Consider the following 113,866-nt stretch of genomic DNA (forward strand, 5'->3'; position numbering starts at 1 on the left):
GCACCTGCCAGGACGCAGAGGGGACCGGTGAGGGTGGTGGCTACTGCCCGCTGCTCGTCGTCGAGCCCTGCAAGGATTCGTGCTTCTGGTGATTCACTGCTCATGCGCGGGCGTTGGCCTCCGGTTCGGTAATGGTGCCGCCGTACCAGCGCTCGATCAGGTTCCGGGCGATGGAAATGGGGCCTGCAATGGTGATTTCGCCGCTGGCCACGGCATCGGTGAGTTCCGTCCGGCTGAACCAGCGGACATCGGACATTTCGACGCCGTCGGCCTTCGCCTCCGCGTTCTCGGCGCGGGCGGTGAAGCCCAGCATCAGTGAACACGGGAACGGCCACGGCTGCGAACCGAGGTACTGCGGGCTGTGGACAACCACATTGGACTCTTCAGCCACCTCGCGGATGACAGCGGCCTCCAGCGATTCTCCGGGTTCAACGAAACCGGCGAGGGTGGAATACCGGTTCCCCGGCCAGGCCGCCGCCGAACCCAGCAGGATGCGGTCCTGCTCGTCAACCACGGCAACGATGATGGCGGGGTCGGTGCGCGGGAAGTGGGAGCTGCCGTCCTCGGGACAGCGGCGGACCCAGCCGCCCTGCTCCGGAACAGTCCGTGCGCCGCAGCGGGGGCAGTGGGTGTGCACGGAGTGCCAGTTGGCGATGGACGCCGCCTCGACGAACAGTCCTGCATCCAGGGCACCCAGATGCGTTGCGGCTTCACGCAGGCTCACCCAGGCTGCGCCTTCCACGGCGAGCGCATCATCCGGTTCGGGCAGGGTCACCAGCACGACGTCGGTTCCCAGCGGCACCTGCGCATCTTCGAGGGTCCGGCCAAGATAGACGGGAACCTCGCCAAAGCCCGCCGCCGGCGGTTCAAAGAGCACCAGGACGCCGTCGCGGACGAGGGTCCGGCCGCCGGCCAGGTACATGACCCGCGTGCCGCCGTCGGCACGGATGGTTTCGAAGAGATCCGGTGCCACGCGACGCTCGGAGCCCCGGTCCACGGCCGTGCGCGCCAGCGGTAATAAACCCAATGGAGATGCTTCTGCTGACGGTGCCGGGATACTCATACCACCTACCGTACTGACTCCCTCCCCCCAAACTGTAGTTGGCCCGTGGAGCCGTGCCCGGTCTGAGGTTTTCCTCACGGTTTAGACGACTCGCCGCCCGGCAATGGTTATTCGGACCACATCTGCCCATACGGTTGAAGATGTGAAACGGACCCCCATGGAATTGGCTGCAATGGCCAGCGCTGCCGTCCCAGGGCTGACCCCTACCGGCGTTGCCGGTTCCCCGGACGACGCTGCGGATTTTGACGCGGCGCTGCTGCTTGACGACGCCGGGCGCAGGTGGCGCGTCCGGTCCCCCAAACATCTCGAGGCCAGTATGCGCCTGGAGACCGAACTGCTGGTCCTGCGCACCTTTGTCCCGGCGGTGAGGGCCGAATTGCCGTTCGCCCTGCCCTATGTTGCCGGCACCGTCCGCCAAGGCGAGCTCTGCACTTTTGTCTATTCCCACCTTCCCGGTGCCCTCCGGAGCATTGATGCCCTGGTGACGGCCGGAAGTTCCGTAGCCGCGGAGATAGGCCGGGCCATGGCCGCGATCCACGCCATCCCCCGGGAACTGGTTACCTCCGCGGACCTGCCCAGCTACAGCGCGAACGAGTTCCGGCAGCGTCGCCTGAACGAGCTGGACCAGGCGGCCACCACCGGCAAGATCCCCGCCGTACTGCTGCGGCGCTGGGAGCACGCACTGGAAGACGTCTCGCTGTGGCGTTTCAAGCCCACCGTGGTCCACGGCGACCTGCATGAAGACAACATCCTGCTTACGGGCGAACGGGTCAGCGCGGTCACCGGCTGGACCGATCTCAGGGTGGGCGACCCGGCGGATGACTTCGCGTGGTTGATCGCGGCCAACGATCCCCGGTTCACCGAGACCGTGCACGCTGCCTACTTGGAAGCCAGCAATGATCCCGAGGATCCACACCTGATCCGCCGGGCAGCATTGTCTGCGGAATTTGCCCTCGCGCAGTGGCTGGTGCGCGGCGTCGCCGCAGAGAACGCCACCATGGTCGACGAAGCCGTGGAGATGCTCGGCACCCTCGAAGAAGACGTACTGGCGCAGGAAGCGTCTGACCGGCGCGACAGCCAGGCCCGCGCTGCCGATGCCCGGGCGGCGGAAGCCGAAGCCGCGGCGGCAGTCCGGCCGGCGGCCGCCAAGGTTACCGTTGTTCCGATTGCCCCCGAGGCGGCCCCCACGGCGTCAGGCGCCGACGACGCCGCCCCGGACGCCGGCAGCGTCAGCCGCGTGGTTGGTACCGAAACAGGGTCAGACACGGAAAACGGCGCCGAGAACGCAACGGACGGCGACGAACCCGGCGAATCGGAGCCGGCAACGGCGCGCGCAGCGGGACCGCAGCAGGAAGGGGAAGCGGATGAAGCCGCGGACTCCGCCGTGGACACTGATTCCGGGAACGATCCGGAATCCGGCAACGAACCTGTTGCGGACAGTGCTTCCGGTGACGGCGCCCCGCGCGACGGACACAGCAGTCAGCCGGGCACTGAAACCACTGCCCTGCCGCTGACCCCGGTTCCGGACAAGTAACCGGTTTCCGCACCCCGGCACTCCGGTGCCCCGCCGATTTTTCGGCGGGGCACCTTTTTCTTTCATCGGCCCCTTGCCATGTCCCGGTTCCGCCTATAGGTTAGTTACATCGCTAATGAACCAAGCAAGTAGTGAACCGGGCACTTGGGTCCCGGGGATGAAACCACGGGAGCCGCTTTGATAGATGACAGCAGGCCGATCTTCCAGCAGATCGCCGAACGCGTCGAAGGCGACATCCTGGACGAAACCCTCAAGGAGGAGAGCCAGGTGCCTTCCACCAATGAGTTCGCAGCCTTTTACCGGATCAACCCGGCGACGGCGGCCAAGGGCATCAACCTCCTCGTGGATGAGGGAATCCTCTATAAGCGCAGGGGCATCGGCATGTTTGTGGCGCCCGGAGCCAGGGAAGCCGTCCTCAAGAAGCGGCGGGAACAGTTCTACGAGCAGTACGTCCGTCCGCTGACAATCGAAGCGCGGAAGCTGGGTATTGACGGCACCCAGCTCGCCGGATTGATTCAGCGCAGCGCCGTCGACACCGAAGGGAGCATGGCGCCATGAATGCCGGCACCACGAACGTGATAGAAACCCGGAACCTCACACGCCGTTACCGGGACCAGCTAGCGCTCGACAACGTTGACCTGGATATCTCCGGCGGCCGCATTTACGGGCTGCTCGGGCGCAACGGAGCGGGCAAGACAACCCTGATGTCCATCCTCACGGCCCAGGGCTTCGAGTCTTCCGGCGAGGTACGGGTTTTCGGAGAACACCCCTTCGAAAATGACCGTGTGCTGCGCCGGCTGTGCTTCGTCCGCGAATCGCAGAAGTACCCGGATGACTTCACCGCGGCCAACGCTTTTGCATCCGCCGGGCTGCTTTATCCCAACTGGGATGCCGGGTTCGCCGCCTCGCTCGCGGAGGAATTCCGCCTCCCGGTCAAGCGCCGGTTGAAGAAGCTCTCCCGCGGCCAGCTTTCCGCCGTCGGAGTGATTCTCGGACTGGCATCACGGGCGGAAATCACCTTCTTTGACGAGCCGTACCTGGGGCTCGACGCCGTGGCCCGGCAGATTTTCTACGACCGGCTGGTCGAAGACTTCGCAGAGCATCCGCGCACCATCGTGCTTTCCTCGCATCTGATCGACGAGGTCGCCCTTCTCCTGGAGCACGTGATCGTCATTGACAGCGGCAGGATTGTCTTGGATGACGACGCAGAGAACATCAGGGGCAGCGCCGTAACCATCACCGGCACTGCGGACATCGTGGAGGCTTTCATCGCCGGGTATCCGGTGCTGCACCGTGAATCCCTGGGGTCCCTGGTCTCGGTCACTGTTGAGCACCGGCTCGACGACGCCGGGCGCCGGGAAGCCGCAGAGCTTGGGTTGCAGCTGACCCCGGTATCCCTGCAGCAACTCATTGTCCGCAAGACCCTGCAGGCCGATGGCGAAGAGAAGCCGTCCGGCACTGCGGCAACAGACAGCCTGGAGGCCTTCCAATGAACCGTGCAGTAGCCGTGGCGCGAATGCAGCTGACCAATAAATGGATCTACCTGTGGATTCCGCTGATCATCCTGGCCGCCTCCACGCTGATATCGCTGGCAATCTTCGCGATGATCCCGGGTGATGCCTCGAACATCATTTCCGGCTCCGGGCAGGCCGTGATGTGGTACTTCTTCGCCCTGGGGATCCAGGCCATGACCCTGCTCTTCCCCTTCTCGCAGGCCCTCAGCGTCAGCCGGCGCGCCTTCTACCTCGGCACCATCGGATTGTTCTCCCTGGTCGCCCTGGCTCTCGCGGTCCTGTACTGGGTGCTGGGCCTGGTGGAGCAGGCGACCGACGGCTGGGGCATGAAGGGCGCCATCTTCGCCATCCCGTGGATCGCCGAGGGCGCCTGGTACGCCCAGATCCTCTTCTATTTCGCGGTCACCGTCCTGCTGTTCCTGCTTGGCTTCTGGAGTTCGACCATTTACAAGCGGTGGCGGACCGTCGGACTTACGGCAGCACTGGTGGGCGCCGCCGCAGTCCTGCTGGGAGTCATTGCGCTGATCACCTGGCGGGAGGCCTGGCCCTCCGTCGGTGCCTGGATAGTGGAGCTGACGCCGCTGTCGCTGGCCGGCTGGGTGCTTGCCGCCGGTGCGCTGCTTGCCCTGACGTCCTACGCCACGCTCCGGCGAGCCGTTCCCTGATCCGCCCCCAACCGGTCCAGCTCCCGAACCCCGTCCGCCGAATCAGTATCCGGCGGACGGGGTTTTTGCTGCCTCCCGGATGATCTGCTCGAGTTCGTCTTCGCCGGCCAGGTTGTACGGCCGGATCAGCTTGTCGGCCGCCACATAGTAGAAGGCTGCCCGTACCTGCTCCAGAGGAACCCCCTTGAGCCGCGCCCAGGCCAGCCGGTACACGGCGAGCTGCACGGAGCGCACATCGAGCTTCTGCGACGACGGCGGCGCACCCGTCTTCCAGTCGATGAGGTCCCACGTGCCGTCTGCATCCTGGAACACGGCGTCGATCCGGCCGCGGACGACGACGGTGTCCACCTTGGTTTCCACCGGCACCTCGATGAAGGCCGGTGTCCGCTGTGCCCAGTCCGAGGCTTCGAACGTGGCAATCATGTCCTCCAACTGATAGGCCTCATCCACATAGGCGTCAGCGGCGCCGGGGTATTCGTCGATATCCAGCATGCCGCTGGAACCGAAGAATTCCTCAACCCAGGCGTGGAAAGCGGTGCCCTTGCGGGCGGCCATGCCCGGTTGCCGCGGCACCGGACGGCGGAGCTGCCGGGTGACCTCCGCCGGGTTGTCCTTCAGGTCCACCAGCATGGATGCCGAAATGTGGGCGGGAAGTTCCACCTGCACCACCTCGTTCGGCGGACGGTGCCGGGCCAGCACCAGTTCCGTTTCGCGGCTCCAGCGTCCGGCCGGGGAGGCAGCGGCAGTGTCGGCAGGCTCGGAATCCCGGCCGGGCAGACCTTCTTCCCCCTGGCCCGGAGCGTCTTCTTCGTCCCGGCCTTCCTCCTGCCGCGCAGCCCTCGCAGCCCGGCGTCCGGCCGATTCCAGCACGGCTTCCGCCGCCGTCTCCATCGCCTGCCGGCGCGGTCCAAGGGGATCAACCGGCCATACTGCCCGCTCCGCCTCGGCGTTGGCCGGGTTTTCCGTCCCTTCGTCTTCCGGCAGGACCCAGTGCAGGAGCCGGTATCCCGAAGCACCGGACTGCTCCAGATCGTAGAGGTCCTGCAGGTACCGCGAGGGTGCCAGCGGCTTGGACCGTCCCCCGCCCCAGGCGGAGGAGGTGCAGATCAGTACGGATTTGGCACGGGTGAACGCCACGTAGGCAAGCCGGCGTTCCTCACGTTCCGCGTGGCCCTTGGCGTCTTCACTGAAGAGCTTTTCGCTTTCCAGCCAGGACTTCTGGTCCACCTGTTCCCAGTCCCACTGCGGCAGGTCCAGGCTGTCGCCGCGCAGGGTCCACGGGATGGCGGCATCTCCGCTGCTCCAGCGTGAATCCTTGTCACTGGGGAACGAGGCTTCGTTCAGGCCCGGAACCACCACGATGTCCCATTCCAGGCCCTTGGACGCGTGGACCGTGAGGAGCTGGACCGCTTCCCGGCTCGGCTCAAGCGGCGTCACGGGCAGACCGTTTTCCTCGGAGTTGGCCGCTTCCAACCAGGCGAGGAACGCGGCCAGATCCACCCGTTCGGCGGACGAACTGAAGGTGGCCGCGGCGTCGATGAAGGCGTCCAGGTTCCGCCGGGACTCGTGCAGGGTCACGCCGGGCTTGGCCGCAACCTCGATGTCGAGCAGGATCCGGCGTTCCACTTCCCCGATCAGCGTGGTCAGGTCCTCGCCGACGAAACCGCGCAGGTCCCGCAGTTCGTTCCGCAGCTGCGTCAGGCGCTTCAGTCCCTCCTCGGAGAGGGACCTGCCCGCGTTGGACACCCAGCCGGGGCGCGGCAGTGAGTCCACGGCTTCCACGAGGCTGCCGGCCTCCACCAGATCCGCCTCCACCACGAGGTCCGGCCCTTCGTCCGGGCCGTGGATATCGGCGGCGTCGGCAACCCGGACGGCCCGTTCACGGACGCGGACCAGGTGCCGGGACCAGTCCGCCAGTGCCATGAGGTCCGCCGGTCCGATCCGCCACCGTGCTCCGGCCAGGATCCGCAGCATCGAATCGGAACGTCCCGGGTCGCCCAGGACCCGCAGGACAGCGAGCAGGTCCACCACTTCCGGTGTGGACAGCAGTCCGCCCAGTCCGACAATCTGCACCGGAATCCCCCGTTGCTCCAGTTCCTTGCGGATCGGGTCGAACTGCTTGCGTCCGCGGCACAGCACAGCCACGGTGGGCCGCACGGGCTGGTTGCGCTCGTCCCGTTCGAAGGTCCTGCTGCGGTGGAACGCCACCTGCTCGGCTACGGCCTCGGCTTCCCCCAGGATCCGTTCCGGGGTGCCCTTGCCGGGTTCCACCGAGACGTCGCAGAGGTAGCGGCCCAGGTACACCTCGCCGACGGGGGCGTTGGGCTTGGCCTGCAGCTCGGGTACGTGCGGCAGGCGCTGGTGTTTAAGCCACGGGGCAACCCCGTTGAGCGGGGTGGAGACGGTGTTGGCGGCCGCCAGCACCGAGGTGGAGTTCCGCCAGGCCACGGACAGGTTTGCCAGCGGCGCGAGCTCGCGCCCGTTGTCGGTGAACAGCGGGAACTTCTCCCGGAAGGTGCCCAGCTGCCCGGCGGAGGCCCCGCGGAACCCGTAGATGGACTGATGCGGATCCCCCACGGCGGTAACGGAGCGGCCGTCGCCGAACAGGTTGGAGAACAGCACCATCTGGGCGTGGGAGGTGTCCTGGAACTCGTCCAGCAGCACCACCTTGAACTTGGCGCGCTCCATTTCCACGGCTTCGGGGATGGTGGCGGCAATCCGAGCGGCCAGTTCCACCAGGTCGCCGAAGTCCAGCTGCCGGCGCTCCGCCTTGGCCTGCCGGTACGCTTCCACCAGTTCGGTCACGGAGATGCGCGTGCGGAGGCGGTTGATCAGCTTCCTGGCTGCCTGGGTGGGTTCCTTCGGCTTGCCGAACTGATACGGCAGGGCCGAGACGGCGGCCACGTGTGCTTCGAGTTCGGCACGGACCTCGGCCGGGGTCCGCAGATGTTCGGAGCATTCGCCGGCCATCTGCAGCACCGCTCCGACCAGGGTGGACTTGGCTGCGGTGAAGTGTTCGTAGTCCCCGGAATAGGCTTCCACCACTTCATTGGCCAGCTGCCACGACTGCGCGCCGCCAAGCATCACGGAATCGCGTTCGACGCCGATCCGCAGGCCGTAGTCGTTCACGATCCCGTTCGCGTAGGAATGGTAGGTGGAGACACTCGGCTCCATCCGTTCCTCGCCGCCGGCGGCGGTGTCCGGATCCGCTGCTCCGCCGGGTCCGGCGTCGAGCTGGTGATACAGCAGGTTCAGGCGCGCGCGGATGCGGGAGGCCAGTTCGCCGGCAGCCTTGCGGGTGAAGGTGACCCCGAGGATCTGTTCGGGCCGGACCAGTTCGTTGGCCACCAGCCAGACCACCCGGTCCGCCATCGTCTTGGTTTTGCCCGAGCCCGCCCCGGCGATGACCAGCAGGGGCTCGAGGGGGCCTTCGATGATGCCGGCTTGGTCATCCGTGGGGTACTGCACCGACGAGTTCGGGTCGGTGTGCAGCAGTTCCGCCAGCTCCCGGGCGGAGTACTTCGGGACGGGCGCCGCTTCCGGCAGCTCCCCCGGTACCGTTACGGGCGCACTCACTCGGTGACCTGCTTTCCTTCAGCACAGATGGGACAGATTTCGGGCAGCCGGCAGCCGTTGCCGCCAAAGCCGCTGCGGCCGGGGTCGTGGACCGTCTCGAAGAACGCCGCGGACATCAGGGCCGCCGCGTCGCGGACCATGTCGCGGGCCGTGGTGTCCTCGGGGTCCAGCGGCGGCTGTTCCTGGACGGAAACACCCTTGTTCGTGGTGCCGAGCTGCACCAGGGCGGCTCCGCCGGGTACCGGAGGGGCGTCCGGCAGCGCTCCTTCGCGCACCGCCTCCTGGTAGGCGGCCAGCTGCGGGTGACCCTGCAGATCGTCCTTCTTCGGCGCGGACTTGCCGGTTTTCAGGTCCACGATGAACAGCCGGCCGTCCTCGTCGACTTCCAGCCGGTCGATCTGCCCGCGCAGCAGGGCGGTGCGGACGGCGCCGTCGATCTCCACCGGCAGCTCCACCTCGAAGTCCTTTTCGACCGCCACGAGGGACCGGCCGCTGCGGCGCATGGTGATGACGTATTCGGCGAGCTTGCGGACCATGGTTTCGGCCCGCTGGTAGTCCATCTGCCCCTCCCAGTTGTCCTTCATTCCCAGGGAGGGCCAGCGTTTCTGCAGCTCCTGCACGTACTCGCTGCCGGCGGCGTCGGGCATGTCCTGCGCGATGGAATGCACCAGTGTGCCCAGGGAGCGGGCGAAGTCGGTGGCCTGCTCGCCGCCCGCAGCGGAGACGAACCAGCTCAGGGGCGACTTCAGCACGGCGTCGACCTTGGAGGGCGAGACCGGGATCCGCGCATCCGGGGGCAGGATGGGAGCGGTGCTGGACAGCGGGGCGAGCCCCCACCACTGCTCCGGATGGGCTCCCGGGACCCGCACGGGGTGGTTCAGCATGGTCCCCAGGTGATGGACGGCTTCGGCGGCTGTTTCCGGATCTTCCGCGGGCTGCTGGGCGTAACGGCGCAGTTCCGCCACCAGCGAGCGCAGCGTGTGCGGGCGCAGGACCTCGGTGCGCTGCCGTTTTTCCGCCCCCGGTTCCAGCGGTGCCACGAGGTCAAGGAAAGATGAGGGCTGCTCGTCTTCGGAGGAGACGGCCGTGCAGATGAGCACTTCGCGGGCACGTGAAATGGCGGTGGAGAAGCTGCGCAGCTCGTCGAAGCGGATGGACTGCATCAGTGTCAACGGGCTGCGGTGTGCCCGGAAATTGTCGCCGTGCTCGACCGCCGCCACCAGCTCGCCGCTGCCCAGCAGTTCACCGCGCAGGCGCAGGTTGGGCCACACGTCCTGCTGGATGCCGGCGACTATCACCATCGGCCATTCCCGGCCGGCAGCGCTGGCCGGGGTGAGCAGCTCCACTGCCTCCCTGCGCTGGGCACGCGCGGCCAGCGTATCCATGGGCAGCTCGGAACTGGTCAGGTAATCCAGGAACTGGGCCGGGGTGGAGCCGGGCAGCTGGTCGACATAGCGTTCTGCAGTCTGGAACAGGGCCATGATCGCGTCCAGGTCCCGGTCCGCACGGGAGGCACCCGGGCCTCCGGACAGTGCCGTTTCCGCCCAGCGCTTGGACCAGCCGGAAACGGACCACAGAGCCCACAGGACGGTCTCCGCCGTCGCTCCCGGTTCCTTGGCTGCTGCCCGGCCTGCGGACAGCATGGCGGATATGCGCTGGGCGGCCGGGCGGGCGTCCCAGCTCAGTCCCGCAAGGGCCCGGCCGGATTCCGATTCCGGGTCCAGCAGTGACTCCACCAGCAGTACGTCGCTGGTCCGTCCGCCGCCGGCGCTGCGCTCTTCCCGGCGCAGTGCCTGCCGCAGCCGGCGCAGTTCCAGCGTGCTGGCGCCGCCGATGCGCGAGGTCAGCAGGGACACTGCCAGCTCGGGGGTAAGCAGGTCCGGTTCCAGTACGACGGCGAACGCGTCCAGCAGCGGGCGGACGGCGGCTTCATCGCGGACCGCCCGTTCGGCGACGGGGACCTTGACTTCGATCCCCTGTCCGGTGAGGTAGCGCTGGAGGGCCGCCAGCTGGGCGCCGGTCCGGACGATGACGGCGATGTCCTCGAGCGAACGGCCCTGCAGGAGCTGGGCTTCCAGGATCCGCTGCGCCACGTAACGCTGCTCATGCATGGGGGTGTCCACTACATGGGCCTCGGCCGTGCCCGCAACCGGAGCAGCGCCGGATTCCGGTACTTCGGATTCCGGTACTTCGGCGCCCGGCGTGTCGGCGGGGCCGCCGTCGGCTTGAGCATTCGCCGGGAGCCTCCCGATGAACCGGGCATCGGCCACGGCGGTGCGGTAGGACGGCAGGGAGCCGACCACGGAAATCCGTGAGGCCGTCCGGGTCCAGGCTCCGGCCAGCGAACCGGTCAGCCGGTGCGAGGTGGTCAGGACGCGGGTCTGGAGGTGTCCGTCAAAACGCCTGTCCAGCAGGCCCACCAGGTCCGGGCGGGCGCCGCGGAAGCCCTGCACCACGGTGTCGGGGCAGGCGGCGGCGATGGAATCTCCGGTGCCGGCCAGCAGCGCGTAAAGGCTGTGGATGGCCGGGTTGGCTTCCTGCAGGTCATCCACCAGCACCAGCTGCTGGCGTTCCCGCTCCGCCGCCAGGAATTCCGGATCCGAGTGCAGGATGTTCAGGGCTGAAGTGATAATGCCTGCCGGATCGAAGGACTCCGGCATGCGCAGATCCAGGACGTCCCGGTACTCGGCGTAGAGTTCCGCGGCGGCCACCCAGTCCGGCCGGCCGTGCCGCTGTCCCAGTTCGCGCAGTTCCTCGGCGGAGATGCCGTATTCAATGACGCGGTCGAAGAGCTGGCGGATTTCCTGCCGGAAGCCGCGGGTGCCCAGGGCAAGGTCCAGGCTGTCCGGCCAGGGCAGTTCCGGCACCCCGTGCTGTCCGTGCCCGGCCAGCAGTTCCTTGATGATGACGTCCTGTTCGGCGCCGGAGAGCAGCTTCGGAGCCCGCGTGATGTAGGGCAGGCGGCCTTCGGTCTTGGCGCGCCGGATGAGGTCGAAGGCGTAGGAGGCCCAGGTGCGGGCGGGGGCGGTGCTCAGGGTTCCCTGCAGCCGTGCCGAGAGCGCGTCCCGCAGGCCGGCAGCGGCAAGCCGTGAAGGCGCCAGCATCAACAGATGCGAAGGGTCAAGCCCGTCGCGTTCAATCCGTGCGACGGCGGCTTCCACCAGGACGGTGGACTTGCCGGTTCCCGGCGCTCCGAGGACGAGGACGGGGCCGCTGCCCGTCGGCAGGTCCACCACGGCCTGCTGGTCCGCGCTGAGCCGGGGCGCGGACAATGCGCTTGCAGCCGGCCCGACGAGTTGGAGTTCAACGCTCATGGTTCCACTTCATCATGTCCCTCCGACATTCCTGATATCGGCGCCCCCGGTGTTTGCTGCCCGGTGGGGTCCAGAACATCCGGGGCGGTCCGCAGGGTGTTCTGCAGGCCGGTCCGGAGGCTGTCCAAGCGGTCCCATTCCGCCTCGTCGGGCTGCCAGCGGGCGGCTTCGATCCGCACCCGGTAACCCGCGCCGTCGTCGTCCGCCGTCCCGCGCACCGGGGTGCCCTCGAGCCGGTAGTGTTCCCAGGCGCGCCCTTCATGGCAGCGCGGCGGTTGTCCCGACGATCGCAGGACCCGCCACCAGCACACCTCGGAGCCGCGCGCGGACATGACCGCGCCCACCTGCCGCGGTCCGCCGGCGTCGAGCAGTTCGGCAATGTCGCCATAGGAGAGCACGCGTCCGGGCGGTATGAGATCGGCCACAGCCAGCACCGCGTCGGCGTAGTCCCTGCGCATATCCAGTAGGGTACCGACGCCGGGCGGGCCGCGGCCAATCCCGGGAATGTCAGCGCTCCCCGATAGGTTTGAGGCATGAACAGCTGGCATGAACTTCCCCGGGCGGCCTTCGATCTGGAGACCACGGGCCGGGACCCGCAGACCGCGCGGATCGTCACCGCATCCATCATCCTGGTCAACGGCCGGGGCGAAACCCTGCAGCACCACGAGTGGCTGGCCTGCCCCGGGATTCCGATCCCTGCCGAGGCGGCAGCCATCCACGGCATCACCAATGAACGCGCCCGGGCGGAGGGCGGGGACCCGGCCGCCGTCACGGCCGAGGTGGCCGAGGTGCTGGCCGGCATGTTCGCCGCAGGCATTCCCGTCCTGGCTTTCAACGCCTGCTACGACTTCACGGTCCTGGCCCGCGAATGCGAGCGCTTCGGCCTCACGGCTCCCCATCCGGTTCCCGTGATAGACCCGTACATCCTGGACAAGCAGGTGGACCGGTTCCGCCGCGGCAAGCGCACCCTCACCGCCATGGCCGAGCACTACGGCGTGGGGTTCGAGAATGCGCACACCTCAGCGGCCGACGTCGCGGCCACCCTGTCCGTGGCATCAGTGATGGCCGCGAAGTATCCGGAACTGCAGTGCGATGCGCGCACCCTGCACGAGTCACAGGTCAGCTGGGCCGCAGGCCAGGCTGCCAGCTTCCAGGAATACCTGCGGCGCCGGGAACCGGAAGCCGTGATCGACGGCAGCTGGCCGTTGCGTGCCGCGCCGGACCACGCGCCCGGGGCCGTCCTGGACCCGGCCTGATCCGTTAGCTCCCGCGCGTCCGGACAGCTCTTCACAGGCCGTCACTTTGGCCGGAGCGCCGCAGCCAACATGCGATACTGGTACCTGTGTTTGGCGCTGATGGCGCCCCAGGCGTACGGCGCGTTCCTGCGCGCGCGTAATGTCTCGCGCCACGAGATTGGCAGGCACCCTCCGCACAGCCGGCATTTGGGCACGGCACAGAACCGTGCTCCTTTCCCCATGCTCCGGTCCGGCCATTGAACGCATATGACGAGGACGAATGATCACAGTTACCGACCTTCGCAAGGTCTACCGGCAGGGCGACCGCACGGTCACTGCACTGGACGGCGTGAGCCTGAGCGTGCCCAAGGGTTCGATCCACGGGATCATCGGCCACTCCGGTGCCGGAAAGTCCACCCTGGTCCGCTGCCTGACCCTGCTGGACCGGCCGACGTCGGGCTCGGTCACCATCGACGGCCGTGAGCTGACCGCGGTGAAGGACTCCGAGATCCGCGCGGCCCGCCGCCGGATCGGCATGGTGTTCCAGCACGCGAACCTCATGGACTCCCGCACCGCCGCTGCCAACATTGCCCACCCGCTGGAGCTGGTGGGCACGAAGAAGAGCGTCATCGATGCCCGCGTGAAGGAACTGCTGGCCCTCGTTGGCCTCGAAGGCAGCGCCGGGGCGTACCCCGCGCAGCTTTCCGGCGGACAGAAGCAGCGCGTGGGCATCGCCCGGGCACTGGCTTCGGATCCCGATGTGCTCCTGTGCGATGAGCCGACCTCGGCCCTGGACCCCAGCACCACGGACGACATCCTGGACCTGATTTCCGATCTCACCCGCCGCCTGGACCTGACGGTCCTGATCATCACGCACGAGATGAACGTGGTGAAGCGGATCTGCGATTCGGTATCCCTGCTCGAGGCAGGACGGGTGGTGGAACACGGCCCGCTCCGCGAGGTCGCCTCCGACCTGCGCGGCCGGCTGGCGAAACAGCTGATCCCGCTGCCCGTGACGCCGCCGTCTCCCGGCGGTCCGGTCCTGGAACTGCTGTTCACGGGCCAGACCACGTCGGACCCGGTGCTTTCCGCCCTCACCCGCCGGTTCGACACCGATGTCAACGTCCTTGCCGGCAGCGTCGAGCTGCTGGCCGGCACCCGCTTCGGACGGCTGCGCATCCAGTTGGACACGCACACCGACATGGCCGCCGTCCATGAATACCTCGCCCTGCAGGGCGTCACCGTGGAGGTGGCAGCATGAACTTCCTGACCGGACTCTTCGACAACCCCGGAATCACCAAGGCACTGCCCGAAGCCGTGCTGGAAACCCTCCAGATGGTCGGCATTTCCGGTTTCTTCACCCTGCTGATCGGCCTGCCGCTGGGCGTGTTCCTGCACGTCAGTGCGCCCGGGGGCCTGCTCCCCATGAAGGTCGTCAACCGGATTGTCAGCGATATCATCGTCAACATCACCCGGTCGGTACCCTTCGCCATCCTGATGGTCACCCTGATTCCGCTGGCCCGCCTCATCACCGGGACCTCGATCGGGCCCGTGGCCGCCTCGGTATCGCTGAGCATCGCCACTATCCCGTTCTTTGCACGGCTGGTGGAAAACGCGCTCCGCGACGTCGCCGGCGGCAAGATCGATGCAGCCCTGGTCATGGGATCAACGAAGATGCAGGTGGTCACCAAGGTGCTGCTGCGCGAGGCCCTGCCCGGCCTCGTCGCCGCACTGACCACCACGCTGGTGACCCTCGTGGGCTACTCCGCCATGGCCGGCATCGTCGGCGGCGGCGGTCTCGGCAGGCTGGCCTACAACTACGGCGTCCAGCGCTTTGACACGCAGGTCATGGTGGTCACGATCATCATCATCGTGGCCCTCGTACAGATCATCCAGCTGGCCGGCGATTTCGTTTCCCGCCGGGTGGACCACCGGTCCGCCGCGGGCACGGGCCGGCGCAGCCGCCCGTCTGCCGCAGCAGAAGGCATCAGCCCCGACGCCGCGCCCGCCGGCACCGCCCGGGAACCCGACAAGACCACCGTCTAGTCTCCGTCTTCGCAAGGTCCGGGCGTGCCCCGGGCCCTGCGGACCTGCAGCCAGTAGCCGCTAGCTGCACCTTCCCCGGGGCGGCGGACATCCGCTTCCCGGGTTACGTGAAAGGAACGCATTCGATGCGTAAAACACTTACCCTCGTTGCCACCGGTGTGGCCACGGCCCTGGCGCTGACGGCTTGCGGCGGATCCGACTCCGCCTCCAGCGCCGTGGAGAGCCTTGACCCCGCAAACCCGGTAACCCTGACCGTGGGCGCCAGCCCCACTCCGCACGCCCGGATCCTCGAATTTGTCCGGGACAACCTCGCCGAGGACACCGGCCTGGAAATCGAGATCCAGGAGTTTGACGACTACGTCACGCCGAACATCTCCCTGAATGACGGCGACAGCGACGTCAACTTCTACCAGCACCTGCCCTACCTGGAATCCCAGATGGAGAGCCAGGGCTACGAGTTCGAGCACGGCGCCGGAATCCATGTAGAGCCCTACGCCGCGTTCTCGGAGAAGCATGAGGACGTCTCCACCATCAAGGAGGGCGCCCGCGTGATGGTTACCAACGACCCCTCGAACCAGGCCCGCGCCCTGAAGATGCTTGAGGAAGCCGGACTTGTGAAGGACATCGCGGACGATTCCTCCGTGCTGACCCTGACCGAGGAACAGAATCCCAAGGACCTGGACTTCCAGGAAAACCAGCCGGAACTGCTGGTCAACGACCTCAGTGATCCCACCGTGGACCTGGCCATCATCAACGGCAACTACATCCTCGAAGCCGGTCTGAGCACGGATGACGCCCTGCTGGTGGAATCCGCCGAGGACAACCCGTACGCCAACTTCCTGGTCTGGAAGACCGGTAACAAGGACGCACGGATCGACAAGCTCGAGGAACTGCTCCACTCCCCCGAAACCAAGGCCTTTATCGAAGAGACCTGGCCGAACGGCGACGTGACCGCAGCTTTCTAAAGCGGGACAGCAAAAACCCCGCACTTCCCGTTTCAACGGGAGGTGCGGGGTTTTTTACTGCCCTGAACCCGGCCTTACGGCTGGGCTGCAGCAGCGGCCTTCGCAGCGGCCGGCAGCGCGGCGTAGATCCGGTTCATCGCGGCGTCGTCGTGGGCGCCGGACAGGAACCAGGCCTCGAACACCGACGGCGGCAGGTAGACCCCTGCGTCGAGCATCGAGTGGAAGAACGGGCGATACCGGAACGCTTCCTGCGCCTGGGCCTGCTCGTAGTTGTGCACGCCGGTGGCGGAAGTGCCGAAGGCGACGCTGAAGAGGCTGCCCGCGCGCTGGATGCTGTGGTCCACGCCGGCCGCCTCCAGTTCGGCGGACACTGCGGCGGAGAGCTCCGCGGAGCGGGCATCCACGTTGGCGTAGACCTCGGCGGTGGCGGCCTTGAGCGTGGCGACGCCGGCTGCCATGGCAATCGGGTTACCCGAGAGGGTGCCGGCCTGGTAGACCGGGCCCAGCGGCGCGAGGTAGTCCATCACGTCGGCGCGGCCACCCAGGGCTGCGACGGGCATGCCGCCGCCGATCACCTTGCCGAAGGTGAACAGGTCCGGGGTCCAGCCTTCCTTCGCACCGGTCAGCCCCCAGAAGCCTGCCGGTCCGGTGCGGAATCCGGTGAGTACCTCGTCGAGGATCAGCAGCGCGCCGTGCGAGGCGGTGATCCGGGACAGGGCGGCATTGAAGCCCTCGTCCGGAGTAACCACGCCCATGTTCGCCGGGGCGGCTTCGGTGATGACTGCGGCGATGTTGGCGCCGTGCTCGGCGAACGCCTTCTCGACGGCGGCCACGTCGTTGTACGGCAGCACCAGGGTCTCCGCGGCGGTCGCTTCGGTGACGCCGGCCGAGCCGGGCAGTGCCAGGGTGGCCAGGCCGGAGCCGGCGGAGGCGAGCAGCCCGTCGAGGTGGCCGTGGTAGCAGCCGGCGAACTTGATGACCAGGTTCCGGCCGGTGAAGCCGCGGGCCAGCCGGATGGCTGTCATGGTGGCTTCCGTGCCGGTGGACACCATGCGCAGGCGCTTCACGCCCGGCACGCGGTCCATGACCAGCTGCGCCAGTTCGGCTTCGGCCGGGGTGGACGCACCGAAGGACAGTCCGTTGTCCACGGCTGCGTGTACGGCGGCCAGGACGTCCGGGTGGGAGTGGCCCACCAGTGCCGGGCCCCAGGAGCAGACGAGGTCCACGTATTCGCGGCCCTCGGAGTCGGTGATGTACGGGCCCTTGGCGGAAACCATGAAACGGGGCGTGCCGCCCACGGAGCCGAAGGCCCGGACCGGGGAGTTCACGCCGCCGGGCATCAGGGCCCGGGCGCGGTCAAAGAGTTCTTCGGAGGACGACGGTGAGACAGGTGAGGACATTACTTGCTTTCCTTCAGCCAGGCCGCCAGTTCGGTGGCCCAGTAGGTGAGAATCATGTTGGCGCCGGCCCGCTTGATGCCCAGCACGGACTCTTCGATGGCCCGGCGGCGGTCAATCCAGCCGTTGGCGGCGGCAGCTTCAATCATCGCGTACTCGCCGGAGATCTGGTAAGCGCCCACCGGGACCGGGGACATGGCGGCCACATCGGCCAGCACGTCGAGGTAGCTCATGGCCGGCTTGACCATCAACATGTCGGCGCCTTCTTCGAGGTCCAGCTCCACTTCGAGGAGGGCCTCACGGCGGTTCGAGGCGTCCATCTGGTAGGTACGGCGGTCGCCCTTCAGCTGGGAGTCCACCGCTTCGCGGAAGGGGCCGTAGAACGCGGAGGCGTACTTGGCGGCGTAGGCGAACAGGGAAACGTCGGTGAAGCCGGCGGTGTCCAGGGCGTGGCGGATGACGGCGATCTGCCCGTCCATCATGCCCGACGGGCCCAGCACATGCGCGCCGGCGCGGGCCTGCTCCACCGCCATCCGGCCGTAGATCTCCAGGGTGGTGTCATTGTCCACCACGCCGTTTTCATCCAGCACGCCGCAGTGTCCGTGGTCGGTGAATTCGTCCAGGCAGACATCGCTCATGATGACGAGCTCGTCGCCGACTTCCTCGCGGACGGCGGCGATGCCGCGGTTGAGGATGCCGTTGGGGTCGGTGCCCGCGCTGCCGACGGCGTCGCGCTCGGCGGGGATGCCGAAGAGCATGATGCCGCCGATGCCCAGCTCTGCCGCTTCGGACGCGGCTTTCTTCAGGCTGTCCATGGTGTGCTGGACGACGCCGGGCATGGATGTGAGCGGGTTCGGCTCGGTGATGCCCTCACGGACGAAGGCCGGAAGGATCAGCTCGGCCGGATCCAGCCGGAATTCTGCGGTCAGCCGCCGCATGGCGGGGGTGGTGCGGAGGCGGCGGGGACGGTGCTGAGGGAAGCTCATGGGGATGGTTCTGCCTTCCGGTAATGATGGGGAACTAGGTAGTAGGACCCGTAGACATAGCAACGGAGAGTGCGTCGGCTATTCCCGCCGGGGTTGGCTGCTTCGCCACGGCATCCGGTCCCGCACCCAGTTCGCGCATCCGCGCAGCTGTGCTGTCGCCGATGGCCACCAGCAGTGTCCCGGCCGGGACCGGCACGCAGCGCCGGACGAACCGGCGGGCGATGCTCGGTGAGGTGAGGACGACGGCGCGGCGTCCGGCGGGTGCCGACGCGGCGAAGGCTTCGGGGTCCAGGAGTCCTTCCCCGGTAACCGCCGGGGTGAAGCGCACGCCCGTAGCCGGGTAGTCCACCGTGCAGTACGCGGTCACGGCGCGGACCTCCCAGCCCAGGGAGGTCAGTGCCTCGTGCAGGGACGGGTCGGCGATATCGGCCTGCGGCAGCAGCACCCGCAGGTCCCCGCCCTCCGGATCCGATCCGGAAGGATCCGGCCAGGATGCGGCCAGGCCCCGGGCCGACTGGTCGGTGTCGGGCAGGAAATCGATATCGAAGCCGACTTCTTCCAAGGCCTGCCGCGTTCCGGCACCGACGGCCGCGATCCGGGTATCGGCGGGCACCAGGGCCTCGGGGCAGATGCCCAGGGCAACACACCGGCGGGTCACGGCCCGCACGGTGGTGACACTGGTGAAGACCACCCAGGCGAACCGGCCGGATTTCAGCGAATTCAGTGCGCGGTCCAGCTGTGCGGTGTCCGCCGGGAACTGGAAGTCGATCAGGGGCATCAGCGTCACCGATGCCCCGCAGTCCTGCAACTCCCGGACCATGGCCGAAGCCCGGTCCGGGGTGCGTGGAAGGACAACGTTCAGTCCGGCGAGGTCCGGGCCGTGGTGTCTGGCTGCCATCTCAGCAGCTCCGGAATCCGGGCATCAGCTGGCAGGAAGATCCGTGAGCTGCGCGGCGCCGGCCGCCAGCAGCTCCTCGGCAACCTGCACGCCCAGGGCGCGGGCGGCATCTTCGTTGCGTTCGCTGACGACGCCGGTGCGGCGCATCAGCCGGGTGCCGTCGTCGCTGCAGACCACGGCTTCAAGCGTGATGCCTTCGGCTCCGACGCTGGCCAGCGCACCGACCGGAGCCGTGCACCCTGCCTCAAGCCTGCCGAGCATGGCCCGTTCGGCTGCCACCGTGAGGCGGCTTTCGAGGTGGTCATACGCGGCAAGTGCCGCCGCGAGCTGCCCTTCGGCGGCGTCGGCCGTGCGGCACTCCACTGCCAGCGCTCCCTGGCCGGGGGCGGGAAGCATCACGGCGGGATCAATGAACTCGGTAACCATGTTCAGGCGGCCCAGCCGGGCCAGGCCGGCGGCCGCCAGCACCACGGCGTCGAGGTCACCGGGGGCGCCTTCCACCAGGCCGGCAACCCGGCCGAGGCGGGTATCCACGTTGCCGCGGATGTCCACGATCTCCAGGTCCGGGCGGGCGGCCCGCAGCTGGGCTGCCCGGCGCGGGGAACCGGTGCCGATCTTCGCACCGGCGGGAAGGCCGGCCAGGGTCAGCCCGTCACGGGCACACAGCACGTCGCGGACATCCACCCGTTCCGGAATGGCGCCCAGGACAAGGCCGTCCGCCGGGGAGGTGGGCAGGTCCTTGAGCGAGTGCACGGCAACATCGCAGTCCCCGCGCAGCAGCGAGTCGCGCAGCGCGGCCACGAACACGCCGGTCCCGCCGATCTGCGACAGGGCGGCACGGTTGATGTCACCCTCGGTGCGCACCCGGACCAGTTCGACGTCGAAGCCGCCGAGCCCGGACAGGGCCTCGGCCACGGTGGTGGTTTGGGTAACGGCCAGGGCGCTGCCGCGGGTGCCGATCAGGACGGGCGAGTGCGCCACTACTGGACGCCCACGGTGGAATCGGCGCCTGCAATTGTCGGCTTCTCGCCGCGCAGGTTCGCGCAGCAGCCGGGGCGGCAGACGTCGTACCACGGGCCGAGGTCGGTCATGGCGGGGCGGATGGCAATGTTGTTTTCCAGGGTGCGTTCCTGCAGCAGGTCCACCAGTCCGGACACGAAGGTCTCGTGGATGCCGGGGGTCGGCGTGCGGTCCGCCGCCAGGCCCAGTTCCGTGCAGGTATCCATGGCCTCGGTGTCGAGGTCCCAGATCACTTCCATGTGGTCGCTGACGAAGCCCAGCGGAACAATGACCACGCCGTTGACGCCCTTGGCGGGCAGTTCGGCGATCGCGTCGTTGATGTCCGGTTCCAGCCAGGGGATGTGCGGTGCACCGGAGCGGGACTGGTAGACCAGCTGCCAGTCCATGCCTGCGGCTTCGGGGACCCGCTCCATGATGGCGCGGGCGTTGGCCAGGTGCTGGGCCACGTAGGCGCTGCCTTCTTCGAACTCGCGGTCGCGCGGACCGGAGGCTTCGGCGTCGGCGGTGGGAATGGAGTGGGTGGAGAAGAGGATCTCGATCTTCTCGTTGTCCACGCCCTTGGCGGCCAGCTGCGCGCGGACCTTGGCGACGGACTCGCGGACGCCTTCGACGAAGGGCTCCACGAAGCCGGGGTGGTCGAAGTACTGGCGGACCTTATCCACGTGCAGCTTCTTGTCCAGCCCGGTCTTCAGGAGGTTCATGCCCAGGTCTTCGCGGTATTGGCGGCAGCTCGAGTACGAGGAGTAGACGCTGGTGGTGACCATGAGGATGCGGCGGTAGCCGTTGTCGTACGCCTCCTGGAGGACGTCCTTGATGTAGGGCGCCCAGTTGCGGTTGCCCCAGAGGACGGGCAGTTCGACGCCTCGGCGTGCCAGCTCTGCTTCCAGTGCCGCCTTCAGCGCGCGGTTCTGCTCATTGATGGGGCTGATGCCGCCGTTGGCGCGGTAGTGGGTGGCCACTTCCTCCAGCCGCTCATCGGGGATGCCGCGGCCGGCGGTGACGTTGCGCAGGAAGGGAATGACGTCTTCCTGGCCTTCCGGGCCGCCGAAGGAGGCCAGCAGGATGGCGTCGTAGTGCTTCGGGGCCATGCGGCCGTTTTCATCGACGCCCTCAAAGGGGTCGAAGGCAGGCTCGTGGGAAACAGCGGATGTCATTTGAGTACCTCAGCAACTTCGGCGGCCGGGATACGCCGGCCGGTGTAGAACGGGACTTCTTCACGGACGTGGTTGCGGGCCTCGGTGGCGCGCAGGTGGCGCATCATGTCGACGAGGTCAACCAGGTTGGGAGCTTCGAGGCCCAGGATCCATTCCCAGTCGCCCAGGGCGAAGGAGGCCACGGTGTTGGCAAGGACCTGGGGGAATTCGCGGCCGAGCATGCCGTGGTCGCGCAGCATCTTGCCGCGTTCCTCGGCGGGCAGCTGGTACCACTCGTAGGAACGGACGAACGGGTAAACGCAGATCCAGGTCTCGGGATCGATGCCCCGGGCGAAGGACGGCCAGTGGTTCTTGGAGAACTCAGCGTCGCGGTGCACACCCATGGCGGACCAGGCGATCTCGGTGCCGGCGAACAGTTCCGTCCGGCGGATCTGCCGCAGGGCCGCCTGCAGCGCTTCCGGCGCGCTGCCGTGCAGCCACACCATCACGTCGGCGTCCACGCGCATGGCGGACACATCGTAGAGTCCGCGGAGCGTGACATTGCTGGCAGCGAGGTCCTTGGTCAGGGCCTCGAAGGCATCAACGGCACCGTTCGAGACGGGCGCTTTCGGCATGGAGGACCGCTTGAAAACGGTCCAAAGGGTAAAGAACTGTTCGTCGTTGCCGGCCGTTCCGGCGGCGCTGCGGTCCATCGTCTCACTCATGTTTAACAGTCTGCCCTTTGCATATAGGTAAGTCGAAACACCGCACTTCTACAATTTGTAGAAAGTGCGGAACATCACAGCAGTGCGTTCGCCAGCGCTGCCATTCGGGTGCGGGTGTCGGCGGTGACGGCGGCCAGGCCGGTTCCGGCCAGCCAGGCTCCCACCGCTTCCAGTCCGGGCGATTCGGCCACCGCCGCGCGGACGGCGTCCACCCGGTCCTTATGCCCGACGGCGGCGGAGGGCAATGCGCCCACCCACCGGACCACGTCCCACCCGACGACGTCGTCGGCCTTGATTTCCACCTGCAGCAGGCCGGACGCGTCGGCCACGGCCTGCCGGAAGAGGTCATTGTCGGTGCGGTCCACGTGCACCGGTTCCGCGGCGGAGTCCTCCGGATTCAGTGCCCGCCCGTAGGAAAGGCGCAGTACATGGGTTCCGGGGCCGGTGGAATCGGCGAGCCACTGCCACTTGGCGGTGGCGTGCGTCATGGCCTTCGCGTCGATGCCTTCCACCTCCCGCGCTACCAGGACGCCGGTGCCGCGCGGCATGGCGTCCAGTTCCGGCAGGTCCACCACCAGGGTCACCAGGGCGACGCCGGGTCCCGGCTGCGGCCGGTAGGCCGCCACCTCGGGCAGCGCGGTAGCCAGGAGGTCAACAGCTGCGGGGCCTTCGGCGGCAACCACCACGGCGTCGGCTGCCAGTTCCTGCCCGCCGCTGCAGCGGATCCGCCATCCTTCGGCACCGCGGGTCAGGGATTCGGCACGGACGCCGGAGCGCAGGAGCGCACCGGAGGTTTCCAGATCGGAGACCAGCGCCTCGGCCAGCCGGCCCATTCCGCCGTCGAGTCCGGCCACTGCCGAACCGGCAGGTGCTGCTGCACGCATGGCACCGACGGCGGCGCCCAGGGAACCGTGCCGGGAGACGGCAGCGCGCAGGCCCGGTGCCACGGAGTCGACGTCGAGCACGTCGGGGTCGGCGGAATAGACGCCGCCGACCACCGGAGTGACGAGCCGGCGAAGCACCGCTTCGCCCATCCGCGCCCGCACCACGTCCCCCAGGCTCATGGACGGGCGGCGGGTCAGGTTACCCACCGGCAGGACCTTGTCCATGGCTGCCCGGGCTGCTCCCGCGCGGCCAAGGGCACGGACAATGTCCGGGTGCCGGGGGTCTGCGGGGATGCCGAGCAGGCCGCTGCTCGGCATCTGCTGCGCTCCCGACGGCAGGTCCTCGGCCGCCAGCTGCAGCCATGACCCGGCAGGGTTGGGCTGGACCACTGCGTCCGCCAGGCCGAGCTCCTCAACCAGGTTTGGAACGGCCGGTGACCTCGTGGCGAAGGACTCCGCTCCGCTGTCCAGCTGCACGCCGGCCACCTCGTGCCGGCCGACGCAGCCGCCGAACCGGTCCGAGGCCTCCACCACGGCCACCTGGACGCCTGCCCGCTGCAGGTCCCGGGCCGCGATGAGGCCGGAAATTCCGCCGCCTATAACGACGGCGGTGGGACCGCTGGGGGTTTCGCCGCCGGCTTTGTGAGCCGCGCTTTGAGCAGCGTTTTCAGCTTTTGCGGCTTTCTCCGGCTTTGTGAGGAAACGGTGGGGCATGCCTACGGCTCCACCGAATGAATCAGTTCAACCACCCGCGTCAGGACGCCTGCGTCGGTTTCCGGCGGCACGCCGTGGCCAAGGTTGACCACGTGGCCCGGAGCGGCTGCGCCTGCGGCAAGGACTTCGCGGACGTGTGCTTCCAGGATGTCCCACGGCGCGCTCAGCAGTGCGGGGTCAATGTTGCCCTGCAGCGGCGTCGTGCCGCCGAGGCGGCGGTTGGCTTCGTCCAGCGGCAGCCGGTAATCCACGCCGACAACATCCACGCCGACGTCGCGCATGGCCACCAGCAGCTCGGACGTGCCGGTGCCGAAATGCACCAGCGGGGCACCGAGGCCGCGCACATGGTCCAAGGCACGGGAGGAGGCAGGTGCTACGTGCTTGACGTAGTCGGCGAGGCCAAGGGAACCGGCCCAGGAGTCGAAGAGCTGGCCGGCGCTGGCGCCCGCTTCCAGTTGCGCGCGCAGGAACATTCCGGACGCATCGGCGGCCCAGGCGGTCAGCGCCTGCCAGGCATCGGGGTCAGCGTGCATCATGGTGCGCGGGCCGAGGTGGTCACGGGACGGCTTGCCCTCGACCATGTAGGCGGCCAGGGTGAACGGCGCGCCGGCGAATCCGATCAGCGGCTTGGAGCCGAGCTCGGCAACCGTCAGCCGCACGGCTTCCCGGATCGGTTCCAGCGCCTCTTCGGTCAGCCGCGGCAGGGCGGCGACGTCGGCGGCGGTACGCACCGGACTGCCCAGCACGGGTCCGACGCCGGGAACGATGTCCACGTCCACGCCGGCCAGTTTCAGCGGAATAACGATGTCGGAAAAGAAGATGCCCGCATCCACGTCGTGGCGGCGCACCGGCTGCAGGGTGATCTCCGCCGCCAGCTCGGGCCGGAGGCAGGATTCCAGCATTCCGGTCCCCTGCCTGGCTTTCAGGTACTCGGGCAGGGAACGGCCGGCCTGACGCATAAACCACACCGGGCGGCGGGCGGGGGTTCCGCCGCGGTACGCGGTGATCAGGGGGGAATCGGCCGTCCGGCCGTCCAGCAGCGGGTGCGTGGCGCTAAGAGTCATACCTTGATTCTCCCCAAAATCCGGGACAAGCCATAACCGGGCACCTCACGGCGGCCGTGGTGGCGCTTCTCACACCCCTAAAGGAGGAATTCGGGCAGTCCGATTGAAGGTATCCTCCTGGGCGTGGCTAGTATTGACCTACTGTGGTTCTACTTTCCCTCATTGCTACGCACACCGACGTAGACCTGGAGACTGTCGCCCGGCTGAGTGCCGGCGCATCCGAGGTCTCGTCTTCGCTGGTCGATTCCGGAAGCGCCGTCGCCGGCTCCGTTGTCCTCGCTACCTGCAACCGGTTGGAGGTGTATTGCGAGACCGGCTCGGATGCCGATATTGAAGCCGCCCGTTCCGCTGTTGTTGCAGAAATCAGCCGGCACTCCGGCATGAGTGAAGACCTCGTTTCCCGCTCCTTTGCCACGAACACCGGCGAGTCCGTCCCCCAGCACCTCTTCGCGGTCGGCGCGGGACTTGATTCCGCCGTCGTCGGCGAACGCGAAATCGCCGGCCAGGTCCGCCGGGCGCTCATTGAAGCCCAGGAGAGCGGAACCGCCAGCGGCGGCCTCACCCGCTTATTCCAGACCGCTTCCCGCACCGCCAAGGACGTCGGTGCCCTTACAGCCCTCGGTAAACGGGGGCTTTCCATTGTTTCGGTCGCCCTGGGGCTGGCCACGGACCTGTCCGAGAACCGCGACTGGTCAAAGAAGTCAGTGGTGGTTTTCGGCACCGGCGCCTACGCCGGCGCCACCATGGCCCTGCTCAAGGAGCGCGGCTGCACCGACATCAGCGTCTACTCCTCCTCCAACCGCGCAGAGTCCTTTGCCGCCTCCCGGGGCGGGAAGCCCCTGACCCGTTCGTCCCTGCCCAAGGCCCTGACCCGGGCCGACGTCGTCATCGGCTGCAGCGGCAGCGACAGCCAGGTCAGCGCCGAAGATGTCCGCCGTGTCCGTGCCGAAGCAGGCAAGCCGCTGATCATCATCGACCTTGCCTTGACGCACGACTTCGATCCGGCCGTCCGCGAGATCGACGGCGTCGAACTGATCACCCTGGAGTCCGTCCGGCTGGCCGCACCGGCCGAGCAGGCCGAGTCGCTGAAGCAGGCGAGCACCATTGTTGCCGATGCCGCGAAGAACTTTTCCAAGCAGCAGCTCAGCCGTGAAATGGACTCAGCCATCGTTGCCCTGCGCCGGCACACCTTGGACGTGCTGGAATCGGAGCTGGAGAAGGTCCGTGCCCAGCACGGATGCACCGGGGCCGCCCAGGAAGTGGAGTTCGCCATGCGCCGCATGGTCAAGCAGCTGCTCCACGTTCCCACCGTCCGCGCCCGGGAACTGGCCGCAAGCGGCCAGCAGGAGGACTACATCCGGGGCCTTGAAGCCCTGTACGGGATCACGGTGGAGCGCAGCGAGGCCGCAGCGCCCGCCAAGGATGCCGGTTCGCCTGCGGACGGCGCCGCCGACTCGGACGACGCCGAACCGAAGTCCGCGTAGGGCGTTTCAGTAGACCGGTTTCTCCGGTTCCACCCGGCGCACCCATTCCAGGATCCCGCCGGTGACGTTGTAGACCTCCGGATAGCCTGCACCGCGCAGATAGGCCGCGACCTCGGCGGACCGCACCCCGGATTTGCAGTGCACGTAGACCGGCCGTCCCGGCTCCGGCCGGAACTCCCCCGCCAGCACGGCGCCCCGCGGCGCCAGCCGGGCCCCGTCGATGCGGACAATGTCGTGTTCCCCCGGCTCCCGGACGTCCAAGAGCTCGAAGTCCCTGAGCCCGGCCGAGCGTTCGGCCAGCAGGTCCCGCAGCACGTCCACGTCCACTTCCGCCCCGGCGGGTACAGGCTCCGTCGGCGTAATGCCGCAGAACGCCTGGTAATCGCTTAGCTCCGTGACGGGGAGGGCCTCCGGATCCCGCCGGACCCGAAGTTCGCGCCAGCTCATCTCCAGTGCGTTGAAGACCAGGACCCGGCCCAGCAGGGTCCGGCCCGTTCCGGTGATCAGCTTGATGGCCTCATTGACCATGACGGAGCCGATCTGCGCACAGAGGACCCCGAGCACGCCCCCTTCCGCGCAGGAGGGAACGGAACCGGCCGGCGGCGCCTGCGGGAAAAGATCGCGGTAGGTGGGCCCGTGTTTGCCCCAGAAGACGCTCACCTGTCCGTCGTAGCGGAGGATCGAACCCCAGACGTACGGCTTGCCCAGGATTTCGGCGGCGTCGTTGATCAGGTAGCGGGTGGCGAAATTATCCGTGCCGTCCACAATCAGGTCGTAACCGGAAAAGATCGCCAGGACGTTGGAGTTGTCCAGCCGCTCCCGGTGCAGGACCACCTCGACCAGCGGATTCAGCTCCGCCACGGTTCGGGCTGCGGACTCCGCTTTGGGGGTACCGACGTCGGATACGCCGTGGATGACCTGGCGCTGCAGGTTGGAGACATCCACGACGTCGTCGTCGACAACGCCGAGCGTGCCCACGCCCGCCGCAGCCAGATAGAGCAGCGCCGGAGAGCCCAGCCCGCCGGCCCCCACCACCAGCACCTTCGCGTTCTTCAGCCGGCGCTGTGCCGTGGACCCGAATCCCGGGATGATGAGGTGTCGGGAGTAGCGTTCGGTTTCGTCGCGGGTAAGGTCCGCGCCGGGCGCCACCAAAGCAGGTAGTTCCCCGACCGGGACGGATGCACTTGCTAAGGTCATGAAGTCCAATCTAAGCCACAGGTATGGCGGTGGGGCCTGTCGCTTGGAATACCCGCGGGTAAACTAAGGGTCATTGTCCGTGCAGCTCAGGGCTCCGGAACTGTTGAGAGGTCCACCAGTGAGTAACCAGGCAGCCGGTAAACCGGTTCGACTCCCCCGGGAGGAACGCCGCCGGCAGCTGCTAAGCGCAGCGCAGGAAGTGTTTGTCAGCAACGGCTTCCACGGTGCAGCCATGGACGAGATCGCCGAAGCGGCGCACGTCAGCAAACCCGTGCTCTACCAGCACTTCCCCGGCAAGCGGGAGCTGTACATGGCCCTGCTGGACAACCACCTGAACACGCTGACGGAGTTCCTGCGCACCGCCTTGAACTCCACCACGGACAATAAGCTTCGGGTCCGGGAAACCATGCGGGCCTATTTCCGCTTCGTGGCGCAGGACAGCCAGGGGCACCGGATGGTTTTTGAATCCGACCTCACCAATGACGCCGAGGTCAGTGCCCGCATTGAGGAATTCAATGCCCGCTTCGCGAACAGCATTGCCGGCGTTATTGCCGAAGACACCAAGCTGTCCCACCTCGAGGCCACCCTGCTCGGCCGCGCCCTGGCCGGAATGGCGCAGGTGAGCGCCCGGTATTGGCTGGAAACCGACGGCGGCCTGGACATCGATGCGGCAAGCGAGCTGGTTTACCGTTTAGCTTGGCGCGGAATCAGCCGGTTCCCCAAGGAGATCTAGAGTAGATTTCGATCAGTTCGTAAATCGTTAATCAGGAGGCACCACGGTGGAAGTAAAAATCGGCATTCAGAATGTAGCCCGCGAAATTGTCTTCGAATCCAGCCAGAGCGCTGATGAGGTTGCCGACGCAGTGGAGCAGTCCCTCGCCAACGGCGCCCTGCTCCGGCTCAAGGACATCAAGGGCCGGCTGATCGTTGTTCCCGGTGCATCCATCGGATACGTCGAGATCGGTGCCGAGGAAGTCCGCCGCGTCGGTTTCGGCGCCCTCTAACCCGCCGCTTCCATGCTTAGCCTGATCCTGGTCACGCTGACCGCGGTTGCCGCGGGGTTCGCAGTCTGGGCTGCCGACCGCCGCCGCGCCCTATACGGCGCGCTGCTGCTCCCGGGCATTGCCGTGTGCGCGGCGCTCATCACGTGGCTGGTGCTGCGCGCAGCCGGAGTCACCTCCTTCGAAGCGGATTGGATCGGCTGGGCAGTCCCGGTGGCAGTGTCCATCGTGGCGCCGCTCGTGGCGGCCGTTCCGATCGGGCGCAGCCGCGCCAAGGCGGACACGGCGGAGACGGAACGCATCCTGCGTTTGTAGCTCCGGTAGTGCGCTGTCACCCGGAAGCGGGAACAGGACATAGAAAAGGGCGGTGCTTCGGCACCGCCCTTTCTTCATGTCCCACATGGTCCGTTCGTGGGTTACGGCGACGGGGATTACGGCACCGCATGATATGGCCGCGCCTGCGGGAGGGCAGGCGGCATCATCCTGGCCAGCTCGCGTGCGAACACGCCGGCCGCCACCCGATGTCCTTCCGGGCTCAGATGCCTTCCGTCCGGCCGCAGTCTGCCGTTCAGTCCGTACCGCGCCCACCAGTCCCCCGGGCTAAGGAAGTCGATCCCCTGTTCGGCGGCCACGGCGGCCAGCACCCCATCCACCTCGCTACGCCGTCCCGTGCCGTCACCGATGACCCCCACCATGACAATCCGGACGGACGGGTAGCTTTGCCGCAGGTCGCGGATTAGCCGGAGCGCTTCGGCACGGATGTCTGCGGCGGGATGGGCGGTGTCATTGCCGCCGCCCTGAAGCACAATCAACCGCGGCGTGCCCCACGGGAGCAGCCACTGGTGTGCTTCCAGCGCCCGGGCATATCCGTCCACTGAGCCGTGCCCTTGGACGTAACCGGTTCCGCCTGCCCCCCTGATGATCGCAGGGTACCCGGCCTGTTCCAGCCCCTGCCCCACCCAGGTATCCGGACCGGCCTGCGAGTCGCCGATCACCAGGACGGAGTCCTCCACTCCAGGAACTACGGACATCGTCCGGCCGGTCTGTGGCATATAAACCAGCGATCCGGCAGCCGGAGCCGCGGGGGGAGCTGTTTCACTGGGCCGGATCACCGCCGGCTCGGGCAGAGCTTCCGCAGAGGCAGCGCCGCCCGGTGGAAGTGCCGACGCCGTCCCGCCGGCTCCGGGGTCCGGGCGGATAGCCGGAGCCGCGGCCAGAAGCAGGAGCGCAGAAACCACTGCGGCCAGGGCACCCCGCGCCCACTTCCGTGTTGCTTTCCCCCGCAATAGATTCCCCCTGCAGCCAGTCTCCGGCCGCAGCCAGCGCTTCCGTACGGGGGAAGTGTACCGCAGGGCTAAGCCGTCAGGCCGAGGAGGCTCATCCGCTTTGAGTGGTTTCGCGTCAGCTGCGCCGTGAGCGACTTGATTTCGGCGTCGACGGCGCTCTGGCCGCCGTCGTCGAACAGCCCGCCCAGGAAGGCCCGTTCAATCAGGACCCGCTGGGCCTGGGTCAGGGCTTCGCCCACCAGCCGCCTGCCCCAGAGTGCCAGCCGCGAGGCCAGCCGCGGGTCATCCGCAAGGGCTTCCCGCAACCTGCCGAGCAGGATTTCGCCGGGCTGCTCCGTAGCCTTGAGGCCTTGGAACAGGCTGTTTGTTTCCGCATCCAGCCGGGATGCCACCGCGGAGTAGAAATCGTCGGAAATGGCGTCCGTGACGTAGAACTTCATCAGCGACTCATACCAGTCGGCCGGCCGGGTGCGGTCGTGGAACGCGTCCACCGAGGGCTGGAAGGGCCGCATGGCTTCTTCGGGGTCCACTCCCATGGCACTGAGCCGGGCGCAGATCAACTCGAAGTGCGCGTATTCATGCACGGCCAGGCGTCCGAGCGTGGCACGGTCATGCAGCGTCGGGGAAAAGCGGGCGTCGGAAGACATCCGTTCAAACGCCGACAGTTCGCCGTAGGCGATCGCGCCGAAAAGATCCGTGAGGAACCGGTGATAGGTCTCGCCGGTGTGCTGCGGGGCCGCCCCGGGAGCGGCCGGATGATCCGAATGGTGCCCGTTAGTCATACCCGCCAGCGTACCTGCCGGCGCCGCCCGAAACCGCGCCGGGCCGCCGGATGCGCAGCGATCAGCGGCTGGCAGGTAGACTGGAAAGGTAGAAACTGGATGCCCGGTCGTCTGTCGTATGAATTGTCATGTGAAGTGCATGAGAAGTGTCATTTTGTTGCTGTATTGACCAGACCCGCAAACCCTACGCGATCTTGAATTATCGGCCGCCGCCGTGGCCAATGGAGCACAGGCGGCCCGCAGTTGTTAGCCCGCGATCGGCTTCCGCTGGACGCACCGCGTGCGTGCCATCCGCTCCGTAATGGGCTGTAACAGCCACTCGTCGAGCCTGGCGCCCCCGCGCTGCCTAAACTGAACGGTATTTAATTGAACACTGAACTTTCCCAGGTTGATGACGATCGTCACCTCACTGCCGATGACAGCACCGAAGAACTGACCGTCGCGGATACCCTGGCCGTCAAGGCCCGGGCCGAGGAAATCCCCGAACTGACCTTCGCCGATTTCGGTGTCCGGTCGGACATCGTCGAGTCCCTCGCCGACGCCGGCATCACGCATCCCTTCCCCATCCAGTCGATGACCCTGCCCGTTGCCCTCAGCGGCCACGACATCATCGGCCAGGCGAAGACCGGCACCGGCAAGACGCTCGGCTTCGGTATTCCCGCGCTGCAGCGCGTGGTGGGCCCGGAGGACAAGGGCTACGCCGAACTCGCCGTCCCGGGCGCACCGCAGGCCCTGATCGTGGTGCCCACCCGTGAACTGGCCGTCCAGGTGGCGGGCGACCTCACCACCGCTGCCCGCCGGCGCGGTGCCCGCATCGTCACCATCTACGGCGGCCGTGCCTACGAGCCGCAGACGGAGGCGCTGGCTGCCGGCGTCGAAATCGTGGTCGGCACCCCGGGCCGCCTGATCGACCTCTACAACAAGAAGCACCTCTCGCTGAAGAACGTGCGGCTTGTGGTTCTTGACGAGGCCGACGAGATGCTGGACCTCGGCTTCCTGCCCGACGTCGAAACGCTGATGGCGGCCACGCCTGCCGTGCGCCAGACCCTGCTGTTCTCGGCCACCATGCCCGGCGCCGTCGTTTCCATGGCCCGCCGCTACATGACCAAGCCCACCCACATCCGGGCTGCGGATCCCGACGACGAAGGCCTGACCAAGAAGGACATCCGCCAGGTGGTCTACCGGGCCCACAACCTCGATAAGAGCGAAGTGGTTTCCCGTATCCTGCAGTCACGCGGCCGCGGCCGCACCATCATCTTCACCAAGACCAAGCGCACTGCCGCCAAGCTGTCCGAAGAACTCGTGGACCGCGGCTTCGCCGTCGCCGCCATGCACGGCGACCTCGGCCAGGGCGCCCGCGAGCAGGCCATGCGCGCTTTCCGCAACGAAAAGGTGGATGTGCTGGTGGCCACCGACGTCGCCGCGCGCGGCATCGACGTCGACGACGTCACCCACGTGATCAACTACCAGTGCCCCGAAGACGAAAAGACCTACCTGCACCGCGTTGGCCGCACCGGCCGCGCCGGCAACAAGGGCACCGCAGTGACGTTCGTTGACTGGGACGATGTCCCCCGCTGGGGCCTGATCAACAAGGCCCTGGGCCTGGACCAGGCGGAGCCGGTGGAAACCTATTCCTCTTCACCGCACCTTTACACGGACCTCGACATCCCCGAAGGCACCAAGGGACGCCTGCCGCGCAACAAGCGCACCCATGCAGGCATTGATGCCGAAAAGATCGAGGACCTCGGCGAAACCGGTAAATCCGGCGGCCGCAGCAGCTCCTCCAGCCGCGAAGGCAACCGCTCCGGTTCCGACCGGAGTGCCGGGTCGCGCGGCGCCAACTCCCGCGGCGGAGCACGGGACGGATCGCGGCGCAGCAGCGCCCGCTCCGGCGAGGCACGGACCGGCGACGCACGGACCGCTGAATCCCGCCCGGCTGAAACCCGGACCGCGGCACCTGCCGCGGACGGCGCAGCCACGGAGCGTCCGCGCCGCAGCCGGACCCGCCGCCGCAACGGCGAGGTTGTTCCCAAGACCGGCCCGGCCGCCGAATAGCGCCGACGTAGGCCTGCATGAGCACCCCTTTGTGGACGTCTGACGGCGGGTCGCTGGTGGTACACGCGGATAACGCGGAGTTCCTCCCGACCCTGCCGGACGGCTCCTTCACCATGATTTACGTGGACCCGCCCTTCAACACCGGGCGGTCCCAGCGCCGGCAGCAGACCACCATGGTCCGCAGCGCCGACGGCAGCGGCGACCGGATCGGCTTCAAGGGCCGCAGCTACAGCACGGTCAAAGGCCTGCTCTCCAGCTATGACGACGCGTTCGAGGACTACTGGGCATTCCTGGAACCCCGGCTCGCGCAGGCCTGGCGCCTGCTGGCCGACGACGGCACCCTGTACGTGCACCTGGATTACCGCGAGGTGCACTACGCGAAGGTCATGCTGGACGCCCTGTTCGGCCGGGACTGCTTCCTGAACGAAATCATCTGGGCCTACGACTACGGCGGCCGGGCAAAGAACCGGTGGCCGGCCAAGCATGACAACATCCTGGTCTATGTAAAGAACCCGGACGCGTACCATTTCGACAACGCAGAAGTGGACCGGGAACCGTACATGGCTCCGGGCCTGGTGACGCCCGAAAAGGTGGCACTGGGCAAGCTGCCCACCGACGTCTGGTGGCACACCATTGTTTCCCCCACCGGCCGGGAAAAGACCGGCTATCCCACCCAGAAACCCGAGGGTCTGCTTCGGCGTGCCGTTGCTGCCAGCAGCCGCGAGGGCGACTGGGTCCTGGATTTCTTTGCCGGATCCGGAACGCTGGGCGCCGTTGCGGCCAAGCTGGGCCGGAAATTTGTCTGCGTGGACGCCAATCCGCAGGCGATCGAGGTTATGGCCCGGCGGCTGGGTTCCGCGGCCACCGTGGTCTCCGCCGAAACGGGTTCGCCGCTTCCCGCTGCCGGTACCTAGGCCCTGCTTTCGGAGCGGGCCGTCCCGTGCCGGCTGGCACGTCAGCGGCCGTGCGGGTCCGCCGCCTCGCGCGGCGGCCCGCCCCTACCGCGGCAGGGGACCGACGACGGCGGCACCGGTTCCGAGCGCGGCGATGCGTTCCAGCACTGCCGGTTCCGTGGTGAACTCGCCCAGGAGGTTCGGTTTCCCGGTCCCGTGGTAGTCGCTGGAGCCGGTGACCAGCAGGTCATTGTCCTTCGCCAGCCTGCGCAGCCATTCCCTGCCCTGCTCGGGATTGTCCCGGTGGTTGACTTCCACGCCCAGCAGCCCGGCGTCGATCATTTCGGTGAAGGTCTCCTCCCCCACCACCCGGCCGCGGGAGGACGCCACCGGGTGCGCGAAGACGGGGACTCCGCCGGCCTGCCGGACCAGTTCCACTGCCCGTGCCGGGTCCGGCGCGTAATGCGCCACGAAGTACGGCGACCGCGCGGTCAGGATGCCGCTGAAGGCCGCCGACCGGTTCGGGACCACTCCGGCAGCTACCAGTGCGTCGGCAATGTGCGGCCGTCCGATGGTTGCTCCCGGGGCCACCTGCTCCTGCACCGAGTCCCAGTCGATGGGGAAATCCTCCGCCAACCGCTGCACCATCAGTTCTGCCCGGGTAACCCGGGCTGCGCGGGACCGGGCGATCTCCTCGAGCAGTCCCGGATGGGCCGGATCGTGCAGGTAGGACAGCACGTGGACGCTGATCCCCTCGCTGCTGCGGCAGGACACCTCCATGCCCGGAACGAAGGTGATGCCGTGCTCCTGCGCGGCAGCGGCGGCGTCGGCCCAGCCCGCCGTCGTATCGTGATCGGTCAGTGCAATGGCGTCCAGCCCGGCCTTCGCAGCGGAGGCGATAACGTCTGCCGGCTGCTCGGTGCCATCGGAGACGCAGGAGTGGGTGTGCAGGTCAATTCTCACGCTTTCAATCTACGCCCCCGGGCGGCATATGCCCGTCCGATGGGGCCGGAGGGGAAAGGCCAGGTATCGGCGGGGTGTTTTGCCCCTTCCGGCCGCAGTGAGACGATGGAGTGGTGACTACTGAAGCGAATTCGACGACATCCCTGCCCGAGCCCTCCGAAGGCCAGCCGCTCGAAGACCGGGTCAACAACCGGTCCCAGCGGCCCTCCTCGGAAGCCTTCAAGAAGTTCATGACCTCCGGCTGGGCCGCGGAATCCAGCGAACTGCCCGAACCCGACGCCGTCGCGCCGTTCGCCGCGCGCCGCCGCCGCGCCCTCTCCGAGCGCTTCCCCGGGGAACGGCTGGTTATCCCGGCCGGCCCGCTGAAGGTCCGCTCGAATGACACCGATTACCGTTTCCGTCCGCACTCCGGCTTTGCGCACCTGACCGGCCTCGGCGTGGACCGCGAACCGGATGCCGTGCTCGTGATGGAACCCACCGAACCCGGTGCGGGAGACGACGGCGGCAACCACACCGCCGTGCTGTATTTCCGCCCGCTCGCCGGCACGGACAGCGACGAGTTCTACTCCAACGCACGCTACGGCTCCTTCTGGATCGGTGACCGGCTGGGCCTGGCGGAGATCAGCGCGCTGATCGGCCTGCCCACCCGGCACCTCGACGAGGCAGAAACTGCCATCACCAACAACGTCGGAGACCCGCAGTTCGGGGGCATCTCGGTGCGGCTGCTGCGCAGTGTCGACGAAATGGTCGATGCGCTGGTGGATACCGTCCGCTACAACACCGCCCTGGACCCGGAAAACGCCGACCTCAGCGCGCTCGACGCCCTCGACGGCGAACTGACCGAAGCCCTGTCCGAACTCCGCCTGATCAAGGATGAATGGGAGATCGAGCAGATGAAGGCAGCCGTGGCCGCCACGGTCAACGGCTTCACCGAAGTGGTCAAGGAACTGCCCCGCGCCATTTCCCACCCCCGCGGCGAACGCGTCGTCGAAGGCGCGTTCTTTGCCCGGGCACGGGAAGAGGGCAACGACCTGGGCTACGACACCATTGCCGCCTCCGGCAACAACGCCACTGTCCTGCACTGGATCCGCAACAACGGCGCCGTCCACGCCGGGGACCTGCTGCTGCTGGACGGCGGCGTGGAGGCCGAAAGCCTGTACACCGCCGACATCACCCGCACCCTGCCCGTCAACGGAACCTACACAGAGGTCCAGCGCCGGGTGTACCAGGCAGTACTTGACGCCGCCGACGCCGGATTCGAAGCCGCCATGCCGGGCGCCAAGTTCCGCGACGTCCACGCAGCAGCCGTAAAGGTCCTGGCCGAAAACCTGGACAGCTGGGGCCTGCTGCCCGTGCCGCTCGAGGAAGCGCTGTCCCCCGAAGGCCAGCAGCACCGCCGGTGGATGCCGCACGGCGTCAGCCACCACCTGGGCATGGACGTGCACGACTGCGCGCAGGCCCGGGCAGAGCTGTACCTGGACGGAACCATCACCGAGGGCATGGTCTTCACCATCGAACCGGGTCTCTACTTCAAGGACACCGACCTGTCCGTGCCCGAGGAATACCGCGGCATCGGCGTGCGGCTTGAGGACGACGTCCTCATCACCGCCGACGGCCCCGTGAACCTCAGCGACGCCCTGCCGCGTAACCCGGGCGACGTCGAAGACTGGATGGCCGGCATCTACGCCGCGGAGTAACCTCCGGTTTAGGCAAAAAAGGTCCGCATCCTCGAAAGGACGCGGACCTTTTTGCGTACCCCCCGACCGCATGGACATACTCCTGCGGTTTGTCGGAATCCCTGCGGTGTGTCCGGATCCCCTCGCCGCGCGGCGCAGGGAACCGGACAAACCGAGGGGCTTTACCCGATCCGAAGGGAAGGCACGAAAAAGGCCCGCACCCCTGGGGGTGCGGGCCTCATGCGATACGCCGGGAGACCTACTGGCGGGGCTGCTCCGGCTGGTCTGAACCCTGCGGAGAACCTGAATCCTGTTCCGTTGCTGCGGGTTGCGCAGAATCAGGCTGCGCGGCTGGCTGCGCCGGACGGCGGACACCGTACTGCGGGCGGCCGTCCGGAAGGTCGGGGAACTGGCCGCGCGGCGTCGCCGGCTTGGCTGCGGCGTCTGCCCCTGCAGGCACCTGCCGCCCGGCATCAGCCGGGGACTGCCCTGCCGGATCGGAGTCCGGAGCGGGCTGGCCGTAGGGGTTGGCCCAGCCGGAGGGCCGGTCCGGTGCCTGCGGTCCGCCTGCGGGCGGGCGCAGCGGCTCCTGGCGCTGGCCGGCCGGTGCCTGCGGGTGCCCTGCCTGTCCGACCATCGGCAGCCGGTGCAGCAGCTGCCGGGCGTCGTTGGCCGCCTCGGGGGCCACAATGACGTCGTAGCTGGTGGCAATCACCTGGCTGGTGGAGGTGAAGTCCCTGCGCCCGCGCTGCAGTGCATAGGCCAGGACCCCGAAGAGAACCCAGAACACGGCGCCCAGGGCCATGGACGGAAGCAACGAAACGGCTGCCGCGCTGCCCCCGAACAGCATCAGGGCAAGCCCGACGAAGAGGCCGAACCAGGCGCCGGTGGCTGCACTGGAGAGCGCCACCCGCGGGTAGGTCAGGCGGCCCGTCACGCGTTCAACGGACTTGAGCTCATTCCCGACAATCGAGACCAGCTGGACCGGGAACTTGCTGTCGGCAAGGTAGTCCACGGCCTTCTGGGCGTCGAGGTAGGCCGTGTAGCGGCCCACCGTTTCACCCTTGGGCAAGCTGCGGCCCGCATCACGCGGAGGGGTGGCACCAAATAGGTTCGACATTGCTCCATTCTCGCGCATACCTGCCCCGGACGGTGAACGTATCGCTCGCAGTGAACGGACTCACCTCCCTCGTACCACGTGATACCGCGTTACCGGCGGGCACAAAGTAGCCTTATAAGGTGAGTACAAATCCAACCCGAGTCTTTATTGCGCGCCTGCTCGGCCTTGACGTCTTCGACCCGCTGGGCGACCGTCTAGGCCGGCTGCGCGATGCGGTCGTACTGGACCGCGGGCCGGGCCTCCCGCCCCAGGCCGTGGGCATCGTCGTGGAGGTTCCCGGCAAGAAGCGGGTCTTCGTCCCCCTCACCCGCATCACCTCCATGGACCCGGGGCAGATCATCTGCACCGGCCTGGTCAACCTGCGCCGCTTCGAACAGCGCGGCGCAGAGATGCTGGTGGTCGCGGAACTCTTCGACCGCCGGGTACAGATGCGCGACGGCAGCGGTGAAGCCACCATTGAAGACATCGCCATTGAGCAGAACCGCGCCGGCGACTGGTACGTCTCCAACCTCTTCGTCCGCCGCGGCGGCTCGGCCTCCCGGCTGCGGTCCCTGCGCCGGCGCGGAGAACAGATGATCCTTGACTGGAAGGACATTGCCCACTGGGACGCCACCGGCCCGCAGGCCGCCACGTCCTTCGTCGCCCAGAATGACGACCTCAAGGCAGCCGACTTTGCCGATGCCCTGCATGAGATGAGCGGCAAACGCCGGATCGAAGTGGCCAGTGAGCTGCAGGACGAACGCCTCGCCGACGTCCTGCAGGAACTTCCCGACGATGACCAGGTCCAGATCCTGCAGTCCCTGGACGTGGAACGCGCCGCCGACGTGCTGGAGGAAATGGACCCCGACGACGCCGCGGACCTCCTCAACGAACTGCCCGAAGAGCAGAAGGAAGAGCTCCTTGCCCTGATGGAGCCGGAGGACGCCCGCGACGTCCGGCGCCTGCTGAACTACGAGGAAGACACCGCCGGGTCGCTGATGACCCCCGTGCCGGTCATCCTTCCGCCCGAGGCCACCGTGGCGGAGGCGCTGGCACACGTGCGCCGCGAAGAGCTCACCCCCGCCCTTGCCTCTTCCATCTACGTCTGCCGGCCGCCGCTGGAAACCCCCACGGGGAAGTACCTCGGTGTTGTGCACATCCAGCAGCTGCTGCGCTCGGCACCGCCCGAGGCACTGGGCAACATCCTGGACACGGACCTGGAACCGGTTCGCGACTACGCCAGCATCAGCGAAGTATCGCGGATGCTGGCCACCTATAACTTGAACTCACTGCCGGTAATCAACGACGCCGGACGCCTGGTGGGTGCGGTCACGGTGGACGATGTGTTGGACCACCTGCTGCCGGACGACTGGCGCATCTCCGACGAAACCGGCCCCATAACGCAGCAGGGAAGGACAAATGGCTGAAAAGATCAAGTCAACAACCACCGGCCTCGACACTCCCCGCTCTGCACGGACCCGATGGCTGCCGCGGCTCTCCCCGAACCCCGACGCCTTTGGCCATGCCACGGAGAACTTCGCCCGGTTCATGGGCACCCCGCAGTTCCTGGTCTACATGACGGTCTTTTGCCTCGTCTGGCTGGCCTGGAACACCTGGGGACCGGAATCCGCCCGCTTTGACAGCGCCGCCCTGGGCTTCACCGTCCTGACGCTCATGCTGTCGCTGCAGGCCTCCTACGCCGCTCCCCTGCTGCTGCTGGCACAGAACCGGCAGGATGACCGGGACCGCGTCTCCGTCCGGCAGGACCGCGAACGCGCCGAGCGCAACCTTATGGATACCGAATACCTCACCCGGGAAATCGCCGAACTACGGATTGCCCTGCGTGAGGTTGCCACCCGCGACTATGTCCGCTCCGAAATCCGCGGGCTGCTGGAGGAACTCCTCGAGGCCAATGACGACCGCGAGGACGGCGGGGCGCGGCGCCGCCGCCGCAGTCCGGAGGGCACCGACAGCATGCCGAAACTGAATCCCGGCGGGAGGGAACGCTAAAGCCGTGCCAGAATCCGAACCAGCTTCCGCATTGGAAGCGCAGGTCCTCCGTGCCCTGGACACTGTCCAGGACCCGGAACTGCGCCGGCCCATCACAGAACTCGGGATGCTCAAGGACGTACGGCTCGATGCCGAGGGCGGCGTGGTGGTCGACGTACTGCTCACGATTGCCGGCTGTCCGCTGCGGGAGACCATTACGGCCGACGTCGAACGCGCGCTTGCCGCGGTGCCCGGAGTCAACACGGTGGGCGTGAACCTGGACGTGATGACTCCCGAGCAGCGCAACGCGCTCAAGGACCGGCTGCGCGGCGGCGACCCGGTGCGGACCATCCCCTTCAACCGACCCGATTCGCTGACCCGCGTGTATGCGGTGGCCAGCGGCAAGGGCGGCGTGGGCAAGTCCAGCGTCACCGTCAACCTCGCGGCGGCCATGGCCTCGCTCGGGCTGCGGGTGGGAATTGTCGACGCCGACGTCCACGGATTCTCCGTTCCCGGCCTCCTCGGAATCACCCGGCCGCCCACCCGCGTGGATGAGATGATCCTGCCGCCGGTGGCCTACGGCATCAAGACCATCTCGATCGGTATGTTCGTGGACGGCAACCAGCCGGTGGCCTGGCGCGGACCCATGCTGCACCGTGCCCTGGAGCAGTTCCTGACCGACGTGTACTTCGGGGACCTGGACGTCCTCTTCCTGGACCTGCCTCCCGGTACCGGAGATATCGCCATTTCAGTAGGACAGCTCCTGCCGGGGTCGGAGATCCTGCTGGTCACCACACCGCAGAGCGCCGCGGCGGACGTTGCCGAACGCGCCGGCAGCGTTGCCCGGCAGACCGGACAGAAGGTTGCCGGCGTGATCGAGAACATGTCCTGGCTCGCGCTGCCCGGCGGCGAACGTCTGGAGGTCTTCGGCTCGGGCGGCGGTGCCGCGGTGTCCGGCCGGCTGGGCGACACCCTGGGCTATCCGGTTCCGCTGCTGGGCAGCATCCCGCTCGATGTTGCCCTCCGCGAAGGAGGCGACGGCGGCCTGCCGGTAGTCCTGGCCGACGCTGCCGCCACGGTGGCGGATACAGGTGCGGTCAGTGCTGCTGACGGCGCTGTCGGCACTGAGGGAACCCCCCGGGAGGACGCAGAAACGGCGGCAGCAGAACTGCGGCGGATTGCCCGGGAGCTGGCACACCGGCCGCGCGGCCTTGCCGGACGCAGCCTCGGGGTCAGCCCGGTCTAGGCAGCACGCGGCGGTTTAACGGTGGCCGCTACGTTGCTTCGATGTCGAACGGTGCAGGCTGGCCCTCGGCGAGGCGTTCCAGCGGTTTCACCGCAGGCGGCCGGCTCACTGCTGCCGGCGCGGCAGCAGCTGCGGGTGCGGCAGCAGCTGCGGGTGCGGCAGCAGCTGCGGGTGCGGCAGAAGCCGCGGCCGGCTGGGCCGCCGGTACCGGAGAGGCGGGCGCTGCGGACGGCCGTCCGCTCACCGCCTTGGCGGCGTCGTCGAAATCGTCCAGCAACGCTTCCTTGATGATGCGCCGCGGGTCGTACTGCCGTGGGTCCAGCTTCCGCCAGTCCACTTCGTCAATCTCGGGGCCCACTTCTTCACGCAATTGCTCACGGGCGCCGGAGGCCATCCGACGCACTTCCCGCACCAACCGGGCCAACTGCGAAGCGTATTCGGGCAGGCGTTCGGGACCTAGTATCACCACGGCGATTATTGCCAGAAGGATGAACTCGTAACCGTTGATTCCTACCACTCTTGAAGACTACCTTTTCCCGGGAGCGGGGAGCCACTCGCCGCTCCCCTAGAGGCTCCAGCCCGTACGCGTGAACATGGAAAGGCCGCGGACAATGCGTTCCATCGGCTCGGAATCGTCGCCGGTGCGGGCGAGGCGGGCGGATTCGAGCAGGGAAAGCTCCTCCACCGCCAGGGGCAGCGATTTCTCCGGCTGGCTGGACTCGAAGGTGTAGGTAACGTTGCCGGCTGCCACGACTTTCTGGCCGGGATGCTCATCGGAACCGAAGACAGCCGGGCCGGTCTGCGATCCCGCAACCGAGAACCCGTCTTCGGAGACGGTCCGGCCGGTCACGGCGTTGATTACGGGTTGGTGGTCCTCTCCCGGCAGCGGATGCTGTTCCACCAGCCGGAGTTGCTCCCCGTCGGCAGCGAAAGTCATTTCGACGGCGGGACGCCCCTGGACCCGGAGGGACCGGGCGGACTCCAGTTTCAAGCCCAGATCAGCCAGTTCCGGGCAGGTCCAGCCATGCGCACGAAGCAACTGCAGCTGGTCCGCTTCAAGGTTGCCGCTTTGGGCAACTTCCTCCCAGCCGTCGGCCATGGCGGCACGTGCACCGGTCTGCCCCGGAACCTCGAGGATGCTGCCCGCAACGTAGGCGCCGCCGAGCAGCACCGCGCCGGCGGCTGCTACCGCCCCGGCTGCGGCCAGGGCGTGGCTGCGCCGGTCAAGGGTCTTGGTCGCCGCCGCCGCTGACTGACGTCCTTCGGATTCCGGGGAGCCGGCCCGCAATGCGGTTCCGTAGATCCGGGCGGAAAGTTCAGGACCGGCATCGGGCACCCGGAAGGCACGCAGGCGGCTGCGCAGCCGGCGTTCCTCAGCGACCTCGGCGCGGCACGAGGCGCAGCGGGACAAGTGCGCGTCAATGGCCTGCTCGCGCTGCGGGGTTGTTTCGCCGTCGATGTAGTTCCGTAAATGCCGTTTGGGGTGTCGCACTATTCAGCTGGCTCCCGCAACTCGGGGCAGTTTGAGCAGTGAACGGGCAGCCGGCGGGACCTGCGGGTCCCGGTGTGCGAGCTTTTCCTTCAGCATTGCCCGGCCACGGTGGATCCGGGACCGGACGGTGCCCAGTTTGACGTCCAACACGCGGGCAACTTCATCGTAGGAAAGCCCCTCGAGATCGCACAGGACGACCGCAGCGCGAAAGTCCGGCGGCAGCTCCTCCAGGGCACGGGCAATGTCCACATCAAGGTTATTGAACTCAAAGCTTCGCTCCGGGCCCGGGCCGTTGCTGGGCAGCTTGCTGGAGGTTTCCTCGGTCATGCCGTCGAAACGGATCCGGCTGCGCCGCCGGGCCTGGTCCAGGAAGAGGTTGGTGGTGATGCGGTGCAGCCAGCCGTCGAGGGTGCCGGGCTGGAAGTTGGCCAGCGAGCGGAAAACCCGGACGAAGACTTCCTGTGTCAGGTCCTCGGCATCATGCTTGTTTCCGGTCAGCCGATATGCCAGCCGGTATACCTTTGCCGAGTGTGCCTGGACCACTTCCTCCCAAGTGGGCCGTACCCACTCCGCAGCCATGTCCGCGGCTGCCGTGTCCGGCGTCGTTGCCATAGTCTTCCTCCTTCCTTCCAACCTGCAAGCCATCAGTGCAGCCGGTGCAGTACCCGTGTACCCCGTGCAGTACCCGTAGGGTCCAAGGAAACCGGGTGGGCCCAGAATTGTCCGGAGGGCCATTTATCACCGATTAACAATGTTCACGCATCAGGCTGGGAGTTGGCTGTTAGCACGCCTTTAGTAGCACGCCTTCAGTACTGGGACAAGGCAGCGCGGCAGTGCGTACCCGGTTATGCCTCCGTTGGCCTTAAGCTTGTCTGAGCAGGAATTCCTCCGGACCGAAAGTGAAAAACCCATGCGCGCCGACAAGCAGACCAGTTGGTCCTACACGGAGGCACTGCCTACCGAGGATGAGGTCCTGATCCGTGCGCGCGAACGGTCCTACGAGCTGGGCGTCAGTGCCGTTTCCAGCGGCGTAGGCGCGGCGTTGACCGTACTGGCCGCTGCGAGCAAGGCCACCACGGTAGTGGAAGTCGGCACCGGAGCCGGCGTCTCAGGCGTCTGCCTGCTGCGCGGCCTGGGCCGCAACGCGGTGCTCACCACCATTGATTCCGACGTCGACCACCTCCGTGCGGCCCGCGAGGCCTATGCGGAGGCCGGCATTCCGGGCAACCGGACCCGCACCATCTCCGGCCGGGCAGCGGAGGTACTCCCCCGCCTCACGGACGCCGCCTACGACATGGTGTTCATCGACGCAGATAAGCCCTCCTTCCCGCTCTACGTGAACCAGGCGGTGCGGCTGCTCAAGCGCGGCGGCCTGTTGGTCGTTAATGACGCACTGGACCACGGGAAGGTAGCGGATCCGGCTGTCCGCGAAGCCACCACCAACACCATGCGCAAGGTAGGCAAGGCCATCCGGGAGAACGAAGACCTCGCCTCCGCCCTGCTGCCCACCGGTGACGGCCTTCTGCTGGCCGTGAAAACCGCTTAGCCAACCTCACCAAAGCGGCCCGCACCCAGGGCTCCCAGGAAAGGTGCCACATGATCGAGATCCTGAACCCTGACGAGTTGTCCCGGGCAAGGCAGACGGGCGAGCTGGTCGCAGACATCCTGCAGTCGATCAAGGCCCGCACCACGGTGGGAACCAACCTGTTGGACATCGACAGGTGGGCCAGGGCCATGATCGTCGAGGCCGGCGCCAAGTCCTGTTACGTCGACTATGCGCCGTCCTTCGGACGCGGGCCGTTTGGGCACTACATCTGCACGTCCGTCAACGACGCCGTGCTGCACGGACTTCCGCACGACTACGCGCTGGCCGACGGCGACCTGCTGACACTGGACCTCGCGGTATCACTCAGGGGAATCGTGGCGGACTCCGCGATCACTTTCATCGTCGGCAACGCCCCCTCCCCGGAGAGCGCCGCGATGATCGCCGTGACCGAACGGGCACTTGCCGCCGGAATTGCGACGGCCCGTCCCGGTGCCCGCGTCGGGGACATTTCCTTTGCCATTGGAACAGTCCTCACCGATGCGGGATATCCGGTCAATACCGAGTTCGGCGGGCACGGCGTCGGGTCGACCATGCATCAGGACCCGCACATCGCGAACTTCGGGCGGCCGGGCCGCGGCTACAAGCTGCGCCCCGGGCTGCTGCTGGCCCTGGAACCGTGGGTCATGGCGGACACCGCGGAATTGGTGACCGACGCCGACGGGTGGACCCTGCGCAGCGCAACAGGCTGCCGGACGGCGCACAGCGAGCACACGATCGCGATCACCGATGACGGCGCGGAGATCCTCACACTGCCCAAGTAGCGGCTAAACCGCTGCTGCTGTCAGGCGGTCCGGCCCAAGCCGGCAAGATAGGACAGCAGCAGACGCACGCCGAAGCCCGTCGCTCCCTTGGTGAGTTCCCGGCTGTCCTTATTGGCCCGTGCAGGTCCGGCGATGTCGATATGTGCCCACGGGACGCCGCCGGTGAATTTCTCGAGGAACAGGGCGGCAACAATCGCGCCCGCGCCGAATTTTGCCTGCACCGGCGCAATCTGGGAGACGTCGGCAATGTCGGAGTCCAGCACAAAGCCGTATTCCGCCACCAGCGGCAGCTGCCACACGGCGTCGCCGGAGGCCTTCCCGGCCGCCTCCAGCCGGGTGAGCAGCCCCGGAGCGTTGCCGAACAGTGCTGCGTGGTGCATGCCGAGTCCCAGTGCCGCGGCACCGGTAAGGGTGGCGACGTCCACCAGCACGTCCGGGGCCAGCTCGGCGGCGGCATAGGCCATCGCATCGGCCAGGACCATCCGGCCCTCGGCATCGGTGTTGCCCACTTCGACAGTGGTCCCGTTGTAGGTGGTCACGACGTCGGCAGGCCGGTAGGAGGCTGCACCGATGGCGTTCTCAGCCAGAGCCAGCACCGCAGTGACCTTTACGGGCAGCTTCAACGCGGCTGCAGCCTCGGCCACGGCCAGGACTGCCGCCGCACCGGCCATATCCGTCTTCATGGTCATCATGGCATCCCGCGGCTTAAGCGAGATTCCACCGGAATCGAAGGTAATGCCCTTGCCCACGAGGACAACGTGCGGCACGTCGTCCCCGCCGTCGGGCTGGTAGGCGGCCTCGACCAGCCGCGGCGGATGCTCGGATCCGCCACTTACTGCCAGCAGCCCGCCGAATCCTCCGGCGCGCAGCTCGAACTCGCCGCGGACCCGTACCGTGAGCCCGCTGCGGCCGGCTATCGCCCGGGCCTGCTCCGCCATCCAGTCCGGCGTAGCCGTCTCTGCGGGCGTGTTGGTCAGGTCGCGGGCCGTCCACACTGCCCGTGCGGTAACCGAGGCGCGTTCGGCTGCGGCAGCATCCAGTCCGGTCAGTTCAAGGTGTGCCGCAATCGGTGCCGGCGGTTCGGTGATACCCGCCCGCGGCGGCCGGTAGCCGCCGAGCAGGAAGCCCTCAAGGAAAGCTTCCTGCGCGGACGGTTCCAGCCCGTCCACCACGCTTCCGCGTACCCGCTTGGCGCCCATGGTGGCACGGGCCAGCGCGGCACCGGCGCGCCGCAGCGCAGGCTCGGACTCGTCGCCGGCGCCCACGTAGATCAGTTTTCCGGGCAGGTCCGCAGCATCGCGGGGCGGCTCGATCACAAGGATCTCCCCTGCCCTGCCGGTAACTTTCGCACTGCGGGCCCGGTCGGCAATGTCGGCGCCATAGCGCAGTGCCGCTTCAACGGCACCGCGCCGCGGCTGGGGAACCGGGTTTGCTGCCTCGTCGGCGTCTTCGGGCCCGGAGCCGGCCGGCGCCGGGGTCATGGCAACTGCCAGGACGTCGACGCCTTCAGCCGGGACCGGATGCAGTCCGCTTCCGGACTCCGCCTTTCCAGTCCGTGCGTTCAACGCGGCCAGGGCAGTGACTCCCGGCAGCGATGCGGTGACGTAGGGCGACGCCGGAGCGGATCCGGTCCGGTCTGTTGGCTTCGGAGGCAGCTGCATGAATTAAAGGCTAGCCCGTAACGCCCAGAAGGCAGTCTTTCAGCTTGCCTGCTTCTTCCACATTCAGCTCAACCACCAGGCGCCCGCCGCCGTCTATCGGCACCCGCAAGATGAGGCTGCGCCCCTCCTTTGTAACCTCCATGGGCCCGTCGCCAGTCCTTGGTTTCATCGCAGCCATTTTGAGATTCCCCTTTCACAGCGCCCGGTTTTACCGGATCACCTGTAATCCGCTGCCGATGGAAGTAAAATATCCGCCCGGCAATTGCTGTCATTATTCCGTACAAGTACCGAGCAAACGAAATTTCGTGTGTCGCGTGCCACAAATCAGGGTGGATAGTCCCCGCCGCCGGGTAATTGCGTCCACCGCCAGAGCCACACCACCCAGACGATCTGCAGAATTGCGAAGGCGACCGCGACGGTCCCGCGGTAGGCCTTGGACCGGCTAAGCCAGGCGGTGGCAAGCGCCAGTGGAAACAGCGGCAGCAGAAGGCGGAACGTACTGGTCTGCGGGTTCAGGAACACCAGCAGGTAAAGCAGATAGCTGGCACACCACAGCTGCAGCTCCAGCCCGAGCCGCCGGACGGGCGGGGACATCAGGTAGAGCGCGGCGCCTGCCACCAGCACCACCAGCGCCACGGGGCCGAACAGCGGCCCCAGGAGGTGCTGGGACATGGTGAGCCAGGGCTTGAAGGGGATCAGGTCGCCGAAGCGCCAGGCACTCTCCGTATCCGTGTAGGCGCGGATATCCGAGGTGAAGGCCCATGCGATGACCGGCCAGGCCAGCGCGGAGAAACCGGCCGCCGCGGTCAGGGCGGTAAGCCGCCACGCCTCACCGGCAGGGAACGGCACCCGCCCGCGGCGCAGGAACCGCACAGCCAGCACCAACCCGACCGCGAGCGCGAAGGGAACGCCCACCGGCCGGGAGAGGCACATCAGGGCCACCACCGGGATGGCGGTGAGGTAGCGCCCGGACAGGAAGAGGTACAGGGCCCCGGCGAGAAGCAGCAGGTTCAGTGACTCGGCGTAGGGGATCTGCAGGATCGGGGACACGGGGAAGACCGCCACGAAGAGCACTCCCCACAAGGCGGTGCCTTTCCCCGCCCGCAGCCGGAAGAGCCGGTAAATGACGAGTGCTGCGGCAAAGCCCGCCAACGTAGCCACCACGGGTGCCAGGACGTTCCAGCCCAGGCCCGTTACGGCGTCGAGCCCCCGCACCAGCAGCGGGAAAAGAGCATAGAAGGCCCACTCGTTCTCCACGGCATTGCCCGCCGTATCCCGCGGAACGCTGTCGGGATAACCGTCGGAGAAGATCCGGAAGTACCACTCGGCGTCCCAGATGTTGATGAAGTCCCAGTACGACGGCGATGCGTCCCACCACGGGCCTGCCGGCTGGAACCGGGCGGTCGCGGCGAGCACGGCATAGGAGAAGAGGCGCGCCGCCAACCACAGGGCAAGGACTTGGAGGTACCACGGCCACCGCTGGACGGCGGCAGCGGCACGGCCCGGCGCCGTCTTTGCCCGGAGGTTCACGGAGGACCTTTCAGCTGATTCAGTTTCCATGGCGCACCCAGCAGGAGTCGAGGTGGTCGTTGACGTAGCCGGTCGCCTGCATCATCGCGTAGGCGGTGATCGGCCCGACAAACCGGAAGCCCCGTTTTTTCAGCTCCTTGGCCAGCGCCGCGGACTCCGTCGTGGCGGACGGGACCTCGGCCAGTGTCTGCGGCGCGGGCCGGTCTGCCGGAGCGCGGTACCGGTCCAGCAGGCTGCCCAGGCCAACATTCTCCGGCAGCTGCACCAGTGCACGGGCGTTGTTGATCACCGCATCGATTTTGGCGGCGTTGCGCACGATGCCCGCGTCGGACATCAGCCGCGCCCGGTCGGCGTCGTCAAAGGCCGCCACCGCCTGCGGGTCGAAACCGGCGAACGCGGCGCGGAAGGCCTCGCGCTTGCGCAGGATGGTGATCCAGCTGAGGCCGGATTGGAAGGCTTCCAGGCTCAGGCGCTCGAAGAGGGCAGCCTCGCCCTCCACGGCATGCCCCCATTCCGTGTCGTGATAGTGCTGGTAGTCCTCGCTGGCCAGTGCCCAGCCGCAGCGCAGCCGCCCGTCCGCACCCGGCACGGCAGTCAATTCCCGTCTCCGTCGGCAAGGTTACTCCGGCCCGCTGCTTCCAGCGTGCGGATCCGGGCATCGCGTTCTTCGAGTGCTTCGGCGAACCGGTCCAGGACCGTGTCCACCTGGTCCATGCGGTAGCCGCGCAGGGCCACCGAGAACCGGAGCCGGGAGACGTCGCCGGCCACAGGGTGCTCAGGCAGTAAAACGGGCGGCAGCCGGGGATCCGGCTCCGGCAGACCCTGCACGGTCGCCGGCACGGCCGGCACGGCGCCGGCGGATCCCGGACGCAGCCGGCCGATGCCGAACACGGTTGCCAGGCCCAGCACGGCGATGGCGAGGAAGACCAAGAGGAATGTCACAGGACCATGGTGCCAGATGGTGCGGGTCCCGGGCGGGGGCCAACCTGCTAGGGGGAAACGTGTCCTGCGCTGTCCGCGATCATCAGCCGTACCGCGTCCGCCGGGTCATCCACTACGTGCAGGAGCTTGAGGTCCGCCTCGCCAACCATGCCCTCCGCCAACAGGGTCTCGCGGATCCAGCCCAGCAGCGGATTCCAGAACTCGGTGCCGATCAGCACGATCGGGAAGGAGGTCACCTTCTGCGTCTGCACCAGGGTCATGGCCTCGAAAAGCTCATCCAGGGTTCCGAACCCGCCCGGCAGGACAATGAACCCCTGCGCGTACTTGACGAACATGGTCTTGCGTACGAAGAAGTACCGGAAGTTGACCCCCAGATCCACCCACTCGTTCAGGCCGGTCTCGAAGGGAAGTTCTATCCCGAGGCCCACGGACAAGCCGTCCGCCCCCACGGCCCCCTTGTTGGCGGCCTCCATGGAGCCGGGCCCTCCCCCGGTAATCACGGCGAGGCCCGCTTCAGCCAGCAGCCTGCCGACCTCTTCAGCGAGCTTGTAGTAGCGCGATCCGGGAACGCTGCGGGCCGAACCGAACACGCTCACGGCGGGACCCAGCTCGGACAGCGTGCCGAAGCCTTCCACGAACTCGCTCTGGATCCGCAGCACCCGCCAGGGGTCGGTATGCGTGAAATGGGTGGCATCCGCCGAGTCCAGCAGGAAACGGTCCGACTGCGGGGTCAGGGCAGCGCCCCGGCGCAGCTCCACCGGCCCCCGCTTGCGCGGATGGTCGGACGCGGGACTTGAGGCATCGCTGATAGGCATGCTTCTAGGCTAGCCGTGATGGCGCCGCTGGCAACGCAGCGGGCTCCATCGCCGAAGTCAGCTCCGGACAGGTTGCGCTTACGTCACAATTACGTGCCCGAATGGCCCCTGACACACGCCGGCAATAATCAATGGTTAGATTTTCCTTATGACCAGTGACACATCCCCAGGTAAATCCGTGCCTGAATCCGCTGCACCGCTCGTTTCGCTGAAGAACGTGAACAAGCATTTCGGGGACCTCCATGTCCTGCAGAACATCAATCTCGACATTGCCCGCGGCGAGGTAGTGGTGGTGATCGGACCCTCCGGGTCCGGCAAGTCGACCCTGTGCCGTGCCATCAACCGCCTCGAGACCATCGACGACGGAGAAATCACCGTTGACGGCGCCGTCCTGCCGGCCGAAGGCAAGGCCCTTGCCAAGCTGCGCGCCGACGTCGGCATGGTCTTCCAGTCGTTCAACCTTTTCGCGCATAAGTCCATCGTGGACAACGTTTCCCTCGGACCGGTCAAGGTCCGCAAGTCCAAGCCTGCCGAGGCCAAGAAGCTGGCCATGGAACTGCTTGAGCGTGTGGGCGTTGCCAACCAGGCGAACAAGCTTCCGGCGCAGCTCTCCGGCGGCCAGCAGCAGCGCGTAGCCATTGCCCGCGCGCTGGCCATGAAGCCGAAGGTCATGCTCTTCGACGAGCCCACCTCCGCCCTCGATCCGGAAATGATCAATGAGGTGCTGGACACCATGGTGGGCCTGGCGAAGGACGGCATGACCATGGTGGTCGTCACCCACGAGATGGGCTTCGCCCGCAAGGCCGCCGACCGGGTGATCTTCATGGCCGACGGACAGATTGTCGAAGAAGCCACTCCCGAGGAGTTCTTCACGAACCCGAAGAGCGACCGCGCCAAGGACTTCCTGGGCAAGATCCTCTCCCACTAGAACCGTTCCAAGCACTACACGCTCCACCAGCAGTACCGGGGTTTCACCAGTTGGGGGCAACCCTTATGAGGCTAGGTCCTCCGCTTTTGCGCGGAGGACCGCAATGCAAGGAGAAAACATGCGCAAGACCCGTTACGCCGCTGCGGCCATCGCCGCAGTTGCAGCCCTGACCCTGTCCGCCTGCGGCGGCGATTCCGGTTCCGAATCCGGCAGCAGCGAAGGCGCCACCGAAGGCTCCGGCGAGCAGATCCGTATCGGCATCAAGTTCGACCAGCCCGGCCTGGGCTTCGACGAGGGCGGCAACTACGCCGGCTTCGACGTCGACGTCGCCAAATACGTCGCCAACGAACTGGGCTACCCCGAGGACCAGATCGAGTTCATTTCCAGCCCCTCCGCCCAGCGCGAGAACATGCTGGAAAACGACCAGCTGGACATGATCTTCGCAACCTACTCCATCACGGATGCCCGCAAGGAAAAGGTTGCTTTCGCAGGACCGTACTTCGTGGCCGGCCAGGACCTTCTGGTTCCCGTCGACAGCGACATCAGCGGTCCCGAGGATCTGGACGGCAGGAACCTCTGCTCCGTCACCGGTTCCACCTCCGCACAGAAGATCAAGGACAACTACGCCGCCGGCGTGAACCTGCTGGAGCAGCCGAGCTACGCCGAGTGCGTGACCGCCATGCAGGGCGGCTCCATTGACGCCGTCACCACTGACGACATCATCCTTGCCGGCCTGGCCTCCACTGACGCCAACAAGGGCCAGTTCAAGGTTGTCGGCAACACCTTCTCGGAGGAGAAGTACGGTGTCGGCCTGCCGAAGGAAGGCGGCATCGTCAAGTGCGAGGACATCAACGCCGCCATCACCAAGATGGTCCAGGACGGTGCGTGGGAGGAAGCCATCAAGAAGAACACCGAAGGCGCCGACTACGCCTTCAACGAAGACCTGAACCCGCCGACGCCTGACGCCTGCGCCTAGTTCCTACACGTTCCACCCCCGCGGGGAAGCCGGCGATAATCTCCGGCTTCCCCGTTGCGGGTTTTCTTCCACCGTAAAGAGGTGAAACATGGAGGGTTTTACTGCCCTCTTCGAGCAGTACGACGTCCTCGGCGCTTTCTGGGTCAATATCCAGCTCGCCTTCTGGGCGGCGCTCTGGTCGCTGATACTCGGTACCGTGCTGGCACTGATGCGGATCTCACCGATCCCCAGCCTGCAGTGGTTCGGTGCCGCCTACGTCAACATTTTCCGCAACACCCCGCTGACCATCATCATGGTGTTCGGCTCGCTGGCGCTGTGGTCGCAGCTGAACGTCAGCCTGTCCAGCGACTTCACCACCAACTTCTTCCGCCTTGCCGTGCTGTCACTGACGGTCTACCACGCAGCGTTCTTCTGCGAAGCCATCCGCAGCGGCGTCAACACGGTTCCGCTGGGACAGGCTGAGGCCGCCCGCGCCATCGGCCTGGGCTTCCTGGAAGCAGCCCGGCTGGTCATCATGCCGCAGGCCTTCCGCGGCGCCATCGCCCCGATGGGCAATGTGCTGATCGCCCTGGTCAAGAACACCACCGTGGCCGCCACGGCCGGCGTCGCCCTGGAGACCTCCAGCATGATGAAGACCATGATCGAGTTCAATCCGAACCTGATGACGCAGATCTTCCTGACCTTTGCCATCGGCTACGTCATCATCGTTATCCCCATCGGCCTGCTCACCACCTGGGCCTCGAAGAAACTGGCGGTCGCACGATGAGCGCACAGAATGTCCTGTTTGATGCCCCCGGGCCCAAGGCCCGCCGGAACATCATGGTCGGCAACATCCTGGGCGTGCTGCTGATCGCAGCGCTGCTCTGGGTGGCAATCTCCGGGCTGGCGGACAAGGGCCAGTTCGACGCCGCCAAGTGGACGCCCTTCCTGGAGTGGCGGACCTGGGAGTACTTCATGCTCCCGGGGCTGCTCTCCACGCTGAAGGCTGCCGCCGTGGCCGTGGTGACGTCGATTGTCTTCGGCCTGCTCTTCGGCATCGGGCGCCTTTCGTCTTTCAAGCCGATCAGCTGGGCCTGCGGGCTCGTGGTGGAGTTCTTCCGCGCGGTTCCCGTGCTGCTGATGATGGTGTTCTTCTACCAGTTCCTCTCCAAGTCCACTTCGGTGAATCCGGAACAGGTCCCCTTCTTCGCCGTTGTCATAGCCCTCACCCTGTACAACGGTTCCGTGATCGCGGAACTGGTCCGCTCCGGCGTCTTCGGTCTGCCGAAGGGCCAGCGCGAGGCCGGCCTGGCCATCGGCCTGACGCCGGGCCAGTCGCTGCGCAGCATCGAGATGCCGCAGGCGCTGGTGGCCATGCTGCCGGCGCTGCTGAGCCAGTTCGTGGTCATCCTGAAGGACTCCGCGCTGGGTACCTTCATCGGCTACACCGAGCTGCTGGACTACGCACGCCGCCTGGCTGCGGGCGAAGGCAACATCCTGCCCGCCCTGCTGGTCACCGCCGCGATCTTCATCGCCCTGAACTGGCTGCTCACGTTTGCCGCCCAGCGCCTCTCCCGGCGCCTGGGAGCGCGTGCCGGCAAGGTGCTCAAGATCGAAGACACAATCGAGCCCGAGGGCATCGAAGCTCCGGTGCCGGCTGCAACACCGGCAAAGGGTGCGGCCAAATAGGCGCACCGGCCCCGGACAGCTAACGAACAAAGGAGAGGACCGGCACCGTGCCGGTCCTCTCCTTTTTTGCTGCCCTTAGGCTCTTGTCGACGCGGGAACTGCGGCCGGCCTAGCTCAGCCAGGACCTCAGCGCCGCCAGGCAGTCCCTGATGGCGCCGGCGTGCACGTGTTCGTCATCGGTGTGGGCGAGCAGGGCGTCCCCGGGGCCGAAGTTCACGGCGGGAATCCCCAGCGCGCTGAACCGGGCGACGTCGGTCCAGCCGTATTTCGGTTTCGGTTCGGCGCCCACGGCGGCCACGAAGGACGCGGCAGCCGGCAAGGTCAGTCCCGGTCGGGCGCCGGCCGCCGCGTCGGTCCGCACGACGTCGAACCCTGAAAGCAGCTCCCGGACGTAGGCTTCGGCTTCCTCGATGCCTTTGTCCGGGGCAAAGCGGTAATTGATTTCGACGGTGGCGGCATCCGGAATCACGTTGCCCGCCGTCCCGCCCCAGATCCGGACGGCGTTCAGGGACTCACGGAAATCCAGGCCCTCGACGTTCACCGTGGCCGGCGAGTGGTCCCGCAGCCGCACCAGGATGTCCGCCGCTGCGTGGATGGCGTTCTCCCCCATCCAGGCCCGCGCGGAGTGCGCGGCGCGGCCGGTGGTGGTGGCGTGGAAGCGCATGGTGCCGTTGCAGCCGCCCTCCACGGTCCCGTTGGTCGGCTCCAGCAGGACGGCGAAGTCCGCCTTCAGCCAGTCCGGATGGCTGCGCTCCAACCGGCCGAGTCCGCTGAGCGAAGCGTCGACTTCTTCGTGGTCGTAGAAAACGTAGGTGATGTCCCGGGCGGGCTCGGTGAGTGCGGCTGCCAGGGCCAGCTGGACCGCCACTCCGCCCTTCATGTCGGTGGCGCCGCGTCCGTAGAGGACGTCGCCGTCCCAAGTTGAGGGTACCGTTCCGCGCGACCCCGGCACCGTCGGCAGCGGCACGGTGTCCAGGTGCCCGGCAAGGATGATCCGCTCCGACCGGCCGAGCCGGGTCCGGGCCACCACGGAGTCCCCGTCCCGGGACACTTCGAGGTGGGGGCAGGCAAGGAGAGCGGTCTCGACGGCATCTGCCAGGGCGGTCTCGTTTCCGGAAACGCTTTCGAAATCCATCAGGGCCGCGGTCAGGTCCGCGACGTCGCCGAAAAGATCCAGGGAGGGCACAGATGCATCAGTCACCCTCCCACAGTACCGCTCGGTAGACTGGGAACCATGACTGTAAGCGCTGCCCCCACACCCGCTGAAACCCCCGATACCCGTACTGCCTCAGGCCTCGGCCTGGCCACCGTCACCTCCGACGGCGTCGTGCTCGATGTCTGGTTCCCCAGCCCCGCCCTGGGTGATGCCGCTTTCGACGCGGCCCTGAAAGACGATCTCGACGCCGCCGCCGAAGCAATGGCCGACGGTATCCGCGGCACCCACGGCGAAGTGCTGGAAACCCGGATCGACCTCGACGCCGCCCCCGCCGACACAGCCGATGCCTACCTCCGCCTGCACCTGCTCTCGGCCCGCCTGGTCCAGCCGAACACCATCAACCTTGACGGCATCTTCGCTGCCCTGCCCAACGTGGTCTGGACCAACCACGGACCGTGCGCGGTGGCCGACTTCGAGGCGGTCCGCCTGCGGCTGCGCAGCCGCGGCACCGTGACCGTCTACGGCGTGGACAAGTTCCCCCGCATGACCGACTACGTGCTGCCCTCCGGCGTCCGCATCGCCGACGCCGGCCGGGTCCGCCTCGGCGCCCACCTCGCCGAAGGCACCACCGTGATGCACGAAGGCTTCGTCAACTTCAACGCCGGCACCCTCGGCACGTCCATGGTCGAAGGCCGTATCTCCGCCGGAGTGGTGGTGGGCGACGGGACCGACGTCGGCGGCGGCGCCTCCATCATGGGTACCCTCTCCGGCGGCGGCAAGGAAAAGATCACCCTGGGCGAACGTGTCCTCCTGGGCGCGAACTCCGGCGTCGGCATCAGCATCGGCGACGACAGCGTGGTTGAGGCCGGGCTGTACGTGACGGCCGGGACCCGGGTCACCGTCCTCGACGGCGGGGAGCCCCGCCTGGTGAAGGCCGCTGAACTCTCGGGCGTGCCCAACCTGCTGTTCCGCCGCAATTCCGCCACCGGCGCGGTGGAGGCACTGCCCCGCAACGGACGTACCGTGGAACTGAATTCCGCGCTGCACGCGAACTAGCGGCCGCCCACCATGCAACTGCTCCAGCAGCATGAAACCCGTTCCTTCCGGGTGCTGGTCCTGCTGCTGGTGCTGTGCGTGGCGGCGTTCGCTGCCTTGTTCGCTGTTTCCGCACTCTCGGGAAAGAAGCAGACACCGGTGATCACTGAACGCTGCGTGGCCGTAGTGGGCGGCGCGGAATACTGGCTGACGCTGGAACAGGCGGCGAACGCCTCGATCATTTCCGGCGTGGCGGTGGCCCGCGGGCTGCCGCCGCGGGCCGTCTCCATTGCCCTTGCCACTGCCCTGCAGGAATCGGGGCTGCGCAACGTGAACTACGGCGACGACGCCGGCCCGGACTCCCGCGGCCTCTTCCAGCAGCGCCCGTCGCAGGGATGGGGCAGCGAGGAACAGGTGATGGACCCCGCCTACGCCGCCACCGCCTTCTACAACGGCCTGGAGCAGGTCCCGGGCTACTTGGAGCTCCCGATCACGGAGGCGGCGCAGGCGGTCCAGCGCAGCGCGTTCCCGGACGCGTACGCCAAGCATGAGGGCCCTGCCCGGGCCTTCGCTTCCGCCTTGACCGGGCAGACCCCTACAGCCCTCTCCTGCACCCTGCGGGCTCCGGTCGAGTCCGCCGATCCCGCGGTGAGCGCTGCCGCCGTCGAGGAAATCTACGGACCGCTCAACGGATCCGTGCTGGGCCCGCTCTATCTGGCCGACGTCGAGGGTGCCTACGGCTGGTCCGTGGCCCAGTGGTTCGTTGCCAATGCCAAGACGCTCGGGATCGAGTCCGTCGCCTATGACGGCCGGACCTGGCACCGGGGTACCGCCGTCTGGACCGAATCGGACGCCGTGCCCGGGCAGGTGGCCGTGACGGCGTTCAGTCTCCCCGCGGAATAAAGGGGTCCGCCGCGGGACCACCGCCGCGGATACGGACGAGCGAGCGTTTAGGCTTAGGACCATGCGTATTTTAGTTACCGGTGGCACCGGTTATATCGGATCCCACACCACTCTCGCCCTCCTCGAAGCGGGCCACGACGTGGTGGTCCTGGACAACCTCCAGAATTCCAACGAGGAATCGCTGCGGCGGGTCCAGGAGCTGACCGGCCGCAAGGCGGAATTCATCAAGGCCGACCTGCTGGATGCGGCGGCGCTCGAAGCGGCATTCGACGGCCGCTCCATAGACGCGGTCATCCACTTCGCCGGGCTGAAGGCAGTGGGTGAATCGGTGGCTAAACCGCTGTACTACTACACCAACAACGTGGTCGGCACCATCAACCTGCTGCACGCCATGGACCGGCATAACGTCCGGACCATCGTCTTCAGCTCGTCCGCCACCGTCTACGGCGCATCCGAGGAAGTCCCCCTGACCGAGGACTCCCCCATGGACGCCGTGAACCCCTACGGGCGCACAAAGGAGCAGATCGAGGACATCCTCAGCGATCTCGGTGCCGCCGATGAACGCTGGAGCGTTGCGCTGCTGCGGTACTTCAACCCCGCCGGCGCCCACGAGTCCGGCCGCATCGGCGAGGATCCCACCGGTGTGCCGAACAACCTGCTGCCGTTCGTGGCGCAGGTTGCCGTCGGCCGCCGCGAAAAGGTGATGGTCTTCGGCAACGACTACCCCACACCGGACGGCACCGGCGTCCGCGACTACATCCATGTAGTGGACCTTGCCGCAGGCCACCTCGCCGCCCTCAACTACCTGGGCGAGGCCCCCGGCGTGCACCGCTGGAACCTGGGCACGGGCAACGGCTCGTCCGTCCTGGAAGTCCTCTCGGCCTTCTCCGCCGCAGCAGGCAAGGAAATCCCGTACGAGTTCGCCGAGCGCCGCCCGGGGGATGCCGCCGTCAGCTACGCAGACCCTGCCGCCGCGCACGCCGACCTCGGCTGGCGGGCCGAACGCTCCCTGGCGAGCATGTGCGAGGACCACTGGCGCTGGCAGAAGAACAATCCCGAGGGCTACGCCGCCCCGTAGGGATTACAAAAAGGGAAGGTCCCCGGAATTTTCCGGGGACCTTCCCTTTTTGTGTGTCCTACAAACGGATCAGCGCTGCGGGTAGTTGCGCTCCGGGGCGCCCGTGTAGAGCTGGCGCGGGCGGCCGATCTTCGTCTGCGGGTCCTGCATCATTTCACGCCACTGGGCAATCCAGCCCGGCAGGCGGCCAATGGCGAACAGGACCGTGAACATCTTCTCCGGGAAGCCCATGGCCTTGTAGATCAGGCCCGTGTAGAAGTCCACGTTCGGGTACAGCTTGCGCTCGATGAAGTAATCGTCCGCCAGTGCCTTCTCTTCCAGGCGCATGGCGATGTCCAGCAGCTCATCGTTGCCGCCGAGCTTGGCGAGGATGTCATGGGCGGTGGCCTTGACGATCTTGGCGCGCGGGTCGTAGTTCTTGTAGACGCGGTGCCCGAAGCCCATGAGCTTCACGCCGTCTTCCTTGTTCTTGACCTTTTCCATGAAGGTCTCCGGCTGCATGCCGGTGGCCTGGATGTCACGCAGCATGTTCAGCACTGCTTCGTTGGCCCCGCCGTGCAGCGGGCCGAAGAGGGCGCTGATACCGGCCGAAACCGAAGCGAACATGTTGGCGTTGGAGCTGCCCACCAGACGGACGGTGGAGGTGGAGCAGTTCTGCTCGTGGTCCGCGTGCAGGATCAGCAGCAGGTCCAGGGCCTTGACCAGGTCCGGATCGATTTCGTACGGCTCGGCCGGCAGGCCGAAGGACAGCCGCATGAAGTTCTCCACCAGGTTCATGGAGTTGTCCGGGTAGAGCATCGGCTGGCCGATGGACTTCTTGTGCGCGTAGGCCGCGATCACGGGCAGCTTCGCCATCAGGCGGACCGTGGAGAGCTCCACCTGTTCTTCGTCGAACGGGTCCAGGGAGTCCTGGTAGAAGGTGGACAACGCACTGACCGCCGAGGACAGCACCGGCATCGGGTGCGCGTCGCGCGGGAAGCCGCCGAAGAAGCCCTTCAGGTCCTCATGGAGCAGGGTGTGGCGCCGGATCCGCTGGTCGAAGTTCTCCAGCTCGGTGGGCGTCGGCAGTTCCCCGTAGATCAGCAGGTACGAGGTCTCGAGGAAGCTCGAGTGCTTTGCCAGCTGCTCAATGGGGTACCCGCGGTAGCGCAGGATGCCCTGGTCGCCGTCGATGTAGGTGATCGCGGAGGTGGTGGCCGCCGTGTTCATGAAGCCGGGGTCAAAAGTGACGGTGCCGGTCTGCTTCAGCAGCTTGGAAACGTCGAAACCGTTGTTTCCTTCAGCTGCGGCAACGCGGGGCAGCACAAGCTCGTCTTCCGGGTTCGGCCCGTACTGGAGCTTGGCACTTGGTTGCTCAGTCATTAATTCTCCTTTAGGAGTTTTCGAAACCGCCGCTATGTACATCCGCTTCCGACGGACATAGTGCATTCCACTAAACTATTTCGCTAAAACGCTACCGGTTTCAGTGCCCTTACCACTAATCGAGGCGGGCACCGTTGTACAAGCGCAACATGGCTGGGGGCAGTATTACGGTGCAGTGCCCAATACTATTCCTGCGAACCCGCGTGCAGGCGCTCGGCGGCTGCACGGATACCCTCGTCCGTGCCGGTGAGGGCAATCCGCACGTAGCCGGCACCGGCGTCGCCGTAGAAAACGCCGGGACCCACCACTATTCCCAGTTCCGCGAAACGTGCCACGGTGGTCCAGGTGTCCTCGTCTGCACTCGCCCACAGGTACAACCCGGCTTCCGAGTGCTCGATTTTCAGGCCGAACGCCTCGAGTGCCGGAACAAGCAGGTTGCGGCGGGAGCGGTAGAGGTCCTTCTGCGCCGCCACGTGTGCGTCGTCGCGCAGCGCTGCGGCCATGGCGGCCTGCACGGGCGCGGGGACGATCATTCCGGCGTGCTTGCGGCTGTTGACCAGGTTGGCGATCAATGCCGGATCTCCCGCCGTGAACGCAGCGCGGTAACCGGCCATGTTGGACTGCTTGCTCAGGGAGTACACCGCGAGCAGGGAGTCGGCGCTTCCGCCGCTGATCCGCGGATCCAGGATACTGGGGACGGGTTCGCCGCCTTCAACGGGATCCCACTGTCCCCAGCCGAGTTCGGCATAGCATTCGTCCGAGGCAACCACTGCGCCCAGGGCACGGGCTTCTTCGACGAGGGTGCGCAGCGACTCGGCGGAACGCACAATGCCGGTGGGGTTGCCCGGGGAGTTCACCCAGACCAGCCGGACGCGTGAACGCGTCTGCTCGTCCAGGTCAGAGAGGTGGTCCGCGGCGACCGCCGTGGCGCCGGCGAAGACCGCACCCATATCGTAGGTGGGGTAAGCGACCACTGGCCGGACAACGACGTCGCCCTCCCCCAGCCCGAGCAGCAGCGGCAGCCACGCCACGAGTTCCTTCGAACCCACGGTGGGCAGCACGGCCGCCGGATCCAGCCCTGACACGTTACGGCGCCGGGCAAACCATTCGACGACGGCGGCACGCAGGTCCGCGGTGCCGTGCGTGGTGGGATAGCCCGGGGCATCCGAAGCAGCTGCCAGCGCGTCGCGGACGACGGCGGGCGTTGGATCCACGGGGGTGCCGATGGACAGGTTCACCGCTCCGTCAGGATGCTCGGCTGCCCGGCGCTGGTAGGGCACCATGGCGTCCCAGGGGTACTCCGGCAGGTCCAGCCCGAAGGCCCGGGACGCCGCGGCGCTCATGCCTGGTTCTGCGGCGGCAGGGCCGCGATGATCGGGTGGTCCGTGTGCGTGTTGCCTACCTTGGCAGCGCCGCCGGGAGAGCCCAGGACGTCGAAGAACTCGACATTGGCCTTGTAGTACTCGGCCCATTCCTCGGGAGTGTCGTCTTCGTAGTAGATGGCTTCAACCGGGCAGACAGGTTCGCAGGCCCCGCAGTCGACGCATTCGTCCGGGTGGATGTAGAGGGAGCGTTCGCCTTCATAGATGCAGTCCACGGGGCATTCTTCGATACATGCCTTGTCTTTTACATCCACGCACGGCTGCGCAATTACGTACGTCACGTCCCTTGCCTTCCTGATCTGCGGACCGTCGGCCGGTAGGACGGCGGGTCGCTGGGTGTTGGTTCCACGTTAGTAGCCTTGTCCATTATCTCCCAGCCGGAGGGTCCCGGTGACGCCGGCCCCTCCGTAGGATGGAAGGATGACGCACGAAGAACCTGCCGCCCTGCTGCGCGGCCTGCAGCCCGGAGTGCGCGTCGTCGTCCGCTACCGGAGCGACGGCGGCTTCACGGACGCTCTGGGCACCCTCAGCGACGTCGGGACGGACGGCTGCACGGTCTCCACCCGGCGCGGCGAGGTCCTTATCGCCTATCCGCTGGTCACGGCGGCCAAAACCGTCCCGCCCGCTCCCCCGCGCCGCGCTGCGCGGACACGTCCGCTGTAAACCCGCGAAAACCGCATGAAAAAGGCCGCCGGAACCTTTGTTCCAGCGGCCTTTCACATGATCTTGGGTTCTGCCGATGCCTAGGCGGCCGTCCCGGCTGCCCGGTCCCGGCCGAGCACGCGTGCACAGAGCAGCACAGCGGCCACCGTGGCAACAGCCTGCCCGAAGAGCCAGACCAGTCCGGCAGTCACTACCGGCGGCTGCTCCGGGGCGGAGGAACCGGTCACGATCAGCGGTACCTCACTGACGAGGTCCAGGGAAAAAAGTCCCAGCACCAGGTAGGTGACCACTCCGGTGACGGCGCTCAGCAGCGCACTGCGCTGCCAGAGGCCGACCAGCAAGGCCACGGCGCCGCTGAACACTACGGCCAGCAGGGCACCGACGGGCAATCCGTCGTCGCCCGCGTACACCACGTGGCCGTGCAGGGAGGTGCCCAGCAGGGCTGCCAGGATCCCGCCGGCAACGGCCACAAGAGGCCCCCGCCAGCGCGGGGACCTCTTGCCGGTTTCAGCCGTGGTGGAAATGACTAGGCCTTGGCGCGGGCGCGGTTGGCCTTGGCACGGTCGTTCGCGTTCAGGACCAGCTTGCGGATGCGGATGGACTCCGGAGTGACCTCCACGCATTCGTCCTCGCGGGCGAATTCGAGCGACTCTTCCAGCGTGAGCTTCCGCGGCGGGGTCAGGTTCTCGAAGGTATCCGAGGAAGCGGCACGCATGTTGGTGAGCTGCTTTTCCTTGGTGATGTTAACGTCCATGTCATCGGCGCGGGAGTTCTCGCCGACGATCATGCCCTCGTAGACCTCGGAGGTGGGCTCCACGAAGAAGGAACCGCGTTCCTGCAGCTTGATCATGGCGAACGGGGTGACGACGCCGGAGCGGTCGGAGATCAGCGAACCGTTGGTGCGGTACTCGATCGGACCGGCCCAGGGCTCGTAGCCCTCGGCAATGGACGAGGAGATGCCGGCGCCGTGGGTTTCCGTGAGGAACTTGGTGCGGAAGCCGATCAGGCCACGGGCGGGAACGATGAATTCCATGCGGACCCAGCCGGTGCCGTGGTTGGCCATGTTGACCATGCGGCCCTTGCGGACTGCCATCAGCTGCGTAACGGCACCCAGGTATTCCTCGGGTACGTCGATGGTCATGTGCTCCATCGGCTCGTTGACCTTGCCGTCGATGATCTTGGTGACCACCTGCGGCTTGCCGACCGTCAGCTCGAAGCCTTCGCGTCGCATCTGCTCCACGAGGATGGCCAGGGCGAGCTCGCCGCGGCCCTGGACTTCCCAGGCATCCGGACGCTCGGTCGGAAGGACCTTCAGCGACACGTTGCCGATCAGTTCCTTGTCGAGGCGGTCCTTGACCTGGCGGGCCGTAACCTTGGCACCCTTGACCCGGCCGGCCAGCGGCGAGGTGTTGATACCGATGGTCATGGAGATCGCGGGATCGTCCACGGTGATCAGCGGCAGCGGCTTGGGGTTGTCGACGTCGGTCAGGGTCTCCCCAATGGTGATGTCCTCGATACCGGCAACAGCAACGATCTCGCCGGGGCCGGCGGACTCGGTCGGAACGCGGTCCAGTGCCTTGGTGGCCAGCAGTTCGGTGATCTTGACGGTCTTCATGGTGCCGTCGTGACGTGCCCAGGCAACGGTCTGGCCCTTGCGCAGGGTGCCATTGAAGATACGCAGCAGGGCGAGGCGGCCCAGGAACGGGGAGGCATCCAGGTTGGTGACGTGCGCCTGGAGGACACCCTCGGGGTCGTACGTGGGAGCCGGGATGTGCTCGATGATCGTCTGGAACAGCGGTTCCAGGTTGTCGTTCGCGGGGGCTGAACCGTCAGCCGGCTGCTCCAGGGAGGCTGCACCGACGCGGGCGGCGGCGTAGACAACGGGGACGTTCAGGATCAGGTCAAGGTCGAGGTCCGGAACTTCGTCGGCAAGGTCGGAGGCCAGGCCGAGCAGCAGGTCCATGGACTCGCTGACGACTTCGTCGATCCGGGCATCGGGACGGTCGGTCTTGTTGACCAGGAGGACTACCGGCAGCTTCGCGGCCAGCGCCTTGCGCAGCACGAAGCGGGTCTGGGGCAGCGGGCCTTCGGAAGCGTCAACAAGCAGCACAACGCCGTCGACCATGGACAGGCCGCGCTCGACCTCGCCGCCGAAGTCGGCGTGGCCGGGGGTGTCGATGACGTTGATGGTGATGGTTTCGCCCTTGGCGGCCGGACCGTTGTAGAACACGGTGGTGTTCTTGGCCAGGATGGTGATGCCCTTTTCGCGCTCCAGGTCACCGGAGTCCATCACGCGGTCTTCCACGTCTCCGTGGGCGGCAAACGAGTTCGTCTGCTTCAGCATGGCGTCGACGAGAGTCGTCTTACCGTGGTCAACGTGGGCCACAATCGCAACGTTGCGGAGATCGCTTCGTACTGCGGTATTTACAGCCGTGTTGGTTTCTGACATGCGTGAGGACTCAATTCATAGGAGATCAGTTCGGGGTGTATCTTTTTCGGCCGGATTGGTACCGGCGTTTCCGGCTGTTCTGTACGAATGCTGATTCAATCGCTTGCTCAATCACCAGTCAGAATCCACCGAAGGCCCCGCCGTCAGCGGGCACGCTAACATTCTAGTCGCAATACCATACGATCCCTAATGCGCGCCTTTGCGGGGCGAACCGAACCCCGCTGTTTCGGGGCGCGGACAGGCTGTGGGGCAGGCGCGGTATCGGGGCCGCGCCGGCCACACTGAAGGCGGGGAACCTGTCCGGTTCCCCGCCTTCAGTGCATGTGCTGCCGGGCCGCTAGGCGACTTCGGGCGGCAGTTCCAGGCGTGAGCCCGGGATGGCCGCCAGCAGTGCCTGCGTGTAGGCCTGCTGCGGGGCGTCGAACACCTCGTCCGTGGTGCCGGTCTCCACGAGCTTGCCCTTTTCCATCACGCAGACGAAGTCCGCGATCTGCCGGACCACCGCCAGGTCATGGGTAATGAACAGGTAGCTCAGTCCCAGCTCCGACTGCAGGTCCGCCAGCAGGTTCAGGATCTGGGCCTGCACCAGGACGTCCAGCGCCGAAACCGCTTCATCGCAGATGACCACCTCGGGATCCAGCGCCAGGGCCCGCGCAATCGCGACGCGCTGGCGCTGGCCGCCGGAGAGCTCGTTCGGGAAGCGGCGCATCACCGATGACGGCAGGGCCACCTGGTCAAGGAGCTCGCGCACCTTGGCCTCCCGGCTCTTGGACGTGCCGATCTTGTGCACCCGAAGCGGCTCTTCGATGGTGCGGAAGATGTTGTACATCGGGTCCAGGGAACCGTACGGATCCTGGAAGATCGGCTGCACCCGGCGGCGGAACTCGAACATCCGCTTGCTGTTCAGCGTGGTCATATCCACCCCGTTGAACAGGATGGAGCCGCTGGTGGGAGTCTCCAGGTTCAGCACCATGCGGGCCACAGTGGACTTGCCCGAGCCGGACTCGCCCACGACGGCGGTGGTGGTGCCGCGCTTGATGTCGAAGGAGACGTTGTCCACGGCGGTGAAATCCGTCGACTTGCCGAGTCCGCTGCGGAGCTTGAAGACCTTGGTCAGGTCCTTCACCTCAATGACGTTATCCGCAGCCTTCAGCTTGGCATCGTCTTCGGAGGTCAGCAGGTCTGCGCTCTCGAGGCCGCGGCTCTTCGCGGAGTCGATGCGCTTGGAGGCCAGGGAGGGCGCCGATTCCACGAGCTTACGCGTGTAGGGGTGGCGGGGGTTGGTAAGGATTTCCAGGGCCGGCCCGGATTCCACCACGCGTCCCTTGTACATTACGACGACCTTCTGGGCACGTTCCGCGGCCAGGCCGAGGTCGTGAGTGATCAGCAGCACCGCGGTGCCCAGTTCCTCCGTGAGGGTGCCCAGGTGGTCCAGGATCTGCCGCTGGACGGTGACGTCCAGCGCCGACGTCGGCTCATCGGCGATGAGCAGTCGGGGCCGGCAGGACAGGCCAATGGCAATCAGTGCACGCTGGCGCATGCCGCCGGAGAACTCGTGCGGGTACTGCTTGGCGCGGCTTGCCGCATCCGGCAGGCCGGCCTGCTCCAGGACCTTGGCGATGTCCGCCGCGGAGTGGGGCAGCCCGTTGGCGCGCAGGGTTTCCTTGACCTGGAAACCGATCTTCCACACCGGGTTCAGGTTGGACATCGGATCCTGCGGAACCATGCCGATCGAGTTGCCGCGCAGCTCCTGGATCCGCTTGGCGCTGGCATTGGAAATGTCCTCGCCGTCAAAGAGGATCTGGCCTGCGCTGACCCGGCCGTTGCCGGGCAGCAGGCCGATGGCCGCCAGCGCCGTCGTCGACTTGCCGGAACCGGACTCGCCCACGATGGCCACGGTTTCGCCGGGCATGATCGTCAGGTGTGCGTCACGGACTGCTTCCACGTCGCCGTTTGCGGTGGCAAAGGTGATTGCCAGGTCGCGGACTTCCAACAGGGGCTTCACAGCCTCGTTTTGTGTATTGATGGTCATCGTTTGCGCGCCTTCGGATCAAGAGCATCACGGACCGCGTCGCCGAGCATGATGAAGCTCAGCACGGTGATGGAGAGGGCGGCCGCAGGCCAGAGCAGCGTTGAGGGGTTGGACCGCAACGAAGACTGGGCGGCCGAGATGTCGTTGCCCCAGGACATGATGCCCGGCGGGAGCCCGATGCCCAGGAAGGACAGCGTGGCTTCCGCAACGATGAACGTGCCCAGCGAGATGGTGGCGATCACGATCACGGGGGCGGTGGAGTTGGGAATAACGTGCTTCACCAGTGCCGAGAACCGCGACACGCCGAGGGAGCGGGACGCCACCACGAAGTCCGCGTTGCGGACCGAGATCACGGCGCTGCGGGTGATGCGGGCGACCTGGGGCCACCCGAAGATCAGCAGCGTGAAGACCACCGTCATGACCGTGCGGTTCTCGCGGAAGGTCGGCAGCTGCATGATGATGATGGCGCCGAGGATCAGCGGCAGGGCGAAGAAGATGTCGCCGACCCGGGCGAGGATGGCGTCGAGCCATCCGCCGTAGTAGCCGGCCAGTGCTCCTGCGATGCCGCCGATGATTACGACGGCCAGTGTGGTCAGCACTCCCACCATCAGGGACGCGCGTGTGCCGTAAATGACGCGGGCGTAAACGTCGCAGCCCTGGAAGGTGAAGCCCAGCGGGTGCCCCGCCGTGGGTGCACCGTTGGAGTTGGCCAGCAGGCAGTTTTCATCCGGTGACGCATTCGTGAATAGGCCCGGGAAAGCCGCGACCGTGAGGATCAGCAGGATAAGCAGTGCGGAAATGATGAACAGCGGCTGGGTGCGCAGGTTGCGCCAGGCCTCCCCCCAGAGGCTCAGCGGCTGGACGTCGTCCTTGACGCTGTCGGTCGCCGCCAGAGGGGTTTCCTCCAGCGGAGCGACGTAGTGCTCGATGTTTGTGGTGTCTTTATGCATAACGGATCCTCGGATCAAGCCAGGCGTACAGGAGGTCTACCAGGAGGTTGGCGATGACGTAGACGAAGACGAGGACACTCACGATCGACACGATCGTCGGCCCCTCTCCCCTGATGACTGACTGGTAAAGTCGCTGTCCCACTCCGGGGACGTTAAAGATGCCTTCGGTGACGATGGCGCCGCCCATCAGCGCACCCAGGTCCGCCCCGAGGAAGGTCACCACGGGAATCAGGGAGTTGCGCAGGATGTGCACGGTGACCACGCGCGGCCGGGAAAGCCCCTTGGCGGTGGCGGTGCGGACGTAGTCGGCGTTCATGTTCTCGATGACCGAGGTGCGCGTCAGGCGCAGCACGTAGGCGAAGGACGCCAGGCCCAGGACCACTGCCGGCAGTATCAGGTCTGCCCAGCTGGCGTCGCCGCCAACCGTTGGGCTGGTCCATTGGAGCTTGACGCCCACCAGGAACTGCAGCAGGAAGCCGAGCACGAACACCGGGATCGCGATCACGATCAGGGAGACAACCAGGACTGTGCTGTCGAAGATCTTGCCCTTCTTCAGGCCGGCCATGAGGCCGAAGGCAATACCGAAGACCGCTTCGAAAAGCAGGGCCAGCACGGCGAGGCGCATAGTCACGGGGAAGGCCTGGGCCAGGACGGCCGAAACCTCGCGGCCGGAGAAGTCGACCCCCAGGTTAAAGGTGACCAGGTTCTTCAGGTACAGCAGGTACTGGACGATGAAGGGCTGGTCCAGGTTGTACTGGCTGCGCAGCTGTGCGGCGACGGCCTCGTTAACCGGCTTATCGCCGAAGAGTGCGGCAATGGGGTCTCCCGGGAGGGAGAACACGAGGAAATAAACGAGGAAGGTTGCCCCGAAGAAAACGGGGATCATTTGGAGGAAGCGTCGAATGACGTAGCCGGCCATTAGGGGTGGCCTCCTGCCAGCTGTGGGGGATTGAAGTCTCGCATTTTTTTCTATGCCTGTTCTTGATAGAACCCGAAATACAAGCCGGGGCCCGGCCTTCTGGCCGGGCCCCGGATCGGTCGGTCTAGATACTGCTACTTGGCCGTGACGTTGTAGTACACCGGGACACCGTTCCAGCCGGTTTCCACGTTGTCCACGTTTTCACTCCAGCCGGACTGTGCCACCTGGTACCACAGCGGGATAACGGGGAGGTCCTTCAGCAGGACTTCCTGGGCCTGGTTGAAGATTTCGGCTCCGTCTTCCGGGGTGGCAGCGGCAAGGCCTTCGCCCAGGAGGTTGTCGAACTCTTCACTCGAGTATTCGCCGTCGTTGGAACCTGCCCCGGTGCCGTACAGCGGGCCGAGGAAGTTGTTCAGCGACGGGTAGTCGGCCTGCCAGCCGGTGCGGATGGCACCGGACAAGGTCTTGGCGGTAGCGTCTGCGCGCAGTTCCTTGAACGTTGCGTAGGGCTTGCCTTCGGCCTGGATACCAAGGTTGTTCTTCAGGCCGTTGGCTACGGCGTCAACCCATTCCTTGTGGTTGGCGTCGGCGTTGTAGCCGATGGTGAAGGCCTGATCGGCGGGCCACGGTGAAACCTTCTCGGCTTCTTCCCAGAGTTCCTTGGCCTTCTCGGGGTTGAACTCGAGCACCTCGTTGCCGGGGATGCTGTCGTTGTAGCCCTCGATGACCGGAGCGGTGAATTCAGTGGCCGGTTCACGGGATCCCGAGAAGACAACCTCGGTGATTTCGTCCCGGTCGATGGCCATGGAGATGGCCTGGCGGCGCAGCTCTCCGGCTTCGCCCGAGAACTCCGGCAGGTAGCCGGGGATCGTGATGGTCTGGTTGCCTGCATAGGCCTTTTCGGAGAAGCGGCCCTCACCCAGATCGGTCTTGAACGTCTTCAACGCCATATTGGGAATGGTGTCGAGGATGTCCAGTTCGTTCGACTGCAGGTCTGCGTAGGCTGCGTCGAAGGAGGAGTAGAACTTGAAGGTTACTCCGCCGTTCTGCGGCACACGGGTTCCCGTGTAATCCGGGTTGGTGACCAGGTCGATCTGGATCTCGTGCTGCCAGGCGTCGTCGCCGGCCAGCATGTACGGTCCGTTGCCGACCGGGTTCTCGCCGAACGCGGCGGGATCTTCCAGTGCACCGGCGGGCAGCGGGAAGAAGGCGGTGTAGCCAAGTCGCTGCGGGAAGTCGGATTCCGGCTGGCTGAGCTTGACGGTGAACGTGGTGTCATCCACCACGGTCAGTCCGCTCATGGTGTCGGCCGTGGCGCCTTCTGCACTGACTTCGTCGTAGCCTTCGATGCTCTCGAAGAAGTACGAGTTCAGCTGCGCATTCTTGGCGGCTGCACCGAAGTTCCAGGCGTCAACGAAGGACTTGGCCGTGATGGCCTCGCCGTTCGTGAACTTCTGGTCCGCCTTCACCTTGATGGTGTAGGTCTGGGAATCTTCGGTCTCGATGGACTCGGCGAGTTCGTTGACCGTATTGCCGTCAGCGTCGTAGCTGACCAGGCCTTCGAAGAGCAGGTCCATGATGCGTCCGCCGCCAACTTCGTTGGTGTTGACCGGCATCAGCGGGTTCTGCGGTTCGGTGCCGTTAGCGGTGATGATCACGGCGTTGTTGCTGCCTTCGGTCTCACCCGAGCCTTCGGCCGATTCGTCGGATCCCCCACCGCAGGCGCTCAGCGTAAGTGCGGCAAGTGCCGCTACGCTCAGCATTTTGGAAGTGCGTGTGACGCGCATTCCGCCTCCTAGTTCTGTTCGGTGCCGGCGATGATGACGCCGGCGTTGCGGCTCTGCCAAATGGTGAACCGACTCACAAAGCCAAAAGCATAAGCCCACTTTGTTGCCGTCAGGTAACTAAGTCCGGCATGTGGCGCCGGCATGGACACCGTGGCGTGGTTCACACTGCGCAAAAGGGCGCGATGACGTGGGGAAAGGCCGGTCCGTACCTTCTGGTAACGATTTGGCATACGGACGCTGTATTACATGCAATGACATGTCATATTGCCCGTTCGACGGCGAAAATCCCCTGCACCGTACTCAGACCAGGCAATCGGATCGGCACGCTATTGAGGCTGACGCGCATCCCGTCCGGCCAGCATTTCCGGCAGCCCGTCCACCTGGGCCAGGGCCTGCTCCCGGTTACCAAGCGCAACACTGACGTGGTGCCCGATGTAACCGCGGACGTCGGCGGAGAACTCGCGCTTGGCCGCGGATGCGACGGCGGCATTTGCCTGGTTCCGCAGAGTGATGAGAACGGGTTTGTTCTGCAGTGTGCGGTCAACCCACTCCGGATGGCCGAAGACGCGGCCCATCTGAATAGTCCCGTCGTCGAGGTATCCAGCTGCATAGACTGCTGCGGCACCGAAGGCTGCCTGCTTGCCGAGATCACTCCCGAGCTCGGTTGCGTAATAGGAGCGGATCTCCCTCGCGAGGTACTGGACCACCGGGCGCATGGCCTCGACGTCGGGCTCACTGACTGCTTTGGCCTCGCTGGCACGTTGGATGGCCTCGCCGACCAGGTCGAGCTGCGTGGTGAGCTCTGTGCGCAGGTCAGGCTCCAGTTCCCTGCCTTCGCTCATGGCGACCGCGTTATGGAAAACCATCAGGCGCTGGAGGTTGGCGAACATGAGTGCAAGGGCGTTGAAGCGGTGTTCTTCCGGAGTCATCGGGCCAATGTAGCGGGGCCGTTTGCTGGAAGTTCCACGGCGCGCCGAACCATTTCCGCCTTGCCGCTGATGTGCGCGAAGGGCAGCTCCAACCCCGCGGGATAAATTGGACTGTATGAGAATCACCATTATCGGCGGGTCCCAAGGCACCGGCGCGCAGCTGGCTTTCCTCGCACAGGCGGCCGGACATGAGGTCACGGTGCTCTCCCGGTCCGGCCGTGCACCGTCCGGTGTTTCCGCGAGCACCGGAGACGCAACCAATCCTGAAACAGTGTCCGCAGCGGTGTCCGGAGCCGACGCCGTGGTTGTCACTGTGGGCGGAGCCAAAGGGGTCCCTCACCAGCGGGCTGCAGTCACCCGGGCCGTCGTCAAGGCTATGCAGGCGCAGGGTGTGCGCCGGCTAGTTGTGCAGTCCTCATTGGGAGCGGGAGATTCCTCCTCGCAGCTGCCCGGCCCGCTCGGACTGATCACCCGGGTTGCGCTGGCCAAACCCCTGGCCGATCACAACGAGCAGGAGTCCGCAGTTACCGGATCCGGGCTGGATTGGACGCTCGTCCGCCCAACCGGTCTCACGGACAAGGACCCGGCCGGTACGTGGCGTGCCTTGGAGGTAGGCGGTGCGGGGAAGCTGCGAGGTTCAATCCCCCGCCGCGACCTGGCGGTCTGCATGCTGGAGATCCTCACGGACGATTCCACTGTCGGCAAGGCCCTTGGCGTCAGCAGCTAGGGCAGCGGAGCCAGCGGTTTCACCATGATCAGGCACGGTGTGGCTTCTCCCCAGAGATCCGTTTCCTCCAGGGGAAGGAACCCCCACTTCTCGTAGAAGTTCCGAGTTCGCGCGTACCCGGAGTCCGGATGTGAAGGACCGAGCGTCTTCACCTCAAGGAGGCGCACCCCGCGGCTGATCGCGTCGGCTTCGATGGCCTCCAGCATTGCGGTACCTACTCCGGAGCCGTGAGCCGCACGGTCCACCACTGTCAGGTGAATCTCGGCCACATGCGGAAAGTGCCGGTCGACCAGAGTGACTCCGACGACGGAACCGCCGACGTCGCGCACGGTCCAGGTTTCCTTGGTCCCGGCAGCCTCGATGTACTCCGCATTTGAGTCCGGCTGCCCGAACCATTCGGGCACGGTGGCGAGCAGGCGGGCGACGTCGTCGGGGACGGGCTGATCCAGGGCCGCAGCCCAGGACGTGGCTCCAACTTCGCCCTGTGCCGTGGAGTCGGCTCCGCCACCCGGACGATCAACCCTGGCAATCTCGGACTGAATCTCACGGATCGCCGCCCCGAGGATGCCGCGTGACAACAGCCCCTCCCCCAGCGGACCGGCGGAGTCAGTACCCACGGGCGGCAGCAACCTCAGCACCTCCCGCTCACCGTCGCTCAGGTTGGCCAGCTGCCACCGGATCTCCTGCTGGACCGCCTCCGGTTCATCCGGGTTCGAGAGCGAGACCGCTTTCGCCGCGTAGGCGGCCGCGCCCAGAGCATGGGCGCCCATGTGGGCGACCGCAGCTGTCTGGGCGACTGCGCGGGCTGCTGCCGCGCCGGCCGGCGTCGTCGCAGCGTTCGCGATCTTCACGACGATGAGCCGCTTGCTGATTTCTTCGCCAGCGGTGCCTGATCCTGCGCTGTACGCACGGGTGCGGGTGAGTGCATCCCGTGCTGTTTCTTCCGCGGCTTCATCTGCTTTGTATAACGGCAGGACACGCTCAGCACATGCTGCCGCCCAGCGCGCGATGACGCGCCGGTTCAGATCGCTGAGGGTCTGGAGTGAGGCCATCCCCAGATGATGCCACACCGGATTGCGGACCGGCTCAGGCCGTCGGGACTGCTGCCTCTTTCCGAGCCTTGGCTGCCGCGATGCGCGGGCCGCTAAACCACAGTACGATCCCCGCCAATACCCAAACGCCCAGGGTCAGTGCCGCAGCCAATGCCGCCTACCCTGCCTTCGGATCGAGGGTCAGCGGATCGTTGATGGTGCCCCGCTCCGTCCCCTCGAGGCGCAGGGTCGGTCCCCGCCCACTGCACTTTCAGACGCGGTGCAATTACTCTGCATGCACAAGATTCTGTCGAGCACGCACCGCTGGCTTAGGCATTGGAGCCACTGCCCCAGATGATCTCGCTTTCCAGTCCCTCCAGTCCGCCGATTAGCCTTCCGGCGGTTGCCATGGCTCCTGAACATCTGGATACTCGAAGCATTCCTCCCTACCAGTAAGCGCCTGCGAAGCAGCGGGTGCTGGCCTACCTGCTGAACCTCCGCGACTGCAAAGAGCGGGACACCCGGACCAGCATGGAGCTGTCCTACCGGTATTTGCTTGCGGCCGAGGCGAGCGAGCCAAAAGGAGAGCGCATGAACTGGGACATCATCATTGGCGAGATCCTCGGACTCGTCATGGTGACGATGGCGCTGCAGCTTCTCTTCGTCCCGCAGCCGGCCGCCGGCTACGGCACCTCGCCGTGGCTGTCCGGTACCTGCTGGGACGGATCCAGGTTCCTCGGTCAGAAAAAACGACGACCGTCTGCGGTGAACGGGTACATCACTGAATCGGTTGTCTTTTCGCAGACCGCCCCTGTTTCGGACGTGACACAGAATTCCATCTTGATAAAGGGAAGTTGCGAGTTGAAATAATCGAGGGAAGATCATGGCTGGTGAAACCAAAAACAGATGGAGCGCGCTTCTAGGTCTGCTGCTGGCAGCGACCCTAACGTTATCCGGATGCGGAAGCTCCGGTGAGACCGACTCCCCGCCCGGCAACCAAGCTGGCGGTGGGGACTCCGCCGAAAAAGACTCCGGAACAAGCGAAAACGACGTCGGCGGTGGCGGCGGCGACGACACCTCTACCGAACAAGCTCAGGGGCAAACACCGCCGGGCAATTCCCAAGGGAACGACTCCCAAGGTGATCAGACTCTACCAGGGAACGGATCAGGTAATGGGGGTCCCGGCGGCGGGGGCGATGATCAAAGCGAGAACACAGAGCCCGCGGATCCGAACGCATTAACGTCGGAAGAGCTGGTTGCCGACATGGAGACCGCTCAGAAAATTACGGACCAATTCTGGCGCACGCATTGGCGTGAATTCTTCGCGGGAAGGTACACCTCGCCCACAGTGGTCGGCCTCTACGACGGCAGGGACCCCAGCTCCGCCCCTACTTGTGCGGGTGAGCCGCTGGCATCGGAGAACGCCTTCTATTGCCCTCCCGAGGATTACGTCGCCTGGGACCTTTCGCTCATGGCACGCGGATTCGAGTTCGGTGACGCCTGGCCTTACCTAGTGATAGCTCACGAATGGGGTCATGCGATCGCGAACCGACTTGACGCCAGTCTCCGCTTCCAGGCCGGCGAGCTGCAGGCTGATTGTTTGGCTGGAGCAACCCTGTTCGGGGCAGCCGCAGACGGAACAATTGCCTTCGAAAAGGGGGATCAGGAGGAACTGGTTACGTCGCTGAGTTCGCTGGGTGGCGACATTCCATGGACAGACACGGAGGACCACGGCGACTCCTTTGAACGGGTAGAGAACTTCAATGTCGGACGCACTAAAGGCGTTCTGGCTTGCTTCCCGTCGCAATAACACGGCCGGGTCGGCCAACCTGACCCTGCCAACCATCCATTGATGCACGCACCTTGTTCCGGCTACAGTGCAGCAGATAGCTGAGCAGCCCGTGTCACCTTCCAGCGGCATCTTTCCTTACACGCCTGATTTCCTGCGAGGGTGATGCGGATCGTGGTTTTCCGGTGCTTCTCCTCGAAGGCGCCCAGCACACTGGACTTGCCGGCCCTGTAGCAGCCGGTGAGGGCGATGATGCGGTTCCTCTTATCGAGGACCGCCTCATCAAGGTGCCGCACATATATCTTGTGCTAGCTGCTCTCAAATTCAGGGGCGAGGCTGCGCAGCTGGATCTGCGGCCATAGTCGCAGCCGCTCTACACGTTGATCCTAAACTCCACCACCTTCCGTATCCGAATAACATCTGCGCAGCAGTCGGAAAGTCCAGTGCCCACACAACCGCTACTCGCTGGGGAATGGTTACTGGGAACACAGCCAATGAGAACTGTCCGACTGACGGTCGGTGCTCGGTACCGGGGTTCGGCTGGGATTGCTTCGTGGAGTTAATGCGGAGGCTCTTCCTGAAGCACGAGGCCTTCGTCTCCCGGGAGGACTTTGCCCTGATCCCGCTCGGCACTGTCCTCCTCATTCAACGTAAACGCGTCGCCCGGCGAGCAGGGAGCAGTAGCCCCGATACTGTACGACTCGTCCGATGCATAGGTATCGAATTCGGCCCTGAGGACGGGACCGCCCTCGGCGAAGACAGTCGGGTGCGTTGTCGGATTTACCGTGCGTACGCTCATGCCAAGGGACTCCCAATACTCGGCGACGCGTTTGGCATCCCCAATATGGTCGGTTCCACGGGGGGCCCAGCGGTCATAGCTGTAACTGGCGGTGGCGTCCTCCCGTCCGTGGCTGCTTTCGGGGGTGCACTCCTGCGCCCCCGCTGACCCGTTGCGGGGCCACCACCCGGTGACGTCGAGCTGTTGGGCGGTATTGAACACGAGTTCGACCACGCGGTCCCGGCCTTCCCTGGCACTGACGGTCTTCTCCGGGGTGTTCTTCTCCGACATTGTCGTGATTGTCTCCTTCTCAGCGCATCCGGTCATTGCCATTCCCATTAGGAGCACAGCAGTCACGGCCGTGAACATCCTTATATGTGTCCTAAAGGCTGGCACTGTTCATTCCTTCCAGTAAGACCTTCTGCAGCTCAGTCGGCCCCAACGGAGCATACTCTTCTCCGGTTCTCCCATGATTGCCCAAGCTGTGTCTTTCAGGGATTCTGTTCTCTTGTCCAAGTATCCGGGCTGTCCAACGCACTTCTGGACCAAGGAGTTCTACGCATAGCGCTGCAGCACGAAGGTATTCATACTGTCCATCTCCGCTGCCACCGGCCAGCACGAGACGGTAAAGATCCTCCGTGCCCATAACAAGTGACGCAAGGTGCCGAAAAATAGTCGGCCTCTACTAACCAACGATTAGACCTACGTTTGGAAAATAAAAATGCCGCCCTCATTTTCGAGGGCGGCATTTCTATTGATTCAGGCGAAGAATCTACACATTAAACCTAAACTCGACCACATTCCGTAGCCGAATAACCCCTGGAAGCTGCTAGTCTAGTCCGGCGCCCGGGACCGGCCATCCTGCGTGCATAATCGTGCTCGCGCTCCGAGACGAGGACCAGCAGGTTCGGACCGGCACCATCCTGAGCGACCACCAGTCGGAACCCAACGCTGCTGCCGCCCGGATCGGCCGGCCATTGGACAGGTACGAGCAATGCGAGGCAAGGGAACCGCCCACCTTCGGCTTCAAGGCACCCGACACGTGCGCATCGGCTCGCAGCCGCATATCTAGGTCGGAAGGCGCGTCAGAATCGGCCAACTCCTAATTGCGTATATGGTTCGAGGGGACTTGACGCGGCGATCTGTTGTGACCATTCAACACCGCGGAATTCCGAAGGCGTTTCGACGTCGAACGAAACTGGAGACTGAATCGTAATGAACTTTTTCAAAGCACGGGTTCGGCTTTGGCCTCTCCTGCTGATCACCTTCTTGGTTCTCGCGGGAACGGGCGCCGCTTTCGCATTCGGTGGACTCAACGCTCTCGCTCTCAAGTCGCTGTTCACCAGCAGTTCGAGCGAACGCGATTCGCAGGTGGTTCAGTCCGTCACGGCCATGCAAGAGGTCACCTTGCTGAGCCTTTACATCGAGGGTGTCGCGAGAGAGGATAGCAACCGCGAGATACTCGGCGGGGCCATACCCGCCGGCGAGAAAACGACGTTGATCCAGTACAAGTTCGACGCAAAACTAGGCATCGATGGGTCACAGGTGAAGATCGAACCCACCGGCCCAGGGTCGTATCGCGTGACTATCCCTCAATTCATCGGCATCGGCTTCGACGAGCCCGAGTTCGAGGACGCCCTCGAGAGCAACAACGCGCTTGGCTGGCTGGCACCGCCAGCCGTTCAAACCCGCATGATCAACAACATTCTCAGCGACGAGAACAAGCAGGAGTACATCAGCCAAAACGAAGCAGCATTGAAAGAGCAGGCCAAGGTGTTCTACTCCGGAATCATCGCAAGCATCGATCCCGAGATCACCGTCGCCTTTGAGTTCGCAGGGTAGATGCCCGCAGCACCGCATCCTTTTTTAAACTAGGTTTTTCGGGCGCCTACGGGGCGAGAAATCCTGGTTGGTGGTGTAAGCATCGCCGGCAAGCCGTCGAACGTAACCGACTTGCAACCAGGAATTGCCTGTGTTCCCTGTCCATTCTCCGACCTTCGTCCGGCCGAACGCGACGGAAACGTCATGTCAGTTATCTGGTTCAAGAACGGCAAACCCCGCATCGAATACCTCTTTTCCGTCCCGCCAAGTGGCCGCTGAAGTCCACCAGTGTGCCGTCGGGCCCCTGCAAGGCGTACGCGTCAGGCGGGCATCACCACCAAGTTTTACCAGCGTGGGATTCAGTCACTGATTCTTTGGAACGAACAATTTGTAGCAGTGAATCCAGCTGCAGTTGCGGGTATTTGTATCTCAAAACGAGGCGCAATTGAGATGAAATTATTCTCGATTATGTTCCCTTGAGCGTCTGAAATTTCCCAGTAGCAGTCCTCAACTTGGGTCCCGAAGGACTGCCATGTCCCTGGATGAATTTCTGTACCTACCAAGTAGCTTCCTGCACCCACAAAATCTCCGCTCTTCGTTCTCGTTGCCTCGCCCTGATAACCCGAAGCTATCGCTTTTTCTATTGCTTTCCGTTGGGGGTGGTCCGGACACAGCATCAGCGCACCCTCCAATAACCTGGCGCGCTCAAAACCAGCGAGGAAGGTTTCCGATGTTTCAGCACACGCGTTGTAGAGCTGAGTCGCTTTTTCTGGACTCGGGTCCTCGGGGAATGCGAGTTCGACGGCGGTTGCTGTCGCGGCTGGGAGGATTTCTCCTTGCATGGTTACATAACACTCCGCCATTCGGTTGGCCCACACTTCCTGCACGGTACTGAGCTTCACCCGGCCGGATGGGGGCGTATGACAGTCAAATTCGAAGGTTGCCGGCTGCGATTGTGGTTCGGCGTTTGGCGTCGAGGGGATTGCGCTAGGCGTAGCTGATTTGCCGGCGGTGGGTTCTACTGCTTCGGGTGACGCCGTTTCCGTTTCTCCGGGGAAGAGCTCACCGCAAATATCGATCAGCTCTTGCGCGGGCCGCTTGACTGCGGCTTCGTCCAGATGCCAAGTACCGTTGGTGTCCCACGCCTCCACGAAATCATTCAGCGGGCGTCGCAGCTCCCTGGTTGGGGCCGCAAGCTCCTCTTCTGCAGTAGCAGCCACGTCCCCCAAGCGCTCGGAAAGGGCCTTGGCCTCGCCCGCAGTCGTCTCATCAAGGATGTCAACATCCCTCAGGAACACGAGGGTCGTGTTGACTGGATTACCCTTGTCCTCATTGAAGAGCGCCCGGCAGGTGTTGTGAGGGGTTACCAGCTCACCTCCGCCAGAACCAGAATCGGCATCGCCGCTATTACACCCTGTCAGGAAGATCGCGGAAATAAGCAGAGATGGATAGAGCCTGTTCATGATTCCCCAAACTGAATGAGCACGGACCCCTCTCTGGGCCCGGCATTTCCTTTGATAATAGTCGCTGCACTCACGAGGGGGCACCTGAATTATTGCCATGCCCCTTCAACGAATGGTGATAGCGTGTCGGCCACGATGGTTAGCAACTTCAGGTTCCCATCAGCGGCTGAGGCCCGATTTCTATGAGGTCACCATTGAAAGGCACCAATATTTATCCGCCTGAGCCACAGCTCTCCAAGCGCATTTAGAGCGTCTGGCACTCGTGGGCGGCGTCCGGTGGGCGCCGCTGGCCCAGGACAGGGAATTGTCGCTGAGGCGGCGGGTTCCCGTGGCCAGAATCGCTCCTAGGCGCTGCGCCCATACCCGCACATCTTCAGCAATGGTGATAGTTTCCGTGAATCCCAATCAGCCCAAAGGTAAGAATTTGACGCGATGGGACATTTCTGCCGGTCAGAATCACCAGGCTACCGAGCAGGGTCACGACGGTACTGCCAGTAGCCTAAGTCTCACGAACAAATTATTGGGAGACGATATGACCAGATCACCGGACTGCAAGCCTTGGTGCGATAACCACCTAACCAAATTCGAAAACTCCTGCAATACCATGATCGTTATTTACGACGACGGCAGGCAAGCGGAAGCTCCGCCCACGCCTGGAACCATGGCAGCTTTATTTCGGGCCGGATTGCCAAAGGCCATTTCGTGGGTCGCTTTCGTGGCTTCCCAGGACGAAGAAGACGAGAAGCCCATAATGGACCTCCAGTTCTTCGAGGCGGGGGATGGTGCGGAACAGATTTCGAACTTGCACGTGGATTTGGACGGCCTGAGAACTCTCCACTCCAGCCTCGCCGACATACTAAGAGAATTTTCGTAGTCCTTGTGAGTTCCGGCCGAGAGCTCCCTCCCTACTCGCCCCCGTGGACGAGCCACTCTAAGGGCACACCTAGATTCGACTTTTCGAAATTCGAAGCCGCCAACTTTGCATCCATTCCGTCAGCCCGCCGAACTTCAAACCTTCAGAAGATGTCTCAGGGTTTCCGAATCGCGATCTATACGAAGCGTCCTTAGAGATTGAACCTAAACGGTCCAACACCGAACAAACCGCTTGGCCTGCCAAGAACACGGCCACAGAGAACTAGATCCTTCCTAAGAGCTCCGACAATTTGAGGAATGCCAGACTTGATTTCTGGAGGTGAGGAGACATGTGAACCATAGGGCTGTCTCAGCTTCAGCACCATGTGCCGACGAGGGAATGGTGGACGCGCGGACTTGAGCCACACAGAGCGGAGTAGGTGGGTGGACTCGCCTGCAGGAAGAGCCAAGCTCCCGGGCAGGGAAAGGACGGCACTGCCAGTAGCCTAAGTCTCAAGAACAAGCGGCCGGAGAAGGTTCCTCCCGCTCCTGGCACCAAGGCGGCTCTTGTACAGGACGGATTGCCATGGGAAATCTCGTGGGTCGCCTTCGAGGCCTCCCAGGACGAAGAAGACGAGAAGCCCCTAATAGGCCTCCAGTTCTTCGAAGCGGGGGATAACCCAGTGGAGAGTGCAAACCTGTACATGGACTTGGATGAATTGAGAGCTTTCCATTCCAGCCTCACCGCCATACTCAAAGATCTCTCGTAGCCGGACCGAGCTCCGGTGAGGAGCCACCACGTTCTTGACCGTAATGGGATGGACGACCCCAGGGATCATCTGACGGACGCGACGTCGATTCGAATTTCGCGCGGCACTTATCGATGAGATCGATATTGGCTGGTAGGGCTCGTGTCGTCGTCGAAGAGTACCTTGACGACGAAAAGAAAGGCCCGGGATGCCAGTGCATTCCGGGCCTTTCTCACAAACCTAAGCCAAAGCGTTCTTAGACATAAAACCTAAATTCCACCACGTTCCGTAGCCGAATAACCTCTGCGACCGAGGGGACCCTCTCTCGGTGCTTCGCCACCCTTCCGAGTCTCGCCGAGAACGGCTGGCTTCACCCGAGCCAAACTGTGAAGCGTGGCAAACGATTGGGGAATGCCTCGATTGCAGACGTGTCCTTCTCTTAAGGAGTCGTCTGCGAATGGGCCTCTACCACCTGCGTCCGTCGTTCGGACGATCGTCTTCAGCCTCGCGCTGGATATCCCTCTCAGCCGACTTCGCGATGTCAGTGTAAAACTGTCTCACGATGGATCCCGCCGGCAAATCGGTCGCGACAGCTCGAGACCTGTCTCGCTGTTCAACCGTCTCGGGAAACGGCTCGCCGGGGGTGCCACTCCGAACTCCGGAGATGGTGGCGGACCACAGGGCCCCCGCCATCTCTCGGCGCACATCCTCCCCAAGCTGGTCCGCCGCGCTCAACGCAACGCGCACGAAGTCGGGCTCATCCCAGATAAAGGTTCGGGGAGACTCCTGGAGGACCGCTGCCACAGCACGAACCGAGTTCTCGGTGCCCGCGAACAAAGCCTCCCTCAGGAGATCAAGCACCTGATTGTCGTATTTGGCCGCCACCGCCCCAAAGAGATCGGCGCCCAACTTGCGACGTAGCCACGAGTCGAGTTTGTCCGCGATCCACGCAAGGATGCCGCTCAGGCTGGCCAGGAAGGAGGGCGTGTTCCGAATCCTCAAGGCGTAGTCCCACGTATACGGGAGCGCCTTGTATCCGCGGATTGAGTCGAGACCCTCGGCGAACTCAATCCGGTCCTGGAGAAGCCGAATGACCCACTCCGGATGCGACTCAGACCGATCAGCGAGCGCCCGTGCCACGGAGTACTCGCCAATGCTGGACAGCGTGACGAGGTCTCGGCGAATCATGTCCAGTTCGGGTTCGGAAAAATCATCCCAGGAGATGCCGGCGTCAAGGCGGAACGTCATGAAGTAGGCGTCAGCTAGGTTTCGGTCGTCACCAAATCGGAGGCGCGCGAGTAAACGGATCGCTTCAGCCTTTTGCGTTCTCGCCAGCAGTTGAGCGGCCCGGGCCATATTCCGTCTTATGATCGCGTCGCTATCCGTAGCCAACTCCAATAGGAGTTCAAGCTCTCCGGGATATAGTTCGCGAAAACCACGGCTCCAACTGATCGACTGGGTAACGGACCGTCGGCGTTCCAATGGCTGGTTTGTGAGCAGATCGCGGATCTCAACCAACGCAGCTGGAGGATCCTGCGTGGCGAACGTGCTGAGGATGACCGGGAGTATCGGATCGAGAACAGCAGATTCAGAAGCTTCCCTCAGTTTGCTCAGTAACGCGCGCGCAAGAGTCGGGCGAACGTTAAGCAGGCTCGCCACCAGGGGCTCTGGAGCCCCATCCGTTGAACCAAAGACTTCCCTGTCTGCGCGGAGGCGCACGAGCAGCAGATCAGCTACCTCATCATCGGTTTTCGACTTCAGAGCCTTAGCCACACGACCTATGAGTTCCAAGCGTTTGGCTTCCATCGCCTCAAAATTGTCGCCCTGGTCCCGAAGTAGGTTCCCCCAACCGTCATGCACCGCTAGCCCAAGCAAAGCCTCGACATCATCTGGAATCGACTCGATAGCTCGCTGCGCAGCCGCTTGAGTTGGACCGGACCCGTAATTGTCGTGCCAGAACAGAGCATCACGGATTGCCACGAGAACAGCAGCGTCCAGGCCGCCGGCTGCAGCCCTGATACCGAGACCATTTATGGTCTCGAGAATGCCAGGAGTCCACCCGGCTCGTTCAGCGTCCGATACCACGCGGCCAAAGTTCCCCATAGGGAGCTGCACAGCGGACTTCATAACCTTCGCCGCCGCTCCCGAGCGACGCAGATCAGCTGAATCAAGTTCCCTAAAAGCCAGAGCAATGACCCGATGCCGGACCCTCATGATGCTCTGGGGATCTAGTGCGAAAGGTTGGAAGGTGATCGAGTGACCGCGGAAGAAAGATTCATTTCCTTCCGTCGCGAGCATAGGCTGCAGAACCTCAAACGGTGACAGCTGCTGCCCGTCACGGAACCACGTTGAGGCGGTGTCGACGATCATGACGTTGAACCAAGTAGGTTTTTCTACACCAAACTCAGCTAGGTCGCACAAGGTTCGGATCGGATGACCCGGATATTGGTTTGTGGGGCGTTGATCGTCCTGAGCCAGCTCCCACAACTGCGCAAGCGCTTCCGGAAGGGTCTCTTCGGTCATTGCTGCAAGCTTGATCGGTTCCGTCAACGCGTCAAGGACACTCTTGTAATCCAAAGTGAAGAAGCTCCCCCACGCCGCGTCGTCATCAACAAGACGATCCGTAGGGTGGTCGATCAGCCATCGGGTCATATCCAGCGTCCGGGCGGACTGGAAGTATGCGACTTTGGCCAACGTCTCAATGAGAATCTTGCGACCGACTACATCGGCAGATTCGACGCGGTCACGGAAAGCGCTCCAAAGGGAGTCGACGAGGTTCGGCACACCCTCCCGGCGTTTACGAACCTGCCAGTCAACTCGGCTCACATTGACGAAGAGGTGTTCCACACTGTCGCCCGTCGTGATCGGTTCGATGCGTGAAAGGTAGCCTGTGCCGAGGGGGTTGCTGTCGTCGAACGCAGCTTCTGTCAGGATAACGTCGCCTAAGAGATCGGGGACGATCCGCAGAGCCTGACCGCGCCGCCGCAAGATACCGGCGTTCTCCAAGCTTCGCAAATGCTTGTTCAACTCATCGTATGGTTTGGCAACGATTGCGCTCAGTGATGCGCGTGCAGCATCATCACCCGTGCGAAATGGCTGTAGGGCAGCGACTGCGTCCAACACGGCACTTCGAGTCGGAGGGTCGAACGACAGCGGATCATTGACAAGCGCGTCGCGGAACCCACGCATGATGTGCACTCTGACATTTTCGTCCTGTTCCAGCGCCGACGGCGTAAGCTTGCCCTGCCTGATCAGGACGCCACCGACGACGGTTACCAACGGTGAATCCATGGTGAGCCTAGCGAGCCAGTGCACAACGGCTAACGAGGCTGCGCCGCCCAGTGCTTCACGTGCCAGAATCACGCTCTCCTCGAACTCAAGGTCCCCGATCACGACCTCGGTTTCTTGCATGGGAAGCAGCCCGCGGCGAGCCATGTCCTCTTTGAGCATCGGCAGACCATAGGGTCGAGTGGCGAGAATGAGCTTCGCAGTCGGATTGCGGCGCCATATGCCAGCAACCACATGGGTAACCTGCGTGAACTCGTGTGCATCATCGATGATGACGGTGAGGTCAGGGTCATCGGGCAAAGACTCGAAGGCCGCCACTGTTACTGACTCGCTACCTGGCAATATCCGGATGGGAGTATCTGCTGGCGAGGCTTCAACGAAAGCCTTGAGTAGTCTTGTCTTGCCAACGCCCCCGGCACCCACCAAAAACGCGACGGCACCGCCGCGGTGTTGAGCCATATCGAGCAGCTGGTCAAGTTGCAACCGCCGCCCGACCAAGGTCCACTCGTGGTTAAACAACGTACTGGGACCAAGGTCGAAGTGTTCTTCAGACAAGAGCCAGGGACCAGGTGCTGGAATGCCGAGAAATGACTCCCTGTGCCCCGGAAAATAGGTGTCGACGATCCGCAAGGCTCGCTCGCGCGGGAGGCGCCGGATATGGCGAGAGATATCGTTACCGTCCCACAGCTCCCAGGCCGCATGTATAGCGGCCTCATTACGCGCGGCAGGGGTGGCCACCGGACGGGAAAGGAACAAATAGTTCTTAGGCGCAACGATTGAGACCTCGTTGATGGCCTTTTCAACAGCGGCGCGGCCAAACTCTCGGTGGCGCTTGCACTGACCCGTGGCCAGGTTCCCGCTGTCAGCGGTAACAAGTATGTCGATTCCGTACTGTTTATGTCCGCGGCTACCGTAACGGCTGGCATGACCGTTTGGGTGCAACGTTTCCATTACCTCGGTCAGGAGGTCCTCAAACCGCTCCTCAGTCAGCTCCTCGACGGGCAGGGTGGGAGTGAGCGGTCGAACCGGGAGCGGAATGGGCTGCGCTGGAACGGTATATCCACCGGTCTCAAGGAGAGTCTCCAACTCGATTTCCAAGACGGCGGCGACTTCATCCAACATTGCGCGCCTCGGGCGGGAGCGACCGTTTTCCCACCCACTAACTGCTTGCTGACGAACTCCCACCTTGTCCGCCAGCGTTGCCTGCTCCAGACCTAGCACCTCACGTCGTCCACGAATTAGTCGGCCAAGGTCGTTCACGCGCCGATTCTAGGCATCAATCGTGGGCCGTGCAAGTTGCTCACGCATTCCTATGCGTGCGAGAATTCACCGGCGCGCCGGCGCGGGAACTTGCAAGGTATTACACACAAACATTAGCGTCCACGGGCCCCTTCAGGCGCGGAGAATAAGTTACTGCTATGAATACATCGACGATAGGACGAACTCAGTGACACGGGCGGACAGAGGACTCCTTGCCCAAATCGAGAATGGGGCCCTCGATAGCTCAAGCAGTCTTGCTGACACCCTGCGCAAGTGCGTCGCACTTGGAGGTCTGGCAGGTTCTGAAGAACTGCGCGATTGGGCGCGCAGGGAGCTCGAGGGCTACAGGGTTGAAGACGAGTTGCCCTACTACCGCACATTGCCGGGCACAGTGAAAATCGATGGGGTCACTTTCAACGCAGTCATCACCGGCCAACAACTTTCGAGCTACGAGATCCCCGAATTTGCGCGGGAAGAGATTACTGCTGGCGTAAAAATGACGCAGGGGATTGCGGAGCTGGAGTTGATCGAAAGATCCGGTTCCGAGGTGAAGCTCCAGCACCCGCATATGCAGAACCTCGTTGCCTACATGAACAGCCAACGGGCCGAACGCGACGGCACCATTACAACTATGTACTGGGTTGTTGGACGTGCGTCAGTTCTAGGGGCCATCGACGCGGTACGCACCAATCTGGTCGCCCTAGTTGCAGAGATGCGAGCCATGAGTGTGGGCACCGGAGCGATACCAACCACCGAAATTGCAGAACGTGCAGTACAGGTCGTCATATACGGTGCGAAGAGGAGCCCAATTACCGTCAACAGTGCGCTAGCGACTGGCAGCAGTTCAGCTAGTGTTGACGCAGGAGCGGCCCCTTCGGCCCCTGCCTCCAGAATCCCAGGTTGGGTTCGGGGTCCCTGGGGATTCACGGTAGGGCTGGCAACCATGATCGGCGCCTACGCCGGCATCGCTGCAGGGATGGGCTGGCCCCCTTTTTGAAGTACTTGTCCCGTGCGGGCCATGGGGGCACGCTATCGACGGGGTTGGCGAGCAGGCAACCGACATCATGGGAACCCCCCATGATCCTCCTCCGCTTTCCACGCCTGGAGGAGTCTGATGCCATCCTCAGCGGCTGGATCGCGGCGGGCTGCTCCAGTAACCGAATAAGGGCAACGCGTGCTCATCCCCTGCAGCCGTTTCTTCATCTATAACGCGTCTATCACTCACAGTGACATCATTCCCGTTGGTTATGCCTTGCCCTCCGTCCAGCTGATGGTAACCGTTGTGGACGCAGGAGACTCTCTACCGGTTCCGGACAAGGAAAAGGGCTGATCCGGCGAACATTCGTTACCGGACCAACCCTTAACCCCATGCACAATTAGACGTTGAAGCGGAACTCCACCACGTTCCGTAGCCAATCAACCTCTTACATTCGCAGTCAGATTACCTTCGAGGTAGGGGAAGCCGAGCGTTACGTCCCGGTTGATCTGAGGAATGTCTCCAGCGGCGGCAGCATGGGCCGCTGACGGAACCCCGCTCCCGCGCCGGAGGTCCTGCCGCCGGCGCGCGGCACCGGACCCTGCCAGCGGCGCCGCCGTCCTTCGCCACCTGGGCGCTTCTTGGTATCAGCGACTGGTTTGGAGTGCCTCAGTGTAGAGTTTCGGGTCGTTCCTGGTTTCAGCTGAGATGACAAGATGACTGCCGTTGAGACGCTGCGCAAAGTACCCCAAATAGGGCAGTACGATGATCGTCGTGAGCCCGTCTTGCCATGCCTTAACCAGCGCCGGAAGGCTATCTTGTTCGGACCAGGAAGGAAAGTTCGGCGTTGTCTGTTTATCCCACGTATTGAAGGCCACCAGATCTACCCCATCCTCGCCGTATTCGACGGGCCAGAACGGTGGCACAATCGGGTGGAGTTCCTGTCCAGGGCTCGAGAGTTTTTGCATCTCTTCCTGTGAGATCGGTTCGTTTTGAACTGTGCTTACGTTGAACCAGTCCCAGCTGCGGTCCCATTGCTGCTTCCAGCGTTCATCCCATACCTCACGGCTTGCTGACGCCGGGATCTTCGATGCACCCGTCGCAGGCACAGGGCTGAGTTCCGGAATTTCGATGTCCTGGGCGATCATCCATGCCTGTCGGATAAAGAGAAGCATCTTCAGGTTCTGCGCGTGGTCATCAATCCGGATGGTCATTTCCTTTGGCCAAACAGCCCGCCGTCTAAGCCCCAATCCCCACATAGTGACTCCTTGATTTGTCGGCCGGACGGAGAACAGCCGTTGGTGCCAAGCATCGCATTCGACCTGCCTTCAGTAAATGGTTCGCTCAAAGCTACAGGCCCCGATCGGAAATGTCCGCTGGGATCGGGGCCTCCTGAGGCGAACTAAGTCGTGACCCGTGTCGGCTATTCCTCTTCAAAGGCTCGCGGGCGGTACCGCACGAGATCCGCGAAGGCTGGTGACGATACAACCCTCGATCCGTAAACAAGAAATGCCGCCCTCAATGTTTCCGGTGAGGGCGGCATTTCTATTGAATCAGACGAAGAATCTATACATTAAACCTAAACTCGACCACGTCGCCGTCGACCATAACGTAGTCCTTGCCTTCGATGCGGACCTTGCCGCGGGACTTGGCCTCGGCCATGGAGCCGGCGTCGACCAGATCGTCGAAAGACACAACTTCGGCCTTGATGAAGCCGCGCTGGAAATCGGAGTGGATGACGCCGGCAGCCTGGGGTGCGGTGTCGCCCTTGCGAATGGTCCAGGCACGGGTTTCCTTCGGGCCGGCAGTCAGGTACGTCTGCAGGCCGAGGGTGTGGAAGCCGACGCGGGCCAGCTGGTCCAGACCGGATTCTTCCTGGCCGTTCATTTCCAGCATTTCGCGGGCTTCCTCTTCGTCCAGCTCCACCAGGTCGGCTTCGAGCTTGGCGTCGAGGAAGATCGCGTCCGCCGGTGCCACCAGTTCGCGCAGTTCGGCCTGGCGGTCCGGGTTGCCCAGCACGGCGTCGTCCACGTTGAACACGTAGATGAACGGCTTGGCGGTGAGCAGGCTCAGCTCGCGCAGGTGCTCCATGTCCAGCTTGTCGCTGGCCACGGAGGAGAAGATCGTGTCGCCGCGTTCCAGGACGGTGCGGGCAGCCTCCATGGCAGCCAGCTGCGCGGCGTCGCGCTTCTTGATCTTGACTTCCTTCTCCACCCGCGGGATCGCCTTTTCCAGCGTCTGCAGGTCAGCCAGGATCAGCTCGGTGTTGATGGTTTCCATGTCCGAACGCGGGTCCACCTTGCCGTCCACGTGGATGACATCGGGGTCATCGAACACGCGGATAACCTGGGCAATGGCTTCGGCTTCGCGGATGTTGGCGAGGAACTGGTTGCCCAGCCCTTCACCCTCGGAAGCGCCCTTGACGATCCCGGCAATGTCCACGAAGGACACCGTGGCCGGAAGGATGCGCGCCGAACCGTGGATTTCGGCCAGCTTGGCCAGCCGCGGGTCGGGAAGGGACACGACGCCGACGTTCGGTTCGATGGTGGCGAACGGATAGTTCGCCGCCAGCACGTTGTTGCGGGTCAGCGCATTGAACAGGGTTGATTTGCCGACGTTGGGCAGGCCGACGATGCCAATAGTAAGAGCCACGTTAGTAAATGATACCGGGCGCTAGGACTCGTTGGCACGACGGCGGCCGCCCAGGCCGTGCGAGGAGTCCCCCATGGCCTTCAGGGTGGCGCGGATTTCCTTGGGCAGGGAGAAGATGATGTCCTCTTCGGCCGTCACTACTTCTTCGACGTCGCCGTAGCCGTACTGGGACAGCAGATGCAGCACGTCTTGGACCAGGTTTTCGGGAACGGAGGCACCGGACGTGACGCCGACCGTGGCCACGCCCTCGAACCAGCTTTCGTCCACCTCGTTGGCAAAGTCCACGCGGTAGGAGGCCTTGGCGCCGTACTCCAGCGCCACCTCCACCAGCCGGACGGAATTGGAGGAGTTGGCCGAACCCACCACCAGCACCAGGTCCGCTTCCGGAGCGATCTTCTTGATCGCCGCCTGGCGGTTGGAGGTTGCGTAGCAAATGTCGTCGCTGGGCGGGTCCTGCAGGGAGGGGAAACGTTCGCGCAGCAGGTTGACGGTGTGCATGGCTTCATCCACGCTCAGTGTGGTCTGGGAGAGCCAGATGACCTTGTCCGGGTCCCGGACGGTGACCTTGTCCACGTCTTCGGGACCGTTGACGATCTGCATGTGCTCCGGCGCTTCGCCGTAGGTGCCCTCGACCTCTTCGTGGCCTTCGTGTCCGATCAGCAGGATGTCGAAGTCGTCGCGGGCGAACCGGACGGCTTCGCGGTGCACCTTGGTGACCAGCGGGCAGGTGGCATCGATGGTCTGCAGGTTCCGGTCCTTGGCGGACTGGACGACGGCGGGTGAGACGCCGTGCGCGGAGAAGATCAGCCGCGCGCCCTCGGGGACCTCATCGGTCTCATCCACGAAGATCGCGCCCTTTTCCTCCAAGGTGGTGACCACGTGGAGGTTGTGGACAATCTGCTTGCGGACGTACACCGGCGGCCCGTAGGCTTCCAGCGCCTTTTCGACGGCAATGACCGCCCGGTCCACTCCGGCGCAGTAGCCGCGCGGTGCCGCAAGCAGCACGCGCCGCGGACCGAAAACGGGAGCGGCAGCTGCCACTTCCTCGGGGGTGCGGCGCCGCCGGGGCACGGTGGGCATAGGCACGGAGATAACTGTGCTGGTCATGCACCTATGCTATCGGCTGGGGCCTGCGATCCCGTCCCCGTGGACGGTGGGTACGCTCACAGCAGACCTACCGCCGGGAACCCGCCAGGACCCGCGCCAGCATCCCGGCCACGAACGCGGCGGCCCCGGCCAGCATCAGGCCGATGGTCCAGGTCCGCAGGCTTGCCGCAGCCTCTCCGGCAAAGGCCTCGGCGAACGCGGACGCCACGGGACTGCTGAACTGCTGGGCGGAGACCTGGCCCGGCAGCATCCCCGCTCCCAGCCACAGCACTCCCCCGGCGAGCGCCACGCCCAGGCCGATCAGCGCAAAGGTGGTGGTCCGGCGTCGTGCGGCGAGCAGTGCCAGGAGACCGGCGACGGCGGCCGCGAGCGCCAGCACGGGCCAGGCCTCGCCCGCCCGCTCGGCGTTTCGCAGAAGCTCCGCGTGCCCGGCTCCGCCGATTTCCACGGGTACCTGCTCCACGGCCGGCACGTCCACCGATAGTTCGTTCCCCACACTGCCCGTGACGAGCGCGACCAGGGGTGCGACGTCGAGCGTCAGCGCCGCTCCCGTCCCCTCCGCGGCGTCCCCGAAGGTAAGCGCATGCGAGCGCCGCAGCGTTTCACTCCACGCCTCGGGGTATTCCGGCAGTGTCTGGACCTGTTCCACGGCCGAGGTGATCAGCGGCTCCACCACTGACGCCAGCGGAGCAGGCACGTCCACCGCCCCGACGGCCTCCGCGGACAGGGCCGTGGCAAGTTCCTGCTGGAAGGTCTCGTCCCGGGCCAGCGGTTCGCCGAGGGCGGCAAAGCCGTTTTCCGAGACCACGTTCGTGTTCAGCCACGCCCCGCAGAAGGCCGCCGCGGTAAGCAGGACGGCGAGCAGGCCGAAGACGGCCGAGACGAATGTGCGCATAAAGAAGGTCCTTGTCCGATGGGATCCGCAGGCGTTGAGGACGGCCTGCGGAACCGGACCGGGGGAAGCACCTGATAGACATTAAGCCTGGGCCGGTTCCTCCGCCGGCCCGAGAGCCAGTTCCAATCCACCGCGGGAGCATCTTCATGCAAGACGACAGCGGACCGTTGAGTCCCGAGAATACCCCGGAGCAGTCCACCCTGCCCGCCACTGCCGCGCAGACGACCCCGGAGAATCCCTGGCCGCTGGCGCTGCTTTCAAAGAACCTCAAGAGCTACATTGACCGTGCCCCCGCCACCTGGGTGGAGGGCCAGGTGATCGAGCTGAACCGCCGGGCCAATGCTTCCTACATCACCCTGCGCGACGTCGACGCCGAGGTCTCGCTGTCCCTGACGGCGTGGAGCGCGGTCATGAACCGGCTGGAGCTGCCGCTGGAGCGGGGTGCGCGGGTGGTGGCCCTGGTGAAGCCGGACTTCTGGGTCAAGACCGGACGGCTGTCCATGCAGACCCGCGACATCCGCCCCGTGGGGCTGGGCGACCTCCTGGCACGGATTGAACGGCTGCGGCACGCCCTCGCCGCGGAAGGCCTCTTCCGGGAGGACCGCAAGCTGCCGCTGCCGCTGCTGCCGGGCCGGATCGGCCTGATCACCGGGCGGAACTCCGATGCCATGAAGGACGTGATGCGCAACGCCGCACTGCGCTGGCCCGCCGTCGAGTTCGAGGTCAGGGAGGTGGCGGTCCAGGGGGTTAACGCTGTGGCCGAAGTGAGCCGGGCACTGGCGGAACTCGACGCCATGCCCGAAGTGGATGTCATCATCATTGCCCGCGGCGGCGGCTCGCTGGAGGACCTGCTGGCCTTCAGCCATGAGGACCTGGTCCGGGCGGTATCGGCCGCATCCACCCCGGTGGTCAGCGCCATCGGGCACGAAGCGGACCGTCCCCTGCTCGACGACGTGGCCGACCTGCGCGCCTCCACGCCCACCGACGCCGCGAAGCGGGTGGTACCGGATGTCGGCGAGGAGCTGGCCCGGATCCGCCAGTCCCGTCAGCAGCTTCGCAGGGTCCTCAACACCCTGGTGGGCAGGGAAACGGACCGGCTGAACCACATCCGGTCGCGTCCCGCCCTGGCAGCGCCGCAGTCCATGGTGGAGCGGCGCCAGGAAGAGATCTCCCGCCTGCGCTCCCGGGCCATGTCCGCGATCACCGCGGAGGTCCGGCGGGACGCGGACCGGATCGGGCACCTGCGCGCCCAAGTCCGCGCGCTTTCCCCGCAGAACACCCTGGACCGCGGTTACGCGGTGGTCCAGTTGCAGGACGGCTCCGTGGTGCGCGACGCCGGCACGGTGCCGGCCGCCGCACAGCTGCGGATCCGCGTTGCCGTCGGTGAACTGACCGCCACCGAAGGCACCCGGTAGCCTGCCTCCCCGCTGCCCTGATCATCGAAAACATCACCGAAAACCGAAGAGGACAAGACATGAGTGAAACACCGGCAGTTCCCGCAGTACCCGCAGACATCGAGGCCATGAGCTACGAGCAGGCCCGCGACGAACTCCTCACCGTTGTAGGCCGGCTCGAAACCGGCGGCGCCAGCCTGGAGGAATCCCTGGCCCTGTGGGAGCGCGGCGAGCACCTGGCCAACCGCTGCGAATCCTGGCTCGAGGGCGCCCGCCAGCGCCTGGACGCCGCCCGCAGCTCAGCCACCGGCGAGTAGTCCAGTCAGGGCAGGGGACAGCCCGCCGCCCCTTAGACACCTCGCTCGTTCCTCGCTCGGCGATGCGGGGCTCACGGGCTGTCCCAGCCCTGACGGAGCGCCCGCTACGGCTTGTAGCTGGCCAGGAACTCGCCGAGCCGCGTCATGGCGTCTTCGATGTCCTCGACGTTGGGCAGGGTCACCATCCGGAAGTGGTCCGGCCGCACCCAGTTGAACGCAGTGCCGACGGACACCAGGATCTTCTGCTGCTTCAGCAGGTCCAGGGCGAACTGTTCGTCGTCCTTGATCGGATAGACCTCGGGGTCCAGGCGCGGGAACAGGTACAGGGCGCCCTGCGCCAGCTCGCACGTGACGCCGGGAATGTCGTTGAGCATCTGGTGCGCCTTGTCCCGCTGGGCACGCAGCCGTCCGCCGGGCAGGATCAGGTCATTGATGCTCTGGTACCCGCCGAGGGCGGTCTGGATGGCATGCTGGGCCGGCACATTCGCGCACAGCCGCATGTTTGCCAGGAGGTTGATGCCTTCGATGTAATCCGCTGCGTCCTGCTTCGGGCCGGAGATGGCCATCCAGCCGCTGCGGTAGCCGGCTATCCGGTAGGCCTTGGACAGGCCGCTGAACGTCAGGCACAGGACGTCGTCGCCGGTGATCGTGGCCGCGTTGACGTGCACGGCGTCGTCGTACAGGATCTTTTCGTAGATTTCGTCCGAGAAGATAATCAGGCCGTGCTTGCGGGCCAGGTCCACGATCGACTTCACCACATGCTCCGGGTACACGGCGCCTGTGGGGTTGTTCGGGTTGATCAGGACAATGCCCTTGGTCCGGTCGGTGATCTTGGAGGCAAGGTCCTCCACGTCCGGCCACCAGTGCTCGGATTCGTCGCACATGTAGTGCACTGCCGTGCCGCCGGCCAGCGAGACCGAAGCGGTCCACAGCGGATAGTCCGGGGCGGGGACGAGGATCTCGTCGCCGTTGTTCAGCAGCGCCTGCAGCGAGAGCGTGATCAGTTCGCTGACGCCGTTGCCCAGGTACACGTCGTCGACGTCGATGTTTTTGATGCCGCGGCCCTGGTAGTACTGCACCACGGCGGTGCGGGCGGAGAAGATGCCGCGGGAATCGCTGTAGCCCTGGGCCTTGGGCAGGTGCCGCATCATGTCGACCAGGATCGCTTCCGGCGCTTCGAAGCCGAACGGCGCGGGATTGCCGATGTTCAGCTTGAGGATCCGGTGGCCTGCTGCTTCCATCCGCTGCGCGTGTTCGAGCAACGGTCCACGGATGTCATACAGGACGTTGTGGAGTTTATGCGACTGCTTGAATTCTGCCATTTCTTTAGGATGCCACAGGCGGCGTTCCGGGCAGGGTATGTGTCACTGCCCGGAACGCCGCCCGTGTAACGCGGAGACGGCCGCAGGTCAGGCCAGGCCCTTTTCCTCCAGCCAGTCCTGGGCGGCGTCGGCCGGGTCGAGTTTCTGGTCACCGCTGACCGCCTGGTTCAGGGCAATCAGGTCCTCCGTGGTCAGCTGCGCTGAGACCTCGTTGAGCACGTCCCGGGCCTCGTCACTGACGCGGTCATCGGCGATCAGCGGGATGACCTGCTGGGCCGGCCAGTTCTGCTTCGGGTCTTCCAGGACCACCAGTCCGTTTTCCTTGATGGCGGGAGTGGTGGTGTAGATATCGGCTACCTGGACGTCGTCGTTCAGCAGGGCATCAACGGTCAGGGGACCGCCGCTGTCACCGATGGCGGTGAATTCCTTGAACTCGCAGCCGTACTTCTCCTTCAGCCCGGCCAGTCCCTGGGTCCGCTCCGCGAACTCGGCAGGTGCGCCGAGGGTCAGCTCACCGCACACCTTTGCCAGGTCCTCAATGGACTCGAGCTGGTACTTCTCGGCGGTGGCCGCAGTGACCACCATGGCGTCCTTGTCCTCGGCCTCGGAAGGCTCCAGGACCACCAGGTTCTCCGGCAGCTTCTCCTCGAGGGAATCCACGATCTCACCGGCGTCCACCAGGTCCGTTTCCGGGTCCGCGTGGACCAGCAGGGCTCCGGTGTACTCGGGAATCAGGTCAATCGAGCCGTCCTCCAGGGCCGGGACGTAGACCTCCCGCGACCCGATGCCGAGGCGGGTCTCCGCCTCGATGCCGGCCGCGTTGAGGGCGCCGGCGTAAATCTCGGCGATGGTGCTGCTTTCCGGGAAGTCCGCCGAGCCCACCACCAGCGCCTGCTCGGTGCTGCTGCCGGAGGCTTCCGCCGTGGTTTCATTCTCCAGTGGATCCCCTCCTCCGCTGCAGCCGGCCAGGGCCAGGGCCATTCCGCCGGCCAGGACGGCCAGGGCCTTCCGCCGTGCATTGGGACGCGGGTGCTGCATCATTGTTTTCCTCCTTGTGCGCCGACGGCGGGTACTCCGCTGCCGGTCGGTTTGCCGGCCGCTTCGAGGCGGCCGAGTCCTGACGGGATCAGAAAGCGTGATCCCAACGCAATCACGGCATCCACGGCGAGCGCCAGCAGGGCAATGATGACCGCTCCGCCGAAGACCCGCCCGTAGTCCCCCACCGCCAGGCCGTCGATCAGGTAGCGGCCCAGCCCGCCGAGGTTGATCGTTGCCACCACGGCCGCCGTCGCCACCACCTGCAGGGTGGCGCCGCGCAGCCCGCCCAGGATCACCCGCATCCCGTTGGGGACCTCCACCCGGAACAGCACCTGCAACTCGCTCATGCCCAGGCTGCGGGCGGCGTCGACGACGGTCCGGTCCACCGAGGCGACTCCGGCGTAGGTGCCGGCCAGCAGGGGCGGGACGGCCAGGAGGACCAGTGACCAGATGGGCGGCATCAGGCCCAGCCCGGCCAGCAGGACGAACAGGGTGAGCATGCCCAGGGTGGGCAGTGCCCGCAGCAGCCCGGAAACCGCCACGACCGCCACCTGCCCGCGGCCGGTGTGCCCGATGAACAGGCCCAGCGGCACCGCGATGAGGGCGGCGATCAGCAGGGCCAGCCCGGTGTACTGCAGGTGCTCCAGGGTCCGTACCGGGATGCCGGCCGGGCCGGCCCAGTTGGCCGGATCCATCAGCCATTCCCAGCCCTGCCCGAGGGGGTTGGTGCTGGTGTAATCGGTGCGCGGAATGCCAACCATGCCTACGCCCCCTTCAGTGCGACGTCGGGTGCGGCCGCCACCGGCGCCGGCCGTGCGCTGGGTGCCGGACCTCCGCCGTCCGTGCCGCCGTTGCGGTTGGCGCGGCTTCGCCCGGCCCGGCCGGATACACCGGCGCGGGTCCAGGGCGTGAGCAGGCGCAGCGCCAGGACCAAGAGCAGGTCCATTAGGAAGGCCAGGACGAGGGTGGCGATGATCCCCACCACGATCTCGGTGAGGAAAAAGCGGCGAAGGCCGTCGGTGAAGAAGAACCCGAGGTTTTCGACGCCGATCAGGGCACCCACGCTGACCATGGAGATGTTGCTGACCGAGACCACGCGCAGCCCGGCGATAAGTACCGGAACGGACAGCGGCAGGTCCACTGTGAGGAACCGGCGCAGCGGCCGGTAGCCCATGGCCACCGCGGCCTGCCGGACGCCGTCGTCAACGGAGTCGAACGCGTCGATGCCCACCCGCAGCATCAGGGCCACGGCATAGATGGTCAGGGCCACGATGATGTTGGCGAGGTCCAGGATGCGGGTGCCCAGGATGGCCGGGAGGGTGACGAACAGTGCCAGCGACGGAATGGTGTACAGCAGCGAGCCTGCGGACAGGACGAAGCCCCGGATCTTCCGCCGGCCGCGCACCAGCTGTGCGACGGGAAGGGCAATCAGGACGCCGATAACCAGCGGCAGTACCGACTGGTAGAGGTGCAGCCCGCCGAGCCGGAAGACGTCGTCGGTGTGGGCCAGGAACCATTCCATCTCAGCTCCCGGTCCGCTGCAGGCGGGCTGCCTCGATCAGGGCCAGGATTTCCGTGGCCTGTACGACGCCGGTTACGCGCCCGGCAGCGTCCACGGCCACGCCCAACCCGGACGGGGAGGACAGGGCAGCGTCCAGCGCCCGGCGCAGGCTGGTGCCCGCCGGGTAGAGGGAGCCGCCCGGCACCAGGTCCGCGGTGGTGGTGACCGCGTCGCGGCGTCCCGGCGGCACCCAGCCCAGCGGTGCGCCGTCGGCATCCACGCACAGCGCCCAGCCGCCGTCGGCCGTTGCGCTCCGGTCCGCCAGCCGGTCGGCGGCAATCACCTGCACCGGATGCAGGGGCACTGCATTTCCGTCCTGGAAGGACAGGTGCCGGAAGCCGCGGTCCCTCCCCACGAAACCCGCCACGAAATCATCGACCGGCGCCCGGAGGATTTCCTCGGGAGCGGCATACTGGGCGAGCCTGCCGCCGGTGGCGAAGACGGCCACCTTGTCCCCCAGGATGGTGGCTTCGTCAATGTCGTGGGTGACGAAGACTATGGTCTTGGACAGTTCCTGCTGCAGCCGCAGCAGCTCGTCCTGCAGCTCGGCCCGGACCACCGGGTCCACGGCGCTGAAGGGTTCGTCCATCAGCAGCACCGGCGGATCCGCGGCCAGGGCACGGGCAACCCCCACCCGCTGCTGCTGGCCGCCGGAAAGCTGGGCGGGATACCTGTCCCCGAGGCTGGACGCGAGCCCGACGACGTCGAGCAGTTCCGCGGCCCGGCGCCGCGCATCCCGCCGCGGGGTGCCGTTGAGGCGCGGCACAGTGGCCACGTTGTCCAGCACGGTCCGGTGCGGCAGCAGACCGGAGGACTGCATAACGTACCCCATGGAACGCCGCAGCTGCGCGGCCTTGACGGTGGAGATGTCCTGGCCGTCGACTTCGATGGTGCCCGACGTCGGTTCCACCATCCGGTTGATCATGCGCAGCGAGGTGGTTTTCCCGCAGCCGGACGGGCCGACGAAGACCGTAATGGAACCGCGCTCAATGTCCAGGTCCAGGTTCCGGACCGCCGGCGCGGCATCGCCGTAGGTCTTGGTCACCGAACGGAACCGGATCATCGGCTGTCCGGCGGCGCCGGACCGCGTGCCGGGATCGGATCGTTGGCGGGTAGCGGGTTCTCGCGGCTCAGTCATGGTGCATGCCTTCCGTGGGGGTTCGGTGTGCAGGGGCAGCTCGCGACGTGCCGTGAAGCATCACGGTATTTCACACGTGCGGCGGTAGTCCAGCGTCAGGAGGGTCCGGCGTCCAGCAGGCGCAGTCCCGTATCCACCAGTTCGGTCCGGTCCAGGGCCGAAACCTCGTCCAGCGGTATCCAGGCGGCCTCGTCCGTGCTGCCGCCCTGCTCGTGGCGCAGGGAGCCGCCGGTGAGCGTGGCCCGGTAAATGATCCTCAGGGCATGCAGTATGCGGGGTTCGCCGCGCATGCGCTTTTCCGCGGGGATGAAAATGCTGTCCACTCCCAGCAGCCCTTGGAGCTGGGCCTCGTAACCGGTTTCCTCGCGGACCTCCCGTACTGCCGCTACCGGGGCAGTCTCACCCAGTTCCAATCCGCCGCCCGGAAGGGTCCAGCGCCGGTTGCCGTGCTGGTTCCAGTGCGCCAGGAGCAGCTGCCCGTCACGGACGATCACCGCGTACGCCCCAACGCGGACGTCAAAGTCAGCGGCCATTGCCGTTCCCCAGCAGGTAGGCCACACCGAAAACGGGATCGGTAGTGAGGAAGCGGATGTCCGTCAGCCCGGCTGCCGAGAGCCGGCTGGTCAGCAGCTCCTGCAGCAGCGGCTGGTGCATACCCATCCCGCCGCCGATCACTACCGGTCCGCCGATGCGCAGCAGACGGGCCACATCAAGGATGAGCCCGGCCAGGTGTTCCGCGGACTCGTTGACGATGTCGATGGCCGGCTGGTTTCCTTCCAGCGCTGCCTTGAAGACCAGTCCCGCCTTCCCGGCCCAGTAGCGGCGGTCGGTGGCGCCGTGGAACAGGCCGATCAGCGCGTCGGGGTCCGCGACGCCACATGCGCTCAGCAGGGCAAGGCTGAGGGAATCCGGTGCCAGTTCCAGGTTGCTGCGGCGGAGCGTGTGGCGGACGGCTTCGCGGCCAATCCAGTAGCCGCTGCCCTCGTCCCCGAGGAGATAACCCCAGCCCCCCGACCGGGCCTGCCGCCCTGAGCCGTCGATGCCCCAGGCCACGGAGCCGGTGCCGGCAATGACGGCAATGCCCTCCGAGGCTTGCCCTGCCGCGAGGATCAGCCGCGTGTCATGGATGACGTCTACGACGGCGCCGGGGACGTGCTCGGCGATGAGTGCGCGCAGGGCGGCTTCATCCTGTGCTGTGTCCACTCCCCCGGACCCGGCGATCACCCGGCCGACGCCGTCGGTTCCCAGCGCCGCGAAAACTTCCGCGAGGCACTCCCGTGCCGTCTCCACCGGGACGTTCTGCACGTTGGCGCTGCCGGCCACGACGTCGGCTTTAACGGTGCCGCCGTGCAGCCGGATGCCGTGGGTCTTGGTACCGCCGATGTCGAGGCCGATGGTGTCGGGGCCGACGTCGTTGGTGGCCGGAGAAGGGAATGCTTGCATTCGTCCACCCTACTTTCCCGCGGCCGCCGGACGAACCTAGCCGGCGGTGCTCCGGCGCCGGTTCCGCCGCAGGCTCAGGACGGCCAGGGTCAGGCAGGCGGCGGTGATCAGTCCCGAGAACCAGGCCACCGAAACGTCCAGCCCCCAGATCCCGCCTGCCGCTCCGAGTCCCAGCACCGGAATGGCGCTGCCGAGGTAGGTGATGACATAGACCGTGCTGATGATCCGGGCGTGTTCAGCTGCCTCAACGGCTGCGGCTACTTCGTTGAACACCACGCGGAACGCCATGCCCTGCCCGAAGCCGGCCATCAGGCAGGCAACGGTCAGGAGCACGAGGCTTCCGGTGGCGCCCGCCACCGGAATCAGCGCGATGCCGGTGCCCATGGCCGCCAGGCCGACGGGTGCCGTGTACCGTCCGCGGATGCCGGTGAGCTGGCTGACCGCAGACGCTCCGAGAGCAAGGGCGGCCAGCAGTCCGATGGCCGGCCGCCACGTGGTGCCCGCGATGGAGGAAAAGTAGGTGGGCGCCAGGGACAGGCAGAAACCGAAGGCCGCGAAGCTGAGGAACCCGGTGGTGGAGGCAATCCAGAACTGGCTACGTGCGCGGTGGGAGACTGCGGGCTTGCGCGGACGCAGCATGGCCAGCGGCCGGCCTTCCGCCAGGGAAATGGCCGGGCGGGCCTTGAGCATGCAGAGCGGAATCAGGAGCGCGGCCAGGACCGCCGAGTGGATCAGGAAGGGCGTCAGGGTGGGCGCGGGCAGCAGGGACAGGAGCCCGCCGATGACCGGCCCGGCAGCCACACCGCCCGCCGAGACCAGCAGGGTAAAGCGGGTGGCCCATTCCGGTCGATGCGGCAGCAGTTCCCGCAGCGCAGCGGAGCTGGCTCCGGTGGCCAGGGCAACCGAGGCGCCTTGCAGGGCCCGCCCGAGCATCAGGGTGCCGACTCCGGTGGCGGTGCCGAAGATCAATCCCCCGGCAAGGGAAACAACGGCGGCCAGTACCAGTGCGGCGCGGCGGCCGATGTAGTCGGACCAGTGGCCCACCAGCAGCAGGCCGGCAACCAGGACCAGGACGTAGGAGGTGAACGCCATCGTCACGCCGAAGTAGGACAGGCCCAGGGACTGGCCGAGCAGCGGATACAGAGGCGTTGCGAGGTTGGCGCCGATCAACAGCGTGCTCATTACGGCCAGCGTCAGGAGCAGCCGGGGCCGGATGGCCGCGTCCCACTCCTTCCGCCTGGTGCGGGCGGCGGGCTGCATACGCAGCTCACTGAGCACTGTCACGGGGCACTTCCATCCTATTTGTAGCTAATGCCTCTACAGGATGAGGTGTCGCGGAGCAGGGTAGACACATTAGAGTGTTCTTTTGATCGAATTGCTCAATATCGTTACGACCAGCTGACAGGAGATGCGCGAGATGGCCAATCTGGACCCGCTGGACCGCAGGCTGCTGCTGGAACTGGTGCGCGATCCCCGCGCACAGATCAGCGACCTGAGCGAGCGGCTCGGTGTTGCCCGCAACACCGCCCAGGCCCACGTCAGGCACCTTCTGCGGGCCGGGGTCATCCGCCGATCGGGGCGCGACGTCGATCTGACGCAGCTCGGCTATGACGTGCAGGCATTCGTCACCATCGAGGTGAACCACCGTGAACTCGACGGTGTCATCTCCGGCCTCCGCACCCTCCCCCAGGTGCTGGAAGTGCATGAGATCTCCGGCCGCGGTGACGTGTGGTGCCGGCTGACCGCCACGGATACCCAGCAGCTGCAGCAGGCCCTGCGCTCCGTCCTTCGGATCAAGGGCGTGATCCGCACGGAAACGGTCCTGGCCCTGCATGAGCACATCCCGTACCGCACCGAACCGCTGCTGGAAAAACTGGTCCCGCCGGCTCCCTGAGTCCGCCGGCTGCCGCCGCTATCGATCAGCTGCGCGAAGCAGTTGCTGCGCCGCTTCGAGCCGGATCCCGGCATTCCGTGTCCGGCTTCTGCCGTTGGCGGCGCGGGCACCGGACACGAGGGTCAGTACGACGCCGGCCGCCCTGGCGTTCAGCGCGGCCGGGTCCGCGGCGTCCTCGAAGACCCGGCGGAAATCGGCCAGTGCCCGTCCCAGCTGCGGACGTGTTGGATTAGCCGCCGCCAGGACGGCCAGGTGCCCCAGCAGGCAGGCCAGGTCATCGACCCGGCGGCCGGGACCCAGACCGTCAATGTCCAGCAGCCCGGTGACCCTGCCGCCGCTGAGCAGCAGGTTTCCCTCATGGAAGTCGCCGTGGACCGGCACCAGGGGTCCGGCCGGGGCCGATTCCACCACGTCCCTGATGCTCCGCGCCAGTTCGAAGATGCTGTCCCGCTCCCCGGGAAGGGCTGCGGCGGCGGCTGCGGCATAATCCACGGCCCGGTCGGCCCAGGACCGGCGCAGCGGCAGGTCCAGCGCGCCGGACGGCAACGCCTCCAGCAGGTCCAGCAGGACTTCGGGCCGCACCGCGGCTTCGGCGTCCTCAACCAGCAGCCGGAAAAGGGAGGTGCCGGGCAGCGCGCTGAGGATGACCGCCTCACGGGCCGGGGCGGAAGCGCCGGGCAGGAGCCGCGGCGCCGGCACGCCGCTGTCCTCGAGGAGCCGGTGGCGCCGGCGCAGGACAGGCAGTTGCTCCCGCGGGAGGAGCTTCAGATAGGCGGCTTCGTCAAAGTGCTGCGCCCGGATGACTGCCCGGCGCAGCGGCCGGTAGGCAACGAGCGATAACCGCGCAGGTTCACCTGCACCAAACACCTCCCTCGCCACCGCATCGGCGTCGGTGGCCCAGGGCAGGGACCGAAGTACGGGGTCATGCGGGTGGAACCACAGGCACAGGTCCAGCCCGGCAATCCGTGCCGTGGCGACGTCGGGACCGGCGGGTAAGGCGGCGACGTCCCCTGTCGTGGCGCCGAGGTGAAGGGTCAGGGCGTCATCGGCTGCCGGTCCCGGCCCGGTCCGGCGGCACTGCACACGGTAAAGGGCCGAGACAGCTCCTCCCGGCCGGTGGTGGCTCCGCAGGTGATCCCAGCGTTGAATCCTCAGCCCGCGGGACCGAAGCAGGTCCTGCAGTGGACCCCGCATCGCCGGGCCGGCCAGGACGGAGACAGCCTCCGCGGCCCGTGGGCGGCCGGGCCTGGGCTCGACTGGCACGGCAGGTGCCGTGTACTGCGTCGCCGGCGGCCTAGGCCCGCCGGCGCTGCAGGACGTCGTCGAGGTTGATCTTGCCGGTTTCCGGGCGCGCCTGCTGCGCCTGCGCAGAGGCGGGAGCGGGTGTGGAGGCAGGACGCAGCGGAGTCTTGGTCAGGGACCGGGGGGTTTCAGGAAGGACGATCGGTTCGGGTGCCGGACGCTCTGCCCTGGGTGCATCTACGTAAATGGGTTTGGGGAGCTCTACGGGCTGCCACGGCGTGGTGCTGGGCTTGGCCGGGGGCTGGACGGCGGCTGCTGCCACCTTCAGGGCCTCGGTGCGCAGTTCCTCCGCTGTAACGCGGGCAGGGGCCGCGGGGCTTTCGTCAGGTACGGCTGCGGACTCGCGGTCAAACAGAACGGTTTCGGGCTGCGGCTCAGTCTCCGGTGCCTCGGCTGCGGGGGCCTCCACCTCGTCGGGCGCGGCGGCGGCCCGGTTCTGCGTGTAACGGGGCTCCGGTCCCATGGCGGCACGGAACGCGTCTTCCATTCGACGCCTGCGGTCCCGCAGGGCGAGCGAGCGGAGCATTGCAACCACCGCGGCCACAACTGCCAGGCCGGCTACGGGAAGGAGCCAGGACACGGAGGTGAAGGCTGCCAGCAGTGTGCCGACCACAACGGCAAGGATGCCAAGAAGGCCGCTGGCCGCAAGGGCTGTCCGGCCGGTGTGGATCCGGAAAGCGGGTCCCGGCTGCACCGGGCGAACGTCCGGCTGTTCCTGGCTCTGGAACTGTGCTGCCCCGCCCCCGCTGGGTGTAGTGCTGATGTTGTTCATGATGATCCCCTGGGACCCCTTGTCGGGTGAGGCGGGCGGGCGGATGGTATTGGCGGCTGGACGGTCGGCAGTAACTGCCACCCGTGCCGTAGACGGTGCTGCTGTCTGTGTTGATGCCTGTGCTGCTGTCTGTGTTGCTGTCTGTGTTGCTGTCTGTGCGGTTGTCTCGGCCGCGGACATAGCTGGACGACGGAGGAAATACGGACCTACCCACACCAGCCACAGTGCAACGGCCAGTGCCAGCACGAGTGAGCTGTTCAGCGACCCGGTCAGTGACCCGATCAGCGAGCTGTTAATAGGGAAGTCCACACTTACGACCGTAGAAGCTCCGGGCGCCCGGTACGTGCATTACGTCCGGTGTGTCGGCGTGTCTGGTGTGAAAGTTGTTGCCTAACGTGCCCGGCGGGACTTCCAGCGGTTCAACAGCCCCTCAGGCACCTCCTCCGCAGTGAGCGCAAAGCTCCGGTGGTCGGCCCATTTGCCGTCGATATGCAGGTAACGCTCCCGCAGTCCCTCGTCCCGGAATCCGAGCTTTTCAACCACCCGCAGACTCGGGGCGTTCTCCGGCCGGATATTGATTTCCATCCGGTGCAGGGCCAGGACCTGGAAACAGTGATCGGTTGCCAGCGCCACGGCAGTGGGCACAATCCCGAGCCCTGCCCTCCCCTGATCCACCCAGTATCCGAGGGTCGCCATGCGCGCCGACCCCCACACGATGGTGGACACGGTCAGCTGCCCCACAATTGCCGGCGGCCGCGCGGGATCCTGCCGCTCGGTGATGAGGAACGGCAGGGCAGATTCCTGCCGTGCCTGGCGGTTGAGGCTGCGCACCATGTCGCCGTAGGTGGGCGGTTCGCCGCCCGGGAGGGGATTGCTGGCTTCCCACGGCCCTACCCAGCGGGCGTTCCGGGAACGGACCTCAGTCCATTCCCGCCGGTCCCGGTGCCGGATGGGCCGGAGAATGACATCGTCACTCTCCAGCGTCACCGGCCATGAAACCCGCATGGGGAAATTAATCTTCGAGGGTGCCGGTGAAATCCTTCAGCCAGTCCCGCAGGGCCGGGCCGAGGTCTTCACGTTCGGAGGCCAGGGACACTACTGCCTTGAGGTAGCTCAGCTTGTCACCGGTGTCGTAGCGGCGGCCGCGGAAGATCACTCCGTAGACTCCGGACCCTTCGCCGTCGGCTGCGGCCAGCGTCTGGAGCGCGTCCGTCAGCTGGATTTCCCCGCCGCGGCCGGGGCCGGTTTCTTCGAGCACTCCGAAGACCGAGGGGTGCAGCACGTACCGGCCGATCACGGCCAGGTTGGAAGGTGCGTCGTCGACGTCGGGCTTCTCGACCAGTTTGTTGACCCGGACGTAGTCCTCGCCCTCGACAACGGAGACGTCCGCACAGCCGTAGGCACTGATCTGTTCCGGATCAACCTCGATCAGGGCAATGACGGATCCGCCCGTCTTTGCCTGGACCTCGACCATCGTGCCCAGCAGCTCATCGCGGGCATCGATCAGGTCATCGCCCAGCAGGACGGCAAAGGGCTCGTCGCCGATGTGCAGCTTGGCACGCAGCACTGCGTGGCCCAGGCCCTTGGGATCGCCCTGGCGGAGGTAGTGGATTTCGCCGAGCTCGGAGGCCGCCCGCACCATCGCAAGCTTTTCGTGGTCGCCCTTGTCTTCCAGCGTCTTCTCGATGAAGGGGACACGGTCGAAGTGATCCTCGAGGGAGCGCTTGTTCCGCCCCGTGATCATCAGGATGTCCGGCATGCCCGCGTTGACAGCCTCTTCAACCACGTACTGAATCGCCGGCTTGTCCACCACCGGGAGCATTTCCTTCGGCATCGCCTTGGTGGCAGGGAGGAAGCGGGTACCCAGACCTGCTGCGGGGATTACGGCTTTGGTTATGGAGGGGCGTGGCGTCGTCATAGTCGTAAGCGTACCTAAGAGGTCTTAGATTGCACCAAATAAGCACGCTTATACAGAATGGGGGTATGTGTGCGCGTGCAAAGGACCAGGCCCGAAAGGACTTCCTGCGACTGCGGCGGGAGCTGACCGCGGTGGACAGGACCGAAGCCGCCCAGGGGCTGGCCCGCGTCGGACTACGAGGGGTTCAGCAACGGGTGCCCGACGGCGGAACCGTGGCCGGATATCTCTCCGTAGGGACCGAACCGGGCATGGATGCGCTGCTCCCGGGTCTTGTAAAAGCCGGGTACCGTGTGGTCGTTCCGGTATGTGAACCCGAATGGCAGCTGTCGTGGTGCGACTGGACACCCGAGACGGAGCTGGTACCCGGACTGCATGGTTCCCTGCTGGAACCGGACGGACACCGCTACGCCGCCTCCGACCTGCCGGAGCTGGGCCTTATCCTTGTGCCCGCGCTGGCCGCCGATTCCGCAGGCGGACGGATGGGCAAGGGAGGCGGCTACTATGACCGGTTCCTGGCCGGGCTGCGGGCGGACGGCAATTCTGCCGCTGCCGTCGCAGTGGTTTTCGAGCACGAATACGTTCCCGCCGGCAGCTTCGAAACCACTCCCCTGGACGCGGTCGTGGATGCCGTGCTGACCCCCGAAGCCTGGCGGGCGGTGCCATCGGAGCACATGTATACTTAGCACTCAAGGCTTGAGAGTGCCAGCTTTGAGAGTGCCCCCAAGGAGGATTACCAGAGTGCCCACGTATGCCTACGCCTGCAAGGATTGCACCCATTCGTTCGATATCCAGCAGTCCTTCAGTGAAGACTCCCTGACGGTCTGCCCCGAGTGCGGCGGCCGCCTGCGCAAGAAGTTCAACAGCGTCGGAGTCGTCTTTAAGGGCTCCGGTTTCTACCGCACCGATTCACGTGACGCTGCCTCCACGGTTCCTGCTGCCCCCGCCAAGACCGAGAGCTCCACGGGGCCGGCAACGAGTTCCGGCAGCGGGACGTCCGCGCCTGCAGCCACCGCAAACTCAGGCAGCGCACAGTCCTAAGCCGTGCCGCCGGGCCGATGGCCCGCCGTCGCAGTTTCCCCTGAAGCCTTCGGACCGGCGTTGCCGGCCCGGGGTGACCGCGCACCCACTGTCCCTCCACACCGCCCCTTTCCCACCGGGCGGCCCACGTGTTGGCTAAGGCCTGCGAAGCGCCGCCCCGGATGCGCAGAGCCTGCGGCTAGCGTCATGCCATGCCTTTTCGCCGCCTCTCAGCCAAGGTGTCCCCCGGCACCGCTGCCTACCGGGGACAGCCGTCAGCATCCGGCAGTTCCTTCTCGAAGATGCGCCGCTTTGTTGTCCGCCACCGCCGCCTCCTGGCTGCCCTGGCCTGCTGCGCTGCCGCAGGCTCTGCGGTCGAAGCGCTGGTACCGGCGGCTGCGGAACGGACTCTGATTGTGCGCGCGGCCCGGGATCTGCCGGCCGGTACGGTGCTGGACTCCGGGACGCTGGAAACTGTCCGCCTACCGGCTGAAGCCATCCCTCCCGGTGCCCATGAACAGCCGGACGCGCTGGTGGGCCGGCGCCTCGCTACACCGCTGTTGCGCGGCAGCCCCGTCACGGACATTTCCCTGGCCGGTGCCGGCCTGCTGGCCGGTGCCCCGCCCGGTTCCGTGGCCGTGCCGCTGCGCCCGGCCGACCCGTCCGTCCTCGATCTGCTGGGGCCTGGACAGCTCGTCAACGTAGTTGCGGGTGCCGAAGCCGCGTGGACGGGCGCCGAGCCGGGACAGACGGCGGAGGACGGCAGCAGTGCGGTGGTGCTGGCGTCCTCGGTACCGGTGCTGTGGGTGTCCGGCGGTGAGCCCACGGGTGCCGGCTGGCCAGGCAACGGCGGCGGTGAGGGCCTGGTTGTGGTGGCTGCTGATCGGGAGAACGCAGCCCGCCTCACAGCGGCTTCGGGGAACGAAGGGATCTACCTTGTCTTGACGGACCGCTAGCCGTACCGAGACATCGCGTTAGTTACACCGGGTGATGGGGTGCATGCCCTCCGTAGCCGCGGCACGGCCAGACGCGGCCTAGCCCCAGTGCGGAGGACGCTGCTCCCGCAGCCAGGACTCACTGTCTTCCGTGCTGTCGCCCCACGCCCGGGGATCATCTTCCTTGGCGATGATAGGCAACAGCCCGGCAGGCCCGCCGGGCCCGGGCGAAACGGCCCGGCGGTTTCCGCGCCTGCGGGTGCCGTGCGTGGCGCCGTCCGTGACGCCGTCCTTGGCGCCGTCCGTGGACGGACGTTCCCCCGCTGCAGCCGCTTTGCCGGCCTGCTCCGCCGCTGCGGCCGCCTTGCCGGTCCGCTCGGCCGCGGCGGTCTCATCCGCCGCGGCCTTCCCAGCCACGGGTTCCTCAGTCATCGCTCACTCTCCTGCTGCGTCGTCCGGGACGGATCCCGACCTCCGTTCGCGCATGCGGCTGCTTCCGTGCGGAGTCACGGTTACCTGCGGAGCGGAGCCGGCTGCTTCCTCCGTGCCGGTCTCGGCGGTATCCGTGCTGCGGGGAACGGGCTTCTGCCCGACAGGAGGATCCGGCAGCTCAAGGAAGCGGCTCACGAGGTCGGCACAGGCTGACGGGTCGCTGAACACCTCGATGGTCCACAGCGGCATATACCGCCAGCCGCGCCGCTCAAGCAGCTGCGGCCGGAGCCGGCTGCGTTCGCGGACGGACATGGCGCGGTACCGTTCGGTGCCGTCGGACTCGATCGCCAGCGGGGCCGGCGTGCCGGTCGGACCGGCCGAGTGGGGAGCCGCAGCGACAATGTCGATGGCGCCGTCGTAGTGGTCCCAGACCTTGGCGCCGCGTTCCCGCAGGCGGCCCACCAGATCCGCAACCAGCGGATCCTCCTCCATGATGCCTCCGGCAGCGGGGATTTCCTCCCTGGCGGTTTCCGGATCGAGCTCCCGCTTGATGAGCTCGTAGAAGTCCAGGGCGCCGTAGCCGAGCCGCGTGCGGTCCAGGTCTGCCGGCTGGAAGCAGGTCAGCACATGCTGCTTGTAACGTGCCCGGGTCATGGCCGTAACGAATTTCTTGCGTCCGTCAGGTGCCGACAACGGGCCGAAGTTGTGCAGGGCACGCCCGTGCGGGGTGCGCCCGAAGCCGAGGGAGAAGATCACGCAGTCCCGGACCATGCCCACGGCGCGGTCCACCGGCACTACCCGGAAGGATTCGGACTTCGCCGTGAAGAAGTCCGCAGCCCAGGGGAAGTTGGCCATCTGGACACGGATGGCCTCGGCTACCCGCACCGCGTGGCGCGGGCTGGCGGTGATGACGCCGAGGGACTGGTGCGGGCGGCGGCGGATGTGTTCGAAGACCAGGTCAACCACGCGGTTGACCTCAGCTGCGACACTTTCCACGCCCTCATGGTCAGCGCTGGGCATTCCGGTTCCGTCCGGCAGGTATTCCACGGAGAGTGCGCGGTGGCCGGTGGTGACCTCGTCTGCACTCGGGACCATGGAAAGGCGCCCGCCGTAGAAGGACTCGCTGAGCTGGCGCAGCAGTGCCTTGTCGGTGCCGCGGTAAACGGTGGACAGGCAGCGTGTCGGCAGGACGCGTTCAAGCGCCTCGAAGGCGCTGAGCAGCTCAACGTGCTGCTGGGCTGCACCGGCCGGCTCAACACCGATGGTGAACGGCCGCGGTCCGCCCAGGCAGCTGTCACCGAAGGCAACAACCTGCGAGGCGCGGGCCAGCGCCGGGACTGCGGACTGCAGGCTGGTGGATTCGGCATCGAGGAGGACCACGGTGTCGAAGCGGCGGTGTTCGGGCAGTACCATCGGCAGCACCAAGGGGCTCGCAGCCCACACCGGCAGCAGCGAGGACACGAGTTCCTCGGACTGCAGGCTCAGGCTCTCCAAGGACAGCTCGCCGTCCTTGAGCAGCTCGCGCAGGTCCTCGGCAGCACCCTTCGCAGCCTGAACGCCTGAGCGCCAGCGCGATGCAAGGCTCCAGCGCAGCCGGGCTGCGCCCGAGGCGATGTGGGCGTTGTCCGCGAGCCGGTACTCCGCTTCCAGGCGGCGCAGGCTGTTGCCGTCGGACATGGCCAGGTAATCGTCGCCGCTGATCATGGCTTCGAGGGCGGACTGCCACCATGCCAGTTCCAGCTCGTACCCAACGTGGCGGGGCTGGACCTCGCGTGCGCTCAGGTCATCCAGCAGTTCACCCAGGCCCTGGGCCCGCATCTCGTCGAGCAGCAGGGTCCGTTCGGGCAGCGTTTCCAGGGTTTCCCGGTCCCCCGCGAGCTGGCTGAGCTGCTTCTCGAGTTCGTCGAGCTGCAGGGATGCCAGGTCGGGGTGGAGCGGCGTCTCGGCCAGGATGCCGGTCAGGGTATCCAGCTGGCGCTTGACCAGCAGGTAGGAACGGTTGATCTCGGCCAGGCCGGTGGGCACCGAGGGGTGACGCTGGGTGGTGGCGTAACGGGTCCAGACGGCGCGCTGCTGCTGGACCTCGGCCAGGGAGGCGTGCAGGTCGGAAATATGCACACCGGGCCGGACGTATTCCTTGGCCACGCGCCGCAGGCGGGAACGGGTCATGGAGCTCATATCGATCCCGCGTTCCCGCCGCCAGGACGAAGACGCGGTTGCCGAGATCAGGTCGGTCACCGGGCGGTCGAAAATGTCCGGGGTGAACTTGTCCAGGCTTTCCCGCACGGCTACCAGCAGTTCCAGCTGTTCGCCCCACTGGGCAAATGTTTCGCCGAGGCGGATTTCGGAGTGCTCGGCCACGTCCTGGACCTTGGCGCGCAGCGCAGGCAGGTCCGCCGCAAGGGTCTGGGTCAGCGCATACGCTTCTTCCGTTTCCTTACGGTTGAGCAGCTTGGCTCCGTACCACGGGCTGGTGGTTGCTGCCCGGCTGAAGCTGCCGAGTTCGGCGGCCCGGCGCAGGCGGCCGGAGAGTTCGGTGCGGTCGGTGATACTGTCCAGGACGCTCCGCTTGAGCCGGACGGTGGTGGCCGGCGCCGGGTTCATGGAGGTCAGCTCGGCCAGGGACTGCATGGCCTGGTAGGGCGAGCACCCCCAGCGGCGGCGGACGTTGTGCAGCGACTTCACGTGGTCGCGGAGCTGGTGACGGTTTTCGAGCAGGACCTTGTGCAGGCTGTCCAGTTCCGGGGCCTGCGCCTTTTCGTTGCGCACGATGGCCCGGACCAGCTGGTCCTTCAGCTGCTGCTGGGTGAGGCCGGCGTTGGCCTGCAGCACCAGGGAGCCCAGCTGCATCGCGTCCAGCTCGGAGACGAACTGGTTCAGGGTGCTGCGCCGTTCCGCCACTACCAGGACGGATTTGCCGGCGTTGGCCAGTGCCGCAACGGCGTTAAGCGCCGTCTGGGTCTGGCCCGTACCGGCCGGCGCGGAGACTACCAGCGACTGGCCCGCATTGATCAGGTCCAGGACTTCCTGCTGCTGACGGTCGGCGTCGAGGATCAGCAGTTCATCCGCGGGATCCCGCTCATCCAGGGCCGGCAGGTCCAGCGGTTCGGGGATGGCCGGACCGGCGGAGCCGTCCCGGGCAGCGTCGATCAGCGCACGGAGGATCGGATGGGCCGGGTCCAGCGCCGGATCCTCGCTGAGGTCGGACAGGTCGGCAAAGGTGGAAACCAGCAGCCGGTGTTCAATGTTGATTCCACGGACGCTGCCGGTGACGGCGCGCAGCTTTTCCAGCACGGGGTGGGGATCAAAGCGGGCGGTGCCGTAGGCGAGGCGGGTGAGCGCGTCGACGTCGATGTCCAGGCCCTGCTCATGCTGCAGGTGGCGGACCAAAGCGGGGTTCAGCGCCGCCTTTTCGGTCAGCTGCAGCTCATAGTCATCCTGTGAGGCGTGGACCGTCAGCGCAACGGGAGTGAGCAGCACGGGAGCCGTCAGGGACTCGGGGCGCAGCGCTTCATCGGAGGCATAGCGCCAGGATGCGGTGCCCGCGGCCATGTAGCCGACGTCGATGCCGCGGTCGGTGCCCAGCTCGTAGATCTTTGCGCGCAGCAGGCGGCCGGCCTTCATGGCGGCGCCGTACTGGTCCGGGTCCCGCAGCAGGGTCGACAGGCGGGTACGCCGGCCGGCGAGCAGCTGGGCCAGACCGGACGGGTGCGCGTGCGTCAGGTCGATGCTGTTGGCGGCGGACGGCGTGAAATGGAGCAATGTGTCCGTTCCGGCGTGCTGTCCCAATTGTCCCAGCCACGGCAGCAGGAAGTCCGAGGGATTCTCCCCGGTATTCTGCTCAGACACTAGTGCCCTCTTTTCTGCACTTCCGCGCGTTCTCGACCAAATTGGCATACCTTCAAAACTATCGCGTCGGGGAGGGTTTCCCGAACATAGCAACGCGGGGGACAAAACCGAGGACGGCCGAAACGGCCGTCCTCGGTCCCCTTTACGCTATTCCCACTCGATTGTTCCCGGCGGCTTGCTGGTTACGTCCAGCACCACGCGGTTGATTCCGTCCACCTCGTTGGTGATGCGGTTGGAAATCCGGGCCAGCAAATCGTACGGAAGCCGTGACCAATCAGCTGTCATCGCGTCTTCGCTCGAGACCGGACGCAGCACGATGGGGTGCCCGTAGGTACGGCCGTCGCCCTGGACGCCGACGCTGCGGACATCGGCCAGGAGCACTACCGGCATCTGCCACACTTCGTCGTCGAGGCCTGCACTGGTCAGTTCGGCGCGGGCGATGGCGTCCGCGCGGCGCAGCAGTTCCAGCCGCTCGTGCGTGACCTCGCCGACAATGCGGATGCCCAGCCCGGGGCCGGGGAAGGGCTGGCGGCCCACGATCTCGGCCGGCAGGCCGAGCTCGGCGCCGACCGCACGGACCTCGTCCTTGAAGAGCGCCCGCAGGGGTTCCACCAGTTCGAACTTCATGTCCTCCGGCAGGCCGCCCACGTTGTGGTGGCTCTTGATGTTGGCTGCGCCTTCACCGCCGCCGGACTCGACGACGTCCGGGTACAGGGTGCCCTGCACCAGGAAGCGGATCGGCTCACCCTCGGCTTCGGCCTTGGCCATGATGGCCCGCTCGGCTTCTTCGAAGGCGCGGATGAACTCGCGGCCGATGATCTTGCGCTTGGTCTCGGGATCGGAGACCCCGGCCAGGGCGCTCAGGAAGCGTTCCTGCTCGTTGGCGACGTAGAGGTTGACGCCGGTGGCTGCCACGAAATCGCGTTCAACCTGCTCTGCTTCGCCTTCGCGGAGGAGCCCGTGGTCAACGAAGACACAGGTCAGCTGGTCCCCCACGGCCCGCTGCACCAGGGCAGCGGCTACGGCGGAGTCGACGCCGCCGGACAGGCCGCAGATCACGCGGGCGTTGCCTACCTGGGCGCGGATGCGTGCAACCTGCTCTTCGACAATGTTGCCGGTGGTCCAGCTGCGTTCGAGCTTGGCGCCCTTGAAGAGGAAGTTCTCCAAGACGGCCTGGCCGTGCGCGGAATGCTTGACCTCGGGGTGCCACTGCACGCCGTAAAGGCCTTTAGCCTCGTTGGCGAAGGCAGCGACGGGTGCGCCGGCGGTGCTGGCCAGGACGTCGAAGCCCTCTGGTGCTTCCTGCACGCTGTCGCCGTGGCTCATCCAGGTGTTCTGCTCGTCCGGGGTGCCTTCCAGAATGGACCGGGCGCCGCCGATGACGCGTGCGTCGGTGGAACCGTACTCGCGCAGCCCCGTCTTGGCGACCTTGCCGCCCATGGCGGCAGCCATCGCCTGGAAGCCGTAGCAGATGCCGAAAACCGGAACACCGGATTCGAACAGCTCTGCATCAACCTTGGGGGCGCCTTCGGCGTACACGCTGGAGGGTCCGCCGGAGAGAATAATGGCAGCTGGGTTCTTCGCGAGGAGCTGCTCGGTGCTGTAGGTGTGGGGAACCACCTCGGAGTAGACATCGGCTTCGCGCACCCGGCGGGCAATCAGCTGGGCGTACTGCGCTCCGTAGTCCACAACGAGGACGGGCCGCTCTTCAATGGGATCTGTCGCGGGATTAGTCACGTTTCAAGGATAGTCGGCCCGCCCCCGGCCATGCACACCGGGCCAGGGTCCGCCGGCTGCGGGCCGCCGGCGGACCTCTCCCCCAGTATCCCCTTGCCGCGTCAGGAAGCGCTTCCCGCTCTGCCAGCACCTGTTTGTGGATCCGTCCTTCGACCACAAAGGAGAGGAACGGCACAACGCCGCCAAGCGCAATCAGGATGAACTTGGAGAACGGCCAGCGCATCAGCTGCCACAGCCGGAAGTCAGAGAGCAGGTAGACCACGTACATCCAGCCGTGCAGGATGAGCACGCCGATGGAGAGGTTGACGCTGCCGACGATGATCTCCGTGTCAAAGCCGTACTTGGCGATCATCTCCACGACGAGGGCGAGCAGCAGTACACCGGTCACATAGGAAAAGACCTTGTAGAACTTCAGGGCGGAACGAATCTGGGCGTGGGTACCGCCGAACCGGCGCTTCTTTTTCCGTGGGGCTTTGGCGGTGCTTGCGGATTCGCTCACTTGGTTACCTCGCTGCTGGGATGATCGTTGTCGGGTTCGGTTGCTTCGGCGGAGTCGTCGTCGTACTCGTCCTCATATTCGTCGTCCTCGAAGCTGCGGTTGTGCTCGTCGGCAACCAGGCGCCACCACAGGAAGACGGAGAAGCCGGCGAAGACGATCCACTCCAGTGCGTAGAAAATGTTGAGCCAGTTGACCGGGGTTTCCTCCGGCTGGGCGCTCACGTCCACGGTTTCCATGCCGCCTGCGTCGACGGCGGCGCCGTCGACGGTGATTTCCGTAGCCGTGACGAACGCCGAGTAGGCGGGCGCGTCCCAGAGGTTGATCAGTTCGGCGGTGGAAAGCGCGGTAACCCGGCCGTCCTCGGGCGTCGCGGGCAGCGGGGCCTCGGAAGGCAGCAGGCGCCCGACGACGGCGGCCTCGCCGGCCGGCGGCTCCGTGACGTCTTCCGGGTCGGAGACCCAGCCGCGGACCACCGGGATGAATTCGCCCGAGGGTGCGCCGTCGACGTTGAAGGCGGTAACCGCCCAGTAGCCCATCTCGCCGTCCTGGAGCCGCTCCTGAACGAGGACGGACTTCTCCGGGTCGAAGGACCCCGTGAAGGAAACCATCTGGTCCGCTTCGGTTTCATACATCGGCTTACCCGGGGTGAAGGCCTCGGTCAGCGGCCGGACGTCCTCGGTGGCGCGGGGCTCGCCGGACTCCTCCGATTCGGCACTGGAAAACTGCCATTGGCTCAACAGCACAAAGACCGTCGAGATGACCAGGGCAAAAAGCAGGCCGGCGATCCAACGCGGCTGCAGGGCAGTTTTGAGCACTCGTTAACGGTACTTCGTCAAGCTGTAGAACACCCAATGCCGGTGTGCGGCCGCTTCAGCGGTCAAACTCAGTGTTCAAACTCAGCGTTCAAACTCAGTGGTCAAAAAAGACCAGGGAGGAATTGATCAGCTCGGCAATCACCTCTGCGTCATTGGCCCGGCGCAGGGAATCCCGGAAGGAGGGCCGGAACAGGGACCGGGCCAGGGTGGCGAGGACCTCCAGGTGCTGGGAGAAGGAGGCCGCCGGCGTCGCAATGAGCAGGACCACCGTCGCCGGCCCGTCGGCTGCTCCGAAATCCACGCTGTGGCCGTAGCGGGTGATGCCCACTGCGATGGAGGTTTTCCGTACGTAGTGGCTGCGGGCATGCGGGACGCCGATCCCGCCCGGCAGGCCGGTGGCCATTTGGTGCTCCCTGGCGCTGACCTGTTCGAGGAACCCCTCGAGATTGCTGATCCGGCCGGAACGGTACAACCGCTCGGCCAGCTGGGCGGCGGCGTCGTATCTGTCTGCCGCCTCCATGCCGAGGATCACCAGCCCGGGTTCGGTCAGCACCGCCCCGGCTTCGTTAAGGGTGAGTTCTTCATTCCGGGGTGGTTCCAAGGGGTGTTCAGCGTCCGGTGCCAGGTGTTCGTTCAATGGGCTTTTCTGCATTTCCGTTGGTCCGTGGTGCCGCGCTAGATGCGCGGTGCTATGTCCTCGGCCGCCAGGCGGGCGGCGTCGGCACTCTTGTCATCCGGTTGTTCCTGGCTGCGGCGTTCGGCGTCGACCCGTGCAAGGTAGTGGGCAACTTCGCTTTCCACGCGTTCGAGGTCCCAGCCCAGCAGCGGCGCCATCAGTTCGGCCACCACCGGCGCGGCCGAGACGCCCCGGTCAAAGGTTTCAATGGAGATGCGGGTCCGCCGGGCCAGGACATCCTCGACGTGCCGGGCGCCTTCGTGCGTGGTGGCGTACACAACTTCCGCGCGCAGGTAGTCGTCGGCGCCGGGCAGCGGTTCCGCCAGGGACGGGTCCGCCTTGATGATCTCGAGCAGGTCGTCACTCATGGAGCCGTACCGGTTGAGCAGATGCTCCACCCGCACCACGTGTACCCCGTACTCGTCCGCGGTGCGGTGCCGGCGGTTCCACGCCGCCTTGTAGCCCACGGCACCCAGAAGGGGGATGGTCGAGGTGCAGCTCTCTGGAACCTTTTCATCCAGTGCCCGGGCCGCCTCATCCACGGCGTCCTTGGCCATCACCCGGTAAGTGGTCCATTTGCCGCCCGCAACCACCACGAGTCCCGGCACCGGGTGGGCCACCACGTGTTCACGCGAGAGTTTGGCAGTGGAGTCGTTTTCCCCGGCGAGCAGCGGCCGCAGTCCCGCGTACACACCTTCAACGTCCTCGCGGGTCAGCGGCGTCTTCAGCACCAGGTTCACATGCTCGAGGATGTAGTCGATGTCTGCCGAGGTGGCCGCCGGGTGGGCCTTGTCCAGATTCCAGTCCGTGTCGGTGGTGCCGATGATCCAGTGCCGCCCCCACGGGATCACGAAGAGTACGGATTTTTCCGTCCGCAGGATCATGCCGACCGTGGACTGGATCCGGTCCTTGGGAACCACGAGGTGGACGCCCTTGGAGGCGCGGACCTTCAGCTGCCCGCGGTCCGTCACCATGGCCTGGGTTTCATCCG

107 protein-coding genes (2 of these 107 only partly in view) are annotated in these 113,866 nt (G+C 65.8%); 41 read left to right on the top strand and 66 right to left on the bottom strand.

Annotation, left to right across the window (positions count from 1 at the left end):
* Positions 1–104, bottom strand: partial view of an ATP-dependent DNA helicase UvrD2 gene (locus LOC56_RS01150; RefSeq protein WP_229949744.1) — the beginning only. Its footprint begins 2,023 nt before the window's first position; only the first 104 of its 2,127 coding nucleotides appear in the window; its start codon is at positions 102–104; its stop codon lies beyond the left edge, outside the window.
* Positions 101–1,063: an NAD(+) diphosphatase gene (gene nudC / locus LOC56_RS01155; RefSeq protein ID WP_229949746.1), complete on the bottom strand. Its 963-nt coding sequence runs from the start codon at positions 1,061–1,063 to the stop codon at positions 101–103. Before nudC ends, LOC56_RS01150 begins: the two co-directional genes overlap by 4 nt.
* Positions 1,064–1,205: 142 nt before the next feature.
* On the opposite strand from nudC, the gene LOC56_RS01160 reads away from it, so the two are divergent.
* From LOC56_RS01160 to LOC56_RS01175, 4 genes are all read left to right on the top strand, one after another.
* Positions 1,206–2,597, top strand: a complete 1,392-nt coding sequence (locus LOC56_RS01160; RefSeq protein WP_229949748.1) for a phosphotransferase — start codon at positions 1,206–1,208, stop codon at positions 2,595–2,597.
* A 177-nt stretch (positions 2,598–2,774) separates the two neighbouring features.
* Positions 2,775–3,155: a GntR family transcriptional regulator gene (locus tag LOC56_RS01165; protein WP_227918398.1), complete on the top strand. Its 381-nt coding sequence runs from the start codon at positions 2,775–2,777 to the stop codon at positions 3,153–3,155.
* The gene (locus tag LOC56_RS01170; protein WP_229949749.1) at positions 3,152–4,090 is read left to right on the top strand and encodes an ABC transporter ATP-binding protein; all 939 of its coding nucleotides are present in this window, start codon (positions 3,152–3,154) and stop codon (positions 4,088–4,090) included. The genes LOC56_RS01165 and LOC56_RS01170 overlap by 4 nt, the downstream gene beginning before the upstream one ends.
* Positions 4,087–4,776 (top strand): hypothetical protein, encoded by a 690-nt coding sequence (locus tag LOC56_RS01175; RefSeq protein WP_229949751.1) that lies wholly within the window; start codon positions 4,087–4,089, stop codon positions 4,774–4,776. Before LOC56_RS01170 ends, LOC56_RS01175 begins: the two co-directional genes overlap by 4 nt.
* A gap of 42 nt (positions 4,777–4,818) precedes the next feature.
* Here LOC56_RS01175 and LOC56_RS01180 read toward each other — a convergent pair whose 3' ends face one another.
* From LOC56_RS01180 to LOC56_RS01190, 3 genes are read right to left on the bottom strand one after another with little or no spacing between them, the layout of a single operon-like run.
* Positions 4,819–8,352 carry an ATP-dependent helicase gene (locus LOC56_RS01180; RefSeq protein ID WP_229949753.1) on the bottom strand — a complete coding sequence of 1,178 codons (3,534 nt, stop codon included), beginning with the start codon at positions 8,350–8,352 and terminating at the stop codon, positions 4,819–4,821.
* Positions 8,349–11,666, bottom strand: coding sequence for an ATP-dependent helicase (locus tag LOC56_RS01185; protein WP_229949755.1), 3,318 nt, complete (start codon positions 11,664–11,666; stop codon positions 8,349–8,351). Before LOC56_RS01185 ends, LOC56_RS01180 begins: the two co-directional genes overlap by 4 nt.
* Entirely contained in the window at positions 11,663–12,124 is a 462-nt protein-coding gene (locus LOC56_RS01190; RefSeq protein ID WP_229949756.1) for an MGMT family protein, read from the bottom strand. The genes LOC56_RS01185 and LOC56_RS01190 overlap by 4 nt, the downstream gene beginning before the upstream one ends.
* Positions 12,125–12,199: 75 nt before the next feature.
* Between LOC56_RS01190 and LOC56_RS01195 the strand changes: the two genes are divergently transcribed.
* The 4 genes from LOC56_RS01195 (at position 12,200) to LOC56_RS01210 (ending at position 15,912) form a co-directional block, all read left to right on the top strand.
* Positions 12,200–12,922: a 3'-5' exonuclease gene (locus LOC56_RS01195; protein WP_229949757.1), complete on the top strand. Its 723-nt coding sequence runs from the start codon at positions 12,200–12,202 to the stop codon at positions 12,920–12,922.
* Between the two features lie 259 nt (positions 12,923–13,181).
* Positions 13,182–14,162, top strand: a complete 981-nt coding sequence (locus tag LOC56_RS01200; protein WP_229949758.1) for a methionine ABC transporter ATP-binding protein — start codon at positions 13,182–13,184, stop codon at positions 14,160–14,162.
* Positions 14,159–14,947 (top strand): methionine ABC transporter permease, encoded by a 789-nt coding sequence (locus LOC56_RS01205; protein WP_229949759.1) that lies wholly within the window; start codon positions 14,159–14,161, stop codon positions 14,945–14,947. The genes LOC56_RS01200 and LOC56_RS01205 overlap by 4 nt, the downstream gene beginning before the upstream one ends.
* Positions 14,948–15,072: 125 nt before the next feature.
* Positions 15,073–15,912, top strand: a complete 840-nt coding sequence (locus LOC56_RS01210; protein WP_229949761.1) for a MetQ/NlpA family ABC transporter substrate-binding protein — start codon at positions 15,073–15,075, stop codon at positions 15,910–15,912.
* Positions 15,913–15,986: 74 nt separating this feature from the next.
* Here the strand turns inward: LOC56_RS01210 and hemL are convergent, their stop codons facing one another.
* The 8 genes from hemL to hemE all read right to left on the bottom strand — a co-directional run bounded on the left by hemL (position 15,987) and on the right by hemE (position 24,733).
* On the bottom strand, positions 15,987–17,312 hold the full coding sequence (gene hemL / locus LOC56_RS01215) for a glutamate-1-semialdehyde 2,1-aminomutase (RefSeq protein ID WP_229949763.1): 1,326 nt from the start codon (positions 17,310–17,312) through the stop codon (positions 15,987–15,989).
* Positions 17,312–18,295 (bottom strand): porphobilinogen synthase, encoded by a 984-nt coding sequence (hemB, locus tag LOC56_RS01220; protein ID WP_229949764.1) that lies wholly within the window; start codon positions 18,293–18,295, stop codon positions 17,312–17,314. The genes hemL and hemB overlap by 1 nt, the downstream gene beginning before the upstream one ends.
* A 34-nt stretch (positions 18,296–18,329) precedes the next feature.
* Positions 18,330–19,193 carry a uroporphyrinogen-III synthase gene (locus LOC56_RS01225; RefSeq protein WP_229949765.1) on the bottom strand — a complete coding sequence of 288 codons (864 nt, stop codon included), beginning with the start codon at positions 19,191–19,193 and terminating at the stop codon, positions 18,330–18,332.
* Positions 19,194–19,217: 24 nt separating this feature from the next.
* Complete coding sequence (gene hemC / locus LOC56_RS01230) at positions 19,218–20,174, bottom strand: hydroxymethylbilane synthase (RefSeq protein WP_229949766.1); 957 nt, start codon at positions 20,172–20,174, stop codon at positions 19,218–19,220.
* Entirely contained in the window at positions 20,174–21,367 is a 1,194-nt protein-coding gene (locus LOC56_RS01235) for a ferrochelatase (RefSeq protein WP_229949767.1), read from the bottom strand. The genes hemC and LOC56_RS01235 overlap by 1 nt, the downstream gene beginning before the upstream one ends.
* The gene (gene hemQ, locus LOC56_RS01240; protein ID WP_229949769.1) at positions 21,364–22,071 is read right to left on the bottom strand and encodes a hydrogen peroxide-dependent heme synthase; all 708 of its coding nucleotides are present in this window, start codon (positions 22,069–22,071) and stop codon (positions 21,364–21,366) included. The genes LOC56_RS01235 and hemQ overlap by 4 nt, the downstream gene beginning before the upstream one ends.
* 74 nt (positions 22,072–22,145) lie before the next feature.
* Positions 22,146–23,669: a protoporphyrinogen oxidase gene (gene hemG, locus LOC56_RS01245; RefSeq protein ID WP_229949771.1), complete on the bottom strand. Its 1,524-nt coding sequence runs from the start codon at positions 23,667–23,669 to the stop codon at positions 22,146–22,148.
* 2 nt (positions 23,670–23,671) lie between these two features.
* A complete protein-coding gene (gene hemE, locus LOC56_RS01250) occupies positions 23,672–24,733 on the bottom strand; it encodes a uroporphyrinogen decarboxylase (protein ID WP_229949775.1) in 1,062 nt (353 codons plus the stop codon).
* A gap of 143 nt (positions 24,734–24,876) precedes the next feature.
* Between hemE and LOC56_RS01255 the strand changes: the two genes are divergently transcribed.
* On the top strand, positions 24,877–26,217 hold the full coding sequence (locus tag LOC56_RS01255; protein ID WP_229949777.1) for a glutamyl-tRNA reductase: 1,341 nt from the start codon (positions 24,877–24,879) through the stop codon (positions 26,215–26,217).
* Positions 26,218–26,223: 6 nt separating this feature from the next.
* Here the strand turns inward: LOC56_RS01255 and moeB are convergent, their stop codons facing one another.
* Complete coding sequence (moeB, locus tag LOC56_RS01260; RefSeq protein WP_229949778.1) at positions 26,224–27,414, bottom strand: molybdopterin-synthase adenylyltransferase MoeB; 1,191 nt, start codon at positions 27,412–27,414, stop codon at positions 26,224–26,226.
* A 118-nt stretch (positions 27,415–27,532) separates the two neighbouring features.
* Between moeB and LOC56_RS01265 the strand changes: the two genes are divergently transcribed.
* The 3 genes from LOC56_RS01265 to LOC56_RS01275 are packed head-to-tail and all read left to right on the top strand — an operon-like array spanning position 27,533 to position 28,730.
* The gene (locus tag LOC56_RS01265; protein ID WP_229949779.1) at positions 27,533–28,147 is read left to right on the top strand and encodes a TetR/AcrR family transcriptional regulator; all 615 of its coding nucleotides are present in this window, start codon (positions 27,533–27,535) and stop codon (positions 28,145–28,147) included.
* Positions 28,148–28,193: 46 nt separating this feature from the next.
* Positions 28,194–28,418, top strand: coding sequence for a DUF3107 domain-containing protein (locus LOC56_RS01270; protein WP_227918419.1), 225 nt, complete (start codon positions 28,194–28,196; stop codon positions 28,416–28,418).
* 12 nt (positions 28,419–28,430) lie between these two features.
* Complete coding sequence (locus tag LOC56_RS01275; RefSeq protein ID WP_229949780.1) at positions 28,431–28,730, top strand: hypothetical protein; 300 nt, start codon at positions 28,431–28,433, stop codon at positions 28,728–28,730.
* Positions 28,731–28,846: 116 nt separating this feature from the next.
* On the opposite strand, the gene LOC56_RS01280 is transcribed toward LOC56_RS01275, so the two are convergent.
* Together LOC56_RS01280 and LOC56_RS01285 are read right to left on the bottom strand one after the other, a co-directional pair.
* On the bottom strand, positions 28,847–29,446 hold the full coding sequence (locus LOC56_RS01280; protein WP_229949781.1) for an SGNH/GDSL hydrolase family protein: 600 nt from the start codon (positions 29,444–29,446) through the stop codon (positions 28,847–28,849).
* A 323-nt stretch (positions 29,447–29,769) separates the two neighbouring features.
* Positions 29,770–30,483, bottom strand: a complete 714-nt coding sequence (locus LOC56_RS01285; RefSeq protein WP_229949783.1) for a ferritin-like fold-containing protein — start codon at positions 30,481–30,483, stop codon at positions 29,770–29,772.
* A gap of 366 nt (positions 30,484–30,849) precedes the next feature.
* Between LOC56_RS01285 and LOC56_RS01290 the strand changes: the two genes are divergently transcribed.
* Positions 30,850–32,538 (top strand): DEAD/DEAH box helicase, encoded by a 1,689-nt coding sequence (locus LOC56_RS01290; protein WP_442860037.1) that lies wholly within the window; start codon positions 30,850–30,852, stop codon positions 32,536–32,538.
* 17 nt (positions 32,539–32,555) lie between these two features.
* Positions 32,556–33,452, top strand: coding sequence for a DNA-methyltransferase (locus tag LOC56_RS01295; RefSeq protein ID WP_227918422.1), 897 nt, complete (start codon positions 32,556–32,558; stop codon positions 33,450–33,452).
* Positions 33,453–33,536: 84 nt separating this feature from the next.
* On the opposite strand, the gene LOC56_RS01300 is transcribed toward LOC56_RS01295, so the two are convergent.
* Entirely contained in the window at positions 33,537–34,394 is an 858-nt protein-coding gene (locus LOC56_RS01300; protein WP_229949784.1) for a PHP domain-containing protein, read from the bottom strand.
* A 113-nt stretch (positions 34,395–34,507) separates the two neighbouring features.
* Here LOC56_RS01300 and LOC56_RS01305 point away from each other — a divergent pair, with 113 nt between their 5' ends.
* Positions 34,508–36,091, top strand: a complete 1,584-nt coding sequence (locus LOC56_RS01305) for an aminopeptidase P family protein (protein ID WP_229949786.1) — start codon at positions 34,508–34,510, stop codon at positions 36,089–36,091.
* A gap of 238 nt (positions 36,092–36,329) precedes the next feature.
* Here LOC56_RS01305 and LOC56_RS01310 read toward each other — a convergent pair whose 3' ends face one another.
* Positions 36,330–37,190: a general stress protein gene (locus LOC56_RS01310; protein ID WP_229949788.1), complete on the bottom strand. Its 861-nt coding sequence runs from the start codon at positions 37,188–37,190 to the stop codon at positions 36,330–36,332.
* Between the two features lie 119 nt (positions 37,191–37,309).
* On the opposite strand from LOC56_RS01310, the gene LOC56_RS01315 reads away from it, so the two are divergent.
* Genes LOC56_RS01315 through LOC56_RS01325 form a run of 3 tightly spaced genes read left to right on the top strand, consistent with a single transcriptional unit; the run spans position 37,310 to position 40,404 of the window.
* The gene (locus tag LOC56_RS01315; protein ID WP_229949789.1) at positions 37,310–38,596 is read left to right on the top strand and encodes a magnesium transporter; all 1,287 of its coding nucleotides are present in this window, start codon (positions 37,310–37,312) and stop codon (positions 38,594–38,596) included.
* Positions 38,589–39,179, top strand: a complete 591-nt coding sequence (locus LOC56_RS01320) for a DUF1003 domain-containing protein (protein WP_229949791.1) — start codon at positions 38,589–38,591, stop codon at positions 39,177–39,179. Before LOC56_RS01315 ends, LOC56_RS01320 begins: the two co-directional genes overlap by 8 nt.
* Before the next feature lie 4 nt (positions 39,180–39,183).
* Positions 39,184–40,404, top strand: coding sequence for an Mrp/NBP35 family ATP-binding protein (locus tag LOC56_RS01325; RefSeq protein ID WP_229949793.1), 1,221 nt, complete (start codon positions 39,184–39,186; stop codon positions 40,402–40,404).
* Positions 40,405–40,432: 28 nt separating this feature from the next.
* On the opposite strand, the gene LOC56_RS01330 is transcribed toward LOC56_RS01325, so the two are convergent.
* The 3 genes from LOC56_RS01330 to sigE are packed head-to-tail and all read right to left on the bottom strand — an operon-like array spanning position 40,433 to position 42,508.
* The gene (locus tag LOC56_RS01330; RefSeq protein WP_229949794.1) at positions 40,433–40,921 is read right to left on the bottom strand and encodes a Sec-independent protein translocase TatB; all 489 of its coding nucleotides are present in this window, start codon (positions 40,919–40,921) and stop codon (positions 40,433–40,435) included.
* A 48-nt stretch (positions 40,922–40,969) separates the two neighbouring features.
* Entirely contained in the window at positions 40,970–41,896 is a 927-nt protein-coding gene (locus LOC56_RS01335) for an anti-sigma factor family protein (protein WP_229949797.1), read from the bottom strand.
* Positions 41,897–41,899: 3 nt separating this feature from the next.
* Entirely contained in the window at positions 41,900–42,508 is a 609-nt protein-coding gene (gene sigE / locus LOC56_RS01340; protein ID WP_229949798.1) for an RNA polymerase sigma factor SigE, read from the bottom strand.
* Between the two features lie 298 nt (positions 42,509–42,806).
* Between sigE and LOC56_RS01345 the strand changes: the two genes are divergently transcribed.
* The gene (locus tag LOC56_RS01345) at positions 42,807–43,442 is read left to right on the top strand and encodes an O-methyltransferase (RefSeq protein ID WP_227918438.1); all 636 of its coding nucleotides are present in this window, start codon (positions 42,807–42,809) and stop codon (positions 43,440–43,442) included.
* A gap of 50 nt (positions 43,443–43,492) precedes the next feature.
* Entirely contained in the window at positions 43,493–44,263 is a 771-nt protein-coding gene (map, locus tag LOC56_RS01350; RefSeq protein WP_229949800.1) for a type I methionyl aminopeptidase, read from the top strand.
* A 20-nt stretch (positions 44,264–44,283) separates the two neighbouring features.
* On the opposite strand, the gene LOC56_RS01355 is transcribed toward map, so the two are convergent.
* The 6 genes from LOC56_RS01355 to LOC56_RS01380 all read right to left on the bottom strand — a co-directional run bounded on the left by LOC56_RS01355 (position 44,284) and on the right by LOC56_RS01380 (position 49,211).
* Positions 44,284–45,924 (bottom strand): leucyl aminopeptidase family protein, encoded by a 1,641-nt coding sequence (locus LOC56_RS01355; RefSeq protein ID WP_229949802.1) that lies wholly within the window; start codon positions 45,922–45,924, stop codon positions 44,284–44,286.
* 10 nt (positions 45,925–45,934) lie between these two features.
* Positions 45,935–46,102: a DUF3117 domain-containing protein gene (locus LOC56_RS01360; RefSeq protein WP_146361313.1), complete on the bottom strand. Its 168-nt coding sequence runs from the start codon at positions 46,100–46,102 to the stop codon at positions 45,935–45,937.
* A 146-nt stretch (positions 46,103–46,248) separates the two neighbouring features.
* Complete coding sequence (locus LOC56_RS01365) at positions 46,249–47,484, bottom strand: hypothetical protein (protein WP_229949804.1); 1,236 nt, start codon at positions 47,482–47,484, stop codon at positions 46,249–46,251.
* Complete coding sequence (locus LOC56_RS01370; protein WP_229949971.1) at positions 47,474–48,043, bottom strand: DNA-3-methyladenine glycosylase I; 570 nt, start codon at positions 48,041–48,043, stop codon at positions 47,474–47,476. The genes LOC56_RS01365 and LOC56_RS01370 overlap by 11 nt, the downstream gene beginning before the upstream one ends.
* A 5-nt stretch (positions 48,044–48,048) precedes the next feature.
* On the bottom strand, positions 48,049–48,396 hold the full coding sequence (locus LOC56_RS01375) for a DivIVA domain-containing protein (protein ID WP_229949806.1): 348 nt from the start codon (positions 48,394–48,396) through the stop codon (positions 48,049–48,051).
* 47 nt (positions 48,397–48,443) lie between these two features.
* On the bottom strand, positions 48,444–49,211 hold the full coding sequence (locus LOC56_RS01380) for a TIGR00730 family Rossman fold protein (protein WP_229949808.1): 768 nt from the start codon (positions 49,209–49,211) through the stop codon (positions 48,444–48,446).
* A 148-nt stretch (positions 49,212–49,359) separates the two neighbouring features.
* On the opposite strand from LOC56_RS01380, the gene LOC56_RS01385 reads away from it, so the two are divergent.
* The 4 genes from LOC56_RS01385 (at position 49,360) to LOC56_RS01400 (ending at position 52,783) form a co-directional block, all read left to right on the top strand.
* The gene (locus LOC56_RS01385) at positions 49,360–50,139 is read left to right on the top strand and encodes an amino acid ABC transporter ATP-binding protein (RefSeq protein WP_229949810.1); all 780 of its coding nucleotides are present in this window, start codon (positions 49,360–49,362) and stop codon (positions 50,137–50,139) included.
* Positions 50,140–50,257: 118 nt separating this feature from the next.
* On the top strand, positions 50,258–51,115 hold the full coding sequence (locus LOC56_RS01390; RefSeq protein WP_229949811.1) for a glutamate ABC transporter substrate-binding protein: 858 nt from the start codon (positions 50,258–50,260) through the stop codon (positions 51,113–51,115).
* 88 nt (positions 51,116–51,203) lie between these two features.
* Complete coding sequence (locus LOC56_RS01395) at positions 51,204–51,881, top strand: amino acid ABC transporter permease (RefSeq protein WP_227918455.1); 678 nt, start codon at positions 51,204–51,206, stop codon at positions 51,879–51,881.
* Entirely contained in the window at positions 51,878–52,783 is a 906-nt protein-coding gene (locus LOC56_RS01400) for an amino acid ABC transporter permease (protein WP_229949812.1), read from the top strand. Before LOC56_RS01395 ends, LOC56_RS01400 begins: the two co-directional genes overlap by 4 nt.
* Positions 52,784–52,892: 109 nt before the next feature.
* Here the strand turns inward: LOC56_RS01400 and dapE are convergent, their stop codons facing one another.
* Positions 52,893–53,984: a succinyl-diaminopimelate desuccinylase gene (gene dapE / locus LOC56_RS01405; protein WP_331460887.1), complete on the bottom strand. Its 1,092-nt coding sequence runs from the start codon at positions 53,982–53,984 to the stop codon at positions 52,893–52,895.
* A gap of 33 nt (positions 53,985–54,017) precedes the next feature.
* Between dapE and dapD the strand changes: the two genes are divergently transcribed.
* The 3 genes from dapD (at position 54,018) to galE (ending at position 56,955) form a co-directional block, all read left to right on the top strand.
* The gene (gene dapD / locus LOC56_RS01410; protein ID WP_229949813.1) at positions 54,018–54,995 is read left to right on the top strand and encodes a 2,3,4,5-tetrahydropyridine-2,6-dicarboxylate N-succinyltransferase; all 978 of its coding nucleotides are present in this window, start codon (positions 54,018–54,020) and stop codon (positions 54,993–54,995) included.
* Between the two features lie 12 nt (positions 54,996–55,007).
* Positions 55,008–55,877: a hypothetical protein gene (locus LOC56_RS01415; protein ID WP_229949814.1), complete on the top strand. Its 870-nt coding sequence runs from the start codon at positions 55,008–55,010 to the stop codon at positions 55,875–55,877.
* Between the two features lie 61 nt (positions 55,878–55,938).
* Positions 55,939–56,955 carry a UDP-glucose 4-epimerase GalE gene (gene galE / locus LOC56_RS01420; protein ID WP_229949816.1) on the top strand — a complete coding sequence of 339 codons (1,017 nt, stop codon included), beginning with the start codon at positions 55,939–55,941 and terminating at the stop codon, positions 56,953–56,955.
* A gap of 69 nt (positions 56,956–57,024) precedes the next feature.
* Here the strand turns inward: galE and LOC56_RS01425 are convergent, their stop codons facing one another.
* The 3 genes from LOC56_RS01425 to fdxA all read right to left on the bottom strand — a co-directional run bounded on the left by LOC56_RS01425 (position 57,025) and on the right by fdxA (position 59,980).
* Positions 57,025–58,317: a citrate synthase gene (locus LOC56_RS01425; RefSeq protein WP_229949818.1), complete on the bottom strand. Its 1,293-nt coding sequence runs from the start codon at positions 58,315–58,317 to the stop codon at positions 57,025–57,027.
* A 185-nt stretch (positions 58,318–58,502) separates the two neighbouring features.
* On the bottom strand, positions 58,503–59,660 hold the full coding sequence (gene dapC / locus LOC56_RS01430) for a succinyldiaminopimelate transaminase (RefSeq protein WP_229949821.1): 1,158 nt from the start codon (positions 59,658–59,660) through the stop codon (positions 58,503–58,505).
* Positions 59,657–59,980 (bottom strand): ferredoxin, encoded by a 324-nt coding sequence (gene fdxA / locus LOC56_RS01435; RefSeq protein ID WP_227918473.1) that lies wholly within the window; start codon positions 59,978–59,980, stop codon positions 59,657–59,659. The genes dapC and fdxA overlap by 4 nt, the downstream gene beginning before the upstream one ends.
* 139 nt (positions 59,981–60,119) lie before the next feature.
* On the opposite strand from fdxA, the gene LOC56_RS01440 reads away from it, so the two are divergent.
* Complete coding sequence (locus LOC56_RS01440) at positions 60,120–60,362, top strand: putative acetyltransferase (protein ID WP_229949823.1); 243 nt, start codon at positions 60,120–60,122, stop codon at positions 60,360–60,362.
* An 80-nt stretch (positions 60,363–60,442) separates the two neighbouring features.
* Here the strand turns inward: LOC56_RS01440 and LOC56_RS01445 are convergent, their stop codons facing one another.
* The 7 genes from LOC56_RS01445 to LOC56_RS01475 form a co-directional block, all read right to left on the bottom strand.
* On the bottom strand, positions 60,443–60,832 hold the full coding sequence (locus tag LOC56_RS01445; RefSeq protein ID WP_229949824.1) for a hypothetical protein: 390 nt from the start codon (positions 60,830–60,832) through the stop codon (positions 60,443–60,445).
* Between the two features lie 56 nt (positions 60,833–60,888).
* A complete protein-coding gene (gene typA, locus LOC56_RS01450) occupies positions 60,889–62,811 on the bottom strand; it encodes a translational GTPase TypA (protein WP_229949826.1) in 1,923 nt (640 codons plus the stop codon).
* 337 nt (positions 62,812–63,148) lie between these two features.
* Entirely contained in the window at positions 63,149–64,843 is a 1,695-nt protein-coding gene (locus LOC56_RS01455) for an ABC transporter ATP-binding protein (RefSeq protein WP_229949828.1), read from the bottom strand.
* Complete coding sequence (locus LOC56_RS01460) at positions 64,840–65,793, bottom strand: ABC transporter permease (protein WP_229949830.1); 954 nt, start codon at positions 65,791–65,793, stop codon at positions 64,840–64,842. The genes LOC56_RS01455 and LOC56_RS01460 overlap by 4 nt, the downstream gene beginning before the upstream one ends.
* Positions 65,786–66,712, bottom strand: a complete 927-nt coding sequence (locus LOC56_RS01465) for an ABC transporter permease (protein ID WP_227918490.1) — start codon at positions 66,710–66,712, stop codon at positions 65,786–65,788. The genes LOC56_RS01460 and LOC56_RS01465 overlap by 8 nt, the downstream gene beginning before the upstream one ends.
* A gap of 134 nt (positions 66,713–66,846) precedes the next feature.
* Positions 66,847–68,499 (bottom strand): peptide ABC transporter substrate-binding protein, encoded by a 1,653-nt coding sequence (locus LOC56_RS01470; RefSeq protein ID WP_229949832.1) that lies wholly within the window; start codon positions 68,497–68,499, stop codon positions 66,847–66,849.
* Between the two features lie 326 nt (positions 68,500–68,825).
* The gene (locus LOC56_RS01475) at positions 68,826–69,428 is read right to left on the bottom strand and encodes a hypothetical protein (protein ID WP_229949834.1); all 603 of its coding nucleotides are present in this window, start codon (positions 69,426–69,428) and stop codon (positions 68,826–68,828) included.
* Positions 69,429–69,543: 115 nt separating this feature from the next.
* On the opposite strand from LOC56_RS01475, the gene LOC56_RS01480 reads away from it, so the two are divergent.
* A complete protein-coding gene (locus LOC56_RS01480; RefSeq protein ID WP_229949836.1) occupies positions 69,544–70,155 on the top strand; it encodes an NAD(P)-dependent oxidoreductase in 612 nt (203 codons plus the stop codon).
* Here LOC56_RS01480 and LOC56_RS01485 read toward each other — a convergent pair.
* Positions 70,152–71,207 (bottom strand): GNAT family N-acetyltransferase, encoded by a 1,056-nt coding sequence (locus LOC56_RS01485; RefSeq protein WP_229949838.1) that lies wholly within the window; start codon positions 71,205–71,207, stop codon positions 70,152–70,154. The two genes, LOC56_RS01480 and LOC56_RS01485, sit on opposite strands and share 4 nt — an antisense overlap.
* 453 nt (positions 71,208–71,660) lie before the next feature.
* On the opposite strand from LOC56_RS01485, the gene LOC56_RS01490 reads away from it, so the two are divergent.
* Both LOC56_RS01490 and LOC56_RS01495 read left to right on the top strand, forming a co-directional pair.
* Positions 71,661–72,056 carry a hypothetical protein gene (locus tag LOC56_RS01490; RefSeq protein ID WP_229949841.1) on the top strand — a complete coding sequence of 132 codons (396 nt, stop codon included), beginning with the start codon at positions 71,661–71,663 and terminating at the stop codon, positions 72,054–72,056.
* Between the two features lie 13 nt (positions 72,057–72,069).
* The gene (locus tag LOC56_RS01495) at positions 72,070–72,996 is read left to right on the top strand and encodes a neutral zinc metallopeptidase (protein ID WP_229949843.1); all 927 of its coding nucleotides are present in this window, start codon (positions 72,070–72,072) and stop codon (positions 72,994–72,996) included.
* 62 nt (positions 72,997–73,058) lie between these two features.
* Here LOC56_RS01495 and LOC56_RS16365 read toward each other — a convergent pair whose 3' ends face one another.
* Positions 73,059–73,271, bottom strand: a complete 213-nt coding sequence (locus tag LOC56_RS16365; RefSeq protein ID WP_442860038.1) for a YobI family P-loop NTPase — start codon at positions 73,269–73,271, stop codon at positions 73,059–73,061.
* A gap of 263 nt (positions 73,272–73,534) precedes the next feature.
* Positions 73,535–74,044 (bottom strand): hypothetical protein, encoded by a 510-nt coding sequence (locus tag LOC56_RS01500; RefSeq protein ID WP_229949844.1) that lies wholly within the window; start codon positions 74,042–74,044, stop codon positions 73,535–73,537.
* A gap of 924 nt (positions 74,045–74,968) precedes the next feature.
* Here LOC56_RS01500 and LOC56_RS01505 point away from each other — a divergent pair.
* On the top strand, positions 74,969–75,595 hold the full coding sequence (locus tag LOC56_RS01505) for a hypothetical protein (RefSeq protein ID WP_229949846.1): 627 nt from the start codon (positions 74,969–74,971) through the stop codon (positions 75,593–75,595).
* A gap of 338 nt (positions 75,596–75,933) precedes the next feature.
* On the opposite strand, the gene LOC56_RS01510 is transcribed toward LOC56_RS01505, so the two are convergent.
* Positions 75,934–77,037 (bottom strand): hypothetical protein, encoded by a 1,104-nt coding sequence (locus LOC56_RS01510; protein ID WP_229949848.1) that lies wholly within the window; start codon positions 77,035–77,037, stop codon positions 75,934–75,936.
* Positions 77,038–77,569: 532 nt separating this feature from the next.
* Here LOC56_RS01510 and LOC56_RS01515 point away from each other — a divergent pair.
* Together LOC56_RS01515 and LOC56_RS01520 are read left to right on the top strand one after the other, a co-directional pair.
* Positions 77,570–77,911, top strand: coding sequence for a hypothetical protein (locus LOC56_RS01515; RefSeq protein WP_229949850.1), 342 nt, complete (start codon positions 77,570–77,572; stop codon positions 77,909–77,911).
* Between the two features lie 418 nt (positions 77,912–78,329).
* Entirely contained in the window at positions 78,330–78,659 is a 330-nt protein-coding gene (locus tag LOC56_RS01520) for a hypothetical protein (RefSeq protein ID WP_229949852.1), read from the top strand.
* A gap of 444 nt (positions 78,660–79,103) precedes the next feature.
* Here LOC56_RS01520 and LOC56_RS01525 read toward each other — a convergent pair whose 3' ends face one another.
* Positions 79,104–83,186 carry a helix-turn-helix domain-containing protein gene (locus LOC56_RS01525; protein ID WP_229949854.1) on the bottom strand — a complete coding sequence of 1,361 codons (4,083 nt, stop codon included), beginning with the start codon at positions 83,184–83,186 and terminating at the stop codon, positions 79,104–79,106.
* 187 nt (positions 83,187–83,373) lie between these two features.
* On the opposite strand from LOC56_RS01525, the gene LOC56_RS01530 reads away from it, so the two are divergent.
* Positions 83,374–84,183, top strand: a complete 810-nt coding sequence (locus tag LOC56_RS01530) for an AbiTii domain-containing protein (protein ID WP_229949856.1) — start codon at positions 83,374–83,376, stop codon at positions 84,181–84,183.
* 626 nt (positions 84,184–84,809) lie between these two features.
* Here the strand turns inward: LOC56_RS01530 and LOC56_RS01535 are convergent.
* From LOC56_RS01535 to LOC56_RS01550, 4 genes are all read right to left on the bottom strand, one after another.
* Positions 84,810–85,376 carry a hypothetical protein gene (locus LOC56_RS01535; RefSeq protein ID WP_229949858.1) on the bottom strand — a complete coding sequence of 189 codons (567 nt, stop codon included), beginning with the start codon at positions 85,374–85,376 and terminating at the stop codon, positions 84,810–84,812.
* A gap of 352 nt (positions 85,377–85,728) precedes the next feature.
* The gene (ychF, locus tag LOC56_RS01540) at positions 85,729–86,814 is read right to left on the bottom strand and encodes a redox-regulated ATPase YchF (RefSeq protein ID WP_229949860.1); all 1,086 of its coding nucleotides are present in this window, start codon (positions 86,812–86,814) and stop codon (positions 85,729–85,731) included.
* 21 nt (positions 86,815–86,835) lie between these two features.
* Entirely contained in the window at positions 86,836–87,921 is a 1,086-nt protein-coding gene (locus LOC56_RS01545) for a 4-hydroxy-3-methylbut-2-enyl diphosphate reductase (RefSeq protein ID WP_229949862.1), read from the bottom strand.
* A gap of 67 nt (positions 87,922–87,988) precedes the next feature.
* Entirely contained in the window at positions 87,989–88,816 is an 828-nt protein-coding gene (locus LOC56_RS01550; RefSeq protein WP_229949864.1) for a hypothetical protein, read from the bottom strand.
* A gap of 146 nt (positions 88,817–88,962) precedes the next feature.
* Here LOC56_RS01550 and xseA point away from each other — a divergent pair, with 146 nt between their 5' ends.
* Together xseA and LOC56_RS01560 are read left to right on the top strand one after the other, a co-directional pair.
* Entirely contained in the window at positions 88,963–90,231 is a 1,269-nt protein-coding gene (gene xseA, locus LOC56_RS01555) for an exodeoxyribonuclease VII large subunit (RefSeq protein ID WP_229949866.1), read from the top strand.
* Between the two features lie 59 nt (positions 90,232–90,290).
* A complete protein-coding gene (locus tag LOC56_RS01560) occupies positions 90,291–90,527 on the top strand; it encodes an exodeoxyribonuclease VII small subunit (RefSeq protein ID WP_229949868.1) in 237 nt (78 codons plus the stop codon).
* A gap of 104 nt (positions 90,528–90,631) precedes the next feature.
* Here the strand turns inward: LOC56_RS01560 and LOC56_RS01565 are convergent, their stop codons facing one another.
* The 8 genes from LOC56_RS01565 to LOC56_RS01600 form a co-directional block, all read right to left on the bottom strand.
* Positions 90,632–91,849, bottom strand: a complete 1,218-nt coding sequence (locus LOC56_RS01565; RefSeq protein ID WP_229949869.1) for a pyridoxal phosphate-dependent aminotransferase — start codon at positions 91,847–91,849, stop codon at positions 90,632–90,634.
* Positions 91,850–91,936: 87 nt separating this feature from the next.
* A complete protein-coding gene (locus LOC56_RS01570; protein WP_229949975.1) occupies positions 91,937–92,887 on the bottom strand; it encodes an ABC transporter substrate-binding protein in 951 nt (316 codons plus the stop codon).
* Entirely contained in the window at positions 92,887–93,648 is a 762-nt protein-coding gene (locus LOC56_RS01575) for an ABC transporter permease (protein ID WP_229949870.1), read from the bottom strand. The genes LOC56_RS01570 and LOC56_RS01575 overlap by 1 nt, the downstream gene beginning before the upstream one ends.
* 2 nt (positions 93,649–93,650) lie before the next feature.
* Positions 93,651–94,409, bottom strand: coding sequence for an ABC transporter permease (locus tag LOC56_RS01580; RefSeq protein WP_229949871.1), 759 nt, complete (start codon positions 94,407–94,409; stop codon positions 93,651–93,653).
* A gap of 1 nt (position 94,410) precedes the next feature.
* Positions 94,411–95,511 carry an ABC transporter ATP-binding protein gene (locus tag LOC56_RS01585; protein WP_229949977.1) on the bottom strand — a complete coding sequence of 367 codons (1,101 nt, stop codon included), beginning with the start codon at positions 95,509–95,511 and terminating at the stop codon, positions 94,411–94,413.
* A gap of 170 nt (positions 95,512–95,681) precedes the next feature.
* On the bottom strand, positions 95,682–96,119 hold the full coding sequence (locus LOC56_RS01590; RefSeq protein ID WP_229949872.1) for an NUDIX hydrolase: 438 nt from the start codon (positions 96,117–96,119) through the stop codon (positions 95,682–95,684).
* Entirely contained in the window at positions 96,109–97,029 is a 921-nt protein-coding gene (locus LOC56_RS01595) for an N-acetylglucosamine kinase (protein WP_229949874.1), read from the bottom strand. The genes LOC56_RS01590 and LOC56_RS01595 overlap by 11 nt, the downstream gene beginning before the upstream one ends.
* A gap of 36 nt (positions 97,030–97,065) precedes the next feature.
* On the bottom strand, positions 97,066–98,313 hold the full coding sequence (locus tag LOC56_RS01600; protein WP_229949875.1) for an MFS transporter: 1,248 nt from the start codon (positions 98,311–98,313) through the stop codon (positions 97,066–97,068).
* 133 nt (positions 98,314–98,446) lie between these two features.
* On the opposite strand from LOC56_RS01600, the gene LOC56_RS01605 reads away from it, so the two are divergent.
* The gene (locus LOC56_RS01605) at positions 98,447–98,923 is read left to right on the top strand and encodes an Lrp/AsnC family transcriptional regulator (RefSeq protein ID WP_229949877.1); all 477 of its coding nucleotides are present in this window, start codon (positions 98,447–98,449) and stop codon (positions 98,921–98,923) included.
* A gap of 18 nt (positions 98,924–98,941) precedes the next feature.
* Here the strand turns inward: LOC56_RS01605 and LOC56_RS01610 are convergent, their stop codons facing one another.
* The 4 genes from LOC56_RS01610 to galU form a co-directional block, all read right to left on the bottom strand.
* Positions 98,942–100,186, bottom strand: coding sequence for a phosphotransferase (locus LOC56_RS01610; protein ID WP_229949879.1), 1,245 nt, complete (start codon positions 100,184–100,186; stop codon positions 98,942–98,944).
* Positions 100,187–100,217: 31 nt separating this feature from the next.
* Positions 100,218–101,306 carry a hypothetical protein gene (locus tag LOC56_RS01615; RefSeq protein ID WP_229949881.1) on the bottom strand — a complete coding sequence of 363 codons (1,089 nt, stop codon included), beginning with the start codon at positions 101,304–101,306 and terminating at the stop codon, positions 100,218–100,220.
* An 81-nt stretch (positions 101,307–101,387) separates the two neighbouring features.
* Positions 101,388–102,002 (bottom strand): GNAT family N-acetyltransferase, encoded by a 615-nt coding sequence (locus tag LOC56_RS01620; RefSeq protein WP_229949883.1) that lies wholly within the window; start codon positions 102,000–102,002, stop codon positions 101,388–101,390.
* Between the two features lie 7 nt (positions 102,003–102,009).
* On the bottom strand, positions 102,010–102,915 hold the full coding sequence (gene galU / locus LOC56_RS01625) for a UTP--glucose-1-phosphate uridylyltransferase GalU (protein WP_229949886.1): 906 nt from the start codon (positions 102,913–102,915) through the stop codon (positions 102,010–102,012).
* Positions 102,916–102,980: 65 nt separating this feature from the next.
* Between galU and LOC56_RS01630 the strand changes: the two genes are divergently transcribed.
* The 3 genes from LOC56_RS01630 to LOC56_RS01640 all read left to right on the top strand — a co-directional run bounded on the left by LOC56_RS01630 (position 102,981) and on the right by LOC56_RS01640 (position 104,888).
* Complete coding sequence (locus LOC56_RS01630) at positions 102,981–103,598, top strand: 5-formyltetrahydrofolate cyclo-ligase (RefSeq protein WP_229949887.1); 618 nt, start codon at positions 102,981–102,983, stop codon at positions 103,596–103,598.
* 55 nt (positions 103,599–103,653) lie between these two features.
* On the top strand, positions 103,654–103,953 hold the full coding sequence (locus LOC56_RS01635) for an FmdB family zinc ribbon protein (RefSeq protein ID WP_229949888.1): 300 nt from the start codon (positions 103,654–103,656) through the stop codon (positions 103,951–103,953).
* Between the two features lie 191 nt (positions 103,954–104,144).
* On the top strand, positions 104,145–104,888 hold the full coding sequence (locus tag LOC56_RS01640) for an SAF domain-containing protein (RefSeq protein ID WP_229949889.1): 744 nt from the start codon (positions 104,145–104,147) through the stop codon (positions 104,886–104,888).
* Between the two features lie 78 nt (positions 104,889–104,966).
* On the opposite strand, the gene LOC56_RS16245 is transcribed toward LOC56_RS01640, so the two are convergent.
* From LOC56_RS16245 to LOC56_RS01670, 7 genes are all read right to left on the bottom strand, one after another.
* A complete protein-coding gene (locus tag LOC56_RS16245) occupies positions 104,967–105,299 on the bottom strand; it encodes a hypothetical protein (protein WP_331460888.1) in 333 nt (110 codons plus the stop codon).
* A 3-nt stretch (positions 105,300–105,302) separates the two neighbouring features.
* A complete protein-coding gene (locus LOC56_RS01645; RefSeq protein ID WP_331460889.1) occupies positions 105,303–109,148 on the bottom strand; it encodes a DUF4011 domain-containing protein in 3,846 nt (1,281 codons plus the stop codon).
* A gap of 147 nt (positions 109,149–109,295) precedes the next feature.
* Positions 109,296–110,885 carry a glutamine-hydrolyzing GMP synthase gene (gene guaA, locus LOC56_RS01650; RefSeq protein ID WP_229949892.1) on the bottom strand — a complete coding sequence of 530 codons (1,590 nt, stop codon included), beginning with the start codon at positions 110,883–110,885 and terminating at the stop codon, positions 109,296–109,298.
* Complete coding sequence (locus LOC56_RS01655) at positions 110,878–111,384, bottom strand: DUF3817 domain-containing protein (RefSeq protein WP_442860039.1); 507 nt, start codon at positions 111,382–111,384, stop codon at positions 110,878–110,880. Before LOC56_RS01655 ends, guaA begins: the two co-directional genes overlap by 8 nt.
* Positions 111,381–112,199 carry an SURF1 family protein gene (locus tag LOC56_RS01660; protein WP_229949894.1) on the bottom strand — a complete coding sequence of 273 codons (819 nt, stop codon included), beginning with the start codon at positions 112,197–112,199 and terminating at the stop codon, positions 111,381–111,383. Before LOC56_RS01660 ends, LOC56_RS01655 begins: the two co-directional genes overlap by 4 nt.
* Positions 112,200–112,293: 94 nt before the next feature.
* Positions 112,294–112,800 carry a PTS sugar transporter subunit IIA gene (locus LOC56_RS01665; RefSeq protein WP_442860041.1) on the bottom strand — a complete coding sequence of 169 codons (507 nt, stop codon included), beginning with the start codon at positions 112,798–112,800 and terminating at the stop codon, positions 112,294–112,296.
* Positions 112,801–112,874: 74 nt separating this feature from the next.
* Positions 112,875–113,866, bottom strand: partial view of a glycerol-3-phosphate dehydrogenase/oxidase gene (locus tag LOC56_RS01670; protein WP_229949896.1) — the 3' portion only. The gene runs 733 nt beyond the window's last position; the window shows 992 of its 1,725 coding nt (coding positions 734–1,725); its start codon lies off the right edge, out of view — the gene reads right to left on this strand; the stop codon is at positions 112,875–112,877.

The organism is Arthrobacter sp. zg-Y179 (assembly GCF_020907345.1).
Taxonomy (GTDB): Bacteria; Actinomycetota; Actinomycetes; order Actinomycetales; family Micrococcaceae; genus Arthrobacter_B; species Arthrobacter_B jinronghuae.

What these genes read in the sequence shown, in the direction of transcription:
- nudC (WP_229949746.1), bottom strand. Translation starts at nt 1,063, where the DNA reads ATGAGTATCCCGGCACCGTCAGCAGAAGCATCTCCATTGGGTTTATTA.
- LOC56_RS01170 (WP_229949749.1), top strand. Translation starts at nt 3,152, where the DNA reads ATGAATGCCGGCACCACGAACGTGATAGAAACCCGGAACCTCACACGC.
- LOC56_RS01175 (WP_229949751.1), top strand. Translation starts at nt 4,087, where the DNA reads ATGAACCGTGCAGTAGCCGTGGCGCGAATGCAGCTGACCAATAAATGG.
- LOC56_RS01185 (WP_229949755.1), bottom strand. Translation starts at nt 11,666, where the DNA reads ATGAGCGTTGAACTCCAACTCGTCGGGCCGGCTGCAAGCGCATTGTCC.
- LOC56_RS01190 (WP_229949756.1), bottom strand. Translation starts at nt 12,124, where the DNA reads ATGCGCAGGGACTACGCCGACGCGGTGCTGGCTGTGGCCGATCTCATA.
- LOC56_RS01195 (WP_229949757.1), top strand. Translation starts at nt 12,200, where the DNA reads ATGAACAGCTGGCATGAACTTCCCCGGGCGGCCTTCGATCTGGAGACC.
- LOC56_RS01200 (WP_229949758.1), top strand. Translation starts at nt 13,182, where the DNA reads ATGATCACAGTTACCGACCTTCGCAAGGTCTACCGGCAGGGCGACCGC.
- LOC56_RS01205 (WP_229949759.1), top strand. Translation starts at nt 14,159, where the DNA reads ATGAACTTCCTGACCGGACTCTTCGACAACCCCGGAATCACCAAGGCA.
- LOC56_RS01210 (WP_229949761.1), top strand. Translation starts at nt 15,073, where the DNA reads ATGCGTAAAACACTTACCCTCGTTGCCACCGGTGTGGCCACGGCCCTG.
- hemL (WP_229949763.1), bottom strand. Translation starts at nt 17,312, where the DNA reads ATGTCCTCACCTGTCTCACCGTCGTCCTCCGAAGAACTCTTTGACCGC.
- hemB (WP_229949764.1), bottom strand. Translation starts at nt 18,295, where the DNA reads ATGAGCTTCCCTCAGCACCGTCCCCGCCGCCTCCGCACCACCCCCGCC.
- LOC56_RS01225 (WP_229949765.1), bottom strand. Translation starts at nt 19,193, where the DNA reads ATGGCAGCCAGACACCACGGCCCGGACCTCGCCGGACTGAACGTTGTC.
- LOC56_RS01235 (WP_229949767.1), bottom strand. Translation starts at nt 21,367, where the DNA reads ATGACATCCGCTGTTTCCCACGAGCCTGCCTTCGACCCCTTTGAGGGC.
- hemQ (WP_229949769.1), bottom strand. Translation starts at nt 22,071, where the DNA reads ATGAGTGAGACGATGGACCGCAGCGCCGCCGGAACGGCCGGCAACGAC.
- hemG (WP_229949771.1), bottom strand. Translation starts at nt 23,669, where the DNA reads ATGCCCCACCGTTTCCTCACAAAGCCGGAGAAAGCCGCAAAAGCTGAA.
- hemE (WP_229949775.1), bottom strand. Translation starts at nt 24,733, where the DNA reads ATGACTCTTAGCGCCACGCACCCGCTGCTGGACGGCCGGACGGCCGAT.
- moeB (WP_229949778.1), bottom strand. Translation starts at nt 27,414, where the DNA reads ATGACCTTAGCAAGTGCATCCGTCCCGGTCGGGGAACTACCTGCTTTG.
- LOC56_RS01275 (WP_229949780.1), top strand. Translation starts at nt 28,431, where the DNA reads ATGCTTAGCCTGATCCTGGTCACGCTGACCGCGGTTGCCGCGGGGTTC.
- LOC56_RS01280 (WP_229949781.1), bottom strand. Translation starts at nt 29,446, where the DNA reads ATGTCCGTAGTTCCTGGAGTGGAGGACTCCGTCCTGGTGATCGGCGAC.
- LOC56_RS01285 (WP_229949783.1), bottom strand. Translation starts at nt 30,483, where the DNA reads ATGACTAACGGGCACCATTCGGATCATCCGGCCGCTCCCGGGGCGGCC.
- LOC56_RS01295 (WP_227918422.1), top strand. Translation starts at nt 32,556, where the DNA reads ATGAGCACCCCTTTGTGGACGTCTGACGGCGGGTCGCTGGTGGTACAC.
- LOC56_RS01310 (WP_229949788.1), bottom strand. Translation starts at nt 37,190, where the DNA reads ATGTCGAACCTATTTGGTGCCACCCCTCCGCGTGATGCGGGCCGCAGC.
- LOC56_RS01320 (WP_229949791.1), top strand. Translation starts at nt 38,589, where the DNA reads ATGGCTGAAAAGATCAAGTCAACAACCACCGGCCTCGACACTCCCCGC.
- sigE (WP_229949798.1), bottom strand. Translation starts at nt 42,508, where the DNA reads ATGGCAACGACGCCGGACACGGCAGCCGCGGACATGGCTGCGGAGTGG.
- LOC56_RS01345 (WP_227918438.1), top strand. Translation starts at nt 42,807, where the DNA reads ATGCGCGCCGACAAGCAGACCAGTTGGTCCTACACGGAGGCACTGCCT.
- map (WP_229949800.1), top strand. Translation starts at nt 43,493, where the DNA reads ATGATCGAGATCCTGAACCCTGACGAGTTGTCCCGGGCAAGGCAGACG.
- LOC56_RS01355 (WP_229949802.1), bottom strand. Translation starts at nt 45,924, where the DNA reads ATGCAGCTGCCTCCGAAGCCAACAGACCGGACCGGATCCGCTCCGGCG.
- LOC56_RS01360 (WP_146361313.1), bottom strand. Translation starts at nt 46,102, where the DNA reads ATGGCTGCGATGAAACCAAGGACTGGCGACGGGCCCATGGAGGTTACA.
- LOC56_RS01365 (WP_229949804.1), bottom strand. Translation starts at nt 47,484, where the DNA reads ATGGAAACTGAATCAGCTGAAAGGTCCTCCGTGAACCTCCGGGCAAAG.
- LOC56_RS01380 (WP_229949808.1), bottom strand. Translation starts at nt 49,211, where the DNA reads ATGCCTATCAGCGATGCCTCAAGTCCCGCGTCCGACCATCCGCGCAAG.
- LOC56_RS01385 (WP_229949810.1), top strand. Translation starts at nt 49,360, where the DNA reads ATGACCAGTGACACATCCCCAGGTAAATCCGTGCCTGAATCCGCTGCA.
- LOC56_RS01390 (WP_229949811.1), top strand. Translation starts at nt 50,258, where the DNA reads ATGCGCAAGACCCGTTACGCCGCTGCGGCCATCGCCGCAGTTGCAGCC.
- LOC56_RS01395 (WP_227918455.1), top strand. Translation starts at nt 51,204, where the DNA reads ATGGAGGGTTTTACTGCCCTCTTCGAGCAGTACGACGTCCTCGGCGCT.
- LOC56_RS01400 (WP_229949812.1), top strand. Translation starts at nt 51,878, where the DNA reads ATGAGCGCACAGAATGTCCTGTTTGATGCCCCCGGGCCCAAGGCCCGC.
- dapD (WP_229949813.1), top strand. Translation starts at nt 54,018, where the DNA reads ATGACTGTAAGCGCTGCCCCCACACCCGCTGAAACCCCCGATACCCGT.
- LOC56_RS01415 (WP_229949814.1), top strand. Translation starts at nt 55,008, where the DNA reads ATGCAACTGCTCCAGCAGCATGAAACCCGTTCCTTCCGGGTGCTGGTC.
- galE (WP_229949816.1), top strand. Translation starts at nt 55,939, where the DNA reads ATGCGTATTTTAGTTACCGGTGGCACCGGTTATATCGGATCCCACACC.
- LOC56_RS01425 (WP_229949818.1), bottom strand. Translation starts at nt 58,317, where the DNA reads ATGACTGAGCAACCAAGTGCCAAGCTCCAGTACGGGCCGAACCCGGAA.
- dapC (WP_229949821.1), bottom strand. Translation starts at nt 59,660, where the DNA reads ATGAGCGCCGCGGCGTCCCGGGCCTTCGGGCTGGACCTGCCGGAGTAC.
- LOC56_RS01440 (WP_229949823.1), top strand. Translation starts at nt 60,120, where the DNA reads ATGACGCACGAAGAACCTGCCGCCCTGCTGCGCGGCCTGCAGCCCGGA.
- typA (WP_229949826.1), bottom strand. Translation starts at nt 62,811, where the DNA reads ATGTCAGAAACCAACACGGCTGTAAATACCGCAGTACGAAGCGATCTC.
- LOC56_RS01455 (WP_229949828.1), bottom strand. Translation starts at nt 64,843, where the DNA reads ATGACCATCAATACACAAAACGAGGCTGTGAAGCCCCTGTTGGAAGTC.
- LOC56_RS01460 (WP_229949830.1), bottom strand. Translation starts at nt 65,793, where the DNA reads ATGCATAAAGACACCACAAACATCGAGCACTACGTCGCTCCGCTGGAG.
- LOC56_RS01465 (WP_227918490.1), bottom strand. Translation starts at nt 66,712, where the DNA reads ATGGCCGGCTACGTCATTCGACGCTTCCTCCAAATGATCCCCGTTTTC.
- LOC56_RS01470 (WP_229949832.1), bottom strand. Translation starts at nt 68,499, where the DNA reads ATGCGCGTCACACGCACTTCCAAAATGCTGAGCGTAGCGGCACTTGCC.
- LOC56_RS01475 (WP_229949834.1), bottom strand. Translation starts at nt 69,428, where the DNA reads ATGACTCCGGAAGAACACCGCTTCAACGCCCTTGCACTCATGTTCGCC.
- LOC56_RS01480 (WP_229949836.1), top strand. Translation starts at nt 69,544, where the DNA reads ATGAGAATCACCATTATCGGCGGGTCCCAAGGCACCGGCGCGCAGCTG.
- LOC56_RS01485 (WP_229949838.1), bottom strand. Translation starts at nt 71,207, where the DNA reads ATGGCCTCACTCCAGACCCTCAGCGATCTGAACCGGCGCGTCATCGCG.
- LOC56_RS01495 (WP_229949843.1), top strand. Translation starts at nt 72,070, where the DNA reads ATGGCTGGTGAAACCAAAAACAGATGGAGCGCGCTTCTAGGTCTGCTG.
- LOC56_RS01500 (WP_229949844.1), bottom strand. Translation starts at nt 74,044, where the DNA reads ATGTCGGAGAAGAACACCCCGGAGAAGACCGTCAGTGCCAGGGAAGGC.
- LOC56_RS01505 (WP_229949846.1), top strand. Translation starts at nt 74,969, where the DNA reads ATGAACTTTTTCAAAGCACGGGTTCGGCTTTGGCCTCTCCTGCTGATC.
- LOC56_RS01510 (WP_229949848.1), bottom strand. Translation starts at nt 77,037, where the DNA reads ATGAACAGGCTCTATCCATCTCTGCTTATTTCCGCGATCTTCCTGACA.
- LOC56_RS01515 (WP_229949850.1), top strand. Translation starts at nt 77,570, where the DNA reads ATGACCAGATCACCGGACTGCAAGCCTTGGTGCGATAACCACCTAACC.
- LOC56_RS01535 (WP_229949858.1), bottom strand. Translation starts at nt 85,376, where the DNA reads ATGACCATCCGGATTGATGACCACGCGCAGAACCTGAAGATGCTTCTC.
- LOC56_RS01545 (WP_229949862.1), bottom strand. Translation starts at nt 87,921, where the DNA reads ATGACCAGCACAGTTATCTCCGTGCCTATGCCCACCGTGCCCCGGCGG.
- LOC56_RS01550 (WP_229949864.1), bottom strand. Translation starts at nt 88,816, where the DNA reads ATGCGCACATTCGTCTCGGCCGTCTTCGGCCTGCTCGCCGTCCTGCTT.
- xseA (WP_229949866.1), top strand. Translation starts at nt 88,963, where the DNA reads ATGCAAGACGACAGCGGACCGTTGAGTCCCGAGAATACCCCGGAGCAG.
- LOC56_RS01560 (WP_229949868.1), top strand. Translation starts at nt 90,291, where the DNA reads ATGAGTGAAACACCGGCAGTTCCCGCAGTACCCGCAGACATCGAGGCC.
- LOC56_RS01565 (WP_229949869.1), bottom strand. Translation starts at nt 91,849, where the DNA reads ATGGCAGAATTCAAGCAGTCGCATAAACTCCACAACGTCCTGTATGAC.
- LOC56_RS01570 (WP_229949975.1), bottom strand. Translation starts at nt 92,887, where the DNA reads ATGCAGCACCCGCGTCCCAATGCACGGCGGAAGGCCCTGGCCGTCCTG.
- LOC56_RS01575 (WP_229949870.1), bottom strand. Translation starts at nt 93,648, where the DNA reads ATGGTTGGCATTCCGCGCACCGATTACACCAGCACCAACCCCCTCGGG.
- LOC56_RS01580 (WP_229949871.1), bottom strand. Translation starts at nt 94,409, where the DNA reads ATGGAATGGTTCCTGGCCCACACCGACGACGTCTTCCGGCTCGGCGGG.
- LOC56_RS01585 (WP_229949977.1), bottom strand. Translation starts at nt 95,511, where the DNA reads ATGATCCGGTTCCGTTCGGTGACCAAGACCTACGGCGATGCCGCGCCG.
- LOC56_RS01590 (WP_229949872.1), bottom strand. Translation starts at nt 96,119, where the DNA reads ATGGCCGCTGACTTTGACGTCCGCGTTGGGGCGTACGCGGTGATCGTC.
- LOC56_RS01595 (WP_229949874.1), bottom strand. Translation starts at nt 97,029, where the DNA reads ATGCAAGCATTCCCTTCTCCGGCCACCAACGACGTCGGCCCCGACACC.
- LOC56_RS01605 (WP_229949877.1), top strand. Translation starts at nt 98,447, where the DNA reads ATGGCCAATCTGGACCCGCTGGACCGCAGGCTGCTGCTGGAACTGGTG.
- LOC56_RS01620 (WP_229949883.1), bottom strand. Translation starts at nt 102,002, where the DNA reads ATGCGGGTTTCATGGCCGGTGACGCTGGAGAGTGACGATGTCATTCTC.
- galU (WP_229949886.1), bottom strand. Translation starts at nt 102,915, where the DNA reads ATGACGACGCCACGCCCCTCCATAACCAAAGCCGTAATCCCCGCAGCA.
- LOC56_RS01630 (WP_229949887.1), top strand. Translation starts at nt 102,981, where the DNA reads ATGTGTGCGCGTGCAAAGGACCAGGCCCGAAAGGACTTCCTGCGACTG.
- LOC56_RS01640 (WP_229949889.1), top strand. Translation starts at nt 104,145, where the DNA reads ATGCCTTTTCGCCGCCTCTCAGCCAAGGTGTCCCCCGGCACCGCTGCC.
- LOC56_RS16245 (WP_331460888.1), bottom strand. Translation starts at nt 105,299, where the DNA reads ATGACTGAGGAACCCGTGGCTGGGAAGGCCGCGGCGGATGAGACCGCC.